This is a genomic window from Pectobacterium brasiliense, from assembly GCF_013449685.1.
GTDB lineage: Bacteria > Pseudomonadota > Gammaproteobacteria > Enterobacterales > Enterobacteriaceae > Pectobacterium > Pectobacterium brasiliense_A.
Genome location: NZ_JACDSF010000003.1, coordinates 1,354 through 116,696, shown reverse-complemented (window position 1 = coordinate 116,696; position 115,343 = coordinate 1,354). Strand labels below are relative to the sequence as shown.

Sequence of the window (115,343 nt, the reverse complement as noted above, 5' to 3'; positions counted from 1 at the left end):
CAATGCAGGGCACCGCTGCTGATATTATTAAGAAAGCAATGATCGCGATTGACGATTGGTTACAGAAAGACACGCCGAAGGTGAAGATGATCATGCAGGTTCACGATGAATTGGTGTTCGAGATTCATGATTCGGTTATTGAAGAATCCATTAATAAAATCAAAGCATTAATGGAAGGTTGTATGCAATTGAATGTTCCCTTACAGGTAGACATCGGTACGGGCATGAACTGGGATGAAGCACATTAATGGCCGATTTTTGCGCTATTTCTGTAATTAAATAACAGTATTGTGTGACCTGGTTTAACTTTGTGTAATCGATAACCATTTTCTATGAAAGTAAACAACAAAAAAGCCTTTGTTCCCGTGAAAAAATAGGGTAGAGTTAAAGACGTAGGGTACAGAGGTAAGATGTTCTATCTTTCAGACCTTTTACTTCACGTAATCGGATTTGGCTGAATATTAGCCGCCCCGTTCAGTTTTGAGCGGGGCGTTTTTTATGGGCTTTATCCAGGATTTTTACCCTCAAAACGCCGGTAGCCGTGTAGCAGACAGCAACATGTCAACACGGTTACGCGTGTGAAAATAACGTTTCTGGTGGGTGATCATTGCGGGAAAGTAGGGGGCGTGATGCGAGTGATGATACTCTGCACCACGCGAAAGGATTACTCTGCTTCTTGTTCTTCTTCAGCGTGTTCCAACGTGCTGAACCAGTTATCCAATTTCTGCCGTAGTTTATCGACGCCGAGCTTTTTCAGTGACGAAAATGCTTCGACCTGAATATCACCCATAAATGGTAAGACTGCCTCGCGAACCATGTTCAACTGTGTCTTACGCGCGCCTGAAGCCAGCTTATCGGCTTTGGTCAGCAGCACTAAGACTGGAAGCTGGACATCAACAGCCCACTGAATCATTTGCTGATCGAGATCTTTCAGTGGATGGCGAATATCCATCAGCACAACCAGACCCTTAAGGCTGTTACGCTTTTGCAGGTATTCACCGAGCGCACGTTGCCATTTGATCTTCATTTGCTCCGGCACTTCGGCATAGCCATAGCCGGGAAGGTCGACCAAACGCACGCCGTCTACCACCTGAAACAGGTTAATCAACTGAGTACGGCCTGGCGTTTTACTGGTTCGTGCCAGGTTTTTCTGGTTGGTCAGCGTGTTCAGTGCGCTGGATTTTCCGGCATTAGAGCGCCCAGCAAAGGCCACTTCAATACCGCTATCTGTTGCCAGATGGCGAATATCCGGGGCGCTGATGATAAAACGCGTCATGTGGTAGTTATATTGCTGGGTCACGATGGTTATCTCTATCTGGATCTCTGTCTGGTTGGGGATTATACCTGTAACTGACAATAAAGGCGGCTTTATCTGTGGTGAAATGCAGCAGACTGATGCGAAAAGAAAAGCTCAGCTGTCTGATGTGGACGCTTTTTTATTCGCGGGCTTTCTGCTAGATTCCGCCGCACTTCCCTTATATCTGTGTACCTGAGAACAATCTTATGAACCGACCTGTCAAAGGGGCTGCCGACAAGGCAGGGAAACCCAAAGTAAAAAGAAAGACCCGCGAAGAGCTGGAGCGTGAAGCGCGCGAGCGGAAAAAAGATAAAAAGCATCGTGGCAACGCGTCGGGCAGCCGGACTCAGGAAAAAGCGTCCAACGATCAGCGTTCTGGTCAGCGTAACGTTGCCGATCCGCGTATCGGCAGCAAAAAGCCGGTACAGCTTGGCGTGTTAGAGAGCGCTGTGGCTAAGCCGAAGCCTAAATCGAAGCCTTCTGAACCAGTGGAGAAAGTCGTTGCTGCGAAGCCGACAATGTCGCCTGAAGAAGAGCTGGAAATGTTAGAAAACGATGCGCGCCTGGATGCTTTGTTGGATCGTTTGGATAGCGGCGAGACGCTAAGCGCTAAAGATCAGTCATGGGTTGATGAAACGCTGGATCGTATCGACATCCTGATGGAAGAGCTTGGAATTGAGCTGGGTGATGATGACGAAGAAGAGCCGCAGGAAGATATGTTGCAGCTTTTGAAACGTAATAACCCGAAAGACACGTTCTAATCAATGAAATGGCTGTTTCTGTTCCTGATATTGCTGGTTGCGTTTTATCTGCTCTGTCTGTTCAGTAAACTATGGCTATTGTCGAAGCGTAAGCATCGGTTGCACCGCGCCCTGTTTAACGGGCGCATGAATCAGGTGCGACGCCTACGCCCAAGACAAAAACGCCGGGAGCGTTTTTGAACGTCACAACGTGACGGCCCTTAGGGCGAGTCTCAGGGATGAGACGAGTAGCAAAACGTAGGAAACGCTTTTGAACGCCATTTTGGTGGTCTGAAGGAGGGGAAGGATAACCCACCGAGTAAAAACTGGAAGGAGTGAGCGAATATGTCGATACCGTCCGTTGACTGGGATCTGGCCCTGATTCAAAAATATAACTATTCTGGGCCGCGTTATACGTCTTATCCCACAGCGTTAGAATTCAGTGAAGCTTACGATGAGCCGGCGTTTCAGCAGGCCATTGCCCGTTATCCGCAGCGACCGCTGTCGTTGTATATCCATATCCCTTTTTGCCATCGGCTGTGCTATTTCTGCGGCTGTAATAAGCTGGTTACGCGTCAGCAGCATAAAGCGGATGAATACCTTGATGTGCTGGAGCTGGAAATCCGCCAGCGTGCGCCGCTGTTCGTTGGGCGAACGGTGACGCAATTGCATTGGGGTGGCGGTACACCAACCTATCTAAATAAAGTACAAATCAGCCGACTGATGTCGCTGCTGCGCGAGCAGTTCTCTTTTTCCGATCAGGCTGAGCTGTCGCTTGAAGTCGATCCGCGAGAAATTGAGCTGGATGTCCTCGATCATCTGCGTGCCGAAGGGTTTAACCGCCTGAGCATGGGCGTGCAGGATTTTAATAAAGACGTTCAGAAGCTGGTCAATCGTGAGCAGGATGAAGACTTTATTTTTGCCCTTATTGAGCGGGCAAAGGCGCTGGGTTTCACTTCAACCAATATCGATTTGATTTACGGCTTGCCGAAACAAACGCCGGAAAGCTTCGCCTTTACGCTACAGCGCGTTGCGGAATTAAGCCCACATCGGCTTAGCGTCTTTAACTATGCGCATTTACCCAGCCTGTTCGCCGCGCAGCGCAAGATTAAAGAAGCGGATTTACCGAGCGCGGAGCAAAAGCTGGATATTCTGCAACAGACGATTGGGTCGCTGACGCAATCGGGCTATCAGTTTATCGGTATGGATCACTTTGCTCGCCCGGACGATGAGCTGGCGGTGGCGCAGCGAGAAGGGAAACTGCATCGCAATTTCCAGGGCTATACGACGCAGGGCGATAGCGATCTGCTTGGGATGGGCGTTTCGGCGATTAGTATGATCGGTGATAGCTATGCTCAGAACCAGAAAGAGCTGAAGCAGTATTATGCGCAGGTCAAAGACCAAGGGAATGGCTTGTGGCGTGGGTTACAGCTGACGCGTGATGATTGCCTCCGCCGCGATGTGATTAAGACGCTCATTTGTAATTTCCAGCTCAGCTATGCGCCCATTGAGGCGGAATATGCTATCGATTTTAAAACCTACTTTGAGCAGGATTTAGCACTGCTTGCTCCGCTGGTGGCCGATGGGCTGGTGGATAGTCAGGAAGATGGGCTGGTGGTGACGCCGAAAGGACGTTTGCTGATCCGCAATATCTGTATGTGCTTTGACGTTTATCTACGTAGCAAGCTCAGAACACAGCAATTTTCCCGCGTGATTTAGCCAAAAAAAACAGCCAGTCGATATTATTACCGACTGACTGTTCTCTAATTTTTCGATGATTAACTAAAGAAGTTAATCAGTGCGGCACACAAAACGGCGGCAATAGCAGCCTGCGGCGAATGGCTTGCCGCAGAGCCAATTTCAGCGCCGTGTGTTGTAACGGAAAGCGTTGCCGCAGAAATCAGTGAATCCAGCATGGTGTTCCTCCCGAATCAGCGACACGATCATACTGCTGACTCGAGGCAAGTAAAGGACAAATTAATGACAATTTCGTGCGCCAGATTGTATTTTTTATCACCAGTTTGTTTGTTAACAATTGAGCAATAAAAAAGCAATCTTGCTACTCCATTCCCAGCTCTTTTAATTTACGCGTCAGGGTATTTCTGCCCCATCCCAACAATCTTGCCGCTTCCTGTTTATGCCCCTGCGTATGTCGCAGGGCCGTCGTCAGCAACGTCCTTTCCATTTCTGGCTGTGCCTCTGACAACAGGTTTTGATGACCGGAACGCAGTGCGCGATCGGCCCATTGTGCCAACAGTGTGGCCCAACTGTCAGGCAGAATATGCACGGTGGAATCAGGCGCGGTGGTCTCGAACAGTTCAGGCGGCAGATCCTGGATCAGCACTTCCTGACCCGCGGCCATGACCGTCAACCAGCGGCAGGTATTTTCCAATTGACGCACGTTGCCGGGCCACGGTAAACGGGTTAGCGCCGTTTCCGCTTCTGGGTGCAGATTCTTCGGCTCAACGCCCAGTTCTTTGGCGGTGGCCTGTAAGAAATAGCGCACCAGACGAGGGATATCTTCTCGGCGTTCGCGCAGCGGCGGCAGATGGACGCGGATCACATTCAGGCGGTGGAACAAATCCTCACGGAACTTGCCTTCTTGCACGCGTTGTTCAAGATTTTGGTGCGTTGCCGCGATAATACGAACATCCACTTTTACTGCGGCATAGCCGCCAACGCGGTAAAACTGTCCGTCTGCCAATACGCGCAACAGACGTGTTTGTACGTCTAACGGCATATCGCCGATTTCATCCAGAAATAGCGTACCGCCATCGGCTTGCTCAAAGCGGCCCTGACGAATCTGGTTTGCGCCTGTAAACGCGCCTTTTTCATGGCCGAACAGTTCTGATTCGATCAGATCCTTGGGAATGGCCGCCATATTCAGCGCGATAAAAGGGGCTTTGGTTCGTGGGCTATGGCGATGCAATGCGTGCGCTACCAACTCTTTACCCGTCCCCGATTCGCCATTAATCAGCACGCTGATCGACGAGCGAGACAGGCGACCGATGATGCGAAAGACATCCTGCATCGCGGGGGCTTCGCCGATAATGTCCGTCGTTGGGCCATTCATCGGCTGGTTACGTACCGGCTGCTGCTGTTCCAGATAATGGCTGATCGCGCGCTCAACCAGCGCAACGGCTTCATCAATATCGAACGGTTTCGGCAAATAGTCGAACGCACCCTGTTGATAAGCGCTGACGGCGGCATCCAGATCGGAGTGTGCCGTCATAATGATGACCGGGAGCATTGGGTGGCGCTGTTTGATTTGCTGTAAGAGCGCTAATCCATCCATCCCTGGCATACGGATGTCGGACAGCAGAACGTCGGGCGTTTGTGTCGCCAGCGCATGCAGTACCTGATTTCCGTTCTCAAACGTTGCGCAGGTTAAACCCGCACCAGCAAGCGCGCGCTCAAGCACCCAACGGATGGAGCTATCGTCATCGACAATCCAGACTATCCCTCGTTGCATTGTGAACCTCACTGGCGAATGGGCAAGTAAACCGAAAATTCGGTGTGTCCTGGCCAACTGTTAAATTCAATTTTACCGGAGTGTTGGTCGATAAGACTGCGGGCGATGGAAAGCCCCAAACCCGTGCCCCCTTCGCGTCCGCTCACCATCGGGTAAAACAGTGTGTCCTGTAGTTGAGCAGGTACGCCGGGGCCGTCATCTTCCACGTCAATACGCGCGGCGAGACGATAGCGCACACCGTGTAACGTAAGCTGAAAAGCCGTGCGGGTACGTATCGTAATCGTCCCGCCTTCCTCGCCCAGCGCCTGTAGCGCGTTGCGGGTAATATTCAGCAGTACCTGTTCAATCTGATCGGGGTCGTGCGTCAGCTCTGGCAGGCTAGGGTCATAGTCTTTCACCAGCGTCACGTTATCTGGCTTTTCCAGAGAGACAAGCTGACAAACGCGTTCAGCGACCTGATGGATGCTTTGGGTGACGTGCAGGCCGGGCTGCTGTGGCCCCAGAAGGCGATCAACCAGATTGCGCAGGCGATCCGCCTGTTCAATGATGACCTTGGTATATTCCGTCAATGCTGGGTCGGGCAGTGCTTTAGCAAGCAACTGCGCGGCACCCCGCAATCCGCCAAGCGGATTTTTTATTTCATGCGCCAGACCCCGGACCAAATCACGGGCGGCCTGCTGTTGTGCATGTTGAAGCTGCTCCTGACTGAGGCGGCGCTGGTTATCCATCGGTGCCATTTCCAGTAGGATAAAATCGTTTTGTACCCGCTGAGCGGTGAGCGACATGATGTGCGCTTTACCATCCACAACGAGGGTGACTTCGTTATCCGTAAAACCTTGCCCTGAATCCAGACTTTCACGCAGTAAATCGATATTCAGAGAAAAGTATCCCAGCAAATCGGGCAGCGGTGTGCCGGATAATTTACGCGAGCTTTGTGCCAGTAATTGCTGTGCTGCCGGGTTGGAATAGTGAATCGCTAGATCGTTATCCAGCAATAAGATGCTGTTTATCAGAGAATTTAGGATCTGCCCAGCATCGGGCAGCGTGCCTGTTGCCATAACGCAGACTCCCGCACCGTCGTGGTGCATTGTAGTGTGAATGATGGATGTTACGTCGCAACGGCCAATGCCGATGGTGAAAAAAGCCCATCCGAAGATGGGCTGAAGCGTTTCCACGGCAACAAAAACAAAATTATTAGTATTCTGTTGTTTATCGGTCATGGTCGGGTATCAGCACACCCAACCACGCCGAGGTAGAGATTAGACGCTGTAGTTACTAGACGCTTAGTTATTAAACGCTGTAGTACAGTTCGAACTCAACTGGGTGCGGCGTCATGCGAACGCGGTCAATCTCAGATTTACGCAGTTCGATATACGCTTCGATAGCGTCGTCGGTGAACACGCCACCACGGGTCAGGAACTCGCGGTCTTCGTTCAGTGCAGCCAGGGCCTCGTCCAGAGAACCTGCAACTTTTGGAATCTCTGCTTCTTCTTCCGGCGGCAGGTCGTACAGGTTTTTGTCCATAGCATCGCCAGGGTGGATTTTGTTGATGATGCCGTCGAGGCCAGCCATCAGCAGTGCAGCGAAGCACAGGTACGGGTTAGCGGCTGGATCTGGGAAGCGCGCTTCGATACGACGTGCTTTCGGGCTCGCAACCACTGGGATACGGATTGAAGCAGAACGGTTACGGGCAGAGTAAGCCAGCATAACTGGGGCTTCGTAGCCTGGGACCAGACGCTTGTAAGAGTTGGTCGTTGGGTTTGCCAAGGCGTTGATGGCTTTAGCATGCTTGATAACACCGCCGATGTAGAACAGCGCCATTTCAGACAGGCCGCCGTATTTGTCGCCAGCGAACAGGTTAGTACCGTCTTTAGACAGAGACATGTGACAGTGCATACCAGAACCGTTATCACCGAACATTGGTTTTGGCATGAAGGTCGCGGTTTTACCGTAGGCGTGAGCCACGTTGTGCACGACATATTTGTAGATCTGAATTTCGTCAGCTTTTTTGGTCATGGTGTTGAAGCGGGTAGCCACTTCGTTCTGACCAGCGGTAGCCACTTCGTGGTGGTGAGCTTCAACAACCAGACCCATTTGCTCCATGGTCAGACACATAGCAGAACGGATGTCCTGTGATGAATCGACTGGTGGAACTGGGAAGTAGCCGCCTTTCAGACCTGGACGGTGACCTTTGTTACCGCCTTCGTAGGCTTTACCGGAGTTCCAGTAAGCTTCGACATCGTCGATAGCAACGTGGGAACCGGACGTGCTGCTGCCGAAACGGATGTCATCAAACAGGAAAAATTCTGGCTCAGGCCCGAACAGGACGGTATCGGCAATGCCGGAAGAACGCAGGAAATCTTCCGCACGTTTCGCGATAGAACGCGGGTCGCGGTCATAACCTTGCATCGTGCCTGGCTCGAGGATGTCACAACGAATGATCAGTGTAGAATCTTCGAAGAACGGGTCGATCATTGCGGTGCTGGCATCAGGCATCAGAACCATGTCTGACTCGTTAATACCTTTCCAGCCGCCAATCGAGGAACCATCAAACATTTTACCTTCTTCGAAGAAGTCGGCATTGACTTGATGAGCCGGAATGGTGACGTGCTGCTCTTTACCTTTAGTATCAGTGAAGCGTAAATCAACAAACTTCACTTCGTGCTCATTCAGCATCGTCAAAACATGTTCTGCGGACATACTTGGTTCTCCCGATTGGTCATTTATCGTCGTGGAACGAATATCGTTGTGGATTGATGTTGTTGCCGTGAGTAGACTAAAGCTAAAAGTGTGCCAACTTTTTAAATGTGTGCAATGTGTTGCTCCGTGGGGCTTTCTCACGGAAATCCACTGCACCATTATAGTCTAAAGCACCAAAATGGTGCTCCATATGTGAATTATTGCACTTATTTAGTGCATTTGTGTTCGCTTGTAGCGCTTTTGCACCGTGAAAGGGATCACAAAGCAGGCAGCTCTAGGTTGTTTATCATAGATGCTTGTGATCTTGTTTAGTCCCTCGATTAATACGTGTACAATAGCGCGCTATTTCTAAATGCCTGAGGCAAAGCTGTGATCGAAAATTTGCGTAACATCGCCATTATTGCGCACGTTGACCATGGGAAAACCACCCTGGTTGACAAGCTGTTGCAACAATCCGGAACGTTCGGTGAACGTGTCGAAGCAACCGAGCGTGTAATGGACTCCAACGATTTGGAGAAAGAGCGTGGAATTACCATCCTCGCAAAAAATACCGCCATTAATTGGAAAGACTACCGTATTAACATCGTGGATACCCCGGGACACGCCGACTTCGGCGGCGAGGTTGAGCGTGTAATGTCGATGGTTGACTCGGTACTGCTGGTTGTTGATGCGATGGATGGCCCGATGCCGCAAACGCGTTTCGTGACCAAAAAAGCATTTGCCAATGGTCTGAAACCGATTGTGGTTATCAACAAAGTTGACCGTCCTGGTGCGCGTCCTGACTGGGTTGTCGATCAGGTATTCGACCTGTTCGTGAACCTGGATGCGACTGACGAGCAATTGGATTTCCCGATCATTTATGCTTCTGCGCTGAATGGTATCGCGGGTCTCGACCATACCGACATGGCGGAAGATATGACTCCGCTGTATCAGGCGATTGTCGATCACGTTTCTCCACCTCAGGTTGAGATGGATGCGCCGTTCCAGATGCAGATCTCTCAACTGGACTACAACAACTATGTTGGCGTTATCGGTATCGGCCGTATCAAGCGCGGTAAAGTTAAGCCTAACCAACAAGTGACTATTGTTGATAGCGAAGGCAAAACCCGTAACGGCAAAGTCGGTAAAGTTCTGACTCACCTGGGTCTGGAGCGTATCGACGCGACTGAAGCGGAAGCAGGCGATATCATCGCGATCACCGGTCTGGGCGAGCTGAACATTTCCGACACCATCTGCGATCCGCAGAATGTCGAAGCGCTGCCAGCACTGAGCGTCGATGAACCTACCGTTACCATGTTCTTCAACGTCAATACTTCACCATTCTGCGGTAAAGAAGGTAAGTATGTTACGTCGCGCCAGATTCTGGAGCGTCTGAACAAAGAGCTGGTACACAACGTTGCCCTGCGTGTTGACGAAACCGAAGATGCTGATGCATTCCGCGTTTCTGGTCGTGGTGAGCTGCACCTGTCAGTTCTGATCGAAAACATGCGTCGTGAAGGCTTTGAACTGGCCGTATCACGTCCGAAAGTTATCAACCGCGTTATCGACGGCCGTAACCAAGAGCCGTTTGAAAACGTGACGCTGGACATCGAAGAACAGCACCAGGGTTCAGTCATGCAAGCCATGGGTGAGCGTAAAGGTGATGTGAAAGACATGATCCCAGATGGCAAGGGTCGTATCCGTCTGGATTACCTGATCCCTGCTCGCGGTCTGATCGGTTTCCGTACCGAATTCATGACCATGACCTCTGGTACAGGCCTGCTGTACTCCACGTTCAGCCACTACGATGACGTGCGTCCGGGTGAAATCGGCCAGCGTCAGAACGGCGTACTGATCTCTAACGGTCAGGGTAAAGCTGTCGCGTTTGCGCTGTTCAGCCTGCAGGATCGCGGTAAGCTGTTCCTCGGACACGGTGCAGAAGTGTATGAAGGCCAGATCATCGGTATTCACTCACGTTCTAACGATCTGACAGTAAACTGTCTGACTGGTAAGAAACTGACCAACATGCGTGCATCGGGTACCGATGAGGCCACTACACTGGTTCCGGCGATCAAAATGTCTCTGGAACAAGCGTTGGAATTCATTGATGACGACGAACTGGTTGAAGTTACGCCGCAGTCTATCCGTATTCGTAAGCGTCACCTGACCGAAAACGATCGTAAACGCGCTAGCCGCGGCAGCAAAGACGTCTAATTTCAGACGGATTTGGCTTGTTACGCAACAGGGCACCTTCGGGTGCCCTGAATTTTATGCGCTTTCTTCCATTTTAATTTTTCCTTTATATTTCCTCCCTGTTCAGTTTCGCCATTTCCCGCTACAGTGAAAATCCCACGATTACGTCAGGAGGTCACTGCCATGCTGTATATCTTTGATTTAGGCAATGTCGTCATAGATATTGATTTCAATAGGGTATTGGGTGTCTGGAGTAATCTGAGCAGCGCGCCGCTCGCGACGTTGCAAGAGCGTTTTGTCATGGGCGACGCGTTTGAACAGCATGAGCGGGGGGAGATCAGCGACGAGGAATTTGCCACCAGACTGTGCCAGGAAATGGGCATCGCTCTGAGCTTCGAACAATTCACCGCTGGCTGGCAGGCCATTTTTGTCGCGCTGCGTCCCGAGGTTATCGGCATCATGCGGCGCCTGCGTCAGCAAGGGCACCGTGTGGTGATTTTGTCGAACACCAATCGCCTTCATTGTGCACATTGGCCTGCACTATTCCCTGAAGTGGAGACGGCGGCCGACAAGCTCTACCTGTCGCAAGACATTGGATTACGTAAACCGGAACAGGCGATTTATCAATACGTCTTGACGCAAGAAGGCGTGACGCCTGCGCAAGCCGTCTTTTTTGACGATAATGCTGCGAACGTCGATGCGGCACAAAGCCTGGGCATTCACAGCATTCTGGTGACCGATCGTCAGGTGGTACCGGATTTTTTCGCCATGCAGGCGACGACGGCTAAAGCATAATTTATATCGCAGGGGCGGACATCGCCCCTATTGGGAATGATGACATCAGGAGTAGTCGGGTTTTATGATTGCGCTAATTCAGCGAGTATCCAGCGCCAGCGTTACGGTAGAAGGCAGTGTAGTTGGGGAAATCGATAAAGGTTTACTGATCCTGCTGGGCGTTGAGCAGGGCGATGACGAACAAAAAGCCACGCGACTCTGCGAGCGTGTGTTGGGTTACCGCATATTCGGTGACGATGACGGGAAAATGAATCTCAATGTTCGTCAGGCTGGCGGCAATGTGCTGGTGGTTTCGCAGTTTACGCTGGTGGCTGATACGCAGCGTGGCATGCGGCCTGGGTTTTCTCGCGGGGCGCATCCTTCAGAGGCCGATCGTCTCTACCAATATTTTGTCGGACAGTGTCGTGAGCAAGGCGTTCACACGGAAACAGGGCAGTTTGCAGCGGATATGAAAGTGGCATTAGTGAATGATGGCCCAGTGACGTTCTGGCTACAGACGTAGGGTTGTGACGTCTGGGGTTGTAATGTCATAGGTTTGTAGCGCCATTGTCTTATGGCGTGCTATCGCCGTTGCTGCTTCGCGTATAAATTTGCTTCAACAGTTTGGTCTTATGAACCCCGATGCCATGAGGCATCTCGGTATAGAGGAAGGGTTATGTATCATTTGAGAGTACCTGAAAGCGCGGAAGAACTGGAGGCGTACTATCAATTTCGCTGGGAAATGCTGCGTAAACCTCTACGCCAGCCACTGGGTTCTGAACGTGATGCTTACGATGCTTTGGCACATCACCAAACTGTGGTGGATGAACAGGGAAGGCTGGTCGCAATTGGGCGTCTTTCTATCAATGCAGATAATGAAGCGGCAATCCGTTTTGTCGCCGTTCATCCTGACGTCCGAGGGAAAGGGTTAGGCACGCTGCTGGCGATTACTCTGGAGTCAGTCGCGCGTCAGGAAGGCGCCAAGCGTGTGGTCTGTAGCGCCCGTGAAGACGCAATAGATTTCTTCTCCAAACTGGGTTTTGTTAACCAGGGGGAGATCACTGCGCCACAAACCACACCTGTGCGGCACTTTCTGATGATTAAACCGGTGGCGACGCTGGATGACATTTTGCATCGTCCTGACTGGTGTGGACAGTTGCAGCAGGCGTGGTACGAGCATATTCCCCTGAGTGAAAAAATGGGCGTGCGGATAAGCCAGTACACCGGAAAGCAGTTTATTACCACCATGCCTGAAACAGGCAACCAGAACCCGCACCATACGCTTTTTGCCGGCAGCATGTTTTCTCTCGCTACGCTCACGGGGTGGGGATTAATCTGGCTGTTGCTACGTGAACGGCACCTCGGTGGCACGATTATTCTGGCGGATGCGCATATTCGTTACAGTGCGCCAGTCAGTGGCAGACCAAGTGCTATTGCTGATTTAGGGTCGCTGAGTGGCGATCTGGATCGCCTCGCGCGTGGGCGCAAAGCGCGTGTGCAGCTTAATGTTGAGCTCTTTGGTGATGACAATAAAGGGGCGTTGTTCGAAGGGGTTTACATCGTGCTGCCTGTTCAACCGGATGCGCCACTGGAAGAAGGCGGGTCAGAAGTAGATTAGCCTGCCGCTGAGTATTATGACGGTCTTTTCATCAGTACATCACGCTTCACAATCTCTGGCAGCACCCTCGAAACAAGTCGTACCCCGTGATTTTCACGGGGTTTATGATGCTGTTTCAGCACGCAACAACGTTGCGGATGTTTTGAAAACGCTTATTAAAAAAACCGTATTTTGAAAACGTATAATTTTGAAAACGTAATAATTACGGCGTTTCTGTCACAGTGCCCTGATGCATTTGCTGTCTGATGGGATGATCATTGCTATCCACACCTTGTAGCGTACCGCTTAGCGTCGGTTTCAGTGGCGTATCAGCGGCAAGCTGTCCACTCAGTTGCAATTGCAGATTTGTATTGCCCGTCGGTGCGGTTGCGGGTTCTGGCCATCCCCAACGCGTCAGAACATCCAGCGGGACGGCGCGTCCTGTCAGTGACAGAGAAAAATTGCGTGCCGGTTGCTGGTTGATCGTTGCCTTGGCATCCAGCATGCCATTTTGCGTAAACGCGCTGAGTTCGTTAATGGCGATCTGATTATCGTCGGCTACCAGTGCCATTGAAGGACGGCGGACATCGACTTTATTAAACGTCGCATCGCTGGCATTAAGATTCAACGATCCTGTCCACATTCCCCACTGGTGGTTGCGAGCCAGTAGCAAATTGCTGCCGTAGCCATCTAATGCGGTTAGCTGGAAGGGAAAATCCGGATTGATATCAATCAGCAGATTGCGGTTCGCCGTGAATTTTCGCACACTCACTTCTGCCAGCCATGATGGCAGGGGCGTTTGCCACCGCTGACGCCAGTCGCTGGGGAGCGTGTATTCCATCCCTGCGACAACAAATTCATTCAGCGCTAAACGGTGGTGACTACGCTGCCAACTGCCGTTGGTTCGCAGTAAACCGCCTTCCCAGCGCGTAGAAAACTGCTTGATGTTAACGCCCGCCGGTGACAAGTCCAGATTCACGATAGGGTCGATAAGGTGCATGTTGCCGTTCACAATGTCAGTCGCATTGAATGACAGCGTTCCACCCTCGCTCTGCCAGTCATTCTGCTTAAACGTGACATTTTGTAGGGCAACATCAAGGTCGATAAACGCCCATCCCGGCCCTTCAATACGGGCATCAATCAGATCAAAGCGGTCAACGGTCACAGAAGGCAGTTCGGTAACGGGCTGCCAGAAGGCCTCCGGCGTTCTCTGCGTTTGCAAACGGACATTGCTGAGTCGCAGGTTACCGATCTGCCAACTGCCGTCTTCTGCGCGGCTGGCATTGCCCGTTAGCTGCCCCTGAGCGACATCCGCGCCGAAATTGCTCAGAATCAGCTGATTGTGGTTGATTTCGCCCTGAACCAATACCTGACTGGCGGGAATATCGTTGAGTTCGAGTGAGCGGGCGCTGAGCTGGAACTGTCCCTGTTTGCCCAGCAGATAACCTGCCTCAGGCTGCCACGGTATCATGCCGCCGTTAATTTGTTGACCATTCAGACGCCAATCGCCGTCCTTTGCCTGCAGTGCCATTGTACGCAGCTGTAGTACATCGGCTTCGATAGGGAGTGTGGCGGCCTGTGAGGAAAGGTTTAGCGTACCGCCTTCCAGTCCGAGACTGGCGAAGTGGCGCGGATCGGTAATTTGACGGGTACTAAACCCGGCTGAAATCTGCTTTGCAGTGAGTGTCGGTGGCTGATTTTTCTGGCCAAAACTGACATCAGTGAGTTGGATATGATCGGCTGTTGACCAGTCATGATTAATTTTGCCCAGTGACAACTGGTAGCCAGTATTCTGGTTTACCCAATTACTTATCCAGCCTGCCGCCCAACTGGTTTGTAGTAATACGTATACGACTACCAGCGCTAAAAAGGCCAGCAGTAGTAGGGTCAGCAATAATTTCCCGATAAATTTCATCGTGTCAGTCCATGCCAATCGTCAGGGAGAACTGTTCTTATGCCGCAATTTCCCTGAAGGCTCAATAGGTAATGCTGTTACAGACAGTAAAAAGCGAGCGGTGTTGCATCCCCGCTCGCTTTTACATGAACTGAACTGAAATTATTGCGGGCTGGCGCTATTTTTTTTCGTGTGGGAAGACAATATTCAGCACGATTGCCGTAATCCCGCCAGCGGCGATACCGGAGGACAGTAATGTTTTAATCCAATCCGGTGCGAACTGCAGAATCAGCGGCTGCTGCGATACGCCAAGACCTACAGCCAGCGACAGTGCAATAATCATGATCGCACGACGATTCAGCGGCTCACGGGACACAATGCGCACACCAGAAGCGGCGATCGTACCAAACATCACGATAGTGGCACCGCCCAGAACCGGCTCTGGAATATGCTGCACAAATCCGCTAACGGCAGGGAACAGCCCCAGTGCGATCAGCATCAGCGAAACCACAAAACCCACATAGCGGCTGGCAACACCGGTAAGCTGGATGACGCCGTTATTCTGGCCGAAGCAAGAGTTGGGGAAGGTGTTGAATACGGCAGAAAGGCAAGAGTTCAAGCCGTTTGCCAGCACGCCGCCTTTTAAGCGTTTCATGTACAGCGGGCCTCTGACCGGCTGCTCTGAAACGTCGGAGGTCGCGGTGATGTCACCGATGGTTTCTAACGATGTCACCATGAAGACCAGCATCAGCGGAATCAACAGATTCCAGTCAAAGCCGAGACCGTAATGCAGCGGTGTGGGCACCATAATGACCGTGTCGTTTTGAGCTGGCGCATTTTCCGGCAGCATGCCCATCAACCAAGCACCCAGATAACCCACCGCCATGGCAATTACCAGCGACGCGACGCGCAGGTAAGGGTTACGCTGGCGGTTAAGCAGAATAATAACCAGCAACACCACACCCGCTAAAAGTAAGTTCTTGGGGGCGCCGAAGGTGTTATTACCCATTGCGGCATAGCCGCCGCCGATGGAAGTCAGGCCGACTTGAATCAGCGACAGCCCAATGATCATCACCACAATGCCGGAAACCAGCGGGGTAATGATGCGGCGGGTTAAATGCAGGAAGCGTGAAAGAATGATTTCGGTGAAGGAAGCGACCATCAGCGTACCGAACAGTGCAGCCATCATCGTGGGAACATCTGCCCCGCCGTTTTTCAGCGCCAGCCCACCCATAATCAGTGGCGTCACGAAGTTAAAGCTGGTGCCCTGAATAGACAGCAGACCAGAGCCGACAGGACCCCAGGTTTTTATTTGTAGAATGGAGGCCAGACCGGAAGCGAAAAGCGACATACTGATGATGCGCTGCGTATCCTCTGCGGGTAAACCTAATGCCTGACAGATCAGTAGTGCGGGGGTAATCACCGCAACAAACATGGCAAGCAAATGCTGACTGGCGGCGAACAGCGTTTGCGGCAGCGGCGGGCGGTCTTCAAGATGATAGATGAGTTCACTGCGCTGAGGTGCGGCAGCGGCTTCTGTTCGGGACGTTTCCGTGGTGGTATTCATGATGTAAGTTGGCGTTCCTGAAACGACAAAGAGCGCATTTTAATGATCTCTTTGCTGAAAGCAAACGTTTGCCAACTCATCTTTTCGATATGAATTTTGTCCGACAAGCAAGGATTTATTATTTAAAGGGATATACGCATCATACTTCACTGTGCATGTGTGTTGGCGGCGAGGTTTTAAGAGAAATGAAGAATACGTTGTTGCAATCAAGCGTTGGTGTAACGTGCGCGTTCTGGTAGCCAGCGTTCGATGAGTGCAACGGCATGCTCGGGATAGTGTTCATGCAGGTGGCGAGCAACGCGCTGTACCTGTGGAATCAGGTCCTGATCGCGCAGGAGGTCAGCGACTTTAAACTCGGCATTGCCCGTCTGGCGCGTACCGAGTAATTCTCCCGGCCCGCGAATTTCCAGATCGCGCTGCGCGATAACAAAGCCATCGTTGCTATCGCGTAGAACCTGAAGCCGTTTTTGTGCTGTCTTGCTCATTGGTGTTTTGTAGAGCAGCACGCAGTGAGATGCCACCGCGCCACGTCCGACGCGCCCGCGCAATTGGTGCAGTTGCGCTAATCCCAGACGCTCTGGGTTCTCAATGATCATCAGGCTGGCATTGGGTACATCCACACCTACCTCGATGACGGTGGTCGCTACCAGCAGTTGCAGTTCGCCCTGTTTGAAAGCCTGCATCACCGCCTGCTTTTCCTGCGCCTTCATGCGGCCGTGAACCAATCCAACCTTGAGATTCGGCAGGGCAGCCTTCAGCTCTTCGCTGGTGGCTTCTGCTGCTTGCGCTTCCAGCAGGTCGGATTCTTCGATCAGCGTACACACCCAATAGGCCTGTCGCCCTTCCTGCTGACAGGCATTATTCACGCGTTCGATAATGTCGCTGCGGCGTGAATCGGGTATGGCGACAGTGGTGACGGGGGTTCTGCCCGGCGGCAGCTCATCAATGACGGACGTATCCAGATCGGCATAGGCCGTCATCGCCAGCGTGCGGGGAATCGGTGTCGCGGTCATAATCAATTGATGGGCATGAAAGCCCTGTTCTTCGCCTTTTTCCCACAGCGCAAGGCGTTGATGCACGCCAAAGCGGTGCTGTTCGTCAATGATGACTAATGCCAGCCCGTTGAATTGTACCTGCTGCTGGAAAATAGCGTGCGTCCCGACAACCATGGAAACCTGACCGCTGGCGATGGCATCCTGCTGCGCCTGACGCGCTTTCCCTTTTTGTTTGCCAGCCAGCCAGCCGACGTCAAGCCCTAGTGGTTCAAACCACTGACGGAAACTATGGGCGTGCTGTTCGGCCAATAGCTCTGTGGGTGCCATCAGCGCGACCTGCTTGCCGTTGGCAATGGCGCGTAATGCTGCCAGTGCGGCGACCAGCGTTTTTCCTGAACCCACATCGCCCTGCACCAAACGCATCATCGGGAAATCTTTCGCCATATCCGCTTCAATTTCGGCTACGACACGTTCTTGCGCCTGCGTGGGTTTGAACGGCAGTGCAGCGAGCAACTGTTGCTTCAAACCGTCTTGCGCCTGTAGCGGCGAGGCTTTATGCCGTTGTTCCCCCGCTCGCACGGCGAGCATACTCAGGTTATGTGCCAGCAGTTCTTCCATAATCAACCGCTGCTGTGCCGGGTGTTTCCCGTGCTCAAGCTCGCTGAGCTGCATATCCGGCGGGGGACGATGTAAGGTGCGTAGCGCGTCGGGCAGACTAATGAGCGATCGGCTTAGAGATTCAGGCAGCAGCTCATCGATGTGGTTGGCATCGAGCAACGCCAGCGCCTGATCGGTCAGTTTGCGGAGCGTGGCCTGACGAACGCCCTCTGTGGAAGGGTAAACCGGCGTGAGCGATTCTTGTAACTCGACCTGCGTACTATCCCCCTGAACTCGATATTCAGGATGGATGATCTCCGCGCCGATTTTGCCACGCTTGATTTCGCCATAAGCGGTAACGCGCTGTCCCGGTGCGAGGCTGTTTTTCATCGCGGCGCTGAAATTGAAGAAACGCATGGTCAGCATGCCGCTGCCGTCACTGATTTGGCAGGTCAACATGCGACGGCTGCCAAAGGTGATGTCGTTGCGTAGGATTTCACCTTCCACGGTGGCATACATACCGGGGAGGAGGTCGCCAATCGGGTAAAGATGCGTGCGGTCTTCGTAGCGTAGAGGTAAGTGCAGGAGGAGATCCTGCACGGTTTCCAGCCCGAGTCGCGCGAGCTTCGCTGCCTGATTTGCACCCACGCCAGTAAGTGTACTCAGCGGTTGGGTGTTCAGCAGGCGGCCTTTCATCAGCACTCCGATGATTGCATCGCGGCCCACCACGGGGTATCCGCTACAATCTGACCCTGATGGTCAATATAAGGACGAGGCAGCCCTTTACGTTTTGCGACGCGTGCCAGCACCGGGTAGCCCCCTTCGAAAAGCAGGCGCTGCTGCTCTTCTTCATCTAACGGGCTGTCTTCACGCTGGTACATGCCGGCTATCTGGCGCTGGCGCTGCGCTTCATACAGGATCAACGCTGAGGCTACGGACACATTCAGCGACTGTACCATGCCAGTCATCGGAATGATGATATCCCGATCGGCCAGTTTGAGCGCTTCGGCAGTAATCCCAGTTTTTTCTTGCCCGAGCAGAATACAGGTGGGGCGGGTGTAATCAATTTCCCGAAAATCGACCGCGTGTTCAGACAAATTAGTTGCCAAAACCTGCATGCCTTCAGCCTTCAGGTGACCAACCGCATCACCGATATTGCGATGAGTTTTCACCTGCACCCAGCTATTGCTGCCTGCGGCGGAGGAAACCAGCGTTTTCATCCGGCTGGTGGGCCAAATCGCATGAACCTCATGCACACCGACAGCATCCGCAGTGCGGATAACCGCAGAAACGTTATGAGGTTTATGCACCTGCTCCATGCAAATCGTTAGATCGGGCTGACGACAGTTGAGCATTTCTTTTATACGTGCATAACGTTGAGGGGTCATGACGATTAATTTCGGTTACGGTTAACTTTGATGACATCCGGCATCACGCGGATTTTACGCATAATATTGGCTAGATGAACGCGATCGAGAGTAGTGAGACGGATAAAGGCACTGTATACGCGGCCGTCCTTCTCTTCCGTATTGATGCTCTGAATATTGGAGTTCGCGGCGTTGATCGCTGCCGTCAGGTTCGCCAGCGCGCCCTGATGGTTGAACATATCGACTTTGATTTCGGCGATGAACTCTTGTTCCGTCACCTTATCCCACTCTACCGCCATGAATTTTTCAGGTTCTTTCTGATAGCCGCGAATATTGCGACAGGATTCATGGTGAATAACCAGCCCTTTACCGGGGCTGATGTGGGCAATAATCGGGTCACCGGGGATAGGGCGGCAGCACTTGGCAAATGAGAGCATGACGCCATCTGCGCCTTTGATCGGCAACTTGCGTAGCCCAGTGGTTCCCAGTTCAGATTGTTCGTTCAGCAGATTTTTCGCCACAACGACGCTCATTGCATTACCCATACCAATTTCCGCCATCAGATCGTCCAGCGTGGCGAGCTTCATGCGCTCAAGCTCAAGCTGAATCGACTTTTCAGGGATGTCGGAGAGTTTGCGACCGTTGCCCAATGCGTGGTTCAGCAAACGGCGACCGAGGCTTACGGAGTCATCACGCTTGAGGTTTTTCAGCATCTGGCGAATTTTGGAGCGTGCTCTGGAACTCACCACGAAATTAAGCCATGCGGCGTTTGGTCTGGCACCCGGCGCGGTAATGATTTCAACGGTTTGGCCGCTGGTGAGCGACTGTGACAGTGGGTAAGGCTGGCGGTCGACGCGAGCGCCGACGCAGGCATGCCCGATGTCGGTGTGTACCGCGTAGGCGAAATCGACGGGTGTCGCGCCTGCGGGGAGTTCCACAATACGGCCTTCCGGCGTAAAGACGTACATCTCGTCAGGGAAGAGATCGGACTTCACGCTTTCGATAAATTCGAATGAGCTACCGGCGCTTTGCTGGAGTTCCAGCAGGCTTTGCATCCAGCGTTGAGCGCGTACCTGTGCGGTAGTGCTGCTTTCGCCTTCTTTATAGGCCCAGTGCGCGGCAACACCCATTTCCGCCATTTGATCCATGTCGTCGGTCCGAATTTGTACTTCGACCGGCACGCCGTGCGGACCAATCAGAGACGTGTGAAGCGACTGATAGCCGTTAGCTTTAGGAATGGCAATGTAGTCTTTTACCCGACCTGGGCGGGGCTTATACAGGCTGTGAACCTGACCGAGCACTCGATAGCAAGTGTCCAGTTCTTTCACGATGACCCGAAACGCGTAGATATCCATGATGGAATGAAAGCGCTGCTCTTTCAGGTGCATTTTGCAGTAGATGGAATACAGGTGTTTTTCGCGACCGCTGACGCGGCAGGCAATCCCGGCTTCGGTCAAACGCCCTTCGATTTCCGACAGGATTTTTTGAATCATTTCCTTGCGGTTACCGCGTGCGGCCTTGACGACCTCTTTAATGACGCGATAACGGTTCGGATACAGCGCCTCAAAACCCAGTTCTTCCAGCTCGGTTTTGAGGTGATGGATACCCAGTCGATGTGCCAGCGGGCTATAGATTTCCAGCGTTTCACGGGCAATACGGCGGCGCTTGTCTGGGCGCAATGAGCCCAGCGTGCGCATGTTATGGGTACGGTCTGCGAGTTTGATCAGGATAACGCGAATATCTTGCACCATCGCCATGATCATTTTGCGAAAGTTTTCAGCCTGCGCTTCTTTCTTATCGCGGAACTTTAACTTGTCCAGCTTGGACACGCCCTCTACCAGTTCAGCAACGCTTTTACCAAAAAGCTGTTCCATGTCCTGATAGGTGGCGGGGGTGTCTTCTATGACATCATGCAGCAGTGCTGCCATCAGCGTTTCGTAATCGAGACGCATCTCCGCCAGAATACAGGCGACGGCAACAGGGTGTGTGATGTAGGGTTCACCGCTGGAGCGAGTCTGCCCCTCGTGAGCATCACGTGCAACTAAGTAAGCCTGCTGTAAACGTTTGATCTGATCTTCTGGCAGATAACGTTGAATCAGCAGATTAAGGCTTTCAAAAATGTACAAGGGCGACTCGTGGTGTGATTAACGACGGCCTTCAGCAATCGCGGTAACCGCCTGAATCTCTGCGGCTTCCTGCTCTTGCTGTTCCTGACGGTCACGAACATCCAGAATCTGGTTGTTGATCAGACCTTCTTCGATTTCACGCAGTGCGATCACGGTGTACTTATCGTTTTCTTCAGGAACCAGCGGATCTTTGCCGCCAGTCTGGATTTGACGGGCGCGACGAGCAGCGACCAACACCAGGTCAAAACGGTTACCAATTTTCTCTACAGCGTCTTGAACAGTTACGCGTGCCATAATGTGCTACTCCACAGGAAATAAAATGACTGCGCATCATACTGAAAGAGGCGTCAGTCTGCCAATAGTTTGGTGATTAATGCATCATGCCGAACCTTTTGTCTGCTTAAACGCAGACGTTCGGCGCGAATAATGGTTTTTAGATCGAGCAGCGCCAGATCGAAATCATCATTCACAATCAGGTAATCATACTCGCCGTAGTGCGTCATTTCAGCCACTGCCTGAGACATACGACGGGCAATGACTTCATCGCTGTCTTGTCCACGGCCACGCAGGCGGCGAGCCAACTCTTCTTTTGACGGCGGCAGAATGAAAATACTGCGCGCGTGCGGCATCTGGGCGCGGATTTGCTTGGCTCCTTGCCAATCAATATCCAGAAAAACATCAACGCCAGTCGCTAATACCTGCTCAATTGCCGGCCGGGATGTACCGTAGTAATTGCCAAAGACTTCAGCGTATTCCAGAAACTCGTTATCCTGAATCATACGCTTAAATTCATCGACTTCGACGAAGAAATAGTGTTCGCCGTGGTTTTCTCCTGGTCGTTTCGCTCGCGTGGTATGCGAAATCGATACCTGAGTGTCGTAAAGCGGCTGAGTTTTTAATAACGCCTGAATCAGGCTGGATTTCCCAGCTCCACTGGGAGCAGAAACGATATATAACGTGCCTTGAGCCATAATGAAGTTTTATTAACGGTTACGGTGGTGAATGGTGATATGCAGCAGAAAAATGTGCATTTCTCCGCATTATACACGCCTCTACGTCATCAGTCGCGCTGCGATAAATTCTCCGCTGACTGTTTTTTCGTTATGGCATGGGGAAAACTTTTTGCCAACGTTTCTTTTTTAGATTGCGAAGCGCGTTCCCGTCTTTTTTATCGCTGCTGCAAACGATGAATCATCTTGTGGCGCGTTTAGCATTTCTCCTTTTTTTGCCTCGTATTTTCCTCTCCGTTGCTATGTACTGCGGCCCTTCGCTAATGGATGGCAGGAGGGGTTATGTGGCTCAGGATTCGTACATTTTTAATCATCATCGTCATGGGGAGCATCAGCAATTTCCCTGCCATGGCTGCGGTGTGCCCCGATTGGGATAGCACGCGTTCCGGCAAGGAAATTGATGCATTGCGTCACCAGCTAGAACAGTGGGATGACGTGTATTACACCGAAGGGAAAAGCCCGATAGAAGATGACGTTTACGATCAACTGCGGGACCAGTTAAACCAGTGGTTAGGCTGTTTTCAGCTTCAAAATGCTATTCCTGCTCGGTTGCCCGATAATGGCAAGCAGCCCCACCCCGTTGCCCATACGGGACTGAAAAAATTGTCCGAGCGTCGACAACTGGTGCAATGGATCGCATCGCGTGAGGATGTATGGATTCAACCAAAAGTTGATGGTGTGGCTGTTACGTTGGTCTATCAGCACGGTAGGCTCGTGTCTGCAGTTAGCCGGGGTAACGGCCTGCAAGGCGAAGACTGGACGGAAAAAGTGCGCCTGATTCCGGGAGTTCCTCATTTATTAACTGATGTGCCTTCCTCATTGGTATTACAAGGGGAGCTTTTCCTGAAGATGACCAATCATCAACAGCGCACCCAGGGCGGTGTTAATGCCCGCTCGGTTGTGGCAGGTGAGATGCGTCGTCATCAGCCATCTCCCGTGTTGTCGCAGATTGGTCTGTTTGTCTGGGAATGGCCGGATGGCCCAAAGACGATGCCCGAGCGTCTGGAAAAATTGAAGGAAATGGGGTTTGCGATGACGGCGGACTATACCCATGCCATTGGGTCATTCGCCGATGCGGAGAAATGGCGTCATCACTGGTATCACAGTCCGCTGCCGTTCGTGACGGATGGCGTGGTGATTCGCCAGACTAAAGAGCCGCAGGGGCGCTATTGGCGTAATACATCAGCCGACTGGGCGATCGCATGGAAATACCCACCTGTTCATCAGGTTGCGGAAGTGGCTGATGTGGCATTTTCTGTCGGACGGACGGGTAAAGTCGCCGTCGTACTGAAGCTTCATCCTTTGAAATTGGATGATAAATCGGTCAGTCGGGTGAGTGTGGGCTCGTTGTCGCGTTGGAAACAGTGGGATGTGTTGCCCGGCGATCGGGTGAGTGTCAGTCTGGCAGGGCAGGGGATTCCACGTCTGGATAATGTGGTATGGCGTGGCACTGAACGGCCTGCCATCGTTTCCCCTAATGAACATGATTTCCATGCTCTTAGCTGTTTTCGGTATAGCATGGCTTGCCAGCAGCAATTTTTGGCGCGCTTAGTCTGGTTGAGTGGAGAGCACGGCTTAAATCTGGCGGGAATGCGTGAAGGGATGTGGTTGCGCCTGATACAGCATGATTTACTGGAGGATGTGCTGTCATGGCTATCTCTGACGGAGGCACAGCTTAATGCGGTCGATGGTATGGGTGATAAGCGGGCACGAGATATTTATACAAGTTTGCAGTCTGCACGGCAGATGCCACTATCCCGCTGGCTGCTTGCGCTGGGTATTCCTGTGCCTCGTTCCGCCAGTAGTGCATTGGATAATGTGGGGTGGCTGTCGTTACAGCAATGGACAGCGCAACAGTGGCGACAGTTCTCCGGTATTGGGGAGCGACGTGCGGAAGAGATTATGGCGTTCCTGAAGCAGCCTATCGTGGTGGAATTAATTGCCCGATTAGGTCGTGAAGGCGTACATAGATAAGCGGTGGTGATTTTTCATAACAGATTGGGATCGCACCTTTTATTTTTTCGTGGATTCATTCACATAAAAGGACAAATTTTTTCTGTCCTCTCCACTTAATCATAAGTAAAATTTACAAATTAAATGTCTACGCCTATTTGCTGTTTTGCGATATAGAAATGCCTGTGAGTCTGATTATTTATGTTGAACTTGGGCATACGGATGTTGTCGTATAGCTTCAGATAATAAGAAAGGTTTGTTGGAGCACTTGTCATAATGAAGTTTGTAGCATCTTTTTCGCAACCCAAATTATCGTTTGTCCTGGCAATTTATATTGGTCTTTTTCTCAATATCTCAGTGTATTATCGCCGATTTGATTATTTTTCACTCTCTGCTGGCAGTCAGGTTCCAACGTTCATTCCCGCTCTTGTCGAATTGACCGCGAGTATCTTATTTACCTTTTTCCTGATGAGGATTATTTCGCTCGGGGGACGCCGTTTTTATCGGATAATTGCTTCTCTCTTGGTCTTGATCTCCGTTGCTGCCAGCTATTACATGACGTTTTTTAATGTTGTGATTGGCTATGGCATTGTTGCAGCGGTCATGACTACGGATATTGATCTTTCTAAAGAAGTGATTGGTTTTCGTTTTTTCCTGTGGATGCTGGTGGTAAGTGCGCTGCCGCTGTTTTTGATCTGGAAGAACTCGCTACGTGACACGCTGATCGAACAGCTTAAATCACCGGGAAAGCGGTTGATTCCTCTTCTGGTTCTTATCGCCGTTGTTGCGCTGGTTTGGATGCCGCTTCGCTATATGGATAACGTTCAGTCAGTGTCCGAGCGTGAATCGAATGTGGACTTGCCCAGTTATGGTGGCGTGGTGGCTCACTCGTATCTGCCTTCTAACTGGTTGTCTGCATTAGGATTGTTTGCATACACCAAGTATGACGAGAGCCAAGATTCTTCTAATCTTTTCGATCCGGCTCAGCATTTTACCTATGTCCCACCGAAAGGCATTGACGACACCTACGTTGTTTTCATTATCGGTGAAACAACCCGCTGGGATCATATGGGGCTGTTGGGCTACGAGCGAGATACGACGCCGAAGCTATCAAAAGAAAAAAACCTGGTCGCATTCCGTGGTCAGTCGTGTGATACCTCCACCAAGCTTTCCATGCGCTGTATGTTTGTGCGAGAAGGCGGTACGGAAGACAACCCGCAGCGAACCCTGAAAGAGCAGAACATCTTTGCCGTACTGAAAGAGCTGGGCTTTACCTCTGAGCTGTTTGCTATGCAGAGTGAGGTGTGGTTTTACAATAGTATTGAGGCGAATAACTACTCTTTCCGTGAAATGATTGCGTCAGAGAAACACAATGATGGCAAGTCGGTGCAGGATATGTTGCTGGTCGATGAGGTCAAGGAATCACTGGCACGCTACCCCAAAGGTAAGCATCTGATTGTGCTGCATACCAAAGGTTCCCACTATCTGTATTCCATGCGCTATCCCCGCAGCTATGCGCGCTATCAGCCAGAATGTATGGGTGTTGATGCCTCTTGTACGCGTGAGCAGTTGATTAATGCTTTCGATAATAGCGTGCTCTATACCGATAGCTTTATTGATAGCGTGATCGATCAGGTGCGGGATAAGAAAGCGATTGTGTTTTATGCCTCCGATCACGGTGAATCCATCGATGATAACTATCATTTGCATGGCACGCCGCGTCAGATGGCACCGCCTGAACAGTTCCGTTCACCGATGATGGTGTGGACATCGGATAAGTTTCTGGCTGATCCCGATAACCAGCATGCGTTTGAGCAGTTGAAGGCTCAGCAGCGCGTTGGCAAAACACATCGCCATGAAGAGCTGTTTGATACGATTCTTGGATGTGTGGGATACACATCGCCTGACGGCGGTATTAACCCTAAAAATAACTGGTGCCAGAAACCCGCTAATTGACATGAATCACGGACAAGGACGTCGGTTTCAGGCTGTAAATACAAAGAATGGACACTTTAACGGCAGCCGAAATCCTTTTGCTAAAAAGGTATTGACGCTTCAATGGGGTAGCAGTAATATGCGCCCGCATTCGGCGAGTAGCGCAGCTTGGTAGCGCAACTGGTTTGGGACCAGTGGGTCGGAGGTTCGAATCCTCTCTCGCCGACCACCTTTCCTCCTCAGTAAGTCATCCTCAACTTTTCTCCTGTTTCGATCATCGTCTATTCAAACTATCGGTTCAAAATTAATCTCGTTTTAAGCGCGTTTTTGTTTAAAAATAGTCGCTTTGAAAATTTTTCCTTTATGAGTGTAGGGCTTTTCCTCAGTATTCTTTGGCGTCGAAAATTTCCATATTTCCTCGGTCTTCAGTTCAGAATGTTCCCAAAAATAGTGTTAAACGGCGCACATTAATTACCATGAGTAATATCTATATTTTTGTTTTTTAATGATTTAAATAAATTTCAAGCCGATTGTTTAAAAATAATTCTGACTTTACCTCTTCGTATTTAAATGTAATTTTATGTGCGGAAAACATTTGCGAAAATTATATATTCGCTTTGTTGAAACCGGCTTTTTATTCAAATATGGAAGATGTTTCGATCATGAAAAAAACAACACTGCTACTCTCCACTTTGATTGCTTGTACCATGGGAATGTCTGCTGCTCAGGCGACACAAACAGTGTCTTTGGGTTATGCTCAGGCGAAAGTCGATGACTTTAAAGATCCAAAAGGGATTACGGCAAAATACCATTATCAGGGCGATACTGCGCTCGGTATTATCGGTTCTTTCACTTATGTGAGCGCGGAACAAACTGAGTATTATCAGAATTCAAACAGTGATGTTTATAAGCTGAAATACTATTCACTCATGGCTGGTCCATCTTACCGTTTTAACGACTATGTCAGTGTTTATGGGTTGGCGGGTATTGGCCGCGGTAAATCAAGTTGGGAAGAGGGAGGTACTGTCCGTGAGTCGGGTAGTGAAAGTAAATCCAGCTTTGCTTATGGTGCCGGTATTCAAATTACACCAGTAGCAAACTGGGCGATTGATATTGGCTACGAGGGCACGAAAATTTATGAAACGCGTGTAGACGCTTTTAATATTGGCGTCGGTTACCGTTTCTGATTTTCCTATTATTGAATGCCGGTGGATAGGCTTCCGCCGGTTATTACTGCTTTTCTCCTTATTTGTTTTTATTCATAAAGCTCTCAATCGATTTATTGCCATTATAGTGAAGCCAGACCAGCAACAATTCATTGTCCATTGGCTTGGCATAAAGGAATCCCTGTATATATTTGACGCCACGCCGTTGTAAATACAGGAGCTGTTGCTCGGTTTCCACGCCTTCCGCTACGGATTGAAGCTTGATGCGATGGCTCAAAGTAATAATGGCATCAAGAATAGGGGCTTCTTCATCTGGTGATGAAACCGCGCCAACAAATCCCTGGTCTATTTTCAGGCAATCCAGTGGAAAATTTTGCAGGTAAGAAAGTGAACAGTGGCCGGTGCCGAAGTCATCAATGGCAATCATAAAGCCATCTTCACGCAGTTGATGCAGGCGCTGTATGATTTCAGGGCCGTTGCTAATGAGGTTACGTTCTGTCAGTTCCAGCGTAATGTTTAATGAATGAGCGGCGACTTTCTCTGCGAAGCGGTGTACGTCTGATACGAAACTTGGGTGATGCAAATGCTCTGCTGCAACGTTGAGCCCCAGATGGAAACCCGGTTTTACCTGCCAACTGGCGATATCTGACGCTACCAGCTCAAATAAATGCCGTGTGATGGGAATGATCATACTTTCTGCTTCGGCGGCAGAAATAAATATATCGGGTCTAATCCACTGCCCGTCGCTGCGTCGCCAGCGCAGTAGCGTTTCTACTCCAGTGCAGGCTCGTGATTCCGTGTCATAGATAGGCTGGTAATAGACGGAAAATTCGCCGTTAGCGATACCCCTACGGATTTCTTCGCGGAAGAATAATTTACGTTTTTGCCAGTACCACATTGCCGTAGTGAAAAGCAGAGAGAGAATAATGGCCAGTGGCAGAAACGTGAAAAATGCCTGCTTCCAGTTGGTGATTTCCTGAGTGGCGGGGGCGGTAACATTGAGGGTAATTGGAAAGCGGCTCGACTTGATTTCAAGCGCAGAGGTAGAAAATAGGCTTCTGTGCGGCGTAATGGTTGGACCCGTTTGAATCGGATGGCCGTTATCCATTTGTAGGATAAGTTGATAGCCCCGAATCTTGCTAATTGCAGTCATGAGATCGATCAGATATTGCGCATCGACCATGGCATAAGCGCCGTAACCCGTAGGAGGCATCTGGACGAAGATCAGCGCCGGGCGTTCTTTCACGTTATCTGAACCGGCAATCGACAGGCTCCAGCGTTCAGAATAGGTCTCCGGTAGCGGCTGTTGAATGACGCGGCTTAGTAGCGTCAGCGTGGTGCCAAACGTTGAAGAGCAATAGACGTCGGTATTATGGATAACGCCGATTGCGCGAAAGTAAGAAAAGACCGAACCGAGACGTTGTAGTTCATCGCCGATGACGTTGCAGGGCTGACCCTGAAAGCGCTGGAGGCGATCCACCATCTGCCATGCCTGTGTCGAAATATTCTCGGCATGATTCATTGCGATTTGCGCGGTGGATTCCAGATCGCGCTTTACCATTAATCTGGACTCAACAAACGTGAACAATAAACCAAGCAGCAGTGGCAGCATGCCTGCAACCAGCAACTGCAATATGTTGATTTTAGGTTTACTACGTCTAGGGCTCATCCACATCTCCTTTCTGGCAGCAGAGGCCTATGTAGAGACGTCCTTTTCTCCGTGAATCAAAGGAGAGTGCTGAATAGAGATTATTATAGTGCCTATTTGCTAAAAGGGATTCGGTGACAATAAAGTTTGTAACCTGAATAAGCGGGGATTGGATTGCTGTTCACACCTTGAATGTAAATCGTGGCGTCGTGTAGACCGTTTAAATCCGTATGGCGTTCGGTCACTTCCCGCCATGTTATGGCCTCACGTCATTATCCAGTGCCACATTCAGGTAATGAGGCAGAAGGATTACATTGTCGCGGGTAACGAGCATGGGTGAAATAAGCGAGTTTCTACACTGACAGCCACCCTCTCAAGATATTAACCAACACGGGGGCGTAGGGTTCAAGCATGCCATCCTTAGGTATACAGAGATCGTTAATGATGGATTGCAATAGCTCGTCATCCTCCAAGCCTTCATCAGGATCAATTCCATCCCTCAATAATAGGGTGTTGATAGCCTGCTTGCGTATTTCAATCAGTTTTTTGTTATGAGTTTCATTATCACCGAGATTAAGCACCCGAATGGTTTCTTGTGCACGAGATGTGGTGCTAGTGACGCGCCCGCTGATCATAAATTGCAACTCTGTTTCACACGCTGTCATTAATGGCGTGAGTGAAAAATATTGTGAACCGTGGGCTGCATCGCACTGGTTTGGCGTGGTGCAACTCGCCACGATGTTGGTGAAGTCGAGGCTGAGTTGTGGTGCGGAGTTACGAGCCTGAACATGTTCATTCATGGTGTCATGGCTACCACCACTTATCGGTTTACAACAGTAGGCACACAGGCCAAATTGCTCTTTGGTACAGGCGTCACGGATGTCCTGACGAACGGCTGGTGTCAGGTCATCATAGTGACCAGTAGGATTGGCACGTTTCCAGGCTGTCAGACAGGCAGGCTCAACGCTTTTAGTTATTTCTCTCACCGCGTAACTCCTGTTTGCGCAGTAATAGGCGAGCTTTGGTTAGCTCCAAATTAGTGGCAGGTAACTCTTCTGTCAGTTGGTTCAACAGCGTTTTGGCTTGTGCTAACTGCTTGCGCTGGATTAAATCCAACAGATCGTTAAATTTTAAGGCGATATGCGCATTGCGGATATCTGTATCCATTACATCCAGTAAGACGCTGTTGGCATCCTGACCATATTGGGATTGCACCTCAGTGAGCTTGCCGTCATCCAATAAGTACACCAACACATCTTTGCTGTCGCTGATCACCAGCGGTGAGTGGGTGGTCAAAATAAACTGGCAGTGTGGGAAGGTGGTGGTCAGCCGTTCAATGATACTGCGTTGCCACGAGGGGTGCAGGTGCATATCTACTTCATCGATCAGAATAACGCCTTGCCCATGCAGCGGGTTATCTAATGCAGGGTTCATCATTGCCAGACGGCGTGCTATATCCCCCACCAATGCCATCAGCGACTTTTCACCCTGAGAAAGTTGCAGTACGTTGAAGGTTTCACCGTTTTTATCGACGGACATATGCAACCGAGGCTTACGGCGAACTCTTAGGTTAGAAAAGCCTGACATAAAGTGGTAAATGGCATGTCGAACAGCATCAAGCTGTGGATCTTTATTAGATTTTTCAGATAGTTTTAATTTGGATAGTACATTTTTTAGCTTCGTTACTTCTGCTTTAATATCGATATCTTTATTGTCATCAGGATCAAGGGCTTGACTAATAAATTGTTCAGGGTTGCTGTTAAGTATATTATAAATGGTATCCGTCAAGGATGGTATCGTCTCATTTTCAATATCTTCTCGTAACCGAAACCATTCGAAAAATCGACGAAAATCTACGCCTTGATTGAGCGAATTATCGTATCCATCCAACTGTTGGAAACGGTGCTTGCCTTTTATTTTCAGCGGAATATCCAGCACGCTGCGTTCAACCGGATAAAACGCGATTAGCGGCAGGCTGCTTTCATCATTTTCAGTTAACGCGGTGCGGTAACGATCAGACAGTGCGGAGAGGTCATTCAACTGGCTGACATGCTGCCCTTTTTGGCCGCTACGTGCCTTCGCTAGCGTCCAGCTATAACTCGCTTCTTTTTCCCCATCAGGCTCTGGATGCTGTGCACCACCGTGAACCGTAATCTCAATGGCGGCGGAAGGCTGTCGGTTAGTGATGGTGTTTTCGCTGATAGTGGCGCTGGTGCCTTTTTCGCTGCGTATTCGTGCCACTAACCAACCGAGCGACGTTGCCATTGCTTTTAGAATAGATGTCTTTCCTGCGCCGTTGTTACCGACCAGTACCGTGATATTGGAAGGATAACCAGCCGTTGGCGCGATGGGGGCATCCAAAGACGCAAAACGCCCGACATTGTGCAACTTGACTTGCTTTATTTTCATCATCCGTTCCTTAGGTAGACATTATTCGTCACACGGTGAAGTGTACAAATCTTCAGGCAATGATACATCCCTTTGTACGACTAATGGGTGGTATTAATTCTCGCGAAGGTGACCTGAATGTCGAATCCATTGGAACGGTTGTGGTTGTGATGTTGCTCCTGATGAAATAAGGGAAAAGGTTACCGTTCCTGCATGGCTTGCAGTGCCTGCGCGCACGCCCATGCTGAGCTCCACGCCCATTGGAAGTTATAGCCGCCGAGCCAGCCGGTCACATCGACCACTTCGCCGATGAAATACAACCCCGGCACCGCGCTGGCTTCCATGGTTTTGGAGGACAGCGCACGGGTGTCAACGCCGCCGATGGTGACTTCGGCAGTGCGATAACCTTCCGTACCGTTTGGCTGCACGCGCCACTGTTGCAGGCTTTGTTCGATCTGCGTTTGCTGTGCGCTGTTGAGCTGTTTCAGTGTGACGTCCGGCAGTTGTCCTAACGCCTGTAAGCATTCAACCAGTCGTTTAGGTAGCCACTGTGCCAGCGTGTTTTTCAGGCTTTGGTTCGGGTGAGCGGTGCGCTCGTCATTAATAAGCGGGGTGAGATCGCGATCGGGTAGCAAATTGATGGTGACGAATTCACCCGCTTGCCAGTAGCTGGAGATCTGCAAAATAGCCGGGCCAGAAAGCCCACGGTGCGTAAACAGGATATTTTCACGGAACGTCACGCCGTTTTCTGCGGTGATGACGGTCGGCACGGAGACGCCGGAGAGCGTTTGCAACTGTTCGAGCAGCGGTTTGTGTAGCGTAAAGGGCACTAGCGCAGCGCGAGTTGGGAGCACGTTGATACCGAACTGCGCGGCGAGCTGGTAACCGAACGGCGTCGCACCTAGGCCGGGCATCGACAGGCCACCGCAGGCAACGACCAACGATGGACTCTGGAATGCTGTGCCGTTGCTTAGCTGGACGGTGAACCGATCGTCTGATTTCTCCACCGAGGTCACTTCACTGCGCAGACGGAGGGTGACATTCGCCTGCTCACATTCTGTTACCAGCATGTCCACGATTTGCTGTGCGGAATCATCGCAGAATAGCTGACCGAGCGTTTTCTCGTGATAAGCGATGCGGTGGCTGTTGACCAGACTGATGAAATCCCATTGGGTATAACGTGCCAGTGCTGATTTACAAAAGTGAGGATTGTGAGACAGATAGGCCGCCGGCTCTGCATACATATTGGTAAAGTTGCAGCGCCCGCCACCGGACATCAATATTTTCCGGCCAGCCTTCTTGCCGTTATCGAGCAGTAGAACACGCAGTCCGCGTTGTCCTGCCTGTGCCGCACAAAACATGCCTGCTGCACCGGCACCGATGATGACAGCGTCAAACTGTTCCACAATGCATTTCTCCGATGAGTGATTTTATCTTCTTGGATTGCCACAGGCCGATAAGCCATAGGGCGGCAAATTGTAGTGTTGGTTTTTGTTCGATACCAGCGTAACAATTTGCATATTTTAGTAAAAATATATAATTATTTGATTTCTATTGATTAAGTGATTTATCCACCGATCGTCGTCACATATTAAGTCAAAAAAATGTCATATTTCGCTTTTCCAGACCCCTGCTTGTCGCCGATAATGCGCCGCGTTGATGACCACTAAATGGCCTAACGTTTATGCTACATTTATTTGCCGGTTTGGATTACTACACTGGCCTGATGTTGATATTGGCTTTGTTGTTTGTACTGATGTATGAAGCCATTAACGGTTTTCACGATACTGCGAACGCCGTTGCCACTGTTATTTATACCCGCGCCATGCGTGCCGAGTTTGCTGTTGTTATGGCGGGTGTCTTTAATTTCTTCGGTGTACTGCTGGGCGGCCTGAGCGTGGCCTATGCCATTGTTCACCTTCTCCCCACGGATTTATTGTTGAACGTGAGTTCGGCGCACGGTCTGGCGATGGTCTTTTCCATGCTGCTGGCCGCTATTATCTGGAACTTGGGTACCTGGTACTTCGGTATTCCTGCCTCCAGTTCTCACACGCTGATCGGCTCCATTATTGGTATTGGTTTAACCAATGCGCTGTTGACGGATACCTCCGTTGTGGACGCGTTGAACGTGCCGAAAATGATCAGCATTTTCCTGTCGTTGCTGCTCTCGCCGATTGTGGGGATGGTGGTGGCAGGTCTGATGTTGCTGGTGCTGCGTCGGTTCTGGAACAACAGCAAAAAACGCAAGCGCGTGCATCTGACGCCTGTCGATCGCGAAAAGCAGGATGGCAAACGTAAGCCGCCGTTCTGGACCCGTACCGCGCTGATTTTATCAGCGATTGGGGTGAGCTTCTCTCACGGTGCAAACGATGGTCAGAAAGGTATCGGCTTGATTATGCTGGTGCTGATTGGCGTCGCGCCTGCTGGGTTTATTGTCAACATGAACGCGTCTGGCTATGACATCAGCCGTACCCGTGATGCCGTTGTCAATTTGCAGGAATACTACAAGCAGCACGGCGACGCGTTGACGCACGTTATCGACCTGTCTCCACCCGTTATTCCTACGCCAGAAAGCACGATTCCCGGCAACGGTCAGAAAGAGTTTCACTGTGACAGTTCACGCGTGATGATTGCGATTGACCGTACACAGGGTCTGCTGAATAACCTGAAAAGTTACGACCAGTTGAACCCTGACGATCGTAGCAGAGTGCGTCGTTTGCTGATGTGTATCTCTGACACGATGGATCGGGTGATCAAGCTGCCAGAAACGTCGGGCGAAGATAAGCGTTACCTGAGCAACCTGCGTAAAGATATGCTGCAGACGGTTGAGTATGCGCCTCTCTGGATTATCGTCGCTGTCGCATTAGCGCTGTCTCTGGGCACCATGGTGGGCTGGAAACGCGTTGCAGTGACCATCGGTGAGAAGATTGGCAAGAAAGGCATGACCTACGCACAGGGCGTTTCGGCGCAGGTGACGGCGGCCCTGTCGATTGGTGTCGCCAGCTATACCGGTATGCCAGTTTCCACCACGCACGTATTGTCCTCGGCGGTTGCTGGGACGATGATTGCGGACGGTGGTGGCGTACAGGGCAAAACGATAAGAAGTATTCTGCTTGCCTGGGTGTTGACGCTGCCTGTCTCCATGCTGATGTCCGGTACGCTGTACTGGCTGGCGTTGAAGCTGATCTAATTGCGATAATTCATCACGTATAAATAAAAAAGGCGATTCTGTGGGGAATCGCCTTTTTACTTTTTATCGACGTTCATGGTTGTCATACCAATGATGGTTGTAATACCAGAGAATTGTGTAAGTACCCGCATTTAATACCATATTGTCATCGCAAACAGACTGATGACGATAAGGCCACACAGGGCGGTCGTAAGCAGAAACTGTCCCCGCACTCGCTCGCAACGGCGAATAAACTCAGGGTCGTGATGATCAAGATAGCGTTGCGCGTAGATATAGCGTACCAGCCGGATTTGTTTACTTGGCTGGCCGTGCGAGGTAAAGAAGCCACCCCCGTCAACGTATTGGTAAAGCAGCGGGTCACAGTCACGCAAAATCAGCAGTAACACACGTAATGAAGAGTAGTACCTCGCCATATTGATGATGCAGACGATACATAAAGCCCAGAAAAGCGCAAATGTACTAATCATGCTTCCCTCCCGGTCGTTCTATTCGTCAGATTCGATGGCCATACCTTCCCGTTGTCCACCTGTCACCGATGATAAGCGTTACTATTATCCGCGACGCTTATCTACGACGTTTGTCTGTGACATTTTTCTACGAATAGTTATGCCACGCGCTTGCGCACGATTTTATTGTCATTTGGGATAGCCAACAGCATCACGGCTAGCCCCATTCTTGTTTTCCATCCCAGGGTGCAGCGCACAGGCTTACCGCGCCCTACTTGTAGTGTAGAAGAAGAATGTTCGTTTGTGCCAGAGAGGCAGGCGCAATCGGCATGAAGGCCGATTTTCGACGAGATAATGCCCTTTCTGAAAGGAGAAGCTGCGTGATTTAACTGTGAAAAGGAGCGGTTTCTACTACACTGATCAATAGAATTAACAGGTTTGAAAACGGGTTGTGATCGACTGAACAGTCCGATAGCGTGGACGAGTGCTACCTTATACCCGTCATACTTCAAGCTGCTTGTGCGTTGGCTGCCCTTACTCACCCCAGTCACTTACCTGAGTAAGCTCCTAGGGATTCACGCGGTTGCCGCCTTCACGCAACTCGAATTATTTAGGGTATATGATTCGCTGTTAAGTATCCGATTGGCAGGGGAAATATCTGCTAACCCTTAATTAGTCTTTACGGAAGGAGTCTTATTATGGCTTACAAACACATCCTGATTGCTGTTGACCTTTCTCCAGAAAGCAAAGTGCTAGTGGAAAAAGCCGTTTCAATGGCAAGACCGTACAATGCGAAAGTGTCGTTAATCCATGTCGATGTGAACTACTCCGATCTCTACACTGGGCTTATTGACGTCAATCTGGGTGACATGCAACAGCGTATCTCCGAAGAAACTCAGAATGCGTTGGCTGAGCTGTCCCAGAATGCGGGCTACCCTATCAGCGAAACGCTGAGCGGCAGTGGCGATTTAGGGCAGGTGCTGGTTGATGCGATTAAGAAATACGGTGTTGACCTCGTGCTGTGCGGTCACCATCAGGACTTCTGGAGCAAACTGATGTCTTCTGCTCGTCAACTGATTAATACCATACATGTCGACATGCTGATCGTGCCGCTGCGTGATGATGAAGACGAATAAAAATTAGCTTTTTTTGCATTTTTTTTCAGTGATGAAAGGCACGGCTTCTTAGCTGTGCCTTTTGTTATATAACAAAAACTTATAGCAAATTTCTCTTCTAAAATCGCCCAAAAACCCTTCCTATCCCATTGGATTATAACGTTTATCTAAAAAGAAAACGCTTGCTTAAATATCCATCGCCAGTGTTATAGTCCAGAGGACACAACATCATTTTCACCGATCCCACAAGCTTCTGCGTGTCTAAAAATAAAGAAGCAGACGGGGACTTATTCGTTCAATCAGGAGCTGTTCATGGCACAAATCGTATCTCTGGCAAGTTTTCTTGATTCTGTTCAACAACGCGATCCGCATCAGCCTGAGTTTCTACAGGCCGTTAATGAAGTCCTTTCCACTCTGTGGCCTTTTCTGGAGCAGAACCCTCACTATGCGGATTACAGCCTGCTGGAACGATTGGTAGAACCGGAACGTGTGATTCAGTTCCGCGTCGCATGGACGGACGACAAAGGTCAGGTACAGGTGAACCGCGCCTGGCGCGTCCAGTTCAGCTCCGCAATCGGCCCGTACAAAGGCGGCATGCGTTTCCACCCGTCCGTTAACCTGTCGATTCTGAAATTCCTTGGGTTCGAGCAGACGTTCAAGAATGCGCTGACGACGCTGCCAATGGGCGGTGGTAAAGGCGGCTCGGACTTTAACCCGAAAGGGAAAAGCCAGGGTGAAATCATGCGTTTCTGTCAGGCGCTGATGACGGAGCTGTATCGTCATCTGGGCGCGGATACGGACGTTCCGGCGGGCGATATCGGCGTGGGCGGCCGTGAAGTCGGTTTCATGACCGGCATGATGAAGAAGCTGACCAACAACACGGCGTGCGTCTTCACGGGTAAAGGATTGTCGTTCGGCGGCAGTCTGATCCGCCCTGAAGCGACGGGCTACGGCCTGATCTACTTTACGGAAGCGATGCTGAAACGCCACGGTTTGGGCTTTGAAGGTATGCGTGTCGCGGTATCCGGTTCTGGTAATGTGGCGCAGTACGCGATTGAAAAAGCGATGGAACTGGGTGCTCGCGTGGTTACGGCATCGGATTCTAACGGCACGGTAGTGGATGAGAGCGGGTTTACCCCAGAGAAACTGGCGCTGCTGGAAGAGATTAAAAACAAACGCTATGGCCGCGTGGAAGATTACGCGCGCGAAGCGAAGCTGACCTACCTCGCAGGCAAAACGCCGTGGGAAGTACCGGTAGACATCGCGCTGCCGTGTGCGACGCAGAATGAGCTGGATCTGCCTGCGGCGCAGACGCTGATTGCTAACGGTGTGAAAGCCGTGGCAGAAGGCGCCAACATGCCAACCACGATTCCAGCGACCGACGCGTTCCTGGATGCAGGTGTACTGTTTGCGCCGGGCAAAGCGGCCAATGCGGGCGGTGTGGCAACATCCGGTCTGGAAATGGCGCAGAACGCGGCACGTTTGGGCTGGAAAGCCGAGAAGGTGGATGCGCGTCTGCACCACATCATGCTGGATATTCACAATGCCTGTGTGCAGTACGGCGGTGAAAACAGCCAGACTAACTACGTGCGCGGTGCTAACGTGGCGGGCTTTGTAAAAGTGGCCGACGCGATGCTGGCGCAGGGCGTCGTGTAACGCATAATGTAGCTAAGGTGCCTGTATTCGCAGGCACCTTGATTTTTCAATTATTTTTCTAAATTTTAGCGACATTTCTTGCTGGACACCGCTTCCTGCCTTTCTTTATCTTAATCAGCATTGCGTATCGTCAGTCTTCTGGTACAACCCGTTTTCTTCAAGGCTTACACCATTGTGAAAATCAAACATCTTCCTTTCGATCAGAATCGTAATGGCTGGTCGGCAGATCTTATCGATAAACCGAATTATCCTCAGCAGCGTGGAAAAACAACGGCGGACTGGCTGGTGATCGGCGCGGGCTATGCGGGGATTGCCTTTGCACAGCGTTTGGCTGAACAGCGCCCGGATAAACACATTATTCTGCTGGATGCGGGTGAGATTGGTGACAATGCCTCTGGGCGTAACTCCGGTTTCGTGATCGATTTGCCGCACAACATCGGCAGTTCGACGGCCGAACTGGAAAAAGCGGCGGCGTATCGTCGCCTGTTGCAGTCCGGCGTCGCACATCTGAAAGAGAAGGTGGATCGCCATGCGATCGCGTGCGACTGGAGCGTGGCGGGGAAATATCACTGCGCGGTCAGTTCAACGTTTGACGGCCTGATCGATACCTATGTCCGTGAATTGGATGATTTGGGTGAATCCTATCAGGTGGTGGAAAAAGACGAGCTTGCTCGCCGCCTCGGCACATCTTTCTATCATCGTGCGGTGTACACCCCCAATTGCATTCTGCTAAACCCGGCGGCGCTGGTGGTCGGGCTGGTGGCGAACCTACCGAAGAATGTGACGGTCTACGCCCATTCTCCGGCGTTGAATATCGAAACGGGATCGCGGATTCGCGTGGAAACGCCGTACGGCGAGATTCATGCGGATAAGCTGATGATGGCGATTAACGGCGCGGCGCGCGGCCTGCCGCTGTTCAATGGTCGGGTGTTTGCCGTGGCGACTTTCGCGACGCTGACGGAACCGTTAAATGTGGAACAGCTAGCTCGTATGGGCGATATGCCGGACTGGGGGCTGACGCCGGTGAATGCGCTGGCCAGCGCGACGCTGCGCTATACGCGCGATCATCGCTTCCTGATTCGGGAGCATGTGAAATTTACGCCTGAGTTGGTCAATAGCGCTGTAGAAACCGGACGTCACGCGCGTCGTCACGCGGCTATTTTTGCCCGGATGTTCCCGCAGTTGAGCGACGTGAAGATGGCGCATACCTGGTCAGGCTTGATTAGCGTCACGCGCAACGGGGCACCAATTTGGGGGCAGCTAAGCGATAATGTGTACGCGTCCGCAGGCTGTAATGGGGCGGGGCTGTCGAAGCAAACCGCTGCCGGGCATATTCTGGCGGATTTGGCACTAGGTGAAGACAACCCGCTGATTAGCGATATGCAATCGCTCGGGCAGGCAAATTACTTGCCGCCACGCCCTTTGCTGGATGTGGGTGTGAACGGCTACCTGGCGAGCGAACGCTGGAAAGCCCGCAGCGAAAGATAATACAGCCTGCCAATGGCAGGCTGTGCAGCGTCTTTACGATCTATCCATTATCAGCGCTCGACACACGCGGTCAGCCATTTCGGCTTCCCGCGAAGCGTCGGTTAGTTAATGGCCGCGATAATCGTCAGTTGATCGTTCAGCCGCTGTTTGGTCAACGCGTCGGTGGCGCTGTCGCGCTGTTGCGTCAGCTCCGCCACGCGTTTCTCCCTCTGCGCGGCATCCGGCAGCAGCAGTGCTTTTACATTGATGGATTGCACATTGCTGTAGCGACCGTCGTCTGACGTCGGCACGCTGATTTTTCCGCTGTTGAGCAGCGATTCGACGATGTGGCGTTCGCGCTCATAGCCCTGCAATCCAGCCAGCTTCCAGCGCAGCGGTACCGTACCCTCGTATTGGCCTTTTTTCACCTCGGTTAGATAGCGGATGGTCAGGTTACGAATCGTACCCGCCTCTTCGCCATATTCCGCTTTGGTGTCTGACAGTACTGGGAACTGCTTACCTTCCAGCACGCCGCCTTTCTGCGTCAGGTGGCCCATACGGTAGCTGTTCATGCCTAGACGAATCGGCATGTCGCCGGTAACTGGCATGCCGTTATTCATTTTCAGGTCGGTGATGCGCTGCCCGGCGGGTTTTGTCAGGTCGATGGTGTACGTCACGCCGTCGAAGAAATCATTGGTGGAATACTTGGACGCGCGGCGCTGCCGATTGAAGCTGTAAGTCACATCGCCGTCCTGCAACTGGTTGAAGTAACCCGCAGACCATTCCATGTATTTCTTCAGTTCTTTACCGGTGAGCTGATAAACCGTGATCTCACCGCCAGCGTATTGATAGTTAAAGGCAATGTCCTTCGCGGCGATGGTGCCGACGTTCAGCTTGGGCCGATCGTTATCAATTTGCAGCGCGATGACCTGCGCTTTAGGGGCATAATGGCGGCTGGCTTCCTGGAACAGGGCGCTGATACCCGTGTCCTGTACGTGTACCTGAGGAATGCCTTTCACGGCATCTTGCGGCACCAGATCGTGCCCAAGAAGCTGCGCAATCGGGCGGTTAGCGTTGGCGCGCAGGGTATTGTGATAAGGCTCGTAGATGTCTTCCATCTTGCGGTCAGAATCCACATCCTTGATCGAATAGGTATAGCTGTCTTTGTTGATCAGCACGTACTTGCCGTTTTGCTGCTCAAACTGCAAATCGATGCGCGACAGTGCACGACCATATTTGTCTGGTTCGGTGACGATCACGCCATTTATCACCTCTTTATCCACTTTTACGTGCATATGGCCCGCGACAATAGCGGCTAACTCAGGGTTCGCGCGAGCAATGTCGCCCACGCCGGTGCCCGGCCGCTGGTTCTCGTTATCGATGCCCATATGGGCAACCAGCACGATGGCGTCGACCTTATCGTGGATTTGCTGGATCACGGTTTTTACTGCCCCGACGGGATCGATGAAGTTCAGCCCTTTCACGCGGTCAGTGCCTTTGGCGAATTCCGCTGTCATCGGCGTATCCATCCCGATGATGCCAATCTTCACGCCCTGTCGTTCGACAATTTTATAGGCGGGTAAGTAAGGTTTACCGCTCTCCCAAAAAATGTTGCCCGCCAGTGCGGTGCCTTTGAACTGGTCAAGCGAGGTGGAAAGCACGTTCAGGCCGAAATCGAACTCGTGGTTGCCCAGCACCCAAACGTCATAATTCAGGGCGTTAAAACCGAGGATCATCGGGCTGGTTTTGTCATTTTTGAAGGTTTCGACAAAGTTGCCCTGAATCGTATCGCCCGCATCAACCAGAATCACATTCGGCTGCTGTGCGCGAACCTTATGCACTTGCGTGGCGATCTGGCTCAGGCTGCCCGCCATGTTGGCGGTATCGGTGGCGTAATCCCAGGGAACAAAGGTACCGTGCAGGTCGGATGTCCCCAGAATCGTAATATTGACGGGTTCTTGAGCGGCCATAGCAGAAGTACTCAAACAAAGCAGAAGTGACAGAAGCGTTTTTTTCATTATGTCATCTTAGTGTCATAAAAGGTGATGCGCGGAATTATGCGATTTGCTTCTCATTAGTGCCACAGACTTTGCAAAAGCAGCGTAGGAAATGCGAAGCAGGCTAAGTTTTTAGTCGCCGATACGCTTAGCGTCGCGGCGACGAGATTGTTCAGGCGGGAAGATAGAAATCGAAGCGGTGGCTTTTGGTTTCCAGCATGGACTGTGCCGGTACGCCAGCCAGCGGCGGCGCATAGTCTGGCCGTTTCACCACAACGCGTTTTTTCGCCAGCGCGCGGGCAGGGTCCAGCAGCGCATCGGCATCGTCATCCGCACCCACCAGCGACTGAAATACCCGCATCTCTTTCTTCACCAGCGCGCTCTTTTGTTTATGTGGGAACATCGGATCGAGATAAACCACATCCGGTGGCGGTGTGATATCGCGTAGCGCGGTCATGCTCGATGCGTGCAGCAGGGTGAGCCGTTCTTGTAGCCACGGGCCAATTTCTGCGTCCTGATAGCCACGCTGTAACCCGTCATCCAGCAGCGCCGCAACCACCGGATTGCGCTCCACCATGCGTACGTGGCAGCCTAATGCGGCCAGCACGAAGGCATCGCGCCCCAGCCCGGCCGTCGCATCCACGACATCCGGCAGGTAATCTTTTTTGATACCGACGGCTTTGGCTACAGCCTCGCCGCGTCCGCCGCCAAAGCGGCGACGGTGCGCCATCGCCCCACCAACGAAATCCACGAAAATAGCACCGAGCTTCGGTTCGTCCTGCTTACGCAGTTCCAGACGTTGGGCTGTTAGCACCAGCGCCATGACCGCATCGGGATCGGAAACCAGCCCCCAGCGTGCGGCCAGAGAAGATAAGGCGCCACTATCGGCGCCTTCCTCTGCGATTAAGCAGATGCTCATCCTTTGATGCCGTAATGCGCGAGCATGGCGTCTAACTGCGGTTCACGGCCACGGAAGCGTTTGAACAGCTCCATCGGCTCTTCGGAACCGCCGCGGGTCAAGATGTTATCCAGGAAAGACTGGCCGGTTTCACGGTTGAAGATCCCTTCTTCCTCAAAGCGGGAATAGGCATCCGCTGCCAGCACGTCGGCCCACAGATAGCTGTAATAGCCAGCGGCATAGCCGCCCGCGAAGATGTGACTGAACGCGTGCGGGAAGCGGCCCCAGCTTGGGCTTGGCACCACCGCCACCTGCGCTTTGATTTCGGCCAGCGTCGGCAGAATCTGTGCGCCTTTCGTAGGATCAAACTCGGCATGCAGACGGAAATCGAACAGGCCGAATTCCAACTGGCGCAGAATGAACAGTGCAGCCTGATAGTTCTTCGCCGCCAGCATCTTCTCCAGCAGTTCCTGCGGCAGCGGTTCACCGGTTTCGTGGTGACCGGAGATAAAGGCCAGCGCTTCCGGTTCCCAGCACCAGTTTTCCATAAATTGACTTGGCAGCTCGACCGCATCCCACGGTACGCCGTTGATGCCCGCCACACCGGCGGTATCGATCTGGGTCAACATGTGGTGCAGGCCGTGACCAAATTCGTGGAACAGCGTGGTGACTTCGTCGTGAGTAAACAGCGCGGGTTTGCCGTTGACCGGGCGGTTGAAGTTACAGACCAGATAGGCGACCGGTTTTTGCAGTTCGCCGTTGCCTTTACGCAGTTTACCCGCGCAATCATCCATCCAGGCTCCGCCGCGCTTATGTTCACGGGCGTATAAATCGAGGTAGAAGCTGCCGCGCAGTTCGCCGCTTTCATCGAACAGATCGAAGAAGCGAACGTCTGGGTGCCAGACATCGACGTCTTTACGCTCTTTGGCGGTGATGCCGTAGATGCGTTTAACCACTTCGAACAGGCCGTTCACCGCGCGTTCTTCTGGGAAGTACGGACGAAGCTGCTCGTCGCTGATGGAATATCGATGCTGCTTCTGCTGTTCGCTGTAGTAGGTGATATCCCAGGCCTGCAATTCCTCTACGCCGTAGTGTTCTTTGGCGAAGGCACGCAACTGCGCGAGTTCTTCTTCCGCCTGTGGACGGGCGCGTTTCGCCAGATCGGTCAGGAAATCGAGTACCTGCTGCGGGTTTTCCGCCATTTTGGTCGCCAGCGATTTGTGCGCATAGCTGTCGAAGCCCAGTAGCTGTGCCAGTTCGTGACGCAGTGCCAGCTCTTCTGCCATCACCTCACTGTTGTCCCACTTGCCTGCGTTCGGCCCCTGATCGGAGGCGCGCGTGCCGTAGGCACGGTACATCTCTTCGCGCAGTGCCTGATTGGTGCAGTAGGTCATCACCGGCAGGTAGCTTGGGATATCCAGTGTCAGCAGCCAGCCGTCTTGTTCTTTGGCTTCAGCCTGCGCTTTGGCCGCTGCCAGCGCGCTTTCCGGCATGCCATCCAGCTCGGCGACGTCGGTGATCAGCTTGCTCCAGCCCATCGTAGCATCCAGTACGTTGTTGCTGTACTGCGAGCCAAGTTCGGACAGGCGAGCGGAAATTTCACCATAGCGTTTCTGTTTTTCCGGCGACAGACCGATACCAGACAGTTCAAAATCGCGCAGCGCGTTATCAACGGATTTCTTCTGCGCCACGCTCAGTGCGGTGTAGTGCTCGCCGTCGCGCAGGCTGCGATAGGCCTGATAGAGTCCGGCATGCTGGCCGACCCAGGTACTGTGTTCGGACAGCAGCGGCAGACATTCTTCATAAACCGCACGCAGCTCCGGGCTGTTCTTCACCGCGTTCAGGTGGCTGATAGGGGAGAAGATGCGGCCAAGACGATCGTCGCTGTCTGCCAGCGGCTGGCACAGATTATCCCATGTAAATGGCCCCGCTTGCGCCACCACACGCTCTACCGTCTCGCGGCATTCATCCAGTGCGGACTTCACCGCTGGGACAATATCTTCCGTTTTGATACTGGAGAACGGGGGCAGGGTAAATGAGGTCAGTAATGGATTCGTCATGGTGCCGTCCTGATAATTGTGGGTGATCTCGTTGCCGGTAAGTGGAATCTGTTGAATAAAGGCCGGCAAGGCGGATATCTACTGCGGATTAATTACTAAGATGAGGTCAAGCGCCGTGAAAATCAATGGCAGAGGGATTATCGCTCGTGACCAAAGGTGCGTTTTGTGGCCTTGGATAAGCCCCGTTTGTTACCTGAACACGGCGGCGAATGCCGTGTTGAATACGTTTTCCTGAAATTTTTTGCACTTTCCCTGCCCGATTTGGTTTTTCGCGTGACCTACCTGGTGTGTCTTTTTTTTCAATACTTCAGGGGAATGACAATGGCGATAAACAATCATAAGGGCGGGCGCATTGCGCACAAACCCGCCTTGACGGTGGCGCGGGCAGTGCATTTGGCGCTGTCCGGCGTGTTGATCTTGAGTGCCGGAACGGTCAGTTCGGCGCTGGCGGCGGAAACGCCGACAGCTGTCGCGGCGCCGACAGTGACGTTTTCTATCCCCGCTGGGCAACTAGGAACCACGTTGCAGGCCGTTGCCAGCCGCGCCAATGTCATTCTCACGTTTTCTCCCGATCAAACACAGAATAAAACCAGCGGGAGCGTTCAGGGAAGCTACACCGTTCAGGAAGCTTTTGCGGCTGCGCTGGCGGGAACGGGACTGAGTGCGGTACAGACGGCCACGGGCTATCGGCTGGAATCCGCGCTTGCCGCCGAAGGAAGCGACGGCAGCCTGATGATCCCGACGCTTTCGGTTGTTGGTGGCACATCGGACAGCGCCGCCGCCGGACGTTCGGTGTTGCGTCAGGCCGATGTTGACCGCGTGCAGGCCGATAATATTGCCAGCCTGCTCGATAAACTCCCCGGCGTATCGATGGCGGGGTCACCCCGTCCGGGTGGGCAAAGCCTGAATATCTGGGGCATGGGCGACATGGAAGACGTCAAAGTCGTGCTGGACGGCGCGCCGAAAGGCTTTGAGAAATACCGCCAGGGCTCGGTATTTATTGAGCCTGAGCTGATTAAGCGGATCGACGTCGATAAAGGCCCGCATGACATTCGCAGCGGCAACGGCGGCTTTGGCGGTACCATTCACGTTGATACCAAAGACGCTAGCGATCTGCTGCTGCCGGGAGAAAATTTCGGTGGGATGACGAAATACAGCTATCACACCAACGATCGGCAAAATATCTACAGCGGCGCGCTGTATGGCCGCACGGAAGACGGGATGGCTGACGGCCTGCTCTACATGAGCAAGCGCGATGGCGACAACATCGAACGCCCTGATGGCACGCGTTTTGTCTATTCGACCAGCGACATGGCGTCCTATTTACTGAAGACCAACATCTATCTGACGGATTCACAGACACTGACGCTCTCGGCCATGCGTTCCGAATCTGATGGCTGGCAGCCGTTTGCTGCGAAGCGTGACGATATGACTGCACCTTCACAAAGGGACATTGATCTCTACGGTTGGGAAGAAGCCTGGCTGCGCAAGCTGGTTTATCGCGATCAGGTGGATAAGAACTACTCGCTGAAATGGAATATCGCGCCGGAGGATAAGCCGTGGCTGAATCTGACGGCGTCATTTGCCACCTCAAAAACCGAACAGCATGACAAACGCCCTGATTCGGCGTCACAAGACAGTTTTCTGGGGACGCTGGGGAATGAAAGCTGGGTGAGCTATAAAGATCAACTGGCGGAGGTCAGTAACGAAAGTCAGTTCACCACTGGCCCGCTCGATCATAAGCTGCTGGTGGGTATGCGCTGGCACCAGCATAAGCGCGACACGCTGATCTATTATCCGTCCGGTAAGAATAGCGTTGAGTATAACTATGGCTATTTCCAGCCTCACTATATGCCGGCAGGCGAACAGGAAACCCGCAGCCTGTATCTACAAGATGCGGTGACGTTGGGCAGAGTGACGATCACGCCGGGCGTGCGTTATGACCATGTGACTAACACTGGTCAGCCCAACGTTGCCCCGCGTTATAACAGCAGTAGCCCGTCCGCAGGACATGATTACAGCAGCGTGACCTATACCGGCTGGTCGCCACGTATTGGGGCGTTGTGGAAGGCGACGGACAATCTGTCGCTGTTTGCCGATGCCAGCCGTACCTGGCGTGCGCCCGTCATTGATGAACAGTATGAAGTGCAGTCAGCGACCTCGGGTGTGCCGGGAAGTAGCCGTAATCTGGATGTGGAAAGCATCAAAGGCATCCGTCTAGGGGCGATTCTGGATTTCAACCACCTGGTGCTGGAAGAAGACAGTCTGCAAATTCGCACCACGCTGTTCCGTAACCGTGGCAAAAACGAAATTTTCAAACGCACCGGTGTTTATTGCGCGGCATCTTCCCAGACGGGCAGCAATTCTTCCTGCGCTGGGCCGTTGTCGGTTTACCGCAACCTGCCGGGCTATACCATTGAAGGGGTTGAGATTGAATCCTTCTACGACAGCCGCTGGCTGTTTGGCAGCCTGTCCTTCTCCTCGATTCGTGGAGAACGTGATGCATCGCCGCGTAACCCATGGGGCAATAAAACCTGGATCGCCGAAATACCACCGACGACAGCACACGCCACGCTGGGTACCAAAATCCCGAGTCTGGATATGGCCGTAGGTTGGACGGGGGATTTTGTGCGCAAGCAGGATCGTTCACCTGCCGATGGCGACCCGCTCGCTTCTGGTTGGGCGTTACCGAAGACGAAGGGATATGTGCTGCATGGTCTGTTTGCCAGTTGGCAGCCGCAGACGATAAAAGGATTCGAAGCGCGTGTGACGGTTGATAACCTGCTGAATACCGACTACTACCCGTATCTGGGCGAATCGGTGTCCGGCGTAGGACGTAACGTGAAAATCAGCGTGTTACAGCGTTTCTGATTGCGATGCTCGGGGCGGCTAGCCTTGCCGCCCCGTTCGCGAGGGGTGTTGCATGGGCGTAATGTAAATTCAGCAAATTTGAATAATTTTCGTTTCGGAACTTGACAGTCAGAGGGAAAAAACATAAATAAGAACGATTATCATTCTTATGTTTAAATAGTGCTCTGGGGTAAAGTTCGATGGTGAGGAAAGCGACGGCCAGCGTTAATGACTTTGCCCAGCAGCTCTATTTCGATCACCACCGCTGGTTGTGTAACTGGCTGCGCCATAAACTGGACTGCGCTCAGCATGCGGAAGATCTGGCACAGGACACGTTCCTGAGCGTGCTGATGAACCCAGAACTGCTCACGATTCGCCAGCCGCGCCCGTTTCTGGCTACCGTGGCTCGCCGTTTGGTCGCCAACCATTACCGCCGTAAAAAGATTGAAGATGCCTATCTGGATGTGTTGAGCACGCAGCCGGATGCCTGTATGCCCTCTCCAGAAACGCGTCTGCTTACCCTCGAAATTCTTGAACAGCTTGATGCTGCATTGGACGGCCTGCCAGCGCCGGTCAGGGAAGCGTTCCTGCTGGCGCACCTCCACGGTATGCGCTACAGCGATATCGCCGAACGCTTGCGGGTTTCCAGCAGTTCGGTGAAACAGTATCTGCAACGCGCCAACCTCCAGTGTTTCTTTGCGCTGCCACTATGAACGATCGCACTTTTTATCGTGACCGACAGGGTCAGCCGATTCAGCCGGACAGCGCGCGTGAAGCGGTGGCGTGGCTGACTCAGCTGATGTCCGACAGCGTCACGGAACAGGATCGCCGCGAGTGGCAGCGTTGGCGGGAAGCCTCGCCGGATAACGAACAGGCGTGGCAGCATATCGAATCCGTGTGTGCCAATCTGGGCCAGCTTAACGCACGGGCAGCACACCAAAGTCTGTCGACGTTTAACGGTATGCAGCGTCGCAACGTACTCAAAGCGCTGGCGATTCTCTGTCTGACCGGCGGCGCTGGCGTGGCGGGATCGCGCACCGACCTCTGGCAGTCGTTGACGGCGGATTACCAGACGCAGGTCGGTGAACAGCGCCATGCGGTATTGGACGATGGTACGACGCTGCTGCTGAATACGCAGACGGCGCTGAATGTGGCCTACGGTGACGATCTACGCCAGCTCACGCTGATTCGCGGTGAAGTCATGATCGAAACCGGTCAGGCGGAGAAGGTCGCGTTGTATCCGCGTCCTTTCATTGTGACGACGGCACAGGGAAAAGTGCAGGCGCTGGGGACGCGTTTCAGCCTTCGGGTGCAGGATGAACACACGCAGGTAGCTGTGTATGACGGTGCGGTAAGGCTTCATCCGCAGCAGAACGGCCAGGATATACAGGTGGTGAAAAGCGGACAGACGGCGACGTTCACCACGCAGCGCTGTGGCCAGATAGCGGCGGCGAAGGCAGAGCCTTCTTGGGTGAAAGGACAACTGCTGGCGGATAATCAGCGTCTGGTGGATTTTGTTGATGAACTGAGCCGCTATCGCAGCGGTATCATTCGTTGCCAGCCAGAGGTGGAGAGCCTGCGATTTTCCGGCGTCTTCCCGTTGTCTGATACCGATAATATTTTAGCGGCGCTGGTGGAGGCGCTTCCTGTACAGGTGCGTTATTTCTCTCGCTACTGGGTTCAGATTGCTGAGCGATAAAATATCCTGCTAAAACGTAATAACATTACTTTTTATGCTGTTTTCACTTTTTTTCTGCCCGATCCCCGTAGCTGAACGACCTACTATTATCTGCTGTCCGTTTTATACCTAACGATGTGATGAAGAACGCATGATGACCTCCTCAGAGCCCCATTCATTGAGAGTGCAGCCCCTGTCTCCACGGCGAGGGGCAGTAGGCTAATGGCTGCACAGACGCTGCAATACAATACGATTCAGCCCGCCACGACGGTTCGTTGGGGGAGCGGCTGGCTGCTGGCATTGGCGTTACACGCGGGGCTGATTGTCTGGATTAGCTACCATGCGCTTGATTCCTCCATTGAAGCGCCGCCGCCCGCCATGATGTTGATGGTGGCGGATAGCGTGCAATCGACTCCCAGCCCTCAGGATGCGCCTGTCGGCCCGCAGCAGACGCTGTCCACGCCGCAAGAAGCGGCGACTCAGCCGGAAAAAATGACGCAGGAGGTGCCTCTGCTTGCGCCCGCGCCGAAGCCGGTGATGGCGGCGGCACAAAAGGAAAAGCCGCAGCCGCAGAAAAAAGTGCAGAAAAAAATGGAAAAACCGGTGCAGGAGACCACGCCACAGGAAGAGATTGCGCCATCGGAAAAACCGCCCGCGCCCGTCACCAGCGCGCCGCTGCCTGGCAGCAGCCAGCAAGTCGCTGCGCCGTATAACAGCGATGCCGCGCAGATGCGCAAAGGGGTGGCGGACTGGAGCAGCCAACTGCTGGCACACCTGAGCCGCTATAAACGTTATCCGGCACAGGCGGTGCGGCAGCGATTACAGGGCGTCGCCCAGATTCGCGTGACGTTGGATCGGACGGGGAGTGTGCTGGACGTCTCGTTAGCCAGCAGCAGCGGTGTGGTGCCGCTCGATAAGGAATCTGTCACTTTACCGCAGCGTGCTCAGCCGCTTCCGGCTCCGCCAGCAGAGGTGATAGGGGATAATGCGCAGCTCACCATCACCATCCCCATTAGCTTTGATTTACGGGAAGTTCGCCGCTAACTGGCATCCACTAGCGCGGCGTGTGCGCATCATAGCCTGCATAAAAAAGAGGTATATTATTGCCCTGCTCGCCGAACGGGCTATTGATCTGCGCCTGATGGGCACTCTGGGAATCGGTAGTGCACGCGGAATGGTTAATAAGGAAGAACAGCATGACGCACCCGCAAGACGCTTCTTTGGCGATTGATTGGTCTCGATCTGGGCACGACGAACAGCCTGATTAGCGTTTGACAACATGGCGAGGCCCGCCTGATACCAAATGCGCTGAATGATAACTTCACGCCCTCGGCCGTCAGTATTGATGAAAAACGGCCATGTTTCTCAATTTACTGATTTAAGAGATAAAAATGGCTGGTTTGCGGGGCGGCTCGCAGAGGGGAGCGTTTGACGGGATATTTTCCGTCGCAGGCGGTTATACTGTCGGTTAATCGACGTTATTTATGAAAACTTCACCGGAAAGCAAGCATGCTAAGTTACCGCCACAGTTTCCATGCCGGCAATCACGCCGACGTGCTGAAACACACCGTTCAGAGCCTGATCATCACTGCCCTGAAAGAGAAAGAAAAACCTTTCCTGTATCTCGATACTCATGCGGGTGCTGGCCGCTATCAGCTCAGCGGCGAACACGCCGAGCGCACGGGGGAGTATCTGGATGGCATCGCGAAAATCTGGCAGCGTGATGATATTCCGGCTGAACTCGAACCTTACATGCAGGCCGTGCACACCTATAACCACAATGGGCGGCTGCGCTATTACCCCGGCTCCCCGCTGATTGCCCGCCAACTGCTGCGCGAACAGGACAAGCTCCACCTGACCGAACTTCACCCCAGCGATTTCCCGCTGCTGCGCAATGAATTCCAGAAGGATTCGCGCACCAAAGTGCTGCGTGACGATGGCTATCAGCAGTTGAAATCACAACTGCCGCCGCTTTCCCGTCGGGGATTTGTGCTGATCGATCCACCTTATGAGCTGAAAACGGACTATCAGGCCGTGGTGAAAGGCATTCAGGAAGGGCATAAACGCTTTGGCACAGGCGTATTTGCGCTGTGGTATCCGGTGGTGCTGCGTCAGCACATCAAACGCATGCTGAAAGAGCTTGAAGCTACGGGCATTCGCAACATTCTGCAAATTGAGCTGGCGGTGCTGCCGGACAGCGATCGCTACGGCATGACGGCGTCTGGCATGATTGTGATTAACCCGCCGTGGAAGCTGGCATCTCAGATGAAGAGCGTGCTGCCGTGGCTGCATAGCGTACTGGTACCAGAAGGCACCGGACATACGCTGGTGGAGCAAATCGTACCGGAGTAATGCGCCCCGTTGCGGTGGGTGACCCGGTTGATTTTTCTTATCGCAACCATAGGCATAACCTTTATTCAGCGTATGGCTCTGGCGTTACACTCTAGGCAAATTTTATTCACTTAAGCATGGATACACTGATGACCAAACACTATGACTACCTTGCTATTGGCGGCGGCAGCGGCGGTATCGCGTCTATTAACCGCGCGGCGATGTATGGACAAAAATGTGCGTTGATCGAAGCAAAATATCTGGGTGGCACCTGCGTCAACGTCGGCTGTGTGCCGAAGAAAGTGATGTGGCATGCGGCGCAGATTGCCGAAGCGATCCATCAGTACGGGCCGGATTACGGGTTCGATACCACGGTAAACCAGTTTAACTGGGGCACGCTGGTTAAGAACCGTAGCGCCTATATCGATCGTATCCACCAGTCGTACGATAACGTGCTGGGTAAGAATAAAGTCGATGTCATCCACGGTTTTGCCCGCTTTGTCGATGCGCACACGGTGGAAGTGAACGGCGAGAAAATTACGGCTGACCATATCCTGATCGCGACCGGCGGTCGTCCGGTTCACCCTGCTATTCCCGGTGCGGAATACGGTATCGATTCCGACGGCTTCTTTGAGCTGGATGCGTTGCCGAAGCGTACGGCTATCGTCGGTGCAGGCTATATCGCGGTAGAGATTGCCGGCGTGCTAAACGGACTGGGTTCTGAAACTCACCTGTTTGTGCGTAAACACGCACCGCTGCGCAGCTTCGATCCGCTGATTGTCGACACGCTGGTGGAAGTGATGAACACCGAAGGGCCGACGCTGCATACCGAAGCGATCCCGAAAGCGATTGTGAAGAATGCCGATGGCAGCCTGACGCTGGAGTTGGAAAACGGTCAGTCACAAACTGTTGATTGCCTGATTTGGGCGATTGGTCGTGAACCCGCGACGGATAACCTGAACCTGAGCGTCACTGGTGTAGAGCTGAACGACAAAGGCTACATCAACGTCGATAAATTCCAGAATACCAACGTCCCCGGTATTTACGCCGTAGGCGATAACACCGGTGCCGTCGAGCTCACGCCGGTTGCCGTGGCGGCGGGGCGCCGTTTGTCCGAACGTCTGTTTAACAACAAGCCGGACGAGCATCTGGACTACAGCAATATTCCAACCGTCGTCTTCAGCCACCCGCCGATTGGCACCGTTGGGCTGACCGAGCCGCAGGCGCGTGAGCAGTACGGCGACGATCAGGTGAAAGTGTATAAATCTGCCTTCACCGCGATGTACACCGCCGTCACACAGCACCGTCAGCCGTGCCGTATGAAGCTGGTCTGCGTGGGCAAAGAAGAAAAAATCGTCGGCATCCACGGCATTGGTTTTGGTATGGACGAAATGCTGCAAGGCTTCGCGGTCGCCGTCAAAATGGGCGCGACCAAAAAAGACTTCGACAACACCGTCGCCATCCACCCGACCGCGTCGGAAGAGTTTGTGACGATGCGTTGATGGTGTAGGGAAGCGGGTTTTACTGCTTTTCTGAAAACGAAAATGTGCTGGTTGAATAGTGAACTATTTGGCCAGCATTTTTTTATGTTCAGGTTAATGCGGTTATCTCATTCGCTCACTCGCCAGATGATAAACGCCACTGCGCTCACGTTTACCTACCGCCACTACGGCGATAATCAAGATGTCGTCAATGACTTCATAAACCAAACGAAAGCCTGATGCTCGGAGCTTTATTTTGTAGCAGTCCTTCATCCCCCGTAACTTTGCCGATGGAATATGGGGATTTTCACAGCATTTTTTTAGTTTTTTGGCAAATTGCTGCTGGATGGTTTTATCGAGTTTGAGCCATTCTTTCAGCGCATCTTCCCTGAATTTGACGCTATAGCTCATAAGAAACTATCCAAATCCACGTCAACCAGTGGCTGGTTTTTGCGTTCACCGATTAGCTTAACCAGTTCCTGGTCGTCCAGCGCATCCAGCATTTTTTCGTAGAGATCCGCAGGAATGCAATAAAACGCAGGCTGGTTGCGGTTCAAAATAGCGACAGGTAGACCATCGCCAGCATTGACCGTCGCCATCGGGTTTTTTTTCAGTTCACTGACACTGGCACTGGTATCACTCAAGATAATATTCGGCATGACAGACCTTTAATGACCGGTTAATAGGTCTTTAAAATAAACAATCGAAGACCTGTTAACAAGTCTTTTTATGCCCGATCAGTATGGCCTCCGGCCTACGCAATGAAGAAAATGCTGCTTTTATCACGACATTCATCTGAATGGTGATAATGATTATCGTTAGTGTTTTGTTTATGGTAAGTTGCGGTGAATGGGGTTTATCCCGTGAACTGATTTTCCTTACAAAACATACGGTTTTCTCACTATGTCTTTAGCTACCCGCACAACGTCTTCCGCCTATCGGCTGTTCAACTTACGCTTAGAGAGTAAGACGTTACTCTCACCTTCATTCGCTCGCTGTGTGTTCACTGGCCCGGAAGTGCGCCAGATGAAACTGGATGCACCGGATCAGCGCATCAAGCTGCTGTTCGCCAGTGAAAGCGGGGAGCTGACGCCGATGGCCGTGAGCGATACCTGGTATCAGGACTATCTGGCGCTGCCGCGTGAGCGTCGTCCGATTTTGCGCACCTATACGCTGCGTTCCGTTTCACGCGAGTCACAGCAGGCAACGATCGATTTTGTGCTGCACGGTGATACCGGGCCTGCTTCAAGCTGGGCGGGCCACGCTAAGCCGGGCGATGCGCTACAGATTGTCGCGCCTAATGCAGAGGCTGATGGCGACAGCGGTGGCTATGAATGGGCACCGCATGAGGGCGTTGAGCAGGTGCTGCTGATTGCAGATGAAACGGCGCTGCCAGCGGCAATGGGAATTCTTGAACAGCTGGCTACCCAGCCTTCTCCGCTGTCGGTGCAGGCTTTTTTTGAAGTGCCGAAAGTGGCTGACTGCGTGACAGCAGGCGACTTCCCGTTTGCGCAGATTCACTGGCTGCCGCGTGAGGAAACGGGCAGCGCAGTATGGGGCGAACGCCTGCTGGCTGCGGTGCAGCAGGACGTGAAGATTCCCGCCAGCGCCTGTACTAACCGTGATGAGAGCGCACAGGAAACGCCGGAAGACGAGCTACTGTGGGAACGGGCAACGGCACATCGCCCGTTTTACGCCTGGGCGGCGGGAGAGTCTTCCGCCATCAAACGGCTGCGCCGCTATCTGCTCGACGAGCGGCACCTCGATAAAGAGACGATCAACTTTATGGCGTATTGGTCGCATCGCTAAGAGAAACGTCAGGAGGGAGATTCCCTCCTGTGCCTATTTCCCCATCATCTCCGCCAGCTGCTGTGCATCCGGCAGCCCGACGACCTGCTGTAGCTCATTCTTATCATTCAGGTAATAGATGGCGGGCGTGACGTTTGCGCCCAGTTCATCCATTAGCCGCTGATTATGCTGAATGTTATTCCAGATATTGCGTGATGAGTCCTTGGGGAACGGGGGCACCGTTTTGCCGTTCGACAGTTCATATTCATGCCAGGCTTTAGCCGGATCGCTGGTGGCAAGAATCGCGGCGGCATAACGCCCACTTTCCGGTTTGATGACGCCGACCAGCAGCGTTTGCAGTTGGACTTTTCCTGCTTTTACCCACGGCTGTGCCTGCTGCCAGAACTGTTTGCAGTACGGGCAAAACGGGTCGGCAAAGACGATGATTTTACGCGGTGCATCCTTCGCCCCTTCGGTAATAAACGACGCCTGCTGTAATTTCTGCCACATCTCCCGACCGGCAGGCACATACACTTCCTGCTGAATTAGCGATTCACTCAGGTTGTTGCCGTGTTCGTCATACATATAGCCCGAAATGGCATGCTTACCGTCCGGCGTTAAGTAGATGGTCACCCCTACGCCCTGATAACTACCCAGCCAGCCTTGCACGCCGCCGGGGGCAGTGAACGGTTTGATGATCGTAATACCTTGTTTTTCGATGCTCTTCACCGCCTCTGGCAGAGCATCTTGCGCCAGGGAAGGCGCGGAAAGCGTCAATAAAGCGAGCGTGAGGAAGACACGTTTTATCATGGTGTTGCACCTGTTTTGTGAGTCATTGCCTGCCGGATAGCGTAGCGGAAGGTCTGCGCCACTGCACCGATATCCGCAGTGACGAAGCAAGACGTTTGATTCTGAAGCACTAAATCCGTTCTGCATCGAGAATGCTCATAAGATTCAGGCGGTGTCGATAGCACCGCAGCGTTGTCTCAATAGCATCCGTAGGCATAAAGGAATCCCGATAGGTTGTTTCAACGCATTCAGCTTCTTTGAGGAAGTCTGCCAATAGCTTTTTGGTCAGGTTTTCACTCAGCCCGATACGCTGTCCGAACAGAATGAAATCCATACCAAGATATTCTCCGTATGCGGTTTCAAATCCTGGCGCGAGTGCCTCATCCCCCTCTTCTTGAATCAGAAGAGGTAGCGCCATGAAGCAGGAAGAAAAATAGGTGGAATAGGGGGCGACGGAAACAAAGTCATAAATAGGGGCCAGCATTAATTGGCCTGAGCGCGAATGCATCAGCCCAAAATTACGCAGGTGCATGTCGTTGTTACCCAACATGTAGGCGTAAGCGATGCGTCGAAACAGATCTATTTTGAAGACGATATTGTCATTAACGTGTTTGCTAAGGAATAAAGCCAGCCGCTCATAACTGACGTATTGTCTGCCATCTGTCTGTGTTTTACCGAATTTTTCACCGATCCCCATTGCACCGTCCAACTGTTCCTGATGGATAGGGTGACCCGTTTTTTCGTCGCGGTCGAAGCGCTTAATAACGAACGCGAACTCAGGTTCGTCATCCGCCTGTTCCGGTTTAAAACGGAGTAACCCGTGTGGTGGAACGGCAAATCCCAGACGTGCCATTAGCGTCATCGTGGCATGTTCATTTTCTGCCAAATGGGGAAATTCAATCGGAGAGGGTTTGAGGATGTATAGCCCTTGATGATCAACGACGGTAAACGTCCTGTCTTCTAATACCAACTGAATTTTGGGCTGATAGCCAGAGATACTCATGCCTTTCTGTGCTTGTGGCAGGTCGTGCATAAATTGCTGGCGGGTGAAACGTAAGTCTGGGGAAGTGTGCATTTTCCCCGCCAGATGCTTCAACCCTTTACGGCTATAGCCTGTGGCAATTTCTTCTTCGTGTGTCAGCGGTGTCAGCAAAATTCGACATCTTGTCATGCCTTATCCTCCGCGATCAGTTGCACGGCACCAATCAGGTTCTTACCGTTTTGAATGAGGATGCCAAATAAATCCTTCTCATCCAGATGCTGAAGCTGGCTGTACTGCCGCCGGAGCCAGCCTTCGGGAGCTAACGAGGCAAAATAAGGCGGTAATGTCCTGCTGCGAAATGTTCCGGTCTGTATCGGTAGGCTTAGTGATAATGGCGGGCCGATGTAGGACTTTTTATATTCAAACAAATAGCCTTTATCGTCCTGACTTAGCTGGCCGATGTGGACACCGTAAAGATAGACCTTTACTTGACGGCGCATAGTTTTATCCCTAACGCGGAACAGACGCTATAAACCGTGGAAAATTTCACCTGAGCGGGATCGTTGAATAAGCGCTTTAAGGTGGAGATCGATACACCAGTCTGTAATTCCAGCGTAGCGAGTTCTATGCCCAATGCCTTACGCCGCATATTTAGCTGAACGCCAAATACATCCAGCGAATGAATGTGGTCTTCCAGCACAACCTCTTTGCTGGCGGCATCACTACGCGCGAGTTCGTGCCGGAGTTCGTCGATAGCTTCGCTAATGGCGTCGAGCTTTAGTAATGTTGGTGCAGTGGCAGGAGTGTTCATAAATGGACTCTACCTTCTAAATATAACCGATTATCGGTTAAGTATAGCCCTTAAGTTTTCTTAATATCCATATGTAAGACTTCTTGTTAGTTTTTACTTAATTTAGTTCATTTATGAGCTAAAAGGTGTTTGATCGCTTAATCACTTAATAATCCTCATACCTCAGAGCCTGCCGAAGAGTAGCGCGATGAGCGTGAGGATCGCTTTACTGAGCGGCTGCCCTTTCTCTTCCGCTAACAGATAGAGTGGGGTGGTGCGCCTTTCCCCCTGTTGCAACGGTAATATTTGCAATTCGCCCCGCGTAATGTGTTCTGCAATTCGTGCTTCCGGCAGCCAGCCGTAGCCCACCTGATGCAAAACGGCCTGCGTAGCGGCTTCAAACGTGGTGAATGTCCAACTCTCGGCGGAGGAAGGCTGCGTATGCGGCGCTGTGCGCGTCACGATCTCTACGCAAGGGTAGTGAGACAGTGCCTCGTGGCTTAACGGCGTGGGGAGTGCGAAAAGCGGATGGTGGCAGTGGGCAACAGCGACAAAATCAACGTTCATCAGCCATTGCCCAGCGAGGCCGTCGAGCTCACGTTGTGTGATGACGTAAATGTCCGCATCGCGTGCCTTCAACTGTTCCGGCGTTTCATTGCGCAGCACTTCGGTCAAGTGGATACGTGTGGCCGGATGCTGTTTTTGAAAGGTGCTGAGCAGGTGAAATAGGCGATCTTTGGGGAAGGTGCTGTCAACCACCAGGTTGATGCTGGACTGCTCACCCATTTTCAGGGAATGGGCACGGGCCTCCAACGCATGAAACGAACGTATTACGGGCCGCACCTGCGCGAGTAGATTTTCGCCTTCTGGCGTGAGCTCGGCTTTGCGTCCGTGGATCGTGAGTAGCGCGATGCCCAATCGCTCTTGCAGCATAGCAAGCTGGTAGCTGACCGAAGACTGACTGCGATGAAGCGCATTTGCCGCCTGTGTATAGCCGCCCAAATCAATAACTGCCTGAAGGATTTCCCACTGTTCCAGTGTCGTCTTTGCCAGCATCTTTGATATATCTAAATATTGAATTATTTTTCCTGAAAAATAGCGTTATTCATCGAATTAATAAAGCTCTAAAGTGAATTCACACACTTCAGGAGAACGATAATGCCTTCATTCAATCAACACGATCTGAGCCATTTTGTAGGGAAACACCTGGTATATATCTATGATAATGGCTGGAATTACGAGCTGTATGTCAAAAATGCCAACACCATAGACTACCGCATTCATAGCGGTATCGTGGGTAATCGTTGGGTTAAGGATCAGCAGGTGTATATCGTGCAGGTCGCCCGCGAGGTATATAAGATTTCATGGACAGAACCGACGGGAACAGACGTCAGCCTGATTGCGAATATTGCCGATAAGATTTTCCACGGCACCATCTTCTTCCCGCGTTGGATCATCAATAATCCTGAAAAAACAGTATGCTTCCAGAACGAACACATTGCTGAAATGGAAGCCTATCGCGATGCGGGCCCTGCGTACCCTACCGAAGTTATCGATGAATTCGCCACTATTACGTTCATCCGCGACTGTGGTGAAAACAACAACGAGGTCATCAACTGTCCTGCCAGCGAATTGCCTGCGGATTTCCCTGCTTACCTGAAAAAATAAAGACCGAAGGGCGACACGCAGCCGTGCCGCCTGATTCTCTATTTCGGAATTTTAGTGGAGAGTTATTTTCATGAGTCAAGCAAGGAGATAATTTAATTATTTGATATATAGGTTTTTTTTGTTTTTATTGTCGACATTCATCATATGAGTCAAGCAACGGTCAAGCAAATTACGCCCAATGGGGAATGTAACGCATTGCTTTAGTTCCAGCATCTGGGTCATAGGGGCGCACTAAACCGACGTTAACAGTATCTTTAATCACTCTACTGACCATGGCGCTGTTTTTAACGTCAATCCCTAAGCGTTCTCTTAGCGACGTATTGTTCATATGTTCCCGATTAACGTAGCGCAGGCAGCAGTGTAGATAGCATGCTCTTACCCTGTCGCCTTTATCCATTTCCGAAAACTCTTTGTGACTAAAGAGTACTGCCCGCGTGTGTCTCTCTGTGACTTCAAAGATGGGCGCAGGTAGTTGGTAGAATTCAGTTTCAAAAACCACTTTATCCACGCCAGTTCCACGTTCTTCACAAATATTAATTCGTCTCATAAACGATGCTAGAGCTTCATTTCGACTTTGTGGTGGTGAGTCAATAAATCGGTCAATATCAACTAGCGGAATTCCTGGATTAGTTATTTCCATACGGGATTCGAAAATCTCGATCATGGGGCCTGTCCCAGTAATGGATAGATCTTGGTGAATAATGGCATTCGCCACGAGTTCTCGAATAGCCAATTCAGGGTACATTGGCACTTCCTTGCGAAAAGCTTTACCGATCTCTTCGTTAGCAGGTAATAGTGTTTTGATATAATCAATTAGGTTCTCGAATCCGACGGCGTAACCTTTGCTGCCTGGAATTTCTCGAATAGTTTTTATTCGGCTATTACCACTATACAAAATCAATCGAACGGCTTTACGACCCAAATGCTGAAAACTTTGTAACTTGCGTGCAAATAAAATCGCACCTAAATTGGTAATGTTCCAACGCCCTCCGGGAGCTTCATGGATCAGTTGATCGGCACTGAGAGCTGACAAGATCCCTGCTTTATTATCCGGTAAAGGCAAATTTATAAGATCGAAATATGTTGGATAATCTAGTAATGACAAGACGTCTTCAGCACTACTATTTTCTGTAGCAAGTAGACGTTCAAATGGGGTTTTATCGAAAGCTCGCCAAAGGGCGCGTTCTTTTTCTGGTAGTTCTCTTAGCTTTTTCTTATAAGAGCCAACCCGGATGTATTCTGTCCCATCGAAGAGTACAGGGGTATGGCTTGCGGCTTGAATCTCTAAAATAACTACGGGTAATTCTTCCTTATCCGTAGTGAATTCATAGAATCTGAAATGAATTTTCGGCGTGATTTTTTGTAGTAACCAGTTTTCAATTTCCTGCTGCTTATGTTTTTGCGTTGATGGACGAAAATGAGTACCAATAACATCATGAGAATCATCATCAAGTCCATACACTAGATAAGCGCTCTGTTTACCCAACAAAGCCGCAGAATTTGCTAGCGCAGATATGTATTCGCCAATTTTCTCCACGTCTGCATTATGTTTGAACTCTGCCCATTCAGTTTCCTTCGGTAAGCGACGTAACTCGTTAAGTAAGCTCTGTAAGTTCTCTTGAGACAATTCAACGGGCATGCTACCTCCATTTGGAATGGTATGATTCTGATAGTGTACTGGTAACTAAGCCTATCAAACAGTACGAATGTCATCAGGATCAGAATTCATTCCGAATGAGAGCGGTCTGTTCAAGATAGTGAAACAGACCGCTCGGGTATTAATGCTCCGGCCAGAACGGTTCGCCTAGCGTGAGCATCAGTCGGTTGGCCCATGAGAAGAAGGCGGCCGACTGCACCACATCGACAATCTCTAGCGTATCCAATCCCTGTTCTTGCAACTGTTTCAGGTCGTTTGCGTTGACCTGCGCGGGCGTGGCGGAAAGGCGTGCCGAGAAATCGATAATCGCCTGCCAGCGCGGGCTGTGGCCGATGCTCAAATCCCCGCTGGGGACGACATCCAGCAGCCGCTGTACATCGCCGTCCTGCTTGGAGAGCTGGCTGGCTTTACGCGCGTGTACCGAGGCGCAGTAGATGCAGCCGTTGACCTTGCTGGTGACGGCGGCGATCAGTTCACGCTCCTTGCGCGGCAGGCCGCCAGTGGTATAGAAAATCCCTTTATCCGTCAGCGTGCGCTGTTCCAGCACCGGAAGGTTGCGGCCTAGTAAACGGAAATAATCGGAATCGGTGTGGCCGAAGCGCGCCAGAATCGCCTGCTCATCGGCATTGAACTCGGCCAGCGGTTTGGGGGCGATCCACGGTTCCCAGCCCAGTTCTGCCTGAGTAAACGCCTGCGGCGCAGACTTACCGCTGTGCGTCTGCGGTTGGGTATGCCACTGACCTGCGACAGCGGCCTGAGAATGCGGTTGGCTGACGCGATGACCGCTAATCAGGCGATAGCCGCGCAGCAACCGGCTTTGAAAATTCACAAATGCAATGAGCTGCGACAGCGTCACGATGTCGTCTACCGACCAGCCCGCCTGTTCCAGCGTGTTGACGTGGGACGCCGAGGCTTGCACAGGCGTTTTCGTCAGGCGTTCGGCATGGTCTAGCGCCAGCTGTAGCGCGGGTGTCAGTGCGGGATCCGGGAAATCTGCCAGCCGCTCGGCATAAAAATGCTGTAGCTGATCGTCCTGCTGCCAGCCGCTGATTTTGGTCGCAAACCAGAAGCGCAGCGATAACGGCAATGTCGCATCGTCTGCGGCGTCGGCGTTAAACAGCGCGTCGTAGCTGCCCTGAGTGTGGCGGGTTGCCGCATCACGGGTTTTTCTGGCGGCGGCGAGGGCGGAATCCGGGTTGATTTCAGCCAGCGCATCCAGTACGTCCTGAGTGTGTAACGTGTTAGCGTGCGTCATGCAATCTCCTGCCCGAGCGGGCTTTTCTGTTTGACGGCGGGTCTCCAGCCCAACGCGGGGGCCACCTGAGTGGCAATCAGCTCAAGCGAGCGCAGAATCAGCGCATGCGGCGGATCGATGGAATGCACCTGGAATGTCACATCGGTCGCACGCTCCAGCGAACTGTCTACCCGCAGTGACGCGATGACATCCTGCGCGGTGCCGACATGGCTATCGAAGGAGGCGATCAGCGCGTCTATCGAGTCGTGAGGGATTGCACGGAACGTACCTGAGCGGGCGGCGGAGCGATTAAGCCCTTTTTCTGCCAGACTCAGCGCCAATTGGCGATCGTCAGCCACGAAAACGCTGCGTGAACTGAGGATGCGTGGTGTGACGCCTGCGGGCAGTGCAGCCAGATAGGCGTCGATCATCGGGTTTTGCAGGTCAGCCAGTGTTGCATCTGGGAAGTGTTCCGGGCGTGGCTGGGTGCGAGAGAGCATCAGGCCATCGCCTGCTTTACCGGCTCGTTCCGCCCCCTCGATGGAAAACGTGGCCTGCCAGACGCGCTTATCCAAATGTGGGGCGGCAGGATAGAGCCGGTTACCGTCTTCGCTCAGGGCTTCTCCCCGCCACGCGGCGCGCAGTTTCTCCAGATAGCGTCCGAGGATCTGCCCGCGCTGCGCGCTGTCATGACCGAACGCGGCAAATGAGGACGATGTACCGCCAGAACCTACACCGACTTCCAGCCTGCCGTTGCTGAGTAAATCGAGCACGGCGGTATCTTCTGCCACACGCAGCGGCTCCTCCATCGGCAGCGTAATCACACCGGTACCGAGTTGGATGCGCTGAGTGCGGGCAGCAACCAGAGCCAGAAACACCAGCGGTGAAGGCAGCCCGCCTTCATCAGCGTGAAAGTGGTGCTGTGCGACCCAGGCGCTATCGAATCCTAATTGTTCGGCTTTGACGATCTGTTCCGTCGCCAGCCGATAGCGCTGCTGGGCGGAGACGTCATCCAGCAATCGCGTGAAAAATCCCAGCCGTTTCGTTGTCATTCTACAGTCCTTGGTTTAGTGCGAATGGTGAATTTGAGCGTGGTGCGAGCGGGCAAAAACCGGGTGTTGCTGCCCGGGGATGGCCTCGATGAGTTCACGGGTGTAGCGATGTTCGGGCTGGGCGAAGATCTGCTCCACCGGGCCGGATTCAAGCTGTTTGCCGTGGTACAGCACGGACACGGTGTCGGCGATTTGGCGTACCACCGCTAAATCGTGCGAAATGAACAGGTACGTCAGCCCGAGGGATTCCTGTAGCTCGGCCAGCAAACGCAGAATTTGCGCCTGCACGGTGACATCCAGTGCGGAAACGGCCTCGTCCAGCACCAGTATCTGCGGTTCCAGCACCAGCGCTCGGGCGATGGCGACACGCTGGCGTTGGCCGCCGGACAGCTCACGCGGTTTGCGTGACAGAAGCGCAACCGGCAGGGCAACGCGCTCGAACATCTCATGAATTTTTCGCTCCCGCTGCGCGGCGGTATGGCGATTAAAATTGCGCAGCGGTTCCTCGACGATGTCGTAGAGACGCTGCGACGGATCGAGCGAGCTAAAAGGGTTTTGATAGACCAACTGGATTTTCTGCCGGAACTGCCGCAGCGCTTCACCTTTCAGATGCGTGATGTCGGTACCGTCGATCAGAATGCGCCCCGCGCTGGGGTGATGGAACCCGAGCAGACTGCGTGCCGTGGTGGTTTTGCCGGAACCAGACTCGCCAACAATGGCGTGCGTTGTGCCGCGAGCTACGCTGAAAGAAACGTCATCCACTGCCCGAAAATGTTCCCCTTTACGACCCGACAGGGGAAAGGTCTGCACCAGATTTTCAACCGAGACAATAATGTCAGGATCAGATGCATTGTCGCGTGGTAGGCGCGGAGTGGGATTAAGCGACGGCACGTTCGCCAGCAGCGTGCGGGCATAGTGGCTTGAGGGCGCGCTGAGCACCTCAAGCGTTGGCCCCTGTTCCTGAATGTAGCCGTTCTGGAAGACCAGCAGCCGATCGGCGCGCTCGGCCGCCACCCCCAGATCGTGCGTGACGAACAGCACCGCCGTCCCATTTTCGCGCCGCAGTTCATCGAGCAGATCGAGAATATGTTTCTGTACCGTGACATCCAGCGCGCTAGTGGGCTCATCGGCAATAATCAGCGCGGGTTTTAGCGCAATCGCAATGGCGATCAGGACGCGCTGTTTCATGCCGCCAGACAGCTCGTGCGGATACTGCTTTGCCCGCAGCTCCGGCTGGTTTAGCCCCACGCGTTCCAGCAGCGCCAGTGTTTTCTGGCGGATAGTCTGGCGATCTTCCCGCTGATGAATACGCAGAATCTCGTCCACCTGCTCGCCGATGGTCTGCACCGGGTTCAGGGAGCTGGTGGGATCTTGCGGGATCAGGCTGATCTGTGCACCGCGCACGCTATCCAATCGCTTCTGTGACCAGCCGCTGATATCCACGCCGTTTAGCCGAATAGCGCCGCGCGTAAGCCTACCGTTCTCGGCCAGCAAACCGATAACCGCCTGCGCAGTGGTGGTTTTCCCTGAACCGGATTCCCCCACCAGCGCTACCACTTCACCGGGCTGAATATGAAAAGAGACGCCTTCCACCACGGTCTGCTCACGATCGTCACTGCGATAGGCAATCGTGACGTTTTCCAGAGCCAGTACGGGCACGGCCGCGCTGGTTTGTAAGCTGGCTGACAGGCTCATCGTTCCGTCCTCCTGATCGACTGGCTGATACGGTTAGCGGACAGCACAACGAGTACGACAATCAGGCCGGGGAAGGTGGTTAGCCACCAGGCGGTTGCGATGTAGTTGCGGCCTTCGGCGATCAGCAGACCCCATTCCGGCGTGGGCGGCGGTGCGCCGTAGCCGAGGAAGCTCAGCGTGGAGATAGCCAGAATCGCGCTGCCGAATTGCAGGGCGGCAAAGGCGAAAACGGTAGTCAGTGAGTTCGGCAGGATGTGTCGCCACAGCACGCTGAAAAAGGTGCCGCCGCTGCCATAGGCGGCTTCGACGTAGTCGCTGTGGCGCACGCGCAGCACTTCTGAACGCACCAGTCGGGTGAAACTGGCGACGGAGGTGACGCCCACGGCAATCGCGGCGTTAACCGTGCCGAAACCCAACAGGATAATGACGCTCAGCGCCAGCAGCAGGCCGGGAATGGCCAGCAACACATCAATGCTGCGCATCACGACGCTATCCAGCCAGCCGCCAACCGCGCCCGCCAACAGGCCGAACAGGCTGCCGAGCACCAGACCCAGCCCGACGGCGATAACCGCGCCCGAAAGCGAGTGCACCGCGCCATAAACGATGCGTGCATAGAGATCGCGCCCCAACTGGTCGGTACCGAGCCAGTAGTCGGCGTCAGGTGCCAGCCGCTGTGCGCCCGCGATGCCTTCCGTCGGGCTATAGCCGGTAAACCAGCCGGGGAACAGTGCCCAAAGTGCGACGGTCAGCATCACCAGCCAGGCCAGCACCAGCCCCGGCTGAAAGGCGTAGCGACGCAGCAGAGGCCGCTTGCGCAGAAGAGGAAATGTAATTTTTTCCAACTGTACGGTAGTCATAGCGTGGCTCCTGGCGTGCTTTTCAGGCGCGGATCGAGAAGGGGATAGAGCAGGTCGACGGCCAGATTGACGACAACAAAGGCGGCGGCGGAAATCAGCACGATGGCCTGCAATACGCTGCTGTCCTGATAGTTCACGGCTTCCTGCGTCAACTGGCCGAGCCCGTTACGGCCAAACACGGTTTCGGTAATCAGCGCCCCTGCAATTAGCTCGCCCAACAGCAGGCCGGCGATGGTCAGTGTGGGCAGCATCGCGTTGCGGGCGATGTGTCGCCAGAGTACGCCGCTGCGGCTGGCGCCTTTGGCGCGGGCGACGGCAACAAACGGCTGGGTTTGTACCTGATCGATGCTGCGCATCAGCACCTGAGCAAGCGGGGCGGAAATCGGCAGCGCCAGCGTGAGAACAGGCAAAATCAGCCCTTCCCATTCGCCGGGGTTAATCACTGGAATCAGCCCCAGACGGAAAGAGAAAATCTGAATCAGTACGATGCCGAGCCAGAAGGTCGGCACGGAAATAAACAGCGACGGCAGCGATTGCAATGCGGTTCGCAGCCATTGGAACGGCGTTAACGTCGATAAGAACGCGAGGGCAAACGCCAGCAGCCCAGCGGCGATGAAACCCAGCACCGCGAGCAGTAGCGTAGGCGGCAGATTCGCGGCAATCAGCTCGGTGACCGGCACGCCCGCCTGAAGAGAGAGGCCGAGATCGCCCCGCAGGATCTGGGCTATCGCATGAAAATATTGCGTGAGTACCGGTGTATCGGCACCGTAGGACAAACGTAACTGCGCGATCTGCTCGGCGCTGAGGCCGAGCTCTGGGTTTTGGAACTTGATCAGTACCGCATCACCCGGCATCGCCTGAAGCAGGATAAAAGACAGAGTAAATGCCGCCCACAGGACGAGCAGTGCCTGACCGATGCGCAATGCCAGATATCGGTTCATGATGACCTCCTCCTTCTTTCTTCTGTGTTACTTATCCAGCCAGGTGTTGTAGAAGCTGGGGCGACCGACGGCTTCAAACGCGATGCCTTTTGTGGTGGGTGCGCCTGCAAACACCTGCGGTTCTTCAAAAATAGGAATGACGTAGGCCTGATCGATCAGGTAACTCTGCACCTCTCCAACCTGCTCCAGCCGCTTGCTGCGGTCAGTTTCAGCGGCGATGCCATCCAGCAGAGTATTCAGATGCGGATCAACAAAGTCCTTCACCTTGTCGCTGGAACCGCCTTTTTGCAGCAGGACGTTACGTACCGTCGGGTAATACTGGCTTTTCAGCACATCCGGGTCGGCACGGCCTACCATCGCCGGAGCCACGCCGGTTTTCAGCGGATCCAGGCTATCGACGGTTTTGCTGCCTGCATCGCCTGCCAGCACGTTCAGCTTCACGCCGACTTTTGCCCACTGTTGAGAAACCAGCTGTAAGGTTTCTTTGTTCTGTGGTTGCGGCAGGGATTCATAGGCGGTCAGTTCCAGCGTTTTGCCATCCTTTTGCCGTAATCCCTGCGAGCCGGTTTTCCAGCCTGCGTCATCTAACAGTTTGTTGGCCTGTATGGGATCGAACGTGAGTTTGCTAGAGAGATCGACATAGCCAGCGGCGGTTTTAGCCAGCGGTGATGTGGCCTGTGGGTAGTTGTCTGAGAACAGCGTATCGATGATCTCTTTGGTGTTGGTGGCGTGCAGCAGTGCTTGGCGCACGCGGATATCGGCGACCAGCGGATTATCCGGGCGGAAAACCACGCTGTTATTGACGCCGCGCGTCGGCGGGGCATAAAGATTGAAGCCCTGACTCTGCACCCGCTTCTCATCATAGGCCTGAATCTGACGAATGAAGTCAGCCTGACCGGATACCAACGCGCCAATACGTACGCTGTCTTCCGGGGTCACCAGATAGGTAATAGCGTCCAGATAGGCGCGCCCCTGATGCTTCGATTTAATCGGTGCCCAGTTGTAATCCTTACGGGCGGTCAGTTTCAGTTCGCGTCCCAGTTTCTCGCTGCTCACCACGAACGGGCCGGAGCCAATAATGTTTTTAGCATTGCCTAACTGATTGAAATTGCGCGCCAGCGTACTGAGAGAAACCAGACCGGAACCGATGGTCGCAGTCCCTTGCAGAAAGCCCGGAGACGGCTTCTTAAAGTAAAACTTCACCGTGAGCGGATCGATGACTTCACTGCGCAGGTAGTTATTGATGACCTCGGAAACCGGCTGGTTGAGTGCCGTATTCCCTAAACCGTAGGTATCGAAGTTTTTCGCTACCGCGTTGGCATCCAGCGGTGTGCCGTCAGAGAAGCTAACACCGGGACGAATCTTGAATGTGTATTCGGTGTTATCCGCGTTGACGGTCCAGGATTCCGCAATCCACGGCTCGACCTCCAGCGTTTCGGGGTTCTGATACGTCAGTTTATCGGTTATCTGATTGAGAATGCCGCCGTTCGGGTAAAACCCGCCTGCGGGCGTATAGAGGTTGGTGTGCGCCTGCTGTTCCAGATAAATCAGCGTGCCGCCGATTTTCGGTGTGTCGTTCGCTGCCTGTGCACTTAACGCACCGCCCATAAGGAGCAATGAGGCAAAAATAGTGAGTTTCTGATGAGGATGCAAAAAAGTCGCCACGATGGTTTTCCCTACAGGTAATGGTTTTTATTAAATTTGTTTTTTATCAGGTAAATACGCGTATCGATTACGTCCTGAAACGGGGAATACAGCAGAAGACGTTAACCGCTCGTTACAGCCGATACTTCCATAGGAGGTAGGAAACAGCAAAGAACAATACCGGTATTGGTTATCCAGTTTTTAGTTAGGAAAAAGCATGGTTTTTGCGAGAAATCGCCGCGTTTCGCGTGTGATGATGGGGTTGGTTCGTGGGGAAAAGCAGCGCTGCGAAAGCGTCGTCGCAGCGCTAAGGTCGACTTAAGGCTATTTCAAAACCTGCGGATTTACGCAGTTTTCTTTTACCTGGCCGCTCAGGGCAGCAATCAGGTTGTCAACGGCGCAGGCGGCCATGCCGTAGCGGGTTTCATGCGTGGCAGAACCGATGTGCGGCAGTGCAACGACATTAGGTAAATCCAGCAGTGGAGAATCGACGGGCAGCGGTTCTTTGACAAACACATCCAGACCTGCGCCCTGAATTGTCCCTTTCACCAGGGCTTCCGTCAGCGCGTCTTCATCCACAACAGCACCACGACCGATATTAATCAAAATGGCGCTGGGCTTCATTTTTGCCAACTGCTCGCGGCCAATCAGATGATGCGTTTCCGCCGTGAGCGGTAGCGTGATACAGAGGAAATCAGATTCAGCCAAGAGCGTATCGAGATCACAGTGGCGGGCATTAAAACGCTGCTCGGCTTCGGCGTGATGGCGGCGTGCGTTGTACAGAACCGGCATGCTGAAACCAAAGTGGGCGCGTTGCGCGACGGCCAGACCAATGCGGCCCATCCCCAGAATACCGATGGTTTTATGGTGAACGTCGGTACCAAACCAGTCGCTGCCTACCCCCTCTTTCCATTCGCCCGCCTTGACCCGCTCGGCCACTTCCACGACCCGGCGCGCGCTGGCGAGCATCAGTGCCAGAACCGTATCCGCTACCGTTTCCGTCAGCACGGTCGGGGTGTGCATGAGAATCACCCCTTTTTCATTCAGCGCGTCGACGTTAAAGGTGTCATAACCGACTGAAATGGTGGAGGCCGCGCGTAAACGCGGTGCGTGTTGTAGGAAATCTTTATCGACTTTACCGCCGGAACCAATAATGCCTTCGGCCGTTGCCAGAGCGGGGTGGTCGAGTGAGGGAAAGGCGTCAAGTTCAGTGACGGTGAAGTGTTGGTCTAAACGAGCACGCAGGTCGTCAGCAATTTTTTTATACAGGATAACGCTAGGTTTCATCACAAACTCCAGCAGATTAAGGAAGTTAACGTAGAAATAGCTCATCGAATAATCGCGTAGCTGGCGAGAGACTGCAAGCGATACCGCCCCCCGCATCTGCCCAAGGTTAACCGTGATTAATGGGGGATTTGCACGATTGGGATGATGAACGATCGCCTCCTCGCAAACACACAGGATGTTTCTGCGCCCACTGCATGATGAGTGCGGTGGCCTGTGTATCCTGATTGACGTTTTCCTCCACGATGACAAATCCCTGCTTATGGTAGAACCGGCAGGCGCGCGTATTCTGTTGATACACTTCCAGGCTGAGTAAGGGGTACTGTGCCTGAACATGCTGGATCAGCGCTGTACCAATCTGCTTGCCATAATAGGCGTGTTCCACAAACAGCGCGCCGATGAACCGTGCTTTCAGCACGCTGATAAAGCCGATGAGGCTCCCTTGTTCCTCATAAACCCAGGTTTGTGACTGGGGAATATAGATCTCACGTACCGCGCTGGCACTTTCTCGCCAGTAACCTTCACGAATAAACGGATGCGCCAGAGTGGTGCTCTTCAGCCAAAGCTGCATCAGCGGTTCGAGATCGGGGTCGCGGTAAGGTCGAATCATGACGTGCTTTCCTGATGACAAAAGCAGTCGGTGACATGGTCGTTGACCAATCCACCCGCCTGCATGAAGGCGTAACAGATGGTTGAGCCGATAAATTTGAAGCCACGTTTCTTCAGGGCCTTGGACATGGCATCCGAAACGTCCGTTTTGGCTGGCACCTCGGCGAGCGAAGCGGGGTGATTGAGGCGCGGTTGGTGTTCGACGAAAGACCAAATGAAGTGCGAGAAACGCTCTCCCTGACTTTCCATTGCTACCCACGCTTTTGCATTGGTGATAATCGCCTCGATTTTTCCACGATGACGAATAATGCTGCTGTCCTGCACCAGTCGCTCGACGTCATCCTGCGTCATCTGCGCCACTTGCTCAGGATCGAACTGGTGGAAGCAACGGCGATAGTGTTCGCGTTTTTTCAGGACGGTAATCCAGGAAAGACCTGCCTGCTGGCCCTCCAGACACAGTAACTCAAACAGCTTCTGGCTGTCGGTGCAGGGTTTCCCCCACTCGTTATCGTGGTAATCCTGATATAAGGTGTCTTGTGTAACCCAGCCGCAGCGTTGCATACCTTTCTCCTGATTAGGGTGAGCCGTTCATTGTAAGGCGTCTGTCGCAAGTAGGATTCGATCATGGCACTTATGTTGCTGTATATGCAACCAGTGTTTTGCGGGCGTGCTCGCAGATATGAAAGGTCGTTTGCGGATGGGGCAGAAAGTCGTCGCGGAATCATGAATAATGTTTCACCAACAGCTTAGGGCTATTTATTCGCTTTATTCGCTCAAGGCTGTTCATTAGCTCAGGGCTGTTCAATCGATCATAAGAAAAGTATAGACAGAGACAGGGGTACAGGGAATGGCAGTAGAGTGGGTAGCAGCCTATCTGGCATTAGGCGCGGTAGTTGGTTTTATGGCGGGGTTATTGGGTATTGGCGGTGGCGGTATTATGGTGCCAGTGCTAACGGCGCTGTTTGCTGCACAGGGCGTGGAGAATACGCATTTGGTGCATCTGGCGTTAGGTACGTCAATGGCGGCCATCGTCGTCACGGCAATTTCCAGCCTGCGCACGCATCATCAACATCAGGCGGTGCTTTGGCCTGTGGTGATGCGGATTACGCCTGCCATCCTGATTGGGACATTCGCGGCCACCTGGCTGGCGACGCTGTTGCCGACGCGGGCGTTGGCGATCTTTTTCTCCTGCTTCATGGCTTACGTTTCGCTGCAAATGGTGCTGAATATCAAGCCAAAACCGCAGCGCCAGTTGCCCGGTACGGCTGGCGTGTCGCTAGCGGGACTGGTGATTGGCAGCATTTCGGCGCTGGTGGCTATCGGTGGCGGGTCGCTCACCGTGCCGTTCCTGACGTGGTGCAACGTCCGTATTCAGCAGGCGATTGGCACATCGTCGGCGGTGGGGCTACCCATTGCCCTGTCCGGCGCGCTGGGCTACATGATTAACGGCTGGTCGACGACGGGGTTACCTAACTACAGCGTCGGCTATGTCTCTCTGCCTGCCGTTCTCCTGATTTCTGCTGTCAGCTTCTTCACCGCGCCCGTTGGGGCTCGTCTGGCGCACCGTCTGCCCGTGGCGACGCTGAAAAAGGCCTTTGCCGCGCTGCTGCTGCTGCTGAGCTTGAAGATGTTGCAGACCGTTTTTTCAGGCTGATCCTGAAATTTGAAAGATGATGACGGGGGATTTGCACTTGTTGCCGCATTCTGGCTGTATATCTTGCGGTCAGAGGGTATACTGGCGCATTCCTTATAAATCCACTTGTATCGCGCGCGAATCCAACATGCAAAAGTTTGATACCAAGACCTTCCAGGGCCTGATCCTGACGTTACAGGATTATTGGGCTCGCCAGGGCTGCACCATTGTTCAACCATTGGACATGGAAGTCGGCGCAGGCACTTCACACCCTATGACCTGCCTGCGGGCACTGGGACCGGAGCCGATGGCTGCCGCCTATGTGCAGCCTTCTCGTCGTCCGACCGATGGGCGCTACGGTGAAAACCCGAACCGCTTACAGCACTATTACCAGTTTCAGGTCGTTATTAAGCCATCACCGGACAATATTCAGGAGCTGTACCTCGGTTCTCTGAAAGAGCTGGGTATGGATCCGACCATTCACGATATCCGCTTCGTGGAAGACAACTGGGAAAACCCAACGCTGGGCGCATGGGGCCTGGGCTGGGAAGTCTGGCTGAACGGTATGGAAGTCACGCAGTTTACCTACTTCCAGCAGGTTGGCGGTTTGGAATGTAAACCGGTGACGGGCGAGATCACCTACGGTCTGGAACGTCTGGCGATGTACATTCAGGGCGTTGATAGCGTTTACGATCTGGTCTGGAGCGATGGTCCGTTAGGGAAAACCACCTACGGCGACGTGTTCCATCAAAACGAAGTCGAGCAGTCGACCTACAACTTTGAACACGCTGATGTCGATTTCCTGTTCAGCTGCTTCGAGCAATATGAGAAAGAAGCGCAGCACCTGCTGGCGCTGGAAAAACCGCTGCCTTTACCGGCTTACGAACGCATTCTGAAAGCGGCGCACAGCTTTAACCTGCTGGATGCGCGTAAAGCGATCTCAGTGACCGAACGCCAGCGCTACATTCTGCGTATTCGTACCCTGACCAAAGCGGTTGCGGAAGCCTACTATGCCTCGCGTGAGGCGTTGGGTTTCCCGATGTGTAATAAGAAAGAGAGCTAAGAGGCAGCAATGACTGACAAGACTTTTCTGGTGGAAATTGGCACGGAAGAGCTGCCGCCGAAGGCTCTCCGTAATCTGGCAGAATCTTTTGCCGCGAATTTCACGGCGGAGCTGGATGCCGCCAATCTGGCACACGGTGACGTAAGCTGGTTTGCCGCGCCGCGCCGTCTGGCGCTGAAAGTGGCACGCTTAAGCGCTTCTCAGCCCGATCGCGAAGTAGAAAAACGTGGTCCGGCGATCTCACAAGCGTTTGATGCTGAAGGCAAACCGACCAAAGCGGCAGAAGGCTGGGCGCGTGGCTGTGGTATTACCGTTGAGCAAGCTGAACGTTTGACGACCGACAAAGGCGAGTGGCTGCTGTATCGCGCCCACGCGAAAGGAGAACAGGCGCAGACACTGCTGGCTGGCATGGTAAGCACTGCATTATCGAAGCTGCCGATTCCAAAATTGATGCGCTGGAGCGACAAAGAGACGCAGTTTGTGCGTCCGGTGCACACGGTAACCATGCTGCTGGGTGAAGAACTGATCCCCGGTCAGGTATTGGGTATCGATTCCGCTCGTACTCTTCGCGGCCACCGCTTTATGGGTGAAGCTGAATTTACGATCGATAACGCCGAACAGTATCCGCAGATTCTGCTGGAGCGCGGTAAAGTCGTCGCTGACTACGATGCGCGTAAAGCGAAAATCAAAGCCGATGCAGAAGAAGCCGCACGCAAGATTGGCGGTAATGCCGATCTGAGCGACAGCCTGCTGGAAGAAGTCACCTCGCTGGTGGAATGGCCAGTGGTGTTGACCGCGAAATTTGAAGAAAAATTCCTCGCGGTGCCGTCCGAAGCGCTGGTTTACACCATGAAAGGTGACCAGAAGTATTTCCCGGTTTACGACAACAGCGGCAATCTGCTGCCAAACTTCATTTTTGTTGCCAATATCGAATCCAAAGATCCACAGCAGATTATTTCCGGTAACGAAAAAGTGGTGCGCCCGCGTCTGGCTGACGCCGAATTCTTCTTCAATACCGACCGTAAGAAGCGTTTGGAAGATCACCTGCCGCGTCTGGAAACCGTCTTGTTCCAGCAGCAGTTAGGTTCATTACGCGACAAAACTGACCGTATTCAGGCGCTGGCTGGCTGGGTTGCTGGTCAGATTGGCGCTGATGTGAATCACGCGACGCGTGCGGGTCTGCTGTCCAAGTGTGACCTGATGACCAACATGGTGTTCGAATTCACCGACACGCAGGGCGTGATGGGGATGCACTATGCGCGTCATGATGGCGAAGCGGAAGATGTTGCTGTGGCATTGAATGAGCAGTATCAGCCACGCTTTGCGGGTGACGAACTGCCGTCTTCTGCGGTGGCGTGTGCGTTGGCGATTGCCGACAAAATGGATTCGCTGGCAGGGATTTTTGGCATCGGCCAACACCCGAAAGGCGACAAAGACCCGTTTGCGCTGCGTCGTGCTGCCCTCGGTGTGCTGCGCATTATCGTCGAAAAACGTCTGCCGCTGGATTTGCAGACGCTGACCGAAGAAGCGGTGCGTTTGTATGGCGATAAGCTGTCTAATGCCAAGGTTGTGGATGACGTGATTGAGTTTATGCTCGGTCGCTTCCGTGCCTGGTATCAGGAAGAAGGCCACAGCGTGGATACCATTCAGGCGGTATTAGCGCGTCGTCCGACACGTCCGGCTGATTTCGATGCCCGCGTGAAAGCCGTCAGCCACTTCCGTTCGCTGGATGCCGCCGCAGCGCTGGCAGCGGCTAACAAGCGCGTTTCCAACATTCTGGCGAAGTCTACCGATACGCTGAACGAGAGCGTCAACGCTGCCGTATTGAAAGACGCGGCGGAAATTACGCTGGCCACGCACCTTGTCGTGCTGCGCGACAAACTGACGCCGCTGTTTGCTGAAGGTCGCTATCAGGAAGCGCTGGTTGAGCTGGCCTCACTGCGTGAGCCTGTCGATGCGTTCTTCGATCAGGTGATGGTCATGGCGGAAGATGAGCAGGTTCGAGTGAACCGCCTGACGCTGCTGAGCCAACTGCGTGAGCTGTTCTTGCAGGTTGCGGATATTTCCGTGCTGCAATAACGACAATAGCGTTACGTCATCCCCACCCCCGAGTCGGTTCGCCCGTTCGGGGGTTATTTTTTTCCGCGCCGCAAAGCGTCCCGCCTCACCCCGCGGTATCGATTTGTATCGATCCGTATCGACTGACGACTCCGTTGGTAAAATCCTATCGTCGCTCCGTGTATCCCGATGCTTAAACAATCGGTATTCGTTGTCAGAGCTGGCCTTTTTCTGCACAGCCAACCTGATTCGACTATGCTTATGTCGTAGAAAATCTTGTCATGGAAAATCCGTCGTCAGCGTGTTTTTGTTTGAATAAAGCATGGCTGGTGGGGCAGTAAGCGTAACAGGAGTAGGGAATGAGAAGGCTGATGACGTACCGTTCACGCTGGCTGCTGCCAGTTCTGGTTATTCTTGCGGCATTGCAGCTGGCTGCCTGTGGTGACAGCGAAGCCGATCAGCGGAAGGCATTCGTTGCGTTCCTGCAAAGCGTGCAGTCGCAGCAGGATGGGACATTGCCGACGTTGACGGAAGAGCAGAAGAAGAATTTTGGCAATTTCACTAACGATTACGCGATGTTAACCACCTTTTCTCAGCAGTTTAATCAGGCCGTGTCCGGCAGTTTAACACCGATGTTGGGACAAATTTCCCGTATTCGTGTTCCTAAAGACTATCTGACGCAGCGTGATGATCTTCGCCAATCCATCGGGGCAATGAACCTGCTGAGCCAGCATGTGCAGTCGGCGAAAGTGCAGGCGGACAACGCCCATCGGCTGCTAAAACAGCCCGAAGACGTGCAAATACCCTATGAGCGGTTGTATGCACGCACGGTAATACAGCCTACCAATGCGCTGCTACCTGCCATTCCGAATGCGATTGCCTTCGCACAGAGCCTGATTCAGATCGGCGATTTCCTTCAGGCTCAGGGCGATCAGGCGGTGTTTAATGGCACGTCTGTGCAATTCCGTACGCCGCAACAGGTGGCGCAATATAACAGCATGGTGGCAGCGTTACCTCTACAGCAGCAGAATTTAATGAATGCGCTCAGAGGAATAACTGGCGTGAACTATCCCTAACTGCGTCGTGCTCCGACGCTTTAGCGATGCGATATGGCAGAGAGGTATTCTGGATAAGATGCGTGTGGCTGGTGAGAGGGTAAAAAATAAATTGTGATTAACATCACATAAATAAAACAAATACAGACCTGAAAAGTGTGATTAACATCACACATAAGTCGCGGTGTTTGTCTAAAAATCTGTTTAGTTTTTCATTTTTAATGGTTTTTTGTGAAGTAAATCACCTATTTGTATCGTTGATGTAGGGTGGTTGTGTGATTTTTGTCACGTTACCGCCATGGAGTTGCGGTATGAAAACAGCGTGTTAGAGTCCGCGCTGCATACAGTAATAATGACGGAAGTCTTCTTGTGGTAATCGGTGTTTTTATTGCCACGCCGTCTCACGATAATTACCACGCGCTCTTATTGTCAGCGCGTTTCAATAGGGGTGTGTTTTTATGCTTTCACCAGATATTAAGATCAAGGTGCAAAACTTTGGTCGCTTCCTCAGTAATATGGTCATGCCCAATATTGGCGCTTTTATCGCCTGGGGTATTATTACCGCGCTGTTTATCCCTACTGGCTGGTTCCCCAATGCAACATTGGCGAAGCTCGTCGGTCCGATGATTACCTATTTGCTGCCATTGCTGATTGGTTATACCGGCGGACGTCTGGTATTCGGTGAGCGTGGCGGCGTGGTGGGTGCGATTACGACGATGGGTGTGATCGTCGGGACCGATATCCCGATGTTCCTCGGCGCCATGATTGTGGGCCCGTTGGGCGGCTGGGCGATCAAACGTTTTGACCGCATGGTCGACGGTAAAATCAAGAGCGGCTTTGAAATGCTGGTCAACAACTTCTCTGCCGGTATCATCGGTATGTTGTTGGCAATCCTGTCGTTTTTGGCGATTGGTCCGCTAGTTGAAGTCTTCTCTCAGGTGCTGGCTTCCGGCGTTAACCTGATGGTGCAGAACAACCTGCTGCCGTTTACGTCTATCTTCGTTGAACCGGCGAAAATTCTGTTCCTGAACAACGCCATTAACCACGGTATCTTCTCACCGCTGGGCATTCAGCAGGCGACGGAAACGGGCAAATCTATTTTCTTCCTGATCGAAGCGAATCCAGGCCCGGGTATGGGCGTGCTGATGGCGTACATGTTCTTCGGTCGTGGGAATGCGAAAGAATCAGCACCGGGTGCGGCGATTATCCACTTCCTGGGCGGGATTCACGAAATCTACTTCCCTTATGTGCTGATGAATCCGCGTCTGATTATTGCGGTGATTCTGGGCGGGATGACCGGCGTGTTTACGCTGAGTGTACTGGGCGGCGGTTTGGTTTCTCCTGCGTCTCCAGGCTCCATTCTGGCTGTGCTGGCGATGACGCCAAAAGGCGCTTACTTCGCTAACCTTGCCGCTATTGCAGCGGCTTTCGCGGTGTCCTTCATTGTGTCGGCGATTCTGCTGAAAAGCACCAAGCAAAAAGAAGAAGACCTGGGCGATGCAACGCGCCGCATGCAGGAAATGAAAGCGTCTTCTAAAGGTACGGCGACTAATGTCGGTGTCAGCGGTGATATGAGCACCGTGCGTAAAATCATCGTAGCGTGTGACGCCGGTATGGGTTCCAGCGCGATGGGTGCGGGTGTGCTGCGCAAGAAAGTTCAGGATGCTGGGCTGACCAACATTTCGGTGACTAACAGCGCGATAAATAGTTTGCCGGACGATGTCGATCTGGTGATTACGCACCGCGACTTGACCGAACGTGCGATGCGTCATGCGCCGCAGGCACAGCACATTTCGCTGACTAACTTCCTTGATAGCGGTCTGTATAGCGATCTAGTGGCACGTCTTACCGCAGCACAGGGTGCCGTGAAGTCTGAAGCCGTCGCGACGCTAGCACCTGCTGTCGCCGACGCACAGGCTAACCTGTTCCAACTGGGTGCAGGCAATGTGTTCCTGAATCAGCATGCGACAGACAAAGAGCAGGCAATCCGTTTCGCCGGTGAGCAACTGGTGAAAGGCGGCTATGTCGAGCCTGCGTATGTTGAAGCGATGCTGGAACGTGAAAAGCTGACCTCCACCTATCTGGGCGAATCGATTGCCGTGCCGCACGGTACGATTGAAGCGAAAGACCGCGTACTGAAAACGGGCGTTGTCTTCTGCCAATATCCTGAAGGCGTTCGCTTTGGCGATGAAGAAGATGAGGTTGCGCGTCTGGTTATCGGTATTGCCGCTCGCAACAACGAACATATTCAGGTCATCACCAGTCTGACCAACGCGCTAGATGATGATGCTGTCATTGAACGTCTGGCACAGACCCAGGATGTTCAGGATGTGCTCGACTTACTCTCCGGTAAAAAGAGTGCCTAATTGATGTGGCTAGGGCCGCCTGCGGGCGGCCTCTTTTTATGTTTTTTTAAGGTTATGTCTCATGAAAGCATTACACTTTGGCGCGGGTAATATTGGCCGTGGGTTTATTGGAAAATTGTTGGCCGATGCCAACGTCGAACTGACATTCGCTGACGTCAATCAGCCGCTGTTGGATGCCCTGAACAGCCGTACCAGCTATACGGTGCGGATTGTCGGCGATAACACGCAGGTTGATACCGTGAGCAACGTTAGCGCCGTTCACAGCGGCAGCCAGGATGCCGTCGCGCTGATTGCCGTGGCCGATCTGGTGACGACCGCTGTGGGGCCGCAGATTCTGGAAAAAATCGCCGGAACTATCGCTCAGGGGCTGGTTAAGCGTCATAACGACGGCAATACCCGGCCGTTGAACATTATTGCCTGTGAAAATATGGTGCGTGGCACCAGTCAGTTAAAACAGCATGTGTTGAAACTGCTGCCGGAAGGCCATCAGGAATGGGTGGTTGAGCACGTGGGATTCGTGGATTCCGCCGTGGATCGCATCGTTCCTCCTTCCGAAGCCGGTAGCGACGATGTGCTGGCGGTGACGGTAGAAACCTTCAGCGAATGGATTGTCGATAAAACCCAGTTCTGCGGTGAACCGCCAGCGATTCCCGGCATGGAACTGACCGACAACCTGATGGCATTTGTCGAGCGTAAGCTCTTTACGCTGAATACTGGCCATGCGATTACGGCCTACCTCGGCCAGCAGGCGCGTCATCAAACGATCCGCGATGCGATTCTCGACCCGAAAGTCAGGGCCGTGGTCAAAGGCGCAATGGAAGAGAGCGGCGCGGTACTCATCAAACGCTACGGTTTTGATGCAGAGAAACACGCGGCCTATATCAACAAGATTCTCAGCCGCTTTGAAAACCCGCATCTGCACGATGACGTAGAGCGCGTTGGCCGTCAGCCGCTGCGCAAGCTGAGTGCAGGCGACCGTTTGATCAAGCCGCTGCTCGGCACGCTGGAATACCATTTGCCGCATGACAACCTGATTACCGGCATTGCTGCCGCGATGCATTATCGCAGTGAACAGGATCCGCAGGCGCTGGAACTGGCTGAATTAATCCGTACTCAGGGGCCGCAGGCGGCGCTGGTGCAGATTTCTGGTCTGGATGCTGACAGCGAGGTTGTCGCGCAAGCAGTGAATGTGTATAACGCCATGCAGTAATCGGCGTGTCTCGTCATCAGGCAGGTGTGGTCTTTTCGACACTCTGTAAGGTATGCGGGCGACGTCGGGGATAGGATGTCGCCACACCTGCCGGTAAGCATGCTGCCGAGATGGGGATGCTGTGGGCGGGGTTAAAGGGTCGAGAAGTGACGATGGAAGAAACACAGGCGTTTGAAAACCGGGTTCTGGAAGCGCTGAACTCAGGGAATACCGTGCGCGACTTTATGCTCTGCGCCGTCGAGCTGCTGGCTGAAGCGGTCAGTATCCTGATGTTGCAGGTGTTCCGTAAAGATGACTATGCGGTGAAATATGCCGTTGAACCCCTGATGACGGGAACGGGCCCGCTGGGCGACCTTTCCGTGCGCCTGAAACTGATTTATGGCCTGGGAATGATCAGCCGTAAAGAGTACGAAGATGCGGAACTGTTAATGGCGTTGGGCGAAGAGCTGGCACATGACGATCGGCATTACCGTTTTACTGATGATGAAATTCTGGGGCCTATCGGCGAACTGCACTGCGTTGCGGCGTTGCCTACAGAACCCGCTTTGCCGCCGGGGGCAGACGATGCCGATTTGCTTTTGGTGAGTATGCAGCGGCAGCGTTATCAGCAGATGGTGCGCTCCACGCTGGTGCTATCCCTGACCACATTGATTGCGCAAATCAGTCTGAAAAAGGCGTTTTAATCCCATTCCGCTATATTATGTCACTGCGTCATGTCATGCGGTTCCCGCCTTCACGCAACTCGAATTATTTAGCGTATAGTGTATGCTGTGCCCCGCATTATTCTCCCGTTATATAGGTTATCTTTTATGAAAGAGCAGGAAAAAGCAGAGATCAAGCGCCTTAGCGACCAACTGGATAAGCTGACGCATAAGCAGACCACGCTGCTGGAACAAGGTGATGCTGAAGCAATCGCCCTCAATCTGGAGGCATGCGAGAAGCTAACGGCTGAAATCGAGCGCCTGCGTAACGTGAGAGAACAGAAGCTCAGCAAAGAAGCACAGAAGTTGGCAAGCCTGCCTTTCAAACGTGCGATTACTAAAAAAGAGCAAGCTGATATGGGGACGTTGAAGAAAAGCGTTCGCGGTTTGGTGGTGGTGCACCCGATGACGGCACTGGGGCGCGAGATGGGTTTAAAAGAGATGACAGGCTTCGCGCCGAAACCGTTCTGAGGTTTCTTCTCTGCGCAGGCCGATGCTGGTGATGGATTCGTTGATGAAGCCCCTGTTTAACAGGGGCTTTGTCGTTTTTGGTACGGTTGTTGATATTAGCGCGGCGCGCGCAGACGATGCGTTTGGTCGGCAAACGCGATACCCGCTGGGGTGTCATCATGCTGTGAGTTTGCCAGACGGAAGACAGAAACCGCCTGCTTCAGCAGTCTTGCCTGCTCTTCCAGCGAGTCGGCAGCGGCAGAGGATTGTTGAACCAGTGCGGCGTTCTGCTGCGTGGTGCTGTCCATCTCAACAATCGCCTGGCTAACCTGGCTGATTCCGCGGCTTTGTTCATCCGATGCGGTAGCAATTTCACCCATGATGTCATGCACCTGCGTGATAGAGGTGACGATATCATTCATCGTTTTACCAGCATTGCCAACCAGCGTCGCTCCGCGTGATACCTGAGTAACCGATTCAGAGATCAGGCCTTCGATTTCCTTCGCGGCCTGAGAACTGCGCTGGGCAAGGCTACGGACTTCGCTGGCAACCACGGCAAAGCCGCGGCCTTGTTCACCAGCGCGAGCGGCTTCCACGGCGGCGTTCAATGCCAGAATGTTGGTTTGGAAGGCGATGCTGTTGATGACGGACGTGATTTCCGCGATACGTTTAGAACTGCTCTCAATCGCCGTCATGGTTTGTACCACGTTATTCACCTGCTCACCGCCTTGTTTCGCGGTTTGAGATGCGCTGATTGCCAGCTTGTTCGCGTGGTGTGCGTTATCCGCGTTTTGCTTAACCGTCGCGGTGAGTTGCTCCATGCTGGCGGCGGTTTGCTCAACGGCAGCGGCCTGCTGCTCGGTACGCGATGACAGGTCTATGTTACCCGCGACGATCTCGCTGGACGCGTTAGAAATCTGGCTTACGCCGACGCGAATTTCATCGATCATATTGTGCAGGTTGTCATTCATTTTCGACATTGCACTCATCAACTGACCCAGCTCATCCTTACGCGTCGTGTTGATGGACATGGTGAGGTCGCCTGTTGCGATTTTTTCAGCCATGCTCAATGTATTGCCAAGCGGAGTGGTGATTTGGCGTGAAATGAACCAGGAAATCAGCAGACCAAGCAGTAGCGTAATCAGTGTTGCGATGCCCATTTGTAGCGTGGCATTGCGAATATCTTCCTGCGATGCTGCCAACTGATCGTTGAGCAATGATGTGATAACGCTATTCAACTGATCGGCAACTCCCCGCATTTGCCCCGCCTGCGCCATTTCTTCTTCATAGGCCGGCATATAGGCCAGAACCTGCTCTTCATAATTGTTCATTATTGTCAGAACGGGAGCCAGCGTTTCACGCTGTTCGGCAGACAGGCTCTGATACAGGAAGGTCAATGACGTTTGTGCTGCGTTGATGGCATCCGTCAGCTTTTCTTCAGATTCTTTATTGGTAGACAGTAATAACCCACGAACGTGGTAGCGGACGGCAATCAATTTTTGGTTCAGGTCAGAAAGTAATAATTGAAGAGTCGTGCTGTTGTTGTCCGTCTTTAATTGATCGTTGAGCTGTTCTAGCGGTTTTTCTGTTGTTGAGATATTCCAGCTTTTTCTGACGGCATCCTTTTTTCCCACTGCATTAATATAATTACTTTGCTTTTCCTGATAACTACTAATTAATGCTGGGATGCTGGCTATTTTCTTGGCATCACTTTCTGGCCAGTGAAACTCTTTTGCTTTTTCAGCGAGTTTACTCACATTGGCAATGTGCTCAACGTTCTTTTTTATATCATCAGGGTTATAGGTGGTGCCGTATAATGCGCGGTAATATTTAGCCTGGTTAATTTCATCATTAATATCGTTGCTTAAGTTAACTTTATTAATACTGTCTTTCAGTGAGCCAATATGCATAATGCCTGCACCTGCAATCACCATGGTCATCAGCAGAATAAGGAAAAAGCCTAAGCCTAATTTCTTACCGACTTTTAGATTGTCAAAATTCATCGCCATCACATCCCACCACTATATCGTATTGAGTCGAATTCACTATCCTGATGCACACTTATTTAGCCGTGTTAGCATCTCGGATTGCCGCTTACCAAACTTATCCCTGCACAATAATATAATAAAAACCTGCAATGGATATCGGCACACTACTCCGAAACTTTATGCGCCAGTGAGAGAGGAATGCCAGCGTACATGCGGCTCGATGTCCAGGTAGGGATAATAAAAAACTGGAATAACAGACTGTTATTCCAGTTTATATTCAAACGCAGAAGAGGCCTGATGGTATCAGGCACTCAGCGTTTTTATTTTTTTGCGCTAGCAAAACGGGCAGCGGCTTCGTCCCAGTTCAACACGTTCCAGAATGCTTTAGCATAAGCTGGACGAAGGTTCTGATATTTCAGGTAGTAAGCATGTTCCCATACGTCCAGACCGACGATAGGGTAGCCGGATGTGCCAGAAACGGCTTCACCCATCAGCGGGCTGTCTTGGTTTGCGGTAGACACAACGGCCAGTTTGCCGTCGTCTTTCAGTACCAGCCACGCCCAGCCAGAACCAAAGCGGGTTGCTGCTGCTTGCTCAAATTTTTCTTTAAACGCGTCAACGCTACCGAAATCACGCTCGATGGCGGCTTTCAGATCGCCAGTCAGCGTCGTGCCGACTTTCAGGCCTTTCCAGAACAGGCTGTGGTTAACGTGGCCACCCGCGTTGTTACGCAGTGCCGTTCTTTTTTCCGCAGGAACTTTATCCAGTTGAGCGATCAGCTCTTCAGCAGACAATGTAGCCAGTTCAGGCAGAGATTCCAGCGCGGCGTTAGCATTATTGACGTAAGCCTGATGGTGTTTGGAATGGTGAATTTCCATCGTTTCTTTGTCGAAATGCGGTTCCAGTGCGTCATAAGCATAAGGCAGCGATGGCAGTGAATAACTCATGTTTAGCATCTCCATGGTAAAAAAAATGTTACGGCACTGTGTTGTGAGTACCGCGTAAGCAATACCTTCATTATAGTTAATTAAATGATATTGAAAATGATTATTCTCGAACGGGTAGCATGAACCAGATTGCTTTACTTCATGATAACAAACGCTTATGTCGTTATTGCACTATGTAAAAACAAATTAATCTATACCCGTCGCCTGCAAAACGCCACGACTTGGGTGGTGTTTCTTACGCGCTCAGACGCTGCGGATACGTGTAGATAGTCGCATGTCCCGGCCGACAAAAACCGACCAGCGTCAGGTTGCAGCGCTGCGCGACCTCCACAGCCAGTGAGGTTGCCGCTGAGACAGCAAACAGGATTTCCACGCCGCACATGGCGGATTTTTGGACCATTTCATAGCTGGCTCGACTGGAAACCAGCGCAGCGCCTTGCTGCCACCCCTGTTTCGCTCGGGTACCCAGCAGTTTATCCAACGCGACATGGCGACCGACGTCTTCACTTCCCCCAGACAGCGTGCCGTCTGGCGCGATCCAGCTTGCGGCGTGAGTACAGCCTGTCACTTGACCGATCTTCTGCACATCGCGCAGCCGCACCAGCGCGTTTTCAAGCTTGCTAAGGGAAAATGTCTGTGTGAAGGGCAGAGGTGTGAGCGGTTTGCCGATTTCCGCGAGCTGCTCTACACCACATACGCCGCAACCTGTGCGACCATCCATCGCCCGGCGGCGTTCTTTTAGCCCCGCGAAGCGTCGGCTCGACAGCTCAATCTGTACTTCGATGCCATTACAGGCAGCCTGTACATCGATGCCGTAGATATCAGCGGGTGATTGAATAATGCCTTCAGATAAGGAGAACCCGAGAGCGAACTGTTCCAGTTCCTTCGGCGAGGCCATCATGACGACATGCGATATGCCGTTATAAACCAATGCAACGGGAACCTCTTCCGCCAGCCAGTCAGACTGGGGTTGCTGCAGCGAATCGGGATGATAGACTGAATGTTGCGTCGCGCCTTCAAGGGCGGCATCCGCTGGTAAATGAACCCCTTCCACCTGAAATACCTGCATGTTAGTAACCCTGGAAATTAAAAGTATTATACCCGTCATACTTCAAGTTGTATGTGCGTTGGCTGCGCTTAGTCACCCGAATCACTTACCTGAGTAAGCTCATCGGGATTCCCTCTCTTGCCGCCTNNTTCTCTTGCCGCCTGCCTGAAACTTGAATTATTTAGGGCATACCTCACCGCGCCTGAAGGGAGGCGACTTTTTCTCGCAAAAAACTGTGCGTCAACTCGAAGAGTTACCTTCTTCTCTGGCCGAATCCTGTCGTTAATCCCATACCCCGTATAGGCTTAATTTAACTGCTTACTGTTTACCTCTTTTTTCACTGCGGCATGGCCGCTCACTCGGAAATGAAAGGAGACTGAAATGGCGCACGATAATCTCGAAGGCCGATCCGCATCTGGCGAATACGGTTCTCTCAATCTGAAAAAACGCTATGACAATTTTATCGGCGGAGCTTGGGTTCCACCTGATGCTGGTCAGTATTTTGTCAATTTGACGCCAGTAACTGGTCAAGCGCTGTGTGAAGTGGCCAGTTCGTCAACGCGGGATATTGATCACGCGCTGGATGCCGCTCACAAGGCAAAAGCGGAATGGGGCGGCCTGTCGGTGCAGGAGCGCGCGTTGGTGCTTAACCGAATCGCCGACCGGATGGAGCAAAATCTTGAGCTGCTGGCGCAGGTGGAAACTTGGGATAACGGTAAACCGATACGCGAAACCCGTGGGGCGGATGTGCCGCTGGCGATTGACCACTTCCGCTATTTCGCGGCCTGTATCCGCGCGCAAGAAGGAGGGATTAGCGAAATTGACGGCGATACCGTGGCTTATCATTTTCATGAGCCGCTCGGCGTTGTTGGGCAAATTATTCCCTGGAACTTCCCGCTGCTAATGGCCTGTTGGAAGATGGCACCCGCGCTGGCCGCCGGCAACTGTATTGTGCTGAAACCCGCCAAACTGACGCCGATGTCGGTGTTGATTTTGATGGAACTGATTCAGGATCTGCTGCCGCCAGGCGTTATTAATGTCGTTAATGGGTCGGGTAGCGAAATTGGTGAATATCTGGCGACGTCGAAACGCGTTGCGAAAGTGGCATTCACCGGATCGACTGAGGTGGGCCAGCAGATCATGAGCTATGCGGCGCAGAACGTGACGCCGGTAACGCTGGAGCTGGGCGGTAAATCGCCGAACATCTTCTTTGCCGATGTGATGGACAAGGAAGACAGCTTCTTTGACAAAGTGCTCGAAGGCTTCACGCTGTTTGCCTTCAATCAGGGCGAGGTCTGTACCTGTCCAAGCCGTGCGCTGGTGCAGGAATCTATCTACGATCGTTTTATGGAACGGGCAATCAAGCGCGTTGAGGCTATCCGCATCGGTAACCCGCTGGATAGCAAAACCATGATGGGCGCGCAGGTATCCGCAGGTCAGCTTGACACCATCCTTAACTATATTGATATCGGTAAGAAAGAGGGTGCACGCGTGCTCACGGGCGGTCAGCGCAAGGCGATGCCGAGCGGGCTGGCGGAAGGATACTATCTGGAGCCGACGATCTTGTTCGGTAAAAACAGTATGCGCGTCTTCCAGGAGGAAATTTTTGGACCGGTGCTGGCGGTCACGACCTTCAAAACGATGGATGACGCACTGGAGATCGCCAACGATACGGAATACGGTCTGGGGGCTGGCGTGTGGAGCCGTAACGGCAATATTGCTTACCGGATGGGGCGCGGTATTCAGGCCGGACGTGTCTGGACCAACTGTTATCACGCCTATCCGGCGCATGCGGCATTTGGGGGTTATAAGCAGTCCGGTATCGGGCGTGAAAACCATAAAATGATGCTGGAACACTATCAGCAAACCAAGTGCCTGTTGGTGAGCTACTCTGATAAGCCGATGGGGCTGTTCTGATTCACGAACGCCGTGCTGTTCTTGCCTTTTCTGGTGAGTACGCATGGCGTTAACCCATATGATTTGCCTGCATTAATCCGTCCTTATCACTCAGATTTACCCGATTGTTGATAGCCGATCATTGATAGTTGCTGGTTGTTAATAATCGATTGTGCCAGCGCTTAACAACGGCTACGCTGTTTTGAATAGCGCTTTTCTTTCAAGAGGTTGTGCATGACGGATAAGATCGGCTGGATTGATAACCTGCGGGCGTTGGCCTGCATGATGGTCGTTCTGATTCATAGCACAACGTACTCTATTACGGCGGGTGGCACGCCGGGCGACGGGCACTGGGATGTGGCGAATATCCTGAATTCTGCCTCGCGCGTCTGCGTTCCGCTGTTTTTTATGATCTCGGGCTATTTATTCTTTGGTGAACGTCGCGCGGGGAAGAAGCATTTTCTGCGTATCGGCTTATGTCTGCTTTTCTACAGTACGGTCGCGCTGATCTATATTGCGACGCTTACGCCGATTAATGGCCTGAATTCATTGCATCATGCGCTGCAAAAACCGATCTTTTATCACTTATGGTTTTTCTACGCGATTATCGTGATTTATCTACTTTCTCCACTTATTACTATCAAGCCGGTATCGGGTAAATATTTAGCCGTCTTGATTATCTTGCTGGCCGTTGTCGCTAACCCCAATACGGGGCGAGTGGAATTTGAAGGATTTAAATTACTGCCCGTGAATCTCTATATTTACGGCGATACGTTTTACTATGTGCTGTACGCCGCACTGGGGCGTGCGCTGGGCATGCTGGAAGTACCAAAGAAAGTCGTGCTAGCCGCTATCCCCTTTTTCATTGCGTGTGTCGCGTTGATTGCGATGGGAACGAAGCACCACACATTATTGAACGATTCGTTCACCCAGACATTTTACATTTACTGTGGCCCGCTGGTGTTTCTGGCTGCGGTCAGCCTTCTGGTAGTGTTTAAGCATTACGGAAGCCAGCGGATTTTACCGGGCTTTGCCACCATTTCGCGCCACTCGCTGGCGATTTACGGTTTCCACGCGCTGTTCATTCACTATCTGCGCACGCATGATGTGATGCTGCCATCCCACCCAGTTCTCGACATCTTTTCTGTTTTCGCCATCGCGCTGGGGGCCAGCCTGCTGCTTTCGATGGCGCTACAGAAAATCGATGTGCGTCGCTGGGTGAGCTGATGATTGGTACTACATCAGCGGACTAAGCTGCTGGTAGAGCGCTTTAAATGTACGCCTCCGCTCGGCATAGTTTGCGTGACGCTGGGGGGCGGGGTGATGAATCTGTTCCAGCGGTAGCGGCGGCAGGAGTTCTGCCAGTGGCGTATGCGGATGCATGGCGATTTGCGCCAGACGTGCCGCACCCAGCGCAGGGCCGACATCCCCTCCCGTGCGGTACTCCAGCATTTGACCGCTGATATCCGCCAGCATTTGCCGCCAGTAGGCGCTGCGTGCGCCGCCGCCAATCAGCGTAATACTATCGGGCTTAAGCCCCGTCATATGCAGTGCATCCATGCCGTCGGCAAGCGCAAAGCCCACCCCTTCTAATACTGCTTTTGCCAGTTCCGGGCGTCCGTGCTGATGGGTGAGCCCCCAGAATGCGCCTTTGGCATCGGGATTATTATGCGGCGTGCGTTCGCCAGAAAGGTAAGGCAAGAACCACACTGGTGTTATCGTGTCATCGGCTGGTGTCGAGGCGATTTTCTGCAGCAGCGCGGGAACGCTCTCCGCGTGCGTCAGACGGGCGACCCAGTCGAGACAGGATGCGGCGCTTAACATCACGGACATCAGGTGCCAGGTATTCGGCAGCGCGTGGCAGAAACTGTGGACGGCATGCTGCGGATTGCTGAGAAAGCCATCGCTGACGGCGAAGTAAACGCCGGATGTGCCGAGAGACAGCATCGCCTGACCCGTTTGATACAGCCCGACGCCAATCGCACCTGCTGCGTTATCCCCACCGCCAGCAATGACGGGGACAGGATCCATGCCCCAGTGGCTGGCGATGTCAGCTCGAAGATGGCCGGTAATCTGGCTGCCTTCATACAGTGTGGGCATATGCTTGCGGCTCAGCGCGCAGGCTTCCAGCAGGGTATCGCTCCACTCTCGTTTGGCTACGTCTAGCCAAAGCGTTCCAGCCGCATCGGACATATCGCTGGCAAATTCCCCTGTCAGACGCCAGCGGAGATAGTCTTTCGGTAGCAGAACTTTATCGATTTGGCGGAAGATCTCGCTTTCGTTTTCTTGCACCCATTTCAGCTTGGGCGCGGTAAAGCCCGGCATCATCAGGTTGCCGGTAATCTGACGCGATGTTGGTACCTGTTGTTCCAGCGTTCGGCATTGGGCTGCGCTGCGTCCGTCATTCCAGAGGATCGCGGGTCGCAGCACATTCTGGCGTGCATCCAGCAAGGTTGCCCCGTGCATTTGCCCGGTCAGCCCCAGTGCTTTCACGGCACGAAGGCTATGTGCTACCGCCAACCCGTGTAATGCCTGATCGGTTGCCTGCCACCAGTCTTCAGGCGCTTGCTCCGACCAAAGCGGATGCGGACGGGAAATGCTCAACGCGGCGCTATGGCTGGCAACCACCTTGCCTGCTTCATCCAGAAGGATGGCTTTCACTCCGGAAGTACCCAGATCAATACCGATATACATAGTGGCTCCTGATAAGCCTCTGCGACAGGGTTTAGTCTGTCGCAGGGGGGGGCGTACCGTTTTAGCCAAATTACCCGTCATACTTCAAGTTGCNNTGAGTAAGCTCATCGGGATTCCCTCTCTTGCCGCCTTCCTGAAACTCGAATTATTTAGGGTATAGGTGGCGGTTAACCAGATTTTCCAGCAATTCCTGCTGGCCACTCTGGTGCTGTGGTGCCAGTTGATGGCTTTCCGCATATTGAGCAAGCGATTCCAGCGAGGCCTTACCTTGTAGGATTTGCTGACCCAGTTCCCCGTTCCATCCCGCATAGCGTTTAGCGACTAGCTGATTGAGCTTATCATCTTCAATCATTTTGGCGGCAACCTTGAGCGCCAGTGCCATCGTATCCATCGCGCCGATATGCGCATGGAAAAGGTCATAGCGATCGGTGCTTTGGCGGCGAACTTTGGCATCAAAGTTCAGGCCACCCGTTGTGAAGCCACCCGCTTTGAGAATTTCGTACATGATCAGCGCGTTCTCTTCCACGCTGTTAGGGAACTGATCGGTGTCCCAGCCGAGCTGCGGATCGCCGCGGTTCGCATCGACAGATCCGAAAATGCCCAGCGCGACCGCGGTGGCGATTTCATGATGGAAGGAATGGCCTGCCAGCGTAGCGTGGTTGGCTTCCACGTTGACTTTAATCTCTTTTTCTAGCCCAAACTGCTTCAGGAAGCCATAAACGGTGGCGACATCATAATCGTATTGATGTTTGGTCGGTTCCTGCGGCTTCGGTTCGATGAGCAGCGTGCCCTGAAAGCCGATTTTGTGTTTATGCTCGACGACCATCTGCATGAAGCGGCCGATCTGTTCACGTTCCTGACGCAGGTCGGTATTGAGCAGGGTTTCATATCCTTCACGCCCGCCCCACAGCACATAGTTTTCACCACCCAGTTTTTGGGTCGCGTTCATGGCGGTGAACACCTGCGTGGCGGCCCAGGCAAAGACGTCTGGGTCAGGATTGGTCGCTGCGCCTGCGCCGTAGCGGGGATGGGTGAAGCAGTTGGCGGTGCCCCACAGCAGCTTCACACCGCTATCCTGTTGTTTTTCCGCCAGTACATCAGTAATGACCGCAAAGTTATGCAGATACTCTTTCAGTGAGTTCCCTTCCGGCGCCACATCGACGTCATGAAAGCAGTAGTAAGGCACGCTGAGCTTTTGAAAAAATTCGAATGCGATATCCGCCTTGCGCTTCGCCAGCTCCAGTGCATCGCCTGACTGCTGCCACGGCCGGGCAAAAGAGCCGACGCCGAACATATCCGCGCCGTTCCAGCAGAACGTGTGCCAATACGCGACGGCAAAACGCAAGTGGTCCGCCATACGTTTACCGAGTATTTCCTGATCGGGGTTGTAGTGACGAAAGGCGAAGGAATTGTTGCTTTGGCTACCTTCATAACGGACTTTTTCGATCTGTTCAAAATAGGCTTGCATCGTTAACTCCTTAGAAACCACCCAGACGGAAGAGACGGGAATGGGATTAATTTTCGGAGTGGATGAAGGTTTCCTCAATTACGTTATTTCACACTGAAATTCAGAGAATTATTAAATGTGCGCTGTGTCGCAAAAATAAGGGGCTTTTACTCTGAATACGCTTCGCAATAGGTAACAAAATGAAAATGTGACTCGACAATAAAATATGACCCGTATCAAAAAACGGAAATTAAACCAAAAAACATAATTGGAGGATAAAAATCTGTAATTGATGGAGGGATGTTTAGCGACAATACTTTGCTGGCGATTGGAGTCTTAGGCCCTGCATCTTAAATAAAAAAGGTACTCTATGATGAAAGTTAACCATTTTTTACTCTCAGCTTGTGCCGTATTCATTCTTGCTTGTCAGCCCGGATTCGCGAAGGACGTTAAAATAGGTATGGCGATTGATGACTTGCGTCTCGAACGCTGGCAGAAAGATCGCGATCTTTTTGTTGAGCAAGCCAAAAAGCAGGGTGCTGATGTTTTTGTTCAATCAGCAAACGGCAATGAAGCGACGCAAATTTCTCAAATAGAAAACATGATCAATCGCGGTGTCGATGTATTAGTGATTATTCCTTATAACGGTCAGGTACTTGGTAATGTTATTGCGGAAGCAAAACGTGAGGGAATAAAAGTGCTTGCTTACGATCGCATGATTAATAATGCGGACGTGGATTTTTATATTTCATTTGATAATGAGAAGGTTGGAGAACTACAGGCGAAATATCTCGTCGATAAGGTACCTGGCGGGAACTATTTCTTAATGGGAGGTTCACCGGTCGATAATAATGCGAAGCTGTTTCGTCAGGGGCAAATGAAAGTGCTCACGCCGTTGATCGAGAGTGGGAAAATAAAAGTGGTCGGCGATCAGTGGGTTGATGCCTGGCTACCAGAGAATGCGCTGAAAATTATGGAAAATGCGCTAACGGCGAACAGCAATAAGATTGATGCGGTTGTGGCATCGAACGATGCTACGGCGGGCGGGGCGATTCAGGCGCTTGCCGCACAGGGATTGGCAGGGAAAGTGGCGATTTCCGGTCAGGATGCCGATCTGGCAGCAATCAAACGGATTGTGGCAGGCACGCAAACCATGACGGTCTATAAACCGATCAGCAAGCTGGCGAAAGACGCCGCAGATATCGCCGTGGCGCTAGGTTCCGATAAAGCGCCGGAATCCAACGCTAAATTAAACAATGGGTTGAAAGACATTCCTTCCTTCTTACTGACTCCGATTCCCGTCGATAAATCCAATATCGATTCCACCGTTGTTGCCGATGGTTTCCACAAAAAAGCGGATGTGTATTAACGCACTCCACCGCCAATAGATTTCAGGATGTAGGAAAGAAGTTTACGGGCCACGACATCACGTTGTGGCTCGCCACTGTCGCAGGCGAGGCCTGAGACACCTGAATCACGGAGGCCAATGATGCCGCATCTGTTGGAAATGAAAAACATCACCAAGGCGTTTGGCGCGGTGAAAGCCGTAGACAACGTTAGCATGATACTGGACGCGGGTCAGGTCTTGTCGCTGTGTGGCGAGAATGGCTCAGGGAAATCCACCTTAATGAAGGTGCTGTGTGGCATTTACCCGTATGGCAGCTATGACGGGCAGATCGTGTTCTCTGGTGATGAACTACGCGCCAACCATATTCGCGATACGGAGCAAAAGGGCATCGCGATCATTCATCAGGAACTGGCGCTAGTGAAAGAGATGACGGTGCTGGAGAACCTCTTTTTGGGCAACGAGTGGACGCGTTTTGGCGTGATGGATTACGACAATATGTATCTCCGCTGCCAGCGCATGCTGGAGCAGGTCAAGCTGGCTGTTGACCCGAATACCAAAGTGGGTGAGCTTGGATTAGGTCAGCAGCAGCTGGTGGAAATCGCCAAAGCGCTGAACAAGCAGGTGCGCCTGCTGGTGCTGGATGAGCCAACGGCCTCATTGACCGAACGGGAAACTGCAATCCTGCTGGAAATCATTCAGGATCTGCGCGATCACGGTATCGCCTGCATCTATATCTCGCACAAGCTTAACGAAGTTAAAGCCATTTCTGATGTGATTTGTGTGATTCGCGACGGGAAGCCGATTGGTACGCGTCCGGCTGCCGAGCTGAGCGAAGACCAGATCATTGCCATGATGGTGGGGCGTGAACTGACGGAGCTTTATCCCAATGAACCGCATGTCATTGGTGAAGAAGTACTGCGCGTAGAACACCTGACCGCCTGGCACTCTGTGAATCGCCATATTCGTCGGGTGGATGATGTCTCGTTTGCTCTACACCGAGGCGAAATTCTCGGCATTGCCGGGCTGGTTGGATCAGGGCGTACCGAGACGGTGCAGTGCCTGTTTGGTGCCTATCACGGCCATTGGCAAGGCGACATCTTTATTGACGGTAAGCCAGTGACCATCAGCAATTGCCAACAGGCGATGGTACAAGGCATTGCGATGGTACCGGAGGACCGTAAGAAGGACGGCATCGTCCCGGTGATGAGCGTGGCGCAGAACATGACGCTGGCGGCACTCGACCAATTCACAGGACCGTTTTCCATGCTGGATGATGCCCGTGAGCAGGACATCATCCGGCAGTCGCTCGCTAACCTGAAAGTGAAAACCTCCAGTCCAGAGCTGGCGATTGCCCGGCTCAGCGGCGGCAACCAGCAAAAAGCGGTGCTGGCGAAATGTCTGCTGTTGAATCCCCGCATTCTGATTCTCGATGAGCCCACGCGCGGCATCGACATCGGTGCTAAATACGAAATTTATAAGCTCATTAATGCGCTGGTAAAACAGCACATTGCCGTCATTGTCATTTCTTCTGAATTGCCCGAAGTGCTGGGGTTGAGCGATCGGGTATTGGTGATGCATCAGGGGCGGATCAAAGCGGATTTGGTCAATCGTGATTTAACCCAGGAACAGGTTATGGAAGCTGCATTGAGGAGTGAACATCGTGCTGAAAACATCGCAGTCTGAACAACAACATATCGCGGGCTCTGCCTCGATGCTGCAACGGTTGAAAAGCATCAATCTTCAGGTCTACGTGATGATTGCCGCCATCATCACCATCATGCTCTTTTTCACCTACATGACCGACGGGGCGTATCTCAGCGCGCGTAACCTCTCCAACCTGCTGAGGCAAACGGCGATCACTGGCATTCTGGCGGTCGGTATGGTGTTTGTCATTATCTCCGCCGAAATCGATCTGTCGGTCGGTTCGATGATGGGGCTATTGGGCGGTGCGGCGGCGATTTTTGATGTCTGGTTTGGCTGGCCCTTGCCGTTGACCATCGTTGTGACGCTCGCGCTGGGATTATTGCTGGGTGCGTGGAATGGCTGGTGGATCGCCTACCGGAAAGTCCCTTCTTTTATCGTGACACTGGCGGGGATGCTGGCTTTTCGCGGCATTCTGATCGGCATCACTAACGGGACCACGGTTTCTCCGACCAGCGAGGCGATGTCGCAGATTGGGCAAAGCTACCTGCCTTCCGGCATGGGTTTTATGTTCGGTGCCATCGGACTAATGGTGTTTATTGCCTGGCAGTGGCGTCGGCGCAGCAGCCGCGCCCGATTAGGGTTACCGGTAAATCCGCCTGCAGGCGATATTGGCCGTCAGACATTTACGGCACTGGTGGTGCTGGGCGCGATTTATCTGCTGAATGACTATCGCGGTGTGCCAACGCCGGTTCTGGTGCTGACGCTGTTGATGCTAGGCGGTATTTTTCTGGCGACGCGAACCGCATTTGGTCGCCGCATCTATGCTGTGGGCGGGAATATTGATGCTGCCCGCCTATCGGGCGTGAATGTCGAGCGCACCAAAATGGCGGTGTTCGCGATTAACGGCCTGATGGTCGCGGTTGCCGGGCTGATTCTCAGTTCACGACTGGGGGCGGGGTCGCCATCCGCCGGGAACATTGCCGAGCTGGATGCGATTGCTGCCTGCGTGATTGGTGGCACCAGCCTGGCGGGTGGCATTGGTAGCGTCGCGGGTGCGGTGATGGGGGCATTTATCATGGCATCGCTGGATAACGGGATGAGCATGCTCGACGTGCCGACGTTCTGGCAATACGTCGTAAAAGGCGGAATCCTGCTGTTGGCGGTGTGGATGGATACCGCAACAAAGCGGCGCGTATGATGCGACGTCGAGTCTGCGAAGGAAATACGTGGCGGCTCGCAATAATCAGCGAATTATTTTGGCCTCTTGGGGCGCTGTGCTATTCAAGGAAGAAGACTTTATTCAAGGAACTTGCGATTAATGAGCGCCAACTGCCATGTTTGAAAAACGCTATCGCATCACGCTGCTGTTCAACGCCAATAAAGTGTATGACCGTCAGGTGGTTGAAGGCGTTGGCGAGTATTTACAGGCTTCCCAGTGCGACTGGGACATCTTCATCGAAGAGGATTTCCGCTGCCGCATTGATAACATCAAAGAGTGGCTGGGCGACGGCGTGATTGCCGATTTTGACGATGGCGAGATCAAGCGGCTACTACAGGATGTAAACGTGCCGCTGGTCGGGGTGGGCGGTTCCTACCATCAGCCCGAGGATTATCCGCCCGTGCATTATATCGCGACAGATAATTATGCACTGGTGGAAAGCGCGTTTATGCACCTCAAAGAGAAAGGGCTGAACCGCTTTGCTTTTTATGGCTTGCCGGCATCGGGCGGGAAAGGCTGGGCGCAGGAACGGGAGCACGCTTTCCGGCAGCTGGTTGCGGCAGAAAAGTATCAGGGCGTGGTGTATCAGGGAATGGAAACCTCGCCGGATAACTGGCAATACGCGCAAAATCGGCTGGCTGACTGGGTGCAGGGGTTACCGCCGCAGACGGGTATTATTGCGGTGACGGATTCCCGCGCGCGTCATCTGTTGCAGGTCTGCGAACACCTGAATATTGCCGTACCGGAAAAGCTGTGCGTCATCGGGATCGATAACGAAGATCTGATTCGCTACCTTTCACGTGTCGCGCTCTCGTCAGTGGCGCAGGGTACGCGGCAAATGGGGTATCGCGCAGCGAAACTGCTGCACCAACTGCTGTTGAATCAGGCCGATGTGCCGCTGCAACGTATTTTGGTGCCGCCGGTTCGGGTGGTTGAACGTCGCTCAACGGATTATCGCTCTGTGCACGATCCTGCCGTTATTCAGGCGATGCACTTTATTCGCTACCACGCTTGCAAAGGGATTAAGGTTGAGCAGGTGCTGGATGCGGTAGGGATTTCCCGCTCGAATCTGGAAAAACGCTTCAAAGACGAAGTCGGCCAGACCATTCACGGCATGATTCATGAGGAGAAGTTGGATCGGGCGCGTAGCTTGCTGATATCGACCTCGCTCTCGATTGGTGAGATCTCGTTGATGTGTGGCTATCCTTCGCTGCCCTATTTTTATGCCGTCTTTAAGAAAGGGTATGACATCACGCCGAAAGAGTACCGCGAGCGTTATGGAGAAGGTTATTGAGACTATTAATAAAAGTCATGTTGTTCACTTAAGCGTGGATTTAGGGGGAAACACGGTGATGAGGTTCCCGCAGGGATACCTTGCACCGTGGTAGCCCTCGGTATCTCGATTCTTAAACGATCGGCATTAGTTCATAAAAGAAGGTCACGCAGGAAGGCGCGACGGTGCGCGCCTTATCATTAGGTTGGTGAACAGTTACGCTGGCACGCGCCAGTAATCGTAATCGATGTGCTCAACCTGGAAGTTAGCGTTTTCTTTGTCACCGGTCAGACGGCTGGCGAGGGTAAAGGCAAAGTCGAATGTGACTCCCAGCCCTTTGCCGCTGATCAGATTGCCGTCTTCCACGACTTTCTCGTCAACATAAACGCCATCGGTCACGTCCTGCCATAAATTCCCGGAGCAAACGTAGCGGCGGCCTTTCAGCAGTTTGTTACCACCCAGCACGCGGGCGGCGGCGGAGCACAGTGGGCAAATCAGTTTTCCCGCGTCGTCGTGGCGACGAATAAACTCGACGACCATCGGGTTTGCGGCCAGATTTACTGTTCCCTGTGGGCCGCCAGGAATAACTACGGCATCAAACAGCGTGTCCTGATTTCTTTCCAGCAGAGCATCGGCAAACATGCGAATATTGTGATAACTGTGCAGCTCCAGTCTGTCATAGCATGACAGCATAGTGACTTCTATCTTCATACGGTGCAGTACATCAATCACCATAATCGCTTCTGCTTCTTCAAACCCAGGAGCCAGCAGAACGGCGACTTTCTTAGACATAGCATCTCCAGCAATATGCAAGGGAAGGTGTTAACCGCAAGAGAATAGCAAAGAAATATCGCCAAAATGAAATGGTGTTTTATTAATGTCGGGTGGGTCTCGTAAACGATTTTTCCTGCTTAGCCTGAAGAGAAGATAGCGCTATACTTGCTAACTTGGTCGTGAATTGGCCACGAATTTTTTTGCATGAAAGTATGACTCTTCTCTTCCTGTCCCGCCAAAAAGATGTTTAAATTATCACTCATTTATTTTGCATAAATATGCATTTGTGAGTATGTCGATGTTGGTCATCGACCGGCCCGTTTGATGCAGGATGTGCACAGGGTCCGAGCGCTCATGAGTGTATGGCGTAACATAATGGTGTGGGCGACTCAGCTTATCTCCAGAGATCTTTCGAGCAGGGATATATATATGACAACGATTCTCAAGCATCTTCCGGTTGGTCAGCGTATTGGTATTGCGTTCTCGGGTGGTCTGGATACCAGCGCTGCACTGCTTTGGATGCGTCAAAAAGGCGCGGTTCCTTATGCGTATACCGCGAACCTGGGGCAGCCAGACGAGGATGACTACGAGGAAATCCCACGTCGGGCTATGGAATACGGCGCAGAAAATGCTCGCCTGATCGATTGCCGTAAGCAACTGGTTGCTGAAGGTATCGCTGCGATTCAGTGTGGCGCATTCCACAACACGACGGCGGGCGTGACCTATTTCAACACCACGCCGCTGGGTCGTGCGGTTACCGGTACGATGCTGGTTGCTGCAATGAAAGAAGACGGCGTAAACATTTGGGGCGACGGCAGCACCTATAAAGGCAACGATATTGAGCGTTTCTATCGTTACGGCCTGCTGACCAATGCTGAACTGAAGATTTACAAGCCGTGGCTGGATACCGATTTCATTGATGAGCTGGGCGGCCGTCAGGAGATGTCCGAGTTTATGTCACAGGCAGGGTTCGGCTATAAAATGTCGGCCGAGAAAGCCTATTCCACCGATTCCAACATTCTGGGTGCGACGCATGAAGCGAAGGACCTGGAATTCCTGAATTCCAGCGTCAAAATCGTTAACCCGATTATGGGCGTGAAGTTCTGGGACGAGAACGTCAAAGTACCAGCAGAAGAAGTGACCATCCGTTTTGAACTCGGTCACCCGGTTTCGTTGAACGGCAAGACCTTTGCCGATGACGTTGAACTGATGCTGGAAGCGAACCGCATCGGCGGTCGTCACGGCCTGGGCATGAGCGATCAGATCGAAAACCGTATCATTGAAGCGAAAAGCCGCGGCATCTATGAAGCGCCGGGAATGGCACTGCTGCACATTGCCTATGAGCGTCTGGTTACCGGTATCCACAACGAAGACACCATCGAGCAATACCACGCCAATGGCCGTCAGTTGGGTCGTTTCTTGTATCAGGGGCGCTGGTTCGATTCTCAGGCACTGATGCTGCGTGATGCTTCTCAGCGTTGGATCGCCAGCGCCATCACTGGCGAGGTGACGCTGGAGCTGCGTCGTGGTAATGATTACTCCATCATGAACACTGTGTCTGACAATCTGACCTATAAGCCAGAGCGTCTGACCATGGAGAAAGGCGACTCGGTCTTCTCGCCAGATGACCGTATCGGCCAGTTGACCATGCGCAATCTGGATATCACGGATACGCGTGAAAAACTGTTTAATTATGCTGAAACGGGTTTGCTCTCTTCCTCCGCCAGTACGGGTCTGCCGCAGGTAGGACAACTGCAGGATAAAACAGAGAAATAACGCCCAGATTGGATAATATCAAAATCCGGAATCGTCTCTCGCTTCCGGATTTTTTTTATCCGTTTATCATATGTTTAGATTTGTTCTTCTCGCTGTATTTTTTCATGTGTGAACTCTTGCTGACAATGCAGGTTGCATCTGTACAACCGTCGTAGAAAGCGACAGAATACAATGACAATAAACCGAGATAATAATCTGAAAGCGAAGGAGCTGTGGGATGGCGTATCGTTTTTTGAGATTATGTATTAACTTTTCAATGGAGGAAAAATGTTAGAGATATTTGATGTAAATCACACCTTGTTGTCAGAAAAAAAATCAGAAGAGCTATTTACCCTAAGAAAAGAGACGTTTAAAGATCGACTGAATTGGGCCGTGCAATGTACTGATGGAATGGAATTTGATCAGTATGATAATAATAATACGACTTATCTTTTTGGCATAAAAGATAACACCGTTATCTGTAGTTTGAGGTTTATCGAAACAAAATACCCTAACATGATTACTGGAACATTTTTCCCTTACTTCAAGGAGATCAATATTCCTGATGGAAATTATCTTGAATCTAGTCGGTTCTTTGTCGATAAATCACGAGCGAAAGATATTCTCGGTAACGAATATCCGATTAGTTCGATGTTGTTTCTTTCGATGATTAATTATTCAAGGGATAAAGGTTATGATGGAATATATACAATAGTAAGCCACCCTATGCTGACGATATTAAAACGATCTGGCTGGGGAATTCGCGTGGTTGAACAAGGTTTGTCAGAAAAGGAAGAAAGAGTGTATTTGGTTTTTCTTCCGGTTGATGATGAGAATCAGGAAGCGTTGGCTCGTCGTATTAACCGCAGTGGGACATTCATGAGCAATGAACTGAAGCAGTGGCCTCTGCGAGTACCGGGTGCTATTGCACTGGCTTGATAAGCTGTAACTCAACGCCGAGCCTGATAGCATGCTTGGCGTTAAGAACCCCAAGTTTTTTCACAACGTTGCCAATATGAAATTTTACTGTGCTGGTTTTGATACCGAGAATAATCGCAACTTCCAGATAGGTTTTACCCATGCTAGCCCAGTAAAGAATTTCATTTTCTCTCTGAGAGAATATCTCTTTATTATCTGGTTTTTTTTTGCTTTCAACCATATCTCTACAAAGGGAGATGATTTTTTCATATGCTTCAATTAATAGCATCTGAAAGGTGTCTTTTTTTTCTTCAATGAATACGTCAACATCATCTGGATATGAGCTATCCACAATAATCGATAACATGGAAAGATTGTCTCCATGATCGTGAAGTACAAAAGTATACCCGTTGATAATATTATATTTTTTAGAGAGATCGAATATCTTGGCAAGCTGTAGTTTCGTGTTAATAACCAGGCTTTTATCCCAAGAGAAGGGCGATATTTTATTGAATGAAGCAAGAACCACAGGATCAATGTGTTGGTATTTGTTCTCCTTATATAGGTCAACCCATTCATCGGGATAACTGGAAATGATGATCATCTCAGAGGGGTTCTTTTTATTGAGAACCATAAATGAGAATTTGATGCCATCATAGTGATCCAAGTTTTCATTAAAATGACATTTGATTACCCTGCTTATTATTTCGCTGTTGGAGAATAATGGCGACATCTCATGACCTCGGTCTGAAGAATCAACATCCGTGTGACGGAAAAGTATATACCTACACCTGTACCTAAGTCTAATTGTTATGGGGGCGTGAAAAAACATACAATCTAATGACGATACTAAGGGCGTAAAGCAAAAGAAACAAACACCGCTCAGGATAAGCGTGATGATTCGCTAACATCAGGGAATGCGAATTAAGCAAGATTTATCAATAGTAAAATAACTTTTCCCTTCTATGGCCTGTATCGTTTTACAGGCCTATCAGACCTCAACCACATTAGTTTTCTTCTATAAGCAACATGTGCTTTTCGTATCATGCTATCCCTTTCGTTGTACCTCACGCCTCGTCGATATTATGGTATTCCCACAGCCGATTGAAATGCACATCGTTGAGATGGCGTGCTGAATCCGCGTTACCCGCAAAGGGCCGTGCGGTGGTTGCCGCAGCTCCCCACGGCCGTTCTCTGTCATAGCTAGCGTCAATCGTGCTGTCGCGAATCACTAACTGACCGTTTGCCGTCTGACTCGGCTGATATCCCGTCTGCCTTGCTCCCTGATCCCAGGCACGCCCCAGTTTGGCCTTTTTTCCTCCATTGAAGCCTTCGTCTCCCGTGAAACGACACGCCACTGCCAGAAAGCCGTATTGCACCCACGGCATGCTGTCAGGTGCGAAGACGTGAATATCTTTCGCTCCACGGCTGGAAACCGTATGAAAGTGGACGCGTTCGAATACCGCGGTCGCGCGCCCAAAAACGTAATCGACATCACCCTCAATGTAACTGTCTGTAATGTAGGCCCGGCTGTAGCGGTCCGTGACGTACTCATTCTGCAGGTTGCTGGTATTGACGAAAAACGTATCCTGACGACCGATGAGGCGGACCTTTTCAAGCTGAACCTTGTCGCCGTCGGTGCGCAGCGCCACGGCCTGATGGGCGCGATTATCTACGGAATCCAGCAAGGTATTCACCACCGTCAGGTTCTTCATCTGGAAATTGTCGCTTTGCGACCAGACCACGGCGGCACAAATGGTATCAATCGTGGCGTTTTGTTTTGATGCACAGAGATCGTACATATACCAGGCAGGATCGCCGGGCTGATATTCATCGTGTGGGTTCACCGTTTCCCGGTAGGTTGCCGGTGAAAACATCGAATCCAGCGCGAGTTGAATCACGACGTCATCCGGTTTTTCTCCCGCCCCACATAGCGTGAGCGGTGGCGCATCAGCGGGGATGTAGACCGTGCCGGTATAGGTGCCCGGCAGCAGTTTAATCTCAATCCGCGCCCGACCTTGTTGCGCCCGCAGCGCGGCGTTCACCGCCTGTTGAACATGAGCGTGCGTTGCACCATCCACCCCCACGTGCGGCCCGACAACCCAGGGCGTCGCCGGATCGACCTCAATCGGTGCGGGCTGCCAAACGTCAGCTTCTGTCTGAACATCGTGCCCACGCAGCGTGAAATAGTGTGGGAGCGTGAAGCGTTCGGCTTCCTGCGCGGAGAGAATGGGGCGATAAACTGTGCCGGGGTACGTCGTTTTTGTCATGATTTTATCCTCTCTTAGCGGCAAGATTATCTGGGATATGATTGGTTCTCTGCCCGAAACGCAACCGATAAGTTGAGGGCGTGAGCTGTAGCTGCTGGCGAAAATGATGGCGTAACGAGGCTGCGGTACCGAATCCTACCGTTTCGGCGATTTTCTCGATCGATAAGCGCGTGTTTTCCAGTAAATCGCGCGCGGTATTCAGCCGTTCTGCCAGTAACCAGCGCGCTGGCGTCGTACCCGTAGCGGCAGAAAAACGGCGAAGGAACGTGCGTGGACTCATACAGGAAATTGCCGCCAGTTTCGTAACGGAATACTCTTCCGCGAGGTTGGCGCGGACATGATCGATAAGCGGCCCGAGACGTGAGCGTTCGTAGTCGACCGGTACCGCTTTTTCAATATACTGTGCTTGCCCACCATCCCGATGCGGTGCGACTACCAATCGGCGAGCCACTTGATTGGCCGCTTTGCTGCCGTAATCCCGACGGATGAGATGCAGCCCCAGATCGATACCCGCAGCACTCCCGGCTGACGTAAGCATGGTTCCCTCATCAATATAAAGAACGTCTGGCTCGACGTTGATATCAGGATATTGCATTTTTAACGTGTCGCTGTAGCGCCAATGCGTCGTGGCGCGTCGCCCGGAAAGCAGGCCTGTCGCCGCGAGGACAAAAACGCCAGAACAGATAGAGAGCAGTCTGGCACCCTGCTGATGTGCTTGACGTAATGCATCGACCAGATGGGCGGGGACAGGCACATCACTGCCTTTCCAGCCGGGAATGATAATCGTCCCTGCCTGTGTCAACAGCTCAAGGCCACCATCGGCAACCACATGGATGCCACCCGTTGCCCGCATCGCACCACTGTCTAAACCCGCGACGGCAAACTGATACCAATTTTCACCCATTTCCGGACGTGGGAGGCCGAAGACTTCAACAGCGATACCAAATTCGAAGGTACACAAGCCATCATAAGCGAGTACGACAACAAGCGGATTGAACATCGATTTCCTCACCCCAATAACTTGTCATGATATTGACGATATATGGCAATAATGCCATCTGCCAGCCTTTATGTATCCGTTTTATAGTCGAGTCTCATTCCAATCAGTGAGAAAAATCGATGAGTTACGTGACTGACTATCCCTTTGCTGCTTCTGATATCGCCCTATCCCATTTTTCACGTCGTCTGTCTGTGGAAACAGACTGTGCGGATGTGGCGGGCTCGCTCTCTGACACTCAGCAGGACTTTGTGTTACTGCATGTGGTGGGGTCGACGAAGCACTTTAGCGCGCGCCATATACCGGGGGCGATTCATCTGCCGCACCGTGAAATTACACCTGAGCGTATGGCCGAGTGGCCCGCTGACACGCGGTTTGTCGTCTATTGCGCGGGACCACACTGTAATGGCGCAGATCAGGCGGCATTAAAGCTGGCACAACTCGGTCGTCCGGTAAAAATTATGATAGGGGGAATCACGGGATGGGAAGATGAGGGCTTTGCCTTCGCCTGATATTCCCTGCCTATGGCAGAGGTGGCCATCCCTTCTGCCAACCCCTAATTCCCCTGATACCACGCCCAAATTTTGACCAGCAGTGCCGCTGATACACTCCAACACACGACTGCCGCGAGCAGCGCCTGTGGCAATTTCATCCACGCGGTAAAGTAATAAAGTGAGATGAGATAAACCAGATAAGGAATAACGGACCAAATGCCAAACAGGATGGTGGCGCGCAGCGCTTCCAGTCCACGTTCGGTGCCAACGATATAATGGGCGATCAGCGCGAATGTAGGAAATAGCGGCACCAGCCCGGCAATATAATAGTTTCGGCTTTTTGCCAGGACGCTGATGAGCAATACGATCAGCGCGCCAATAACCGATTTGATAAACAATGACATAAGTATAACTTCTGGCTTAATTAAGCATCGCGAATACACAGAGAATAGCGAAAAAGTGTCGGGATGGAATAGAGTGACTGCACAGCTTAAGATTTCAATTCGTGGTGATTTCGTTATTCTTAGCAACAGAATGAATAAATACTGTACGTGATAGCCTGCTCGGTACAGCTAAAACGATAATAAATCTGGAAAGGATTGATATTGAAGATGCAACGTCACGCATTCACTAAGGGATTGGTTCCGCTAAAGATTATTTCTACCGGCAGCGCGCTTCCTGCGCAGCGGGTGACGTCGGCTGAATTAGATGCGCGGCTCAATAAGCCCGCCGGCTATGTCGAAAGTCGTTCAGGCATTATTTATCGCCACCATGCGGACAATCATGCCAGCCAGGCGGAACTCGGCGTGGCGGCGTTAAATGACGCGCTGGCGCGGGGTGTTATTCCGCCAGCGTCCATCGATCTGCTGCTGTTTGCTTCCGCGATTCCGATTCAGGCGCTGCCTTATAGCGCCAGTCATTTATTAAAAACGTCGTCCCTGCCAAAAGGGACGGCCAGTTTCGATATTAACAGCAGCTGCGTCAGCTTTATTTCCGCGCTTCAGGTGGCGGCTGGTCTGTTAAATACCGGCGCTTATCGACGCATTGCCATTGTGTCTACCGAACTGGCTTCGCGCGGTATCGATTGGGATGACGAAGAGTCGTCGCTGATTTTTGGCGATGGTGCCGCGTGTGCGATTGTCGAACGCGGCGATGGGCGCAGCGGTATTGCGGCGTGTCTGCTGGAAACCTACCCGAAGGGCAACGAACTGTGCCAGATCCGCGCTGGCGGCACCTTGCGTAACCCGCGTGCGGGGATGGAACTGCATGATTTTCTGTTCCATATGCAGGGGAAACGGCTCTTCAGGCAGGCTTCTGCCCTGATTGAAGGCTATCTGCAACGGCTGCTGGAGGCCAGCGGTTATTCGCTGGATCAGATGGCGGCGGTGGTTCCGCATCAGGCCAGCCACCTGTCGCTGGAACACATGCGTAAGCGACTGGCGATCCCGACCGAAAGGCTGATTGATATTTATCGCTATCACGGTAATCAGGTGGCGGCCTCGATTCCGACGGCGCTGCATCATGCCATCGTGACGCAGCGTCTGCCTGAGGGTGAACCCGCGATGCTGGTCGGTACGGCCGCTGGGTTGACGCTGGGCGGGATGGTATTGATCCCATGAGCGTCTTCGTCACGGGCGCGACCAGTGGACTGGGGCGTAATGCGGTGGAATGGCTGCTTCAGGCTGGGCATCAGGTGCTGGCGTGCGGGCGCGATCGCACGGTAGGCCGACAGCTTGAAGCACTCGGCGCGCAGTTTGTCGGTATCGATTTGGTGGACACCTCAGTAGACCAGTTTCGAACGCTGATGGCGGGCTGCGACATGGTCTGGCACTGTGCCGCGAAATCATCGCCGTGGGGCCAATATGATGATTTTCATCAGAATAATACCGAGGTGACAGCACGGCTGGCCGACGCTGCCGGTCAGTTAGGTATCCTGCGCTTTGTCCACATCTCCACGCCCGCGATTTACTTCGACTATCAGCACCACCTGAATATAGATGAAAGTTACCGCGCGGCGCGTTTTGCCAATCATTATGCGCAGACCAAATTTTTGGCGGAAGAACGGCTTCAGGCGCTGACCTTGCGCTACCCGCAAACCACCTATGTGATTCTGCGCCCGCGCGGCCTGTTTGGCCCCCATGACCGCGTGATTCTGCCGCGAGTGCTGGAACAGATCGCGGTGGGCGGTGGTGTGCTGCGGCTCCCGCGCGGCGGTGAGGCGCTGCTGGATCTGACGTTTGTCGGCAACGTGGTAGAAGCGATGGCGCTTGCCAGCCAGCGCACGGGGTTAGTGTCTGGCTCGGCGTATAACATCACCAATCATGAACCTGCCCGCCTTGCAGATATGCTTGAGCAACTGCTGGCCGGGCAACTGGGGATGAACTATCGCGTCAGGGCGGTGCCGTATTCGCTGTTGCACGCGGTGGCGGGTGGCATGGAGCTGTTCTCGTGGTTTAGCCGGAAAGAGCCGCTGCTGACGCGCTACAGTGCAGGCGCGGTGAATTTCGATATGACGCTCAGCGCGGAGAAAGCTAAGCAGGAGCTGGGGTATCAGCCGCGTTTCTCCCTTCAGCAGGGCATCGAGCTAACGGGTAACTGGTTCAACGCGCACCTTGCGCAGCAGAGGAATGGCGGGCATGGCTACTATTTCAACGTTTGAAGTCGGGTACTGTCTACATCCCGGCTGCATGGCGCTACGTGGCGCAGGGTGGAAAGTGTGCCGTTTTCCGGCACGCGTCTGGATGCTGGAAAGCCAGGGCAAGCGCTGGCTGTGGGACACCGGCTATGCCCAGCATTTTACCGATGCCACGCGATCGGGTTTGTTTCAGCTATACCGCAGAATGACGCCGGTGCATTTCGAGACGAAAGATGCGCTGATTCACCAGCTACACGGGCAGGGGATTCAACCGGCGGACATCGACGGTCTGATTATTTCCCATTTTCACGGCGACCATATTGCAGGGCTGCGGGATTTCCCCGATGTGCCGTTTATCTGTTCGGCGCTGGGATGGCAGCAGACGCGGAATCTGCGCGGTTTCGCGGCCTTGAAGCGGGCGTTTGTACCCGCGCTGATCCCCGAACATTTTGAGCAGGCGCTCCAGTTTGTCGAAAACTTCCCGCTTACCGACCTGCCAGCCGAGCTGGCACCGTTTACGCAAGGCTATGCGTTGCCGGGTAGCGATAAAGAGATCGTGCTGGTGCCGTTGCCCGGCCATGCTGCCGGACACCTCGGCGCATTTGTGCTGACGGAAAACGGCTGGGTGTTGCTGGCAAGTGATGCTGCCTGGTCGCCGCACAGTTATCGCGAAGGTCGTGGGCCGTCGCGATTGGCGAATCTGGTGATGGACGATCCAAAAGCCTATTACCACACGCTGGACCAACTGCACCAGTTGCACCTGAACGGGCAAATCGAGATTCGGCTGTGTCACGAGGGCGACCTATGATTCCGCTGATGACGCTCTGGCACTATTTCCGTGCCAGACGCCTCACCTTTGCCACTCGTCAGGCGCTTGAGCGCCATCAGCAGCGCCAGCTTTCTCGTTTTGCTCGACGGGTGCTGGCTCGCAGCCCCTATTTTCGACCTTACTGCCAGCTCCCCATGACATCCTGGCCGATGATGGATAAAGCCGTGATGATGGCCGAATTCGATCGGATGAACACCGCCGGGCTTAAGCGGGATGAACTGCTCGCCTGCGCGCGCCGCAGTGAGGACGATCGCGACTTCACGCCGAAGGTGAGTGGATTCAGCGTCGGGCTGTCGTCCGGCACCTCTGGGCAGCGCGGGTTATTTGCCGTCAGCCCACGCGAACAGCAGGTATGGGCGGGAGGCATGCTGGCGAAAATGCTGCCGGACGGGCTACGCGCTGGCGAGCGGGTGGCGCTGTTCCTGCGGGCGGATAACAATCTGTATCACAGCGTGGATAACCGCTGGCTCAGCCTGTCGTTTTACGATCTCTTTGCGCCGTTTTCCGAGCATATTTCGCGACTGGAAGCGTGGTCGCCCTCAATTATCGTCGCTCCCGCACAGGTGCTGCGCGAACTGGCGCTGGCGGTACAGCGCGGTGAGTTGCGGCTGACGGTCAAAAAGGTGATTTCCGTGGCCGAGGTGCTGGAACCGCAGGACAAGCAATTGCTCCAGCAGGTTTTCGGGCAGGTTGGGGAAGTGTATCAGGCGACGGAAGGCTTTCTGGCATCGACCTGCGAACACGGCACCTTGCATCTCAACGAAGAATTTATTCACATCGAGCCGCAGTGGCTGGATGACGAGCGCTTTACGCCCATCATCACCGATTTCACCCGCAGCACGCAGCCGATTGTGCGCTATCGGCTGGACGATGTGTTGGTGAAGCAAAAAACGCCCTGTGCGTGTGGTCGGGTGACGATGGCGATTGCCCGCATTGAAGGGCGCAGCGATGACAGCCTGAGACTGCCGAACAGTAACGGCGAGCCTCAGACCGTGTTTGCGGATCTCTGTAGCCGGATTATCGCCAATGCGCTGCCGCTGCATGCCGACTATCGACTGGTGCAGCAGGGAGACGCGATGCTGCATTTATCCGCCGCGTGCAGCCTGCCGGAGCTGGAAGCCTGTCGGGACAGCCTGTTGCAGCACTTTGCGTTGCAAGGCATTGACGTATCGCGGCTACGGTGGCAGTTAAGCGCCGGTGAGATTGCGCCGGCGTTTACGCAAAAGCGCAGACGGATTACCCGCCTGAAGGAGCGTGCATGAGGCTATTTCCGCAAAAAACGAGGCTGCTGCGGCTGAAAGCGCTGCTCTTCGGCTGGGGAACGGTCGGGGTGGTGTATCAACTGAGCGCGCAGTTTCAGGGGCGGGGAACGGTGCTGCCGACGTCGTTCGTTGATGAGTGGATTCCTTTTAGCGCTTCGGCGATCTGGCTGTATCTCTCGTTTTTCATCATCGTGCCGTTGTCTTACTTATCCTGCCCGATGACGCGTTTGGCGGGGCTACGCCGCGCAACGCAGCTTACCGCGCTGATCGCGGGCGCGGTGTATCTGATTTTTCCGACCACGATGGTATATCCGCAGGTCGTCGGTGACGATCTCTCCACGCGTGTGCTACAGCTTTTGCTGCGTATCGACTCGCCGCAGAATTGCCTGCCGTCGCTGCATATTGCACTAACGGTGCTGGCGGTATGGGCGATGAGCGATAGCCAACAGAAGGTGAAAACGGGCTTGTACCTGCTGTGGGGTGCGGCGATTGCCCTGTCTATCCTGCAATTGCGCCGCCATCTGTTCATCGATCTGGTGACGGGCGCGATGCTGGCGGGGATCGCTGGGTGGATTTTTCTGCGCAGCCGGGAGGTAGGAAAGGCCATGTTGCCACCGACTCCGTTGCCTAACGATAAGCGCCAGCAGGAATGACATTATGATCGATTTAGCATTACCCATTGTCTTCATGCTGGTTGTGGTGATTGGCGAAGCGCTGGTTTTACAGTGGATGCAGCGCGAGAAAGTGAACTGGCATGATGTGGTGTTCAACCTGAACTCAGGGCACATCATGCTGTGGCTTTTTCGCAGCGTGGAAATTTTTTGCTATGGCTATGTCGCGGCGCATTTCAGTTTTGGCTGGGTGGAAACCTGGCCGCCGGTGCTGATGTGGCTGTTCGCGCTACTCGCCTGGGATTTCGGTTTCTATTGGCTACACCGCCTGCACCATACCTTCGGCGTGCTGTGGGCGGTGCATGTGGTTCACCATCAGGGTGAACATTTTAATCTGTCGCTGGGCGTGCGTAACTCCTGGTATTCCTCGCTGACCTCGATTCCGTTCTTCCTGATTCTGGCGCTGCTCGGCGTTCCGCTGTATGTGTTCGTCACCGTTTCCATTCTGCATTACAGCGTTCAGCTCTTTAACCATAATGCGATGACGCCCAAACTGGGCTGGCTGGAAAAGGTGCTGGTGACGCCCGCACACCATCGCGTACATCACGTGAACGACCGTGCGTACGCCGATAAGAACTTCGGCGGCACCTTCATTTTTTGGGACAAACTGTTTGGCAGCTTTTGTCCGCAGTTGCCCGACACGCCTTTCCGCTACGGTGCAGGCAGAGAAACGCCATCGAATAATCCGTTTTGGGCCAGTAACCTGCCTTTTCTGTCGTACCTGAAACTGTCGGTGCGTCGTACGCGTCAGGCGACGTTTCACTGTACGCCGGTGGTGTTGATTGCCGGGGCGATGCTGCTGTTTGCGCTGGTGGTGGGATACGTCTACCTGTATGGCTACGGCTATGATGCCGCCGATCTGTCGCAGGCGGCGCTCTTCCTGCTGCTGGTGGCAGGTGCGGTTGCGCTGGGTGGGATTTCTGAAGGGCGGCGCTGGGGTATTTATGTTTGGCTAGCGGTGGTGCTGCTATTCCCTGCCGTGTTTCTTGTCTATCTGGGCTGGGAAGCGCTTTACTGGAAGATTGCGATGCTGATGCTGGCGCTGCACGGGCTGGCGATGGCAGCCGGCTGGGGCCGACGCCCTCTGACCGAGGAGCCTGAAAATGTCTAGTGTGCTTCCCACCAAACCGTATCCCGCGAAGGGCGAACAGGCTTTCCATCGGGCATTACAGCGGGAAACGTCGGCCTATCTCCGCGCTAATCACGATCATCGTTTTGCCGATAGCGGGCAGTTTGTGAAGGCCGGGATACTCTTTTTATGCTGCCTCGCCTGTTATGCCCTGAGCTTGATGCAGCAGGCGGCATGGGCGTTCTTCCTGAGCTATTTTGCTTTCATCATGCTGTCGATGTTATTGAATATCATCGTGAATCATGATGCTTCCCATAATACGTTTTTCCGTAATCGAACGCTCAACCGCATAGTCGGGCGCATCGTCACGTTGCCGTTAGGCATCGATCCTGACTACTGGCGCTTGCGTCATGTGGACTTCCACCACATCTATCCAAATGTGGAACATTACGATCTGGATACGGAAGAGAATGGGGTTTTCCGCCAAACGCCTTTTCAGCGCCACCGTCCCTACATGCGTTATCAGCACCTTTACTGGCCGCTGGTGGCCGCGTTCTCGCTCCCTTATATCGCCTGGATTTTTGATTGGGCCGATCGCTTGGGTAAAACCCCCGTCAATGCCCGTTCAGTACAGTTAGGCTACCGCGGATGGATGATTTTTATCGGCAGTAAAATCGGCCATATCCTGCTGTTATTGGTGATTCCTATCATGGTAGGAGCGGCACACGGCATTAGCCCAGGCATCGTGCTGTTAAGCTATTTGTTGGGGCAGATGTTGGCCTCGTTGCTGGTGGTATTTTTGCTGCTGGGCACGCACTGGGCGGAGGCGGAATTTTATGCCGTTACCGATACGGAAACGATGCCTCAGGGCTGGTATCAGCACAACTTTGCAACCGCCTGTGACTGGCTGCCGACGCCGCGCTGGCTTGAGCGCTGGACGGGAGGGCTGCACTTACATCTGACGCATCATCTTTTTCCGGGATGGCATCATCGTCATTATCCTGCGTTAGCCGATATCTTACGGCGTGTGGCCGCCGAGCATGGCATGAACTATCGCTGTATTACCTATCGTGAGTTACTGGCCAGTCAGCGCCGGTTTTTAAAATTGATGGGTGAAGGTAACGACCGGTGCACTGTGCAACGTGCCGTGGAACAGGGAAGGGAGGAAGGATGATGCCCGCACCGCTAAAGCCGCTCCGCTATGAACAAAGCCGCGATCTGGCGTTGCATCGGGCGTTGATGAAGGCGGCGAATGACTATCTGGCAGAAACGGGCGACCACCGTTTCGCCAATGCCGGATTTATCGGCAAGATGCTGTTTCTGGTAGCGCTGTGCCTGACGTTTTATGGTTTCAGCCTCTGGCAGACGACGCTGTGGGCTTTTGCGGGCTGCTACTTTGGCTTTATTTTTACCGCCATGTTTCTGGCGGTGAACGTGGTGCATGACGCCTCGCATAACGTCTTTTTCCAGCGACCGTGGGCGAATCGCCTGCTCAATATCGTCGTCAGCATTCCGCTCGGTATGGATTCCGACTGCTGGCGGGTGCGGCATGTGATTTTTCATCATGCGCACGTCAACGTGCAGCACTACGATTTGGATATCGAAGAGAACGGCGTCCTGCGGCAATCGCCCTACCATCGGTTTCGCTTTTTTATGCGTGCCCAGCGCTACTACTGGCCGATGGTGGCGTCGCTGACCTTCCCCTGCATCATCTGGTTTTTTGACTGGCTCGATCGGGCGGGGAAAACGCAGGTGACGCGCAATATGACATTTCAGGGCGTGAAGGGCTGGGGTGTGTTCCTGCTATCAAAAGCGCTGCATACCCTGCTGGCGCTGGCGATCCCCTATTGGCTGTTGTCACCGACCATCATTAGCGTTGGATCGCTGCTGCTGGTTTATTTGCTGAGCCAGATGCTGTCGTCGCTGATTTTTGTTGTCCTGATTCTGGGGTCGCATTGGGCAAAAGGGACGTTCTATCAGGCACCGGAAGACGGCTTATTCCGGCATGGGCGCTATCAGCACACCTTTGCCACCACGGTGGACTGGGCTACGCGGCCCGCCTGGCTTGGCTATTGGTTGGGGCAGCTCAACATGCATCTGACGCACCACATTTTCCCTAACTGGAATCATCGGCACTATCCCGCATTGTCGAAAATTATTGCGGACGTCGCCCCGCATTACGGTATTGATTATCAATGTATTACGTTGAAAGCGATTTTGGTTGAGCAGCAGCGCTTTCTTAAAAAGATGGGAAATGGCTAAAAATAGCCTGTTATCCATTTTTATCAATGCCTGAGATTGGTCATAGGCGGAGCCTTTCCATCTCAACGATTTTCTCTGGTATGCCATAGCCGCAGTACGTAGATGGTCGCATCAAGGATTTCATAACGAACCTCGTATTCTCCAACTAAAATCCGCCTAACCTCGCGTGGATCGAACTGGAACAACTGCTCTCCAATGCGTGGATTGGTGATCAGAGTGCTCGGGGACTGGGTTAACGCCTGTATCACTCGTTTCGCAGCAGGTTGATTAGCCAGAGCCAGAAATTCATACAGGCGTGCCAAATCTGATAGTGCTTTGCTGGTCCACTTAATTTCCATCAACGCGGCGCCGGCAGTTGCTGGTCGGTGCCAAGACTGTCAACCCAAGCCTGTACCGCTTGGTGATCGATAACTTGCCCCGCATCCACGTCTGCTAATGCCTCTTGGGTAAGTCGGTCTCGTTCCTCCTCTTGGGCGATCCAAGCGGAAAGCGCCTGTTTCATGATCCAGCCGCGTGAACGTTCAAGTCGAACTGCCATCTGGTCAATTTTTTCAGCCATCGGTAGTGGCACATGTGCGGTCAGTACTTTGGTGGTTGCTTGTGTCATGTTGCGCTTCATTTACCGACTCCAAATTATTTAATTCGATTCAAAATTAATCATAGTGATTTACATTAAATCAATCAAGGTAGTGTCAGTTTGAACTACACCCTATTATCAGGATGTACCTATCAAAACAGGCAATTTCACCGTTTAAATTTATTCCCACGTATCAGTCGGCAAACTCGCGATCCAAAATCTCCGATACTTTGCAAAAGTGTTACGTCAGGCGTGCGCAATATGACTTTTTTGCCATGTGCCAGACTGAGGTGGCAGCCATGAAAAGGTAAATGTCGCGCAGAACGCGCAGCATGGCAAAACTTCACAAAAAAAACGTGTTTCGTTAACAACTCGTTTATGCGTTGTATTTCCTTACCCTATTTTGGAGACGCCTGACATGAGCATCACCCAGAAACGTATGTACATCAACGGTGAGTTTGTTGAAAACAGAAGCGGGAAGTGGATTGATGTGGTGAACCCGGCCACAGAGCAGGTTATTTCACAGATTCCGGAAGGCTCCGCTGACGATGCGAAGAGAGCGATTGATGCGGCAGAAGCCGCACAGCCGGGCTGGGAAGCGCTGCCTGCGGTTGAACGCGGCGTTTGGCTGCACAAAATTGCCGACGGTATCCGCGAGCGCGAAGCCGAACTGACCGACACCATCATTGCGGAAGGTGGGAAAACGCACGGTTTGGCGCAGACGGAAGTGCTGTTTACTGCTGACTATCTTGACTACATGGCGGAGTGGGCGCGTCGTTACGAAGGTGAGATCATTCAGAGCGACCGCCCAAACGAAAACATCTTCGTCTTCCGCAAAGCGATTGGCGTCACGACCGGTATTCTGCCGTGGAACTTCCCTTTCTTCCTGATTGCGCGTAAAGCAGCACCGGCGCTGATCACCGGTAATACTATCGTCATCAAACCGAGCGAGATCACACCCAATAATGCGGTGATTTTCGCTGAAATCATTCACAAAATCGGTTTGCCGAAAGGCGTCATCAATTTTGTTACCGGCTACGGCCCGACGGTCGGGCAAGAGCTGGCTGCTAACCCGAAAGTCGGCATGGTCAGCCTGACCGGCAGCGTGGCAGCGGGCATTGCAACCATGACGGCAGCGGCGCAGAACGTCACCAAAGTGTCGCTGGAACTGGGCGGCAAAGCCCCAGCTATCGTAATGGACGATGCCGATCTCGATTTGGCGGTGAAAGCGATTGTCAGTTCCCGCGTCATCAACAGCGGGCAGGTGTGTAACTGCGCCGAGCGTGTTTACGTGCAGAAAGGCATTTATGACGAGTTTATCTCCCGTATTAAAACCGCGATGGAACAGGTGACTTTCGGCAATACGGCGGAGAAAAAAGCGCTGGATATGGGACCGCTGATCAGCGCCGCGGCGTTACAGCGTGTGGAAGACAAAGTGGCGAAAGCGGTATCGCAGGGCGCGAAAGTGCTGCTCGGCGGCCAGCGCGAAAGCGGCACGGGCTATTTCTATCCGCCTACGCTGCTGGTGGACGTCAAACAGGACATGCCGATCATGCACGAAGAGGTGTTTGGTCCGGTGCTGCCCGTCGCGACCTTCGACACGCTGGAAGAGGCAATTGCGATGGCGAACGACAGCGAATATGGCCTGACGTCGTCGATCTATACGCAAAACATCAACACCGCAATGAAGGCGCTGAAAGGGCTGAAATTCGGCGAAACCTACATCAACCGCGAGAACTTTGAGGCGATGCAGGGCTTCCATGCGGGTTGGCGTAAATCCGGTGTGGGTGGGGCGGACGGCAAACACGGCTTGCAGGAATACCTGCAAACGCATGTCGCGTACCTTCAATTTCACTAAAATCAGTTTCACTAACAGACAATTTCACTAAAAGTGGCTTCACTAGAAAGGTCATTTCATGCGCGGTCATTCTATTGACCGCAAGAATGGCACCAACAAGAAGAAGGATGGGAAAGGACGATGATCATCTCTGCTTCAACGGACTACCGGGCGGCGGCGCAGCGTAAGCTGCCGCCGTTTCTTTTCCACTACGTCGATGGCGGTGCATATGGCGAGCACACGCTCAGGCGTAATACCGCCGATCTGGCGGATATCGCGCTGCGTCAGCGTATCTTAAAAAATGTCTCCGACCTGAGTCTGGAAACGCAGTTGTTCGGCGAAAAGCTGGCGATGCCAGTGGTGTTGGCACCCGTTGGCCTGACTGGGATGTACGCCCGACGCGGCGAAGTCCAGGCTGCCCGTGCGGCGGCGCAGAAAGGGATTCCGTTTACCTTATCCACGGTTTCAGTCTGCCCGATTGAGGAAGTGGCACCTGCAATCAATCGTCCGATGTGGTTCCAGCTCTATGTGTTGAAAGATCGTGGTTTTATGCGTAATGCGCTGGAGCGTGCCCAAGCAGCAGGAGTGAAGACGCTGGTGTTTACCGTGGATATGCCGACACCGGGTGCGCGCTATCGCGATGCGCACTCTGGTATGAGCGGACCGAATGCAGCGGCGCGTCGTATTTTACAGGCCGTTACCCATCCACAGTGGGCATGGGACGTTGGCCTGAACGGTAAGCCGCACGATTTGGGGAACGTCTCCGCCTATCGCGGCACGCCGACAACGCTGGAAAACTATATCGGCTGGCTGGCCGAGAATTTCGATTCCTCTATTTCGTGGCAGGATTTGGCGTGGATCCGCGAGATGTGGAAAGGGCCGATGATCATCAAAGGCATTCTCGACCCCGAAGATGCCAAAGAAGCGGTGAAATTCGGTGCAGACGGCATCGTGGTCTCCAATCACGGCGGTCGACAACTGGACGGCGTGCTGTCAACGGCACATGCGCTGCCTGCCATCGCCGATGCGGTGAAAGGCGATATCACTATTCTGGCAGATTCCGGTATTCGTACTGGGCTGGACGTAGTGCGGATGATCGCGCTGGGCGCGGACGGCGTGATGCTCGGGCGCGCGTTTGTCTACGCGCTAGCGGCGGCGGGCGAGGCGGGTGTGGTTAACCTGCTGAACCTGATCGAAAAAGAGATGCGTGTGGCGATGACGCTCACGGGTGCCAAATCCATTGCCGATATCACCACAGACTCACTGGTGCAGGCGACCCAGCGGCGATGGGATGGCCTGTAAGCACGGATGACGTGGTGGGAGACAAAGTTGCATTACTGTCTCCGTACCACGTTTTCTTCGCCTGTTTTGCTTACTGGAGAGATTATTACCCTGC

Annotated in this window: 100 protein-coding genes and 1 tRNA gene (1 of these 101 running past the window's edge); 52 read left to right on the top strand and 49 right to left on the bottom strand. The window is 52.7% G+C overall.

The genetic code is table 11. The annotated features are described in order from the left end of the window. Positions 1-248, top strand: the end of a protein-coding gene (gene polA / locus H0248_RS01645) for a DNA polymerase I (RefSeq protein WP_180784425.1). It extends 2,692 nt beyond the left edge of the window; 248 of the gene's 2,940 nt are visible here — the last part of the coding sequence; its start codon lies off the left edge, out of view; the stop codon is at positions 246-248. Between the two features lie 162 nt (positions 249-410). Beyond that, a complete protein-coding gene (locus tag H0248_RS22590; RefSeq protein ID WP_071892919.1) occupies positions 411-458 on the top strand; it encodes a spot 42 RNA, inhibition of DNA synthesis in 48 nt (15 codons plus the stop codon). Positions 459-664: 206 nt separating this feature from the next. On the opposite strand, the gene yihA is transcribed toward H0248_RS22590, so the two are convergent. After that, positions 665-1,300: a ribosome biogenesis GTP-binding protein YihA/YsxC gene (gene yihA / locus H0248_RS01640; RefSeq protein ID WP_029367904.1), complete on the bottom strand. Its 636-nt coding sequence runs from the start codon at positions 1,298-1,300 to the stop codon at positions 665-667. Between the two features lie 203 nt (positions 1,301-1,503). Between yihA and yihI the strand changes: the two genes are divergently transcribed. The 3 genes from yihI to hemN all read left to right on the top strand — a co-directional run bounded on the left by yihI (position 1,504) and on the right by hemN (position 3,756). Next, complete coding sequence (gene yihI / locus H0248_RS01635; RefSeq protein ID WP_180784424.1) at positions 1,504-2,058, top strand: Der GTPase-activating protein YihI; 555 nt, start codon at positions 1,504-1,506, stop codon at positions 2,056-2,058. A 3-nt stretch (positions 2,059-2,061) separates the two neighbouring features. Further along, positions 2,062-2,238 carry a hypothetical protein gene (locus H0248_RS01630; RefSeq protein ID WP_164669126.1) on the top strand — a complete coding sequence of 59 codons (177 nt, stop codon included), beginning with the start codon at positions 2,062-2,064 and terminating at the stop codon, positions 2,236-2,238. Between the two features lie 144 nt (positions 2,239-2,382). Continuing rightward, positions 2,383-3,756: an oxygen-independent coproporphyrinogen III oxidase gene (gene hemN, locus H0248_RS01625; RefSeq protein WP_180784423.1), complete on the top strand. Its 1,374-nt coding sequence runs from the start codon at positions 2,383-2,385 to the stop codon at positions 3,754-3,756. Positions 3,757-3,815: 59 nt separating this feature from the next. Here hemN and H0248_RS01620 read toward each other — a convergent pair whose 3' ends face one another. The 4 genes from H0248_RS01620 to glnA all read right to left on the bottom strand — a co-directional run bounded on the left by H0248_RS01620 (position 3,816) and on the right by glnA (position 8,209). Then, entirely contained in the window at positions 3,816-3,953 is a 138-nt protein-coding gene (locus tag H0248_RS01620; RefSeq protein ID WP_180784422.1) for a YshB family small membrane protein, read from the bottom strand. Between the two features lie 143 nt (positions 3,954-4,096). Then, a complete protein-coding gene (gene glnG / locus H0248_RS01615; protein WP_110163182.1) occupies positions 4,097-5,509 on the bottom strand; it encodes a nitrogen regulation protein NR(I) in 1,413 nt (470 codons plus the stop codon). Positions 5,510-5,517: 8 nt separating this feature from the next. Further along, positions 5,518-6,567: a nitrogen regulation protein NR(II) gene (glnL, locus tag H0248_RS01610; protein WP_005968247.1), complete on the bottom strand. Its 1,050-nt coding sequence runs from the start codon at positions 6,565-6,567 to the stop codon at positions 5,518-5,520. Between the two features lie 232 nt (positions 6,568-6,799). Beyond that, entirely contained in the window at positions 6,800-8,209 is a 1,410-nt protein-coding gene (gene glnA, locus H0248_RS01605) for a glutamate--ammonia ligase (RefSeq protein WP_014913638.1), read from the bottom strand. Positions 8,210-8,578: 369 nt separating this feature from the next. On the opposite strand from glnA, the gene typA reads away from it, so the two are divergent. The 4 genes from typA to fabY all read left to right on the top strand — a co-directional run bounded on the left by typA (position 8,579) and on the right by fabY (position 12,773). After that, the gene (gene typA, locus H0248_RS01600) at positions 8,579-10,402 is read left to right on the top strand and encodes a ribosome-dependent GTPase TypA (protein ID WP_010298147.1); all 1,824 of its coding nucleotides are present in this window, start codon (positions 8,579-8,581) and stop codon (positions 10,400-10,402) included. Positions 10,403-10,564: 162 nt separating this feature from the next. Further along, positions 10,565-11,176 (top strand): glucose-1-phosphatase, encoded by a 612-nt coding sequence (gene yihX, locus H0248_RS01595; RefSeq protein WP_180784421.1) that lies wholly within the window; start codon positions 10,565-10,567, stop codon positions 11,174-11,176. Between the two features lie 64 nt (positions 11,177-11,240). Beyond that, positions 11,241-11,678 (top strand): D-aminoacyl-tRNA deacylase, encoded by a 438-nt coding sequence (gene dtd / locus H0248_RS01590; RefSeq protein WP_010281657.1) that lies wholly within the window; start codon positions 11,241-11,243, stop codon positions 11,676-11,678. Between the two features lie 153 nt (positions 11,679-11,831). Continuing rightward, positions 11,832-12,773: a fatty acid biosynthesis protein FabY gene (gene fabY / locus H0248_RS01585; RefSeq protein ID WP_180784420.1), complete on the top strand. Its 942-nt coding sequence runs from the start codon at positions 11,832-11,834 to the stop codon at positions 12,771-12,773. A gap of 202 nt (positions 12,774-12,975) precedes the next feature. Here the strand turns inward: fabY and H0248_RS01580 are convergent, their stop codons facing one another. From H0248_RS01580 to gmk, 7 genes are all read right to left on the bottom strand, one after another. Continuing rightward, positions 12,976-14,667: an AsmA family protein gene (locus H0248_RS01580; protein ID WP_180784419.1), complete on the bottom strand. Its 1,692-nt coding sequence runs from the start codon at positions 14,665-14,667 to the stop codon at positions 12,976-12,978. Between the two features lie 157 nt (positions 14,668-14,824). Beyond that, on the bottom strand, positions 14,825-16,213 hold the full coding sequence (locus H0248_RS01575) for a nucleobase:cation symporter-2 family protein (RefSeq protein ID WP_180784418.1): 1,389 nt from the start codon (positions 16,211-16,213) through the stop codon (positions 14,825-14,827). A gap of 206 nt (positions 16,214-16,419) precedes the next feature. Continuing rightward, positions 16,420-18,501: an ATP-dependent DNA helicase RecG gene (recG, locus tag H0248_RS01570; RefSeq protein WP_180784417.1), complete on the bottom strand. Its 2,082-nt coding sequence runs from the start codon at positions 18,499-18,501 to the stop codon at positions 16,420-16,422. After that, on the bottom strand, positions 18,501-19,193 hold the full coding sequence (trmH, locus tag H0248_RS01565; protein WP_095993239.1) for a tRNA (guanosine(18)-2'-O)-methyltransferase TrmH: 693 nt from the start codon (positions 19,191-19,193) through the stop codon (positions 18,501-18,503). The genes recG and trmH overlap by 1 nt, the downstream gene beginning before the upstream one ends. A gap of 5 nt (positions 19,194-19,198) precedes the next feature. Then, positions 19,199-21,298, bottom strand: coding sequence for a bifunctional GTP diphosphokinase/guanosine-3',5'-bis pyrophosphate 3'-pyrophosphohydrolase (gene spoT / locus H0248_RS01560; RefSeq protein ID WP_180784416.1), 2,100 nt, complete (start codon positions 21,296-21,298; stop codon positions 19,199-19,201). A gap of 18 nt (positions 21,299-21,316) precedes the next feature. Next, positions 21,317-21,592 carry a DNA-directed RNA polymerase subunit omega gene (gene rpoZ / locus H0248_RS01555; RefSeq protein WP_005968230.1) on the bottom strand — a complete coding sequence of 92 codons (276 nt, stop codon included), beginning with the start codon at positions 21,590-21,592 and terminating at the stop codon, positions 21,317-21,319. Between the two features lie 53 nt (positions 21,593-21,645). Then, positions 21,646-22,269, bottom strand: coding sequence for a guanylate kinase (gene gmk, locus H0248_RS01550; RefSeq protein ID WP_180784415.1), 624 nt, complete (start codon positions 22,267-22,269; stop codon positions 21,646-21,648). 321 nt (positions 22,270-22,590) lie between these two features. On the opposite strand from gmk, the gene ligB reads away from it, so the two are divergent. The 4 genes from ligB (at position 22,591) to H0248_RS01530 (ending at position 27,383) form a co-directional block, all read left to right on the top strand. Continuing rightward, a complete protein-coding gene (ligB, locus tag H0248_RS01545; RefSeq protein ID WP_180784414.1) occupies positions 22,591-24,282 on the top strand; it encodes an NAD-dependent DNA ligase LigB in 1,692 nt (563 codons plus the stop codon). A gap of 255 nt (positions 24,283-24,537) precedes the next feature. Further along, positions 24,538-26,217 (top strand): kdo(2)-lipid A phosphoethanolamine 7''-transferase, encoded by a 1,680-nt coding sequence (gene eptB / locus H0248_RS01540; protein ID WP_180784413.1) that lies wholly within the window; start codon positions 24,538-24,540, stop codon positions 26,215-26,217. Positions 26,218-26,348: 131 nt separating this feature from the next. Beyond that, positions 26,349-26,425: transfer RNA gene (locus tag H0248_RS01535), tRNA-Pro, on the top strand. Positions 26,426-26,858: 433 nt separating this feature from the next. Further along, a complete protein-coding gene (locus H0248_RS01530) occupies positions 26,859-27,383 on the top strand; it encodes an Ail/Lom family outer membrane beta-barrel protein (RefSeq protein ID WP_180784412.1) in 525 nt (174 codons plus the stop codon). 58 nt (positions 27,384-27,441) lie between these two features. Here H0248_RS01530 and H0248_RS01525 read toward each other — a convergent pair whose 3' ends face one another. The 4 genes from H0248_RS01525 to H0248_RS01510 all read right to left on the bottom strand — a co-directional run bounded on the left by H0248_RS01525 (position 27,442) and on the right by H0248_RS01510 (position 32,804). Continuing rightward, positions 27,442-29,031: an EAL domain-containing protein gene (locus tag H0248_RS01525; RefSeq protein ID WP_180784411.1), complete on the bottom strand. Its 1,590-nt coding sequence runs from the start codon at positions 29,029-29,031 to the stop codon at positions 27,442-27,444. Between the two features lie 332 nt (positions 29,032-29,363). Next, positions 29,364-29,996 (bottom strand): retron system putative HNH endonuclease, encoded by a 633-nt coding sequence (locus H0248_RS01520; protein ID WP_180784410.1) that lies wholly within the window; start codon positions 29,994-29,996, stop codon positions 29,364-29,366. Then, positions 29,980-31,419, bottom strand: coding sequence for an AAA family ATPase (locus H0248_RS01515; protein WP_180784434.1), 1,440 nt, complete (start codon positions 31,417-31,419; stop codon positions 29,980-29,982). Before H0248_RS01515 ends, H0248_RS01520 begins: the two co-directional genes overlap by 17 nt. A gap of 179 nt (positions 31,420-31,598) precedes the next feature. Then, positions 31,599-32,804, bottom strand: coding sequence for a BaiN/RdsA family NAD(P)/FAD-dependent oxidoreductase (locus H0248_RS01510; RefSeq protein ID WP_180784409.1), 1,206 nt, complete (start codon positions 32,802-32,804; stop codon positions 31,599-31,601). Positions 32,805-33,082: 278 nt separating this feature from the next. Here H0248_RS01510 and pitA point away from each other — a divergent pair, with 278 nt between their 5' ends. After that, entirely contained in the window at positions 33,083-34,588 is a 1,506-nt protein-coding gene (pitA, locus tag H0248_RS01505) for an inorganic phosphate transporter PitA (RefSeq protein WP_180784408.1), read from the top strand. Positions 34,589-34,719: 131 nt separating this feature from the next. Here pitA and uspB read toward each other — a convergent pair whose 3' ends face one another. Next, positions 34,720-35,055 (bottom strand): universal stress protein UspB, encoded by a 336-nt coding sequence (gene uspB / locus H0248_RS01500; RefSeq protein WP_010281678.1) that lies wholly within the window; start codon positions 35,053-35,055, stop codon positions 34,720-34,722. Between the two features lie 677 nt (positions 35,056-35,732). On the opposite strand from uspB, the gene uspA reads away from it, so the two are divergent. From uspA to H0248_RS01485, 3 genes are all read left to right on the top strand, one after another. After that, positions 35,733-36,170 (top strand): universal stress protein UspA, encoded by a 438-nt coding sequence (uspA, locus tag H0248_RS01495; RefSeq protein ID WP_180784407.1) that lies wholly within the window; start codon positions 35,733-35,735, stop codon positions 36,168-36,170. Positions 36,171-36,461: 291 nt separating this feature from the next. After that, entirely contained in the window at positions 36,462-37,805 is a 1,344-nt protein-coding gene (gdhA, locus tag H0248_RS01490; RefSeq protein WP_119888954.1) for an NADP-specific glutamate dehydrogenase, read from the top strand. A gap of 174 nt (positions 37,806-37,979) precedes the next feature. Then, on the top strand, positions 37,980-39,293 hold the full coding sequence (locus tag H0248_RS01485) for an NAD(P)/FAD-dependent oxidoreductase (protein WP_180784406.1): 1,314 nt from the start codon (positions 37,980-37,982) through the stop codon (positions 39,291-39,293). Between the two features lie 101 nt (positions 39,294-39,394). Here the strand turns inward: H0248_RS01485 and H0248_RS01480 are convergent, their stop codons facing one another. The 3 genes from H0248_RS01480 to prlC all read right to left on the bottom strand — a co-directional run bounded on the left by H0248_RS01480 (position 39,395) and on the right by prlC (position 44,227). Next, positions 39,395-41,290: a bifunctional metallophosphatase/5'-nucleotidase gene (locus tag H0248_RS01480; protein WP_180784405.1), complete on the bottom strand. Its 1,896-nt coding sequence runs from the start codon at positions 41,288-41,290 to the stop codon at positions 39,395-39,397. Positions 41,291-41,441: 151 nt separating this feature from the next. Beyond that, positions 41,442-42,188 carry a 16S rRNA (guanine(1516)-N(2))-methyltransferase RsmJ gene (rsmJ, locus tag H0248_RS01475; protein WP_180784404.1) on the bottom strand — a complete coding sequence of 249 codons (747 nt, stop codon included), beginning with the start codon at positions 42,186-42,188 and terminating at the stop codon, positions 41,442-41,444. Further along, positions 42,185-44,227, bottom strand: a complete 2,043-nt coding sequence (gene prlC / locus H0248_RS01470; RefSeq protein ID WP_180784403.1) for an oligopeptidase A — start codon at positions 44,225-44,227, stop codon at positions 42,185-42,187. Before prlC ends, rsmJ begins: the two co-directional genes overlap by 4 nt. A 321-nt stretch (positions 44,228-44,548) precedes the next feature. On the opposite strand from prlC, the gene H0248_RS01465 reads away from it, so the two are divergent. From H0248_RS01465 to gorA, 6 genes are all read left to right on the top strand, one after another. Continuing rightward, positions 44,549-47,098, top strand: coding sequence for a TonB-dependent receptor (locus H0248_RS01465; protein ID WP_180784402.1), 2,550 nt, complete (start codon positions 44,549-44,551; stop codon positions 47,096-47,098). A gap of 179 nt (positions 47,099-47,277) precedes the next feature. Beyond that, entirely contained in the window at positions 47,278-47,790 is a 513-nt protein-coding gene (locus H0248_RS01460) for a sigma-70 family RNA polymerase sigma factor (protein WP_010296516.1), read from the top strand. Continuing rightward, positions 47,787-48,776, top strand: a complete 990-nt coding sequence (locus H0248_RS01455) for a FecR domain-containing protein (RefSeq protein WP_180784401.1) — start codon at positions 47,787-47,789, stop codon at positions 48,774-48,776. The genes H0248_RS01460 and H0248_RS01455 overlap by 4 nt, the downstream gene beginning before the upstream one ends. 201 nt (positions 48,777-48,977) lie before the next feature. Further along, positions 48,978-49,799: an energy transducer TonB family protein gene (locus H0248_RS01450; RefSeq protein ID WP_180784400.1), complete on the top strand. Its 822-nt coding sequence runs from the start codon at positions 48,978-48,980 to the stop codon at positions 49,797-49,799. Between the two features lie 465 nt (positions 49,800-50,264). After that, positions 50,265-51,107 carry a 23S rRNA (adenine(2030)-N(6))-methyltransferase RlmJ gene (locus tag H0248_RS01445; protein WP_102118774.1) on the top strand — a complete coding sequence of 281 codons (843 nt, stop codon included), beginning with the start codon at positions 50,265-50,267 and terminating at the stop codon, positions 51,105-51,107. A 128-nt stretch (positions 51,108-51,235) separates the two neighbouring features. Continuing rightward, complete coding sequence (gorA, locus tag H0248_RS01440; RefSeq protein WP_180784399.1) at positions 51,236-52,588, top strand: glutathione-disulfide reductase; 1,353 nt, start codon at positions 51,236-51,238, stop codon at positions 52,586-52,588. Positions 52,589-52,690: 102 nt separating this feature from the next. Here gorA and H0248_RS01435 read toward each other — a convergent pair whose 3' ends face one another. Then, positions 52,691-52,978 carry a type II toxin-antitoxin system RelE family toxin gene (locus H0248_RS01435; RefSeq protein WP_039284929.1) on the bottom strand — a complete coding sequence of 96 codons (288 nt, stop codon included), beginning with the start codon at positions 52,976-52,978 and terminating at the stop codon, positions 52,691-52,693. Beyond that, positions 52,975-53,226, bottom strand: coding sequence for a type II toxin-antitoxin system Phd/YefM family antitoxin (locus H0248_RS01430; protein WP_010281712.1), 252 nt, complete (start codon positions 53,224-53,226; stop codon positions 52,975-52,977). Before H0248_RS01430 ends, H0248_RS01435 begins: the two co-directional genes overlap by 4 nt. 244 nt (positions 53,227-53,470) lie before the next feature. Here H0248_RS01430 and H0248_RS01425 point away from each other — a divergent pair, with 244 nt between their 5' ends. After that, positions 53,471-54,376, top strand: coding sequence for a siderophore-interacting protein (locus H0248_RS01425; protein ID WP_180784398.1), 906 nt, complete (start codon positions 53,471-53,473; stop codon positions 54,374-54,376). 33 nt (positions 54,377-54,409) lie between these two features. On the opposite strand, the gene dsbG is transcribed toward H0248_RS01425, so the two are convergent. The 5 genes from dsbG to H0248_RS01400 form a co-directional block, all read right to left on the bottom strand. Continuing rightward, complete coding sequence (gene dsbG / locus H0248_RS01420) at positions 54,410-55,165, bottom strand: thiol:disulfide interchange protein DsbG (RefSeq protein WP_180784397.1); 756 nt, start codon at positions 55,163-55,165, stop codon at positions 54,410-54,412. Positions 55,166-55,274: 109 nt separating this feature from the next. Further along, the gene (locus tag H0248_RS01415) at positions 55,275-56,315 is read right to left on the bottom strand and encodes a type II toxin-antitoxin system HipA family toxin (RefSeq protein ID WP_180784396.1); all 1,041 of its coding nucleotides are present in this window, start codon (positions 56,313-56,315) and stop codon (positions 55,275-55,277) included. Beyond that, positions 56,312-56,626: a HipA N-terminal domain-containing protein gene (locus H0248_RS01410; protein ID WP_039279922.1), complete on the bottom strand. Its 315-nt coding sequence runs from the start codon at positions 56,624-56,626 to the stop codon at positions 56,312-56,314. The genes H0248_RS01415 and H0248_RS01410 overlap by 4 nt, the downstream gene beginning before the upstream one ends. Then, on the bottom strand, positions 56,611-56,937 hold the full coding sequence (locus H0248_RS01405) for a helix-turn-helix domain-containing protein (protein WP_180784395.1): 327 nt from the start codon (positions 56,935-56,937) through the stop codon (positions 56,611-56,613). Before H0248_RS01405 ends, H0248_RS01410 begins: the two co-directional genes overlap by 16 nt. A gap of 162 nt (positions 56,938-57,099) precedes the next feature. Beyond that, the gene (locus H0248_RS01400) at positions 57,100-57,972 is read right to left on the bottom strand and encodes a LysR family transcriptional regulator (RefSeq protein WP_180784394.1); all 873 of its coding nucleotides are present in this window, start codon (positions 57,970-57,972) and stop codon (positions 57,100-57,102) included. 102 nt (positions 57,973-58,074) lie between these two features. Between H0248_RS01400 and H0248_RS01395 the strand changes: the two genes are divergently transcribed. Next, on the top strand, positions 58,075-58,584 hold the full coding sequence (locus tag H0248_RS01395) for a phenolic acid decarboxylase (RefSeq protein ID WP_219608906.1): 510 nt from the start codon (positions 58,075-58,077) through the stop codon (positions 58,582-58,584). 169 nt (positions 58,585-58,753) lie between these two features. On the opposite strand, the gene H0248_RS01390 is transcribed toward H0248_RS01395, so the two are convergent. The 10 genes from H0248_RS01390 to H0248_RS01345 form a co-directional block, all read right to left on the bottom strand. Next, positions 58,754-60,223 (bottom strand): ATP-binding protein, encoded by a 1,470-nt coding sequence (locus H0248_RS01390; RefSeq protein WP_180784393.1) that lies wholly within the window; start codon positions 60,221-60,223, stop codon positions 58,754-58,756. A gap of 139 nt (positions 60,224-60,362) precedes the next feature. Beyond that, positions 60,363-61,496 (bottom strand): alkylhydroperoxidase domain protein, encoded by a 1,134-nt coding sequence (locus H0248_RS01385; RefSeq protein ID WP_180784392.1) that lies wholly within the window; start codon positions 61,494-61,496, stop codon positions 60,363-60,365. Continuing rightward, entirely contained in the window at positions 61,493-62,527 is a 1,035-nt protein-coding gene (locus tag H0248_RS01380; protein ID WP_180784391.1) for a putative FMN-dependent luciferase-like monooxygenase, read from the bottom strand. Before H0248_RS01380 ends, H0248_RS01385 begins: the two co-directional genes overlap by 4 nt. Before the next feature lie 15 nt (positions 62,528-62,542). Further along, positions 62,543-64,222 (bottom strand): dipeptide ABC transporter ATP-binding protein, encoded by a 1,680-nt coding sequence (locus tag H0248_RS01375; protein WP_180784390.1) that lies wholly within the window; start codon positions 64,220-64,222, stop codon positions 62,543-62,545. Then, a complete protein-coding gene (locus H0248_RS01370; RefSeq protein WP_014913680.1) occupies positions 64,219-65,079 on the bottom strand; it encodes an ABC transporter permease in 861 nt (286 codons plus the stop codon). Before H0248_RS01370 ends, H0248_RS01375 begins: the two co-directional genes overlap by 4 nt. Further along, on the bottom strand, positions 65,076-66,020 hold the full coding sequence (locus H0248_RS01365; RefSeq protein ID WP_014913681.1) for an ABC transporter permease: 945 nt from the start codon (positions 66,018-66,020) through the stop codon (positions 65,076-65,078). The genes H0248_RS01370 and H0248_RS01365 overlap by 4 nt, the downstream gene beginning before the upstream one ends. Positions 66,021-66,047: 27 nt before the next feature. Continuing rightward, positions 66,048-67,685, bottom strand: a complete 1,638-nt coding sequence (locus H0248_RS01360; RefSeq protein WP_180784389.1) for a TIGR04028 family ABC transporter substrate-binding protein — start codon at positions 67,683-67,685, stop codon at positions 66,048-66,050. A 303-nt stretch (positions 67,686-67,988) separates the two neighbouring features. Beyond that, on the bottom strand, positions 67,989-68,951 hold the full coding sequence (gene ghrB / locus H0248_RS01355) for a glyoxylate/hydroxypyruvate reductase GhrB (RefSeq protein ID WP_039279989.1): 963 nt from the start codon (positions 68,949-68,951) through the stop codon (positions 67,989-67,991). A gap of 106 nt (positions 68,952-69,057) precedes the next feature. After that, positions 69,058-69,558, bottom strand: a complete 501-nt coding sequence (locus H0248_RS01350; protein ID WP_240345938.1) for an N-acetyltransferase — start codon at positions 69,556-69,558, stop codon at positions 69,058-69,060. Continuing rightward, positions 69,555-70,118: a DNA-3-methyladenine glycosylase I gene (locus H0248_RS01345; RefSeq protein WP_180784388.1), complete on the bottom strand. Its 564-nt coding sequence runs from the start codon at positions 70,116-70,118 to the stop codon at positions 69,555-69,557. Before H0248_RS01345 ends, H0248_RS01350 begins: the two co-directional genes overlap by 4 nt. Positions 70,119-70,404: 286 nt before the next feature. On the opposite strand from H0248_RS01345, the gene H0248_RS01340 reads away from it, so the two are divergent. The 8 genes from H0248_RS01340 (at position 70,405) to H0248_RS01305 (ending at position 80,114) form a co-directional block, all read left to right on the top strand. Continuing rightward, on the top strand, positions 70,405-71,211 hold the full coding sequence (locus H0248_RS01340) for a sulfite exporter TauE/SafE family protein (RefSeq protein ID WP_180784387.1): 807 nt from the start codon (positions 70,405-70,407) through the stop codon (positions 71,209-71,211). 127 nt (positions 71,212-71,338) lie between these two features. Continuing rightward, on the top strand, positions 71,339-72,253 hold the full coding sequence (gene glyQ, locus H0248_RS01335; protein ID WP_010286428.1) for a glycine--tRNA ligase subunit alpha: 915 nt from the start codon (positions 71,339-71,341) through the stop codon (positions 72,251-72,253). A gap of 9 nt (positions 72,254-72,262) precedes the next feature. Then, positions 72,263-74,332, top strand: coding sequence for a glycine--tRNA ligase subunit beta (gene glyS / locus H0248_RS01330; protein WP_010286430.1), 2,070 nt, complete (start codon positions 72,263-72,265; stop codon positions 74,330-74,332). A 350-nt stretch (positions 74,333-74,682) separates the two neighbouring features. Continuing rightward, entirely contained in the window at positions 74,683-75,387 is a 705-nt protein-coding gene (locus H0248_RS01325; RefSeq protein ID WP_180784386.1) for a DUF3053 domain-containing protein, read from the top strand. Positions 75,388-75,824: 437 nt separating this feature from the next. Then, on the top strand, positions 75,825-77,732 hold the full coding sequence (locus tag H0248_RS01320) for a PTS mannitol transporter subunit IICBA (protein ID WP_180784385.1): 1,908 nt from the start codon (positions 75,825-75,827) through the stop codon (positions 77,730-77,732). A gap of 61 nt (positions 77,733-77,793) precedes the next feature. Then, entirely contained in the window at positions 77,794-78,942 is a 1,149-nt protein-coding gene (locus tag H0248_RS01315; RefSeq protein ID WP_039501779.1) for a mannitol-1-phosphate 5-dehydrogenase, read from the top strand. 116 nt (positions 78,943-79,058) lie between these two features. Then, positions 79,059-79,625: an MltR family transcriptional regulator gene (locus H0248_RS01310; protein WP_180784432.1), complete on the top strand. Its 567-nt coding sequence runs from the start codon at positions 79,059-79,061 to the stop codon at positions 79,623-79,625. A gap of 126 nt (positions 79,626-79,751) precedes the next feature. After that, positions 79,752-80,114: a YibL family ribosome-associated protein gene (locus H0248_RS01305; protein ID WP_180784384.1), complete on the top strand. Its 363-nt coding sequence runs from the start codon at positions 79,752-79,754 to the stop codon at positions 80,112-80,114. A 95-nt stretch (positions 80,115-80,209) separates the two neighbouring features. Here H0248_RS01305 and H0248_RS01300 read toward each other — a convergent pair whose 3' ends face one another. The 3 genes from H0248_RS01300 to fdhD all read right to left on the bottom strand — a co-directional run bounded on the left by H0248_RS01300 (position 80,210) and on the right by fdhD (position 84,097). Beyond that, on the bottom strand, positions 80,210-82,102 hold the full coding sequence (locus tag H0248_RS01300) for a methyl-accepting chemotaxis protein (RefSeq protein WP_180784383.1): 1,893 nt from the start codon (positions 82,100-82,102) through the stop codon (positions 80,210-80,212). Positions 82,103-82,401: 299 nt separating this feature from the next. Next, entirely contained in the window at positions 82,402-83,028 is a 627-nt protein-coding gene (gene sodA, locus H0248_RS01295; RefSeq protein WP_180784382.1) for a superoxide dismutase [Mn], read from the bottom strand. Between the two features lie 235 nt (positions 83,029-83,263). Then, complete coding sequence (gene fdhD / locus H0248_RS01290; RefSeq protein ID WP_180784381.1) at positions 83,264-84,097, bottom strand: formate dehydrogenase accessory sulfurtransferase FdhD; 834 nt, start codon at positions 84,095-84,097, stop codon at positions 83,264-83,266. 360 nt (positions 84,098-84,457) lie between these two features. Here fdhD and exaC point away from each other — a divergent pair, with 360 nt between their 5' ends. Together exaC and H0248_RS01280 are read left to right on the top strand one after the other, a co-directional pair. After that, positions 84,458-85,993 (top strand): acetaldehyde dehydrogenase ExaC, encoded by a 1,536-nt coding sequence (gene exaC, locus H0248_RS01285; RefSeq protein ID WP_180784380.1) that lies wholly within the window; start codon positions 84,458-84,460, stop codon positions 85,991-85,993. A gap of 213 nt (positions 85,994-86,206) precedes the next feature. Continuing rightward, the gene (locus H0248_RS01280) at positions 86,207-87,199 is read left to right on the top strand and encodes an acyltransferase (RefSeq protein ID WP_180784379.1); all 993 of its coding nucleotides are present in this window, start codon (positions 86,207-86,209) and stop codon (positions 87,197-87,199) included. Between the two features lie 9 nt (positions 87,200-87,208). On the opposite strand, the gene xylB is transcribed toward H0248_RS01280, so the two are convergent. Together xylB and xylA are read right to left on the bottom strand one after the other, a co-directional pair. After that, positions 87,209-88,666 carry a xylulokinase gene (xylB, locus tag H0248_RS01275; RefSeq protein WP_180784378.1) on the bottom strand — a complete coding sequence of 486 codons (1,458 nt, stop codon included), beginning with the start codon at positions 88,664-88,666 and terminating at the stop codon, positions 87,209-87,211. 145 nt (positions 88,667-88,811) lie between these two features. Next, positions 88,812-90,134, bottom strand: coding sequence for a xylose isomerase (gene xylA, locus H0248_RS01270; protein WP_180784377.1), 1,323 nt, complete (start codon positions 90,132-90,134; stop codon positions 88,812-88,814). A 352-nt stretch (positions 90,135-90,486) separates the two neighbouring features. Between xylA and xylF the strand changes: the two genes are divergently transcribed. The 4 genes from xylF to xylR all read left to right on the top strand — a co-directional run bounded on the left by xylF (position 90,487) and on the right by xylR (position 95,618). Beyond that, positions 90,487-91,482 carry a D-xylose ABC transporter substrate-binding protein gene (gene xylF, locus H0248_RS01265; RefSeq protein WP_180784431.1) on the top strand — a complete coding sequence of 332 codons (996 nt, stop codon included), beginning with the start codon at positions 90,487-90,489 and terminating at the stop codon, positions 91,480-91,482. A 120-nt stretch (positions 91,483-91,602) separates the two neighbouring features. Next, the gene (locus tag H0248_RS01260; RefSeq protein WP_180784430.1) at positions 91,603-93,144 is read left to right on the top strand and encodes a xylose ABC transporter ATP-binding protein; all 1,542 of its coding nucleotides are present in this window, start codon (positions 91,603-91,605) and stop codon (positions 93,142-93,144) included. Positions 93,145-93,172: 28 nt separating this feature from the next. Then, positions 93,173-94,303: a xylose ABC transporter permease XylH gene (gene xylH / locus H0248_RS01255; protein ID WP_219608908.1), complete on the top strand. Its 1,131-nt coding sequence runs from the start codon at positions 93,173-93,175 to the stop codon at positions 94,301-94,303. 136 nt (positions 94,304-94,439) lie between these two features. Beyond that, positions 94,440-95,618: a D-xylose utilization transcriptional activator XylR gene (xylR, locus tag H0248_RS01250; protein WP_180784375.1), complete on the top strand. Its 1,179-nt coding sequence runs from the start codon at positions 94,440-94,442 to the stop codon at positions 95,616-95,618. A gap of 195 nt (positions 95,619-95,813) precedes the next feature. Here the strand turns inward: xylR and H0248_RS01245 are convergent, their stop codons facing one another. Continuing rightward, positions 95,814-96,389 (bottom strand): DJ-1/PfpI family protein, encoded by a 576-nt coding sequence (locus H0248_RS01245; RefSeq protein ID WP_010284196.1) that lies wholly within the window; start codon positions 96,387-96,389, stop codon positions 95,814-95,816. A gap of 411 nt (positions 96,390-96,800) precedes the next feature. On the opposite strand from H0248_RS01245, the gene argG reads away from it, so the two are divergent. Together argG and carI are read left to right on the top strand one after the other, a co-directional pair. Further along, entirely contained in the window at positions 96,801-98,147 is a 1,347-nt protein-coding gene (gene argG, locus H0248_RS01240) for an argininosuccinate synthase (RefSeq protein ID WP_180784374.1), read from the top strand. A 267-nt stretch (positions 98,148-98,414) separates the two neighbouring features. Next, entirely contained in the window at positions 98,415-99,065 is a 651-nt protein-coding gene (gene carI, locus H0248_RS01235; RefSeq protein ID WP_116156306.1) for an acyl-homoserine-lactone synthase CarI, read from the top strand. Here carI and H0248_RS01230 read toward each other — a convergent pair. The 3 genes from H0248_RS01230 to ftrA form a co-directional block, all read right to left on the bottom strand. Beyond that, positions 99,049-99,777 (bottom strand): LuxR family transcriptional regulator, encoded by a 729-nt coding sequence (locus H0248_RS01230; protein ID WP_180784373.1) that lies wholly within the window; start codon positions 99,775-99,777, stop codon positions 99,049-99,051. The two genes, carI and H0248_RS01230, sit on opposite strands and share 17 nt — an antisense overlap. A 334-nt stretch (positions 99,778-100,111) precedes the next feature. Further along, positions 100,112-101,314: a pectinesterase PemB gene (gene pemB, locus H0248_RS01225; RefSeq protein WP_180784372.1), complete on the bottom strand. Its 1,203-nt coding sequence runs from the start codon at positions 101,312-101,314 to the stop codon at positions 100,112-100,114. Positions 101,315-101,318: 4 nt separating this feature from the next. After that, entirely contained in the window at positions 101,319-102,314 is a 996-nt protein-coding gene (ftrA, locus tag H0248_RS01220) for a transcriptional regulator FtrA (RefSeq protein ID WP_180784371.1), read from the bottom strand. A 119-nt stretch (positions 102,315-102,433) separates the two neighbouring features. On the opposite strand from ftrA, the gene H0248_RS01215 reads away from it, so the two are divergent. Next, positions 102,434-102,823 (top strand): rhodanese-like domain-containing protein, encoded by a 390-nt coding sequence (locus H0248_RS01215; protein WP_180784370.1) that lies wholly within the window; start codon positions 102,434-102,436, stop codon positions 102,821-102,823. A gap of 44 nt (positions 102,824-102,867) precedes the next feature. Here H0248_RS01215 and H0248_RS01210 read toward each other — a convergent pair whose 3' ends face one another. Continuing rightward, positions 102,868-103,209 (bottom strand): GlpM family protein, encoded by a 342-nt coding sequence (locus tag H0248_RS01210; protein WP_180784369.1) that lies wholly within the window; start codon positions 103,207-103,209, stop codon positions 102,868-102,870. Between the two features lie 207 nt (positions 103,210-103,416). Here H0248_RS01210 and H0248_RS01205 point away from each other — a divergent pair, with 207 nt between their 5' ends. Genes H0248_RS01205 through H0248_RS01170 form a run of 8 tightly spaced genes read left to right on the top strand, consistent with a single transcriptional unit; the run spans position 103,417 to position 111,533 of the window. After that, the gene (locus H0248_RS01205; protein WP_180784368.1) at positions 103,417-104,424 is read left to right on the top strand and encodes a ketoacyl-ACP synthase III; all 1,008 of its coding nucleotides are present in this window, start codon (positions 103,417-103,419) and stop codon (positions 104,422-104,424) included. Then, a complete protein-coding gene (locus tag H0248_RS01200) occupies positions 104,421-105,464 on the top strand; it encodes an NAD-dependent epimerase/dehydratase family protein (RefSeq protein ID WP_180784367.1) in 1,044 nt (347 codons plus the stop codon). The genes H0248_RS01205 and H0248_RS01200 overlap by 4 nt, the downstream gene beginning before the upstream one ends. Beyond that, positions 105,442-106,248 carry an MBL fold metallo-hydrolase gene (locus tag H0248_RS01195; protein ID WP_180784366.1) on the top strand — a complete coding sequence of 269 codons (807 nt, stop codon included), beginning with the start codon at positions 105,442-105,444 and terminating at the stop codon, positions 106,246-106,248. Before H0248_RS01200 ends, H0248_RS01195 begins: the two co-directional genes overlap by 23 nt. After that, the gene (locus H0248_RS01190) at positions 106,245-107,531 is read left to right on the top strand and encodes a F390 synthetase-related protein (protein ID WP_180784365.1); all 1,287 of its coding nucleotides are present in this window, start codon (positions 106,245-106,247) and stop codon (positions 107,529-107,531) included. The genes H0248_RS01195 and H0248_RS01190 overlap by 4 nt, the downstream gene beginning before the upstream one ends. Continuing rightward, positions 107,528-108,184, top strand: a complete 657-nt coding sequence (locus H0248_RS01185) for a phosphatase PAP2 family protein (protein ID WP_180784364.1) — start codon at positions 107,528-107,530, stop codon at positions 108,182-108,184. The genes H0248_RS01190 and H0248_RS01185 overlap by 4 nt, the downstream gene beginning before the upstream one ends. 4 nt (positions 108,185-108,188) lie before the next feature. Then, the gene (locus H0248_RS01180) at positions 108,189-109,313 is read left to right on the top strand and encodes a sterol desaturase family protein (protein WP_180784363.1); all 1,125 of its coding nucleotides are present in this window, start codon (positions 108,189-108,191) and stop codon (positions 109,311-109,313) included. After that, positions 109,306-110,445 (top strand): fatty acid desaturase family protein, encoded by a 1,140-nt coding sequence (locus tag H0248_RS01175; protein ID WP_180784362.1) that lies wholly within the window; start codon positions 109,306-109,308, stop codon positions 110,443-110,445. Before H0248_RS01180 ends, H0248_RS01175 begins: the two co-directional genes overlap by 8 nt. Then, positions 110,445-111,533 carry a fatty acid desaturase family protein gene (locus H0248_RS01170; protein WP_180784429.1) on the top strand — a complete coding sequence of 363 codons (1,089 nt, stop codon included), beginning with the start codon at positions 110,445-110,447 and terminating at the stop codon, positions 111,531-111,533. Before H0248_RS01175 ends, H0248_RS01170 begins: the two co-directional genes overlap by 1 nt. Before the next feature lie 62 nt (positions 111,534-111,595). Here the strand turns inward: H0248_RS01170 and H0248_RS01165 are convergent, their stop codons facing one another. After that, the gene (locus H0248_RS01165) at positions 111,596-111,871 is read right to left on the bottom strand and encodes a type II toxin-antitoxin system RelE/ParE family toxin (protein ID WP_180784361.1); all 276 of its coding nucleotides are present in this window, start codon (positions 111,869-111,871) and stop codon (positions 111,596-111,598) included. Next, entirely contained in the window at positions 111,871-112,152 is a 282-nt protein-coding gene (locus H0248_RS01160; RefSeq protein WP_180784360.1) for a CopG family ribbon-helix-helix protein, read from the bottom strand. The genes H0248_RS01165 and H0248_RS01160 overlap by 1 nt, the downstream gene beginning before the upstream one ends. Positions 112,153-112,528: 376 nt before the next feature. Between H0248_RS01160 and aldA the strand changes: the two genes are divergently transcribed. Together aldA and lldD are read left to right on the top strand one after the other, a co-directional pair. Further along, positions 112,529-113,968, top strand: coding sequence for an aldehyde dehydrogenase (aldA, locus tag H0248_RS01155; protein ID WP_100017814.1), 1,440 nt, complete (start codon positions 112,529-112,531; stop codon positions 113,966-113,968). Positions 113,969-114,088: 120 nt separating this feature from the next. Continuing rightward, entirely contained in the window at positions 114,089-115,249 is a 1,161-nt protein-coding gene (gene lldD, locus H0248_RS01150; RefSeq protein ID WP_180784359.1) for an FMN-dependent L-lactate dehydrogenase LldD, read from the top strand. Positions 115,250-115,343 lie beyond the last annotated feature (94 nt).

Excerpts from the sequence above, each read along its gene's own strand:
- yihI (WP_180784424.1), top strand. The coding sequence starts at position 1,504 with ATGAACCGACCTGTCAAAGGGGCTGCCGACAAGGCAGGGAAACCCAAA.
- H0248_RS01630 (WP_164669126.1), top strand. The coding sequence starts at position 2,062 with ATGAAATGGCTGTTTCTGTTCCTGATATTGCTGGTTGCGTTTTATCTG.
- hemN (WP_180784423.1), top strand. The coding sequence starts at position 2,383 with ATGTCGATACCGTCCGTTGACTGGGATCTGGCCCTGATTCAAAAATAT.
- H0248_RS01620 (WP_180784422.1), bottom strand. The coding sequence starts at position 3,953 with ATGCTGGATTCACTGATTTCTGCGGCAACGCTTTCCGTTACAACACAC.
- glnG (WP_110163182.1), bottom strand. The coding sequence starts at position 5,509 with ATGCAACGAGGGATAGTCTGGATTGTCGATGACGATAGCTCCATCCGT.
- glnL (WP_005968247.1), bottom strand. The coding sequence starts at position 6,567 with ATGGCAACAGGCACGCTGCCCGATGCTGGGCAGATCCTAAATTCTCTG.
- glnA (WP_014913638.1), bottom strand. The coding sequence starts at position 8,209 with ATGTCCGCAGAACATGTTTTGACGATGCTGAATGAGCACGAAGTGAAG.
- yihX (WP_180784421.1), top strand. The coding sequence starts at position 10,565 with ATGCTGTATATCTTTGATTTAGGCAATGTCGTCATAGATATTGATTTC.
- dtd (WP_010281657.1), top strand. The coding sequence starts at position 11,241 with ATGATTGCGCTAATTCAGCGAGTATCCAGCGCCAGCGTTACGGTAGAA.
- fabY (WP_180784420.1), top strand. The coding sequence starts at position 11,832 with ATGTATCATTTGAGAGTACCTGAAAGCGCGGAAGAACTGGAGGCGTAC.
- H0248_RS01580 (WP_180784419.1), bottom strand. The coding sequence starts at position 14,667 with ATGAAATTTATCGGGAAATTATTGCTGACCCTACTACTGCTGGCCTTT.
- H0248_RS01575 (WP_180784418.1), bottom strand. The coding sequence starts at position 16,213 with ATGAATACCACCACGGAAACGTCCCGAACAGAAGCCGCTGCCGCACCT.
- recG (WP_180784417.1), bottom strand. The coding sequence starts at position 18,501 with ATGAAAGGCCGCCTGCTGAACACCCAACCGCTGAGTACACTTACTGGC.
- trmH (WP_095993239.1), bottom strand. The coding sequence starts at position 19,193 with ATGACCCCTCAACGTTATGCACGTATAAAAGAAATGCTCAACTGTCGT.
- rpoZ (WP_005968230.1), bottom strand. The coding sequence starts at position 21,592 with ATGGCACGCGTAACTGTTCAAGACGCTGTAGAGAAAATTGGTAACCGT.
- gmk (WP_180784415.1), bottom strand. The coding sequence starts at position 22,269 with ATGGCTCAAGGCACGTTATATATCGTTTCTGCTCCCAGTGGAGCTGGG.
- ligB (WP_180784414.1), top strand. The coding sequence starts at position 22,591 with ATGTGGCTCAGGATTCGTACATTTTTAATCATCATCGTCATGGGGAGC.
- eptB (WP_180784413.1), top strand. The coding sequence starts at position 24,538 with ATGAAGTTTGTAGCATCTTTTTCGCAACCCAAATTATCGTTTGTCCTG.
- H0248_RS01530 (WP_180784412.1), top strand. The coding sequence starts at position 26,859 with ATGAAAAAAACAACACTGCTACTCTCCACTTTGATTGCTTGTACCATG.
- H0248_RS01525 (WP_180784411.1), bottom strand. The coding sequence starts at position 29,031 with ATGAGCCCTAGACGTAGTAAACCTAAAATCAACATATTGCAGTTGCTG.
- H0248_RS01515 (WP_180784434.1), bottom strand. The coding sequence starts at position 31,419 with ATGAAAATAAAGCAAGTCAAGTTGCACAATGTCGGGCGTTTTGCGTCT.
- pitA (WP_180784408.1), top strand. The coding sequence starts at position 33,083 with ATGCTACATTTATTTGCCGGTTTGGATTACTACACTGGCCTGATGTTG.
- uspB (WP_010281678.1), bottom strand. The coding sequence starts at position 35,055 with ATGATTAGTACATTTGCGCTTTTCTGGGCTTTATGTATCGTCTGCATC.
- uspA (WP_180784407.1), top strand. The coding sequence starts at position 35,733 with ATGGCTTACAAACACATCCTGATTGCTGTTGACCTTTCTCCAGAAAGC.
- gdhA (WP_119888954.1), top strand. The coding sequence starts at position 36,462 with ATGGCACAAATCGTATCTCTGGCAAGTTTTCTTGATTCTGTTCAACAA.
- H0248_RS01480 (WP_180784405.1), bottom strand. The coding sequence starts at position 41,290 with ATGAAAAAAACGCTTCTGTCACTTCTGCTTTGTTTGAGTACTTCTGCT.
- rsmJ (WP_180784404.1), bottom strand. The coding sequence starts at position 42,188 with ATGAGCATCTGCTTAATCGCAGAGGAAGGCGCCGATAGTGGCGCCTTA.
- prlC (WP_180784403.1), bottom strand. The coding sequence starts at position 44,227 with ATGACGAATCCATTACTGACCTCATTTACCCTGCCCCCGTTCTCCAGT.
- H0248_RS01465 (WP_180784402.1), top strand. The coding sequence starts at position 44,549 with ATGGCGATAAACAATCATAAGGGCGGGCGCATTGCGCACAAACCCGCC.
- H0248_RS01460 (WP_010296516.1), top strand. The coding sequence starts at position 47,278 with ATGGTGAGGAAAGCGACGGCCAGCGTTAATGACTTTGCCCAGCAGCTC.
- H0248_RS01455 (WP_180784401.1), top strand. The coding sequence starts at position 47,787 with ATGAACGATCGCACTTTTTATCGTGACCGACAGGGTCAGCCGATTCAG.
- H0248_RS01450 (WP_180784400.1), top strand. The coding sequence starts at position 48,978 with ATGGCTGCACAGACGCTGCAATACAATACGATTCAGCCCGCCACGACG.
- H0248_RS01445 (WP_102118774.1), top strand. The coding sequence starts at position 50,265 with ATGCTAAGTTACCGCCACAGTTTCCATGCCGGCAATCACGCCGACGTG.
- gorA (WP_180784399.1), top strand. The coding sequence starts at position 51,236 with ATGACCAAACACTATGACTACCTTGCTATTGGCGGCGGCAGCGGCGGT.
- H0248_RS01435 (WP_039284929.1), bottom strand. The coding sequence starts at position 52,978 with ATGAGCTATAGCGTCAAATTCAGGGAAGATGCGCTGAAAGAATGGCTC.
- H0248_RS01430 (WP_010281712.1), bottom strand. The coding sequence starts at position 53,226 with ATGCCGAATATTATCTTGAGTGATACCAGTGCCAGTGTCAGTGAACTG.
- H0248_RS01425 (WP_180784398.1), top strand. The coding sequence starts at position 53,471 with ATGTCTTTAGCTACCCGCACAACGTCTTCCGCCTATCGGCTGTTCAAC.
- dsbG (WP_180784397.1), bottom strand. The coding sequence starts at position 55,165 with ATGATAAAACGTGTCTTCCTCACGCTCGCTTTATTGACGCTTTCCGCG.
- H0248_RS01415 (WP_180784396.1), bottom strand. The coding sequence starts at position 56,315 with ATGACAAGATGTCGAATTTTGCTGACACCGCTGACACACGAAGAAGAA.
- H0248_RS01410 (WP_039279922.1), bottom strand. The coding sequence starts at position 56,626 with ATGCGCCGTCAAGTAAAGGTCTATCTTTACGGTGTCCACATCGGCCAG.
- H0248_RS01405 (WP_180784395.1), bottom strand. The coding sequence starts at position 56,937 with ATGAACACTCCTGCCACTGCACCAACATTACTAAAGCTCGACGCCATT.
- H0248_RS01400 (WP_180784394.1), bottom strand. The coding sequence starts at position 57,972 with ATGCTGGCAAAGACGACACTGGAACAGTGGGAAATCCTTCAGGCAGTT.
- H0248_RS01395 (WP_219608906.1), top strand. The coding sequence starts at position 58,075 with ATGCCTTCATTCAATCAACACGATCTGAGCCATTTTGTAGGGAAACAC.
- H0248_RS01390 (WP_180784393.1), bottom strand. The coding sequence starts at position 60,223 with ATGCCCGTTGAATTGTCTCAAGAGAACTTACAGAGCTTACTTAACGAG.
- H0248_RS01385 (WP_180784392.1), bottom strand. The coding sequence starts at position 61,496 with ATGACGCACGCTAACACGTTACACACTCAGGACGTACTGGATGCGCTG.
- H0248_RS01380 (WP_180784391.1), bottom strand. The coding sequence starts at position 62,527 with ATGACAACGAAACGGCTGGGATTTTTCACGCGATTGCTGGATGACGTC.
- H0248_RS01375 (WP_180784390.1), bottom strand. The coding sequence starts at position 64,222 with ATGAGCCTGTCAGCCAGCTTACAAACCAGCGCGGCCGTGCCCGTACTG.
- H0248_RS01370 (WP_014913680.1), bottom strand. The coding sequence starts at position 65,079 with ATGACTACCGTACAGTTGGAAAAAATTACATTTCCTCTTCTGCGCAAG.
- H0248_RS01365 (WP_014913681.1), bottom strand. The coding sequence starts at position 66,020 with ATGAACCGATATCTGGCATTGCGCATCGGTCAGGCACTGCTCGTCCTG.
- ghrB (WP_039279989.1), bottom strand. The coding sequence starts at position 68,951 with ATGAAACCTAGCGTTATCCTGTATAAAAAAATTGCTGACGACCTGCGT.
- H0248_RS01350 (WP_240345938.1), bottom strand. The coding sequence starts at position 69,558 with ATGATTCGACCTTACCGCGACCCCGATCTCGAACCGCTGATGCAGCTT.
- H0248_RS01345 (WP_180784388.1), bottom strand. The coding sequence starts at position 70,118 with ATGCAACGCTGCGGCTGGGTTACACAAGACACCTTATATCAGGATTAC.
- H0248_RS01340 (WP_180784387.1), top strand. The coding sequence starts at position 70,405 with ATGGCAGTAGAGTGGGTAGCAGCCTATCTGGCATTAGGCGCGGTAGTT.
- glyQ (WP_010286428.1), top strand. The coding sequence starts at position 71,339 with ATGCAAAAGTTTGATACCAAGACCTTCCAGGGCCTGATCCTGACGTTA.
- glyS (WP_010286430.1), top strand. The coding sequence starts at position 72,263 with ATGACTGACAAGACTTTTCTGGTGGAAATTGGCACGGAAGAGCTGCCG.
- H0248_RS01325 (WP_180784386.1), top strand. The coding sequence starts at position 74,683 with ATGACGTACCGTTCACGCTGGCTGCTGCCAGTTCTGGTTATTCTTGCG.
- H0248_RS01320 (WP_180784385.1), top strand. The coding sequence starts at position 75,825 with ATGCTTTCACCAGATATTAAGATCAAGGTGCAAAACTTTGGTCGCTTC.
- H0248_RS01315 (WP_039501779.1), top strand. The coding sequence starts at position 77,794 with ATGAAAGCATTACACTTTGGCGCGGGTAATATTGGCCGTGGGTTTATT.
- H0248_RS01310 (WP_180784432.1), top strand. The coding sequence starts at position 79,059 with ATGCTGTGGGCGGGGTTAAAGGGTCGAGAAGTGACGATGGAAGAAACA.
- H0248_RS01305 (WP_180784384.1), top strand. The coding sequence starts at position 79,752 with ATGAAAGAGCAGGAAAAAGCAGAGATCAAGCGCCTTAGCGACCAACTG.
- H0248_RS01300 (WP_180784383.1), bottom strand. The coding sequence starts at position 82,102 with ATGGCGATGAATTTTGACAATCTAAAAGTCGGTAAGAAATTAGGCTTA.
- sodA (WP_180784382.1), bottom strand. The coding sequence starts at position 83,028 with ATGAGTTATTCACTGCCATCGCTGCCTTATGCTTATGACGCACTGGAA.
- fdhD (WP_180784381.1), bottom strand. The coding sequence starts at position 84,097 with ATGCAGGTATTTCAGGTGGAAGGGGTTCATTTACCAGCGGATGCCGCC.
- exaC (WP_180784380.1), top strand. The coding sequence starts at position 84,458 with ATGGCGCACGATAATCTCGAAGGCCGATCCGCATCTGGCGAATACGGT.
- H0248_RS01280 (WP_180784379.1), top strand. The coding sequence starts at position 86,207 with ATGACGGATAAGATCGGCTGGATTGATAACCTGCGGGCGTTGGCCTGC.
- xylB (WP_180784378.1), bottom strand. The coding sequence starts at position 88,666 with ATGTATATCGGTATTGATCTGGGTACTTCCGGAGTGAAAGCCATCCTT.
- xylA (WP_180784377.1), bottom strand. The coding sequence starts at position 90,134 with ATGCAAGCCTATTTTGAACAGATCGAAAAAGTCCGTTATGAAGGTAGC.
- xylF (WP_180784431.1), top strand. The coding sequence starts at position 90,487 with ATGAAAGTTAACCATTTTTTACTCTCAGCTTGTGCCGTATTCATTCTT.
- H0248_RS01260 (WP_180784430.1), top strand. The coding sequence starts at position 91,603 with ATGCCGCATCTGTTGGAAATGAAAAACATCACCAAGGCGTTTGGCGCG.
- xylH (WP_219608908.1), top strand. The coding sequence starts at position 93,173 with ATGCTGCAACGGTTGAAAAGCATCAATCTTCAGGTCTACGTGATGATT.
- xylR (WP_180784375.1), top strand. The coding sequence starts at position 94,440 with ATGTTTGAAAAACGCTATCGCATCACGCTGCTGTTCAACGCCAATAAA.
- H0248_RS01245 (WP_010284196.1), bottom strand. The coding sequence starts at position 96,389 with ATGTCTAAGAAAGTCGCCGTTCTGCTGGCTCCTGGGTTTGAAGAAGCA.
- argG (WP_180784374.1), top strand. The coding sequence starts at position 96,801 with ATGACAACGATTCTCAAGCATCTTCCGGTTGGTCAGCGTATTGGTATT.
- carI (WP_116156306.1), top strand. The coding sequence starts at position 98,415 with ATGTTAGAGATATTTGATGTAAATCACACCTTGTTGTCAGAAAAAAAA.
- H0248_RS01230 (WP_180784373.1), bottom strand. The coding sequence starts at position 99,777 with ATGTCGCCATTATTCTCCAACAGCGAAATAATAAGCAGGGTAATCAAA.
- pemB (WP_180784372.1), bottom strand. The coding sequence starts at position 101,314 with ATGACAAAAACGACGTACCCCGGCACAGTTTATCGCCCCATTCTCTCC.
- ftrA (WP_180784371.1), bottom strand. The coding sequence starts at position 102,314 with ATGTTCAATCCGCTTGTTGTCGTACTCGCTTATGATGGCTTGTGTACC.
- H0248_RS01215 (WP_180784370.1), top strand. The coding sequence starts at position 102,434 with ATGAGTTACGTGACTGACTATCCCTTTGCTGCTTCTGATATCGCCCTA.
- H0248_RS01210 (WP_180784369.1), bottom strand. The coding sequence starts at position 103,209 with ATGTCATTGTTTATCAAATCGGTTATTGGCGCGCTGATCGTATTGCTC.
- H0248_RS01205 (WP_180784368.1), top strand. The coding sequence starts at position 103,417 with ATGCAACGTCACGCATTCACTAAGGGATTGGTTCCGCTAAAGATTATT.
- H0248_RS01200 (WP_180784367.1), top strand. The coding sequence starts at position 104,421 with ATGAGCGTCTTCGTCACGGGCGCGACCAGTGGACTGGGGCGTAATGCG.
- H0248_RS01195 (WP_180784366.1), top strand. The coding sequence starts at position 105,442 with ATGGCTACTATTTCAACGTTTGAAGTCGGGTACTGTCTACATCCCGGC.
- H0248_RS01190 (WP_180784365.1), top strand. The coding sequence starts at position 106,245 with ATGATTCCGCTGATGACGCTCTGGCACTATTTCCGTGCCAGACGCCTC.
- H0248_RS01185 (WP_180784364.1), top strand. The coding sequence starts at position 107,528 with ATGAGGCTATTTCCGCAAAAAACGAGGCTGCTGCGGCTGAAAGCGCTG.
- H0248_RS01180 (WP_180784363.1), top strand. The coding sequence starts at position 108,189 with ATGATCGATTTAGCATTACCCATTGTCTTCATGCTGGTTGTGGTGATT.
- H0248_RS01175 (WP_180784362.1), top strand. The coding sequence starts at position 109,306 with ATGTCTAGTGTGCTTCCCACCAAACCGTATCCCGCGAAGGGCGAACAG.
- H0248_RS01170 (WP_180784429.1), top strand. The coding sequence starts at position 110,445 with ATGCCCGCACCGCTAAAGCCGCTCCGCTATGAACAAAGCCGCGATCTG.
- H0248_RS01165 (WP_180784361.1), bottom strand. The coding sequence starts at position 111,871 with ATGGAAATTAAGTGGACCAGCAAAGCACTATCAGATTTGGCACGCCTG.
- H0248_RS01160 (WP_180784360.1), bottom strand. The coding sequence starts at position 112,152 with ATGAAGCGCAACATGACACAAGCAACCACCAAAGTACTGACCGCACAT.
- aldA (WP_100017814.1), top strand. The coding sequence starts at position 112,529 with ATGAGCATCACCCAGAAACGTATGTACATCAACGGTGAGTTTGTTGAA.
- lldD (WP_180784359.1), top strand. The coding sequence starts at position 114,089 with ATGATCATCTCTGCTTCAACGGACTACCGGGCGGCGGCGCAGCGTAAG.